Raw genomic sequence first — 115,343 nt, forward strand, 5'->3', positions numbered from 1 at the left:
GTCGACCCCCGCCAAACACCCCGACGCAACCACCACTTCAGACCCACCCGGACATGAGCCTGCCCAGTTGAAGTCCACCCGAATCCATTGACATGTGACCAAATGGTCACCTATTCTGAATGCATGGACGCCGTCTTCAAGGCACTCTCCGACCCCACCCGCAGGGATCTGCTCGACGAGCTCTTCCGCGAGGACGGGCAGACGCTCAGCGCGCTTGAAGCACGGTTCGACATGACCCGTTTCGGGATCATGAAGCACCTCAAGATCCTTGAGGAAGCCGGGCTGGTTGTGACCCGCCGTCGTGGTCGCGAAAAGCTCCACTACCTGAATCCGGTACCCATCAGGCTCGTCCACGACCGTTGGGTGAGCAAATATGCAGAACCGTGGGCCGCTGCGTTGAGCGACCTCAAGACCAGATTGGAAAGTCCCGTGGAAAAGATCTTCGAAATCTACATCAAGACCACTCCGGAGCGGCTTTGGGAAGCCATCACGGACAGCGACACCCGCAGCAAGTACCAGTTCGGCAACACCCACACCGCGGACTGGACGCCGGGCGGGCACTACGAGATGCACAATCCCAAGGCCAACGGAATGGTCCTGGGCGAAGGCGAAAACGTGGAGGTCGATCCGCCGCGCCGGCTCGTCCAGACCATGCGCGCGCTCTGGGGCGAGGACGTCAAAGCGGAGGGCACATCACGCGTCACCTGGGAGATCGAACCCGTCGGCGACTCCTGCCATTTGACCGTCACCCACAGCGACTTGCGCGAAGGCGGCAACGACCAGATCTACGGCGGTTGGCCGATGATCCTCTCCGGCCTGAAGACCTGGCTGGAGACCGGCGAGGTTCTCACGACTCCGGGTTCATTGATGTATTCATGAGGTTCGACGGCGGCGCGACCCGCCGCTCTTAGGCCCTAGCAGCCGGAACGAGGGCCGCGTTGAGGTACTCCAAATGCGCCAGCGTCGGGGCAGTCACGTTCGCCGCGTATTCCGAGTGCTTGGTGAGGAACTTCTTGATGAAAGGGCACACCGGCACGATCCCGAGTCCCTCGCTCACAGTCTCGTCCAAGGCAACTTCGGCGAGCCTGCGCGCCAGCCCTTGGCCGCCGAACTCCTCGTTGATCACCGTGTGGTAGAAAATCCGCTGCGGGGACCCGCCGTCGTCGTACGCTTTGTACGCGGCCTTACCGATCACGTGGCCATCGGCGAGCACTTCAAAGCGTTCGCGGTCAACGTTGTGGCGGAAGGTGGCATCGGTCATCGCTGGCTCCTCGGTTAGGTCCTTTTGACCTACCCTAACCTCGGAGCCCGGGCGCTTTGTTCCCAAGTTTTCTCCAAGTCCACATTGGACTTGGAGAAAACTTGGGAGTTACAACTAAGCCGTGACGATGTCGCGCGTGGTGTGGTCGTACGTGAAGGTGATCTTGCCGCCGTTGTGCTGTAGTTCGTGATTGGCACCATCACGCGCGCCGAACGCGCCGTAGTTCTCGTCCCACGAGCGGTTCAGCGCGATCTTGTAGGTGTAGAAGCCGGCTGGCAGCGTGGCGGCGAGGGTCCACACCTTGCGACGGGAATTGAACTTCATCTGCACCTCGTCGTACTGCGGAGCCCAGTCCTCCGGCGCGCCGAGAATCGTGTTGAAGTCACCGGCGATCGCGACGGCGGACGGCTGGTCGAGCTTCTCGACGGCGGCTGTCGCCTTGGGTGCCGCAGCTTTCTTGGGCGCTGCCTTGGCGGCCGGGGCCTTTTCCGCGGCTGCGTTAGCAGCCGGTGCCTTCTCTGCAGCGGGTACCTTCTTTGCCGCGGGCTTCCTGGCGGTTGCCTTCTTGACGGGGGCCGTCGGAAGCGGCGTGTCTGCCGGGACGGGAATGCCCTCAGTTAGCGCAGTGACGAACTCGTCCGGCTTGGCGAAAGCGACAGTGGCACGAAGCCCGTCGTCGGTGATGGTCCAGCCCGAACGGCCCTTAACCAACCAACCAGCTTTGACCAGCTTGGCGGTCTCCGTCGTCAGGCTCTTATGGCCCCGCGGAATCCCTCCACTGAGCAACTCACTCTCGCGCTCGTCCAGCGGGACACGCACAATCGCCTCTGCCAGGATCTCGCCGGCATTCAACGACTTCTCGGACCACGTTCCCTCAGCCAAGACGTCAAGGACGGTCTTGAGACGGGCACTGCTTTTTTCGACGGTGGACTTGGCCACTGGGTCTCCTTCAACGGCGAACATTCCTTCAGCAGTCTGCCAATGTTCTGTAAATTCTGGCGACTATTCTGGGTAAACACCGTGTGTCGTGTCCCACTATTACGCCCAAACGGTCGGCAAGTGATGGAAGGCTCTCGGGTACCGCTCAGTAGCCGGCGGTTGGGGTACCCTCGAAGGCCTCCCTTACTCCCCCGAAGCCTTCTCCCACTGCGAAACCTCGGCCAACAGTTCAGACTTCCGTGCCTCGTCCGCGAACGACGAACGCACAGAGTTCGCGGCCAGGCGGGCCCGGTCAGCAACAGACAAGCCGTGCACCGCGACCAGTTGCTCGAAGTTGTCGTCCACGTAGCCGCCAAAGTAGGCGGGATCGTCCGAATTCACACTGACATTCAGCCCGGCTGCCAGCATCGCAGGCAAAGGGTGCTCGGCGAGGGTATCCACCGCGCGCAGCCGGACGTTGGACAGGGGGCACACTGTCAGGGGAACCTGCTCAGCCACCAACCGCTCCACCAGGGCCGGATCTTCCATGCATCGGATGCCGTGGTCGATCCTCTCAGCGCCAAGCAGGTCGAGAGCCTCGTACACATACGAAGCAGGGCCTTCCTCGCCGGCGTGCGCGATCCGTCGCAGTCCGGCCTCCGCCGCGCGGCCGTAGAGTCGTTCGAACTTCGACGGCGGATTGCCCACCTCGGCCGAGTCCAAGCCGATTCCCGCAATCGGCGCCTTCATCGCGAGAAGCTGGTCTAAAACCTCCAGCGCAGATTCCTCGGACATGTCCCTCAGGAACGCGGCAATCAGGAGCGTCGAGACGCCGAACTCCTCCACCGACGTCGCGAGTGCGGATGCAACACCGTTCACGCACGTCTTCAGCGCCACTCCGCGCGAGATGTGCGCCTGCGGATCCATCATGACCTCGACGTGCCGCACGCCACCGGCCGCGGCGCGTGCCAAATAGGCCCTGGTCATGTCCGCAAAATCCTGCTCGGTGCGCAACACGGCCATGTTGGCGTAGTACAGATCCAGGAATGACTGCAGATCCGTGAACTCGTACCGTGCGCGCAGTTCGTCCAAATCCGCGTACGGAAGCTCAATCCCGTTCCGTTCCGCGAGCGCGAAAATCAGCTCGGGCTGGAGCGTCCCCTCGATGTGTAGGTGCAGTTCGGCAACCGGAGGTGCCGCCGTCGTCGTCGATTCGCCAAAAGTTTCCACCCGACAAGAGTAGGACGAATACTCAACACACCCCATCTGGGCACCCGGCAAAGCGGGGTTCAGGGAAGAAAGCGGTTGATTCCGCGCAAGAGGGACCCAAACACCGGATGGTGCTGCCAGCGGCGGGCCATTACCGCGCCGCGGGCTCGATCAACCGACCCCAGAACTGCAAGCGTCAGCCAGTTTCCGGGGCGGGTCTCCCGCCGACGCGCGGCGCTTCGGAGCGAGACAGTACAAGACAGGCATATTCCCGCCTCCGGATGTGCTCCAAGCCGGACGATCTTGGCCTCCGGATACTCGGTGCCGCAACACCAGCAAGCAAAACCGCTATGTACTTCATGACCGAATTCCGGCGCAGCTTCCATGGAACAAGTATCGCCGCCAAAGCGTTCTTCAGGGCCCCACTACCACGAGCGAGGGGAAGGCCACACCGGGCCAACTTGGATCTACGCGGTTCGGCCCCCAAACTGAAAGGATGCAGACCTTCCTCCCGTTCCCCGATTTCAAGCAAAGTGCTGCCGTCTTGGACACCGCAAGGCTAGGCAAGCAGCGTGTCGAAGCACTGCAAATCCTTCGCGCACTGGTGATCCCCGAGTTCGGCCGGCCCTCCCACCCCGCTATCCGCATGTGGATGGGCTACGTTCCCGCGCTCACCCTCTACGGCCTGGCCATGGTGGACGAATGGGTCGCCCGCGGCAATCCGGACAACACCCGCGCCAGCATCACCGAGTTCGCACCCCAGGCAGCCCACCCGGACTACGCCTCCAAGATTCCGATGCCGCCGTGGCTCGGCGACGCCGATTTCCACTTGAGCCACCGCTCCAAGCTGCTCCAGAAAGAGCCCCGCTTCTACGCCGAGCTTTTTCCGGACACTCCGAACGACCTTGAGTACCTGTGGCCCGAGCCCAGTCACGAGTTCATCCCCGAAGACCCCTACGACGACTTCATTTGGGTGCTTCGCGCTCCGGTGGGCGACGTCGAACCCGAGAAGATCGACAAGGTGGGGATGCCGGCAGCAGGCAAGGCCAAGGCCGCGAACATCGACGGCGACGGCTACCAATTCGTCTACGCTTCGGAAACGTCCCGTCGCCCGGGCAAGACCGCCCGCAAGGCCCCGAAGCAACTGGTGAAGAAGCCCACCCGCAACCGCCAGCGCCAGGACGAGGCCTTCCGGACGCTCCCCGGGAACACTCCTGTCCTTGTCCCCGTCGAGGGCGGCGCCAAGTTTGCCTTGGGCAAGATCCTCGGCCGGCCGATCACCCTGGAAGACGGCCGTTTCGGCCGCAACTTCAAGGTCACCAAGATCGTCGACCGCACGGACTTCGACTACCCGGCCTTGTTGCAGGATCCGCGGGCGTTCTTCCCGATCCCGGCACCCTAGCGGCTCGAGCTAAACGCGAACGACGGCGTCGCTCCGGTTCCTTTGAAAGGAGCCGGAGTGCCGCCGTCGTTTTAGTCGTTGCGCCTACTTGTCCTGCCGACGGACGAGCGCCCGCATAACCAAGATCTCGTAGGCCACCAAGGCGACGACCCAAATGTAGTCATACCAGCGGGCGTCGAATCGAACGAGCAACGCCAGCAGCCCAAGCGCTGCAACCAACTGGGTCGTGATGATGGCCCTCCAAGGCGTGGTTTTCACCTTATCCACAAGAAATGACCACCCCTCCTGCCGCGAAAAGGACACCCGCACCGTAAGCGGCCCAACCGATTGCTCCTATCGGTCCCATAAGGGACACGATTACTCCAGACCCTGCATACGCACATCCTATTGACACCAGTCCGCCACGGGGAATCAAATCGGGGTTATAGTGTGCAACATGGCGGCCCGAGATGTAGGTGTCAAGCCAGCCGTGACAGGCCAGGATCTCCTTGCCGTTCCATCCTATGGTGACTCCGTTATAACCCGTGCAGTAGTAGTCATACCGTCCCGTCGACATAGGGGCAATGGCGCCGCCGGGTGCCTTTTTATATGCCAGGAAGTGTCCACCGGAAAAGTCGCCCCGTCCTTCAAGCCGGATTTTTAGCGCCGCTTGCGTCTCCGAGACTTGAGGACTTTCAAGGAGCAAAGCTAGACGGTTGCTATCACCGTCGAACGCCTCAGAAATCGCGGTTTGAATCTGTTCAGGTGTTTGCAACTGCGACGTTGTTTTTGGCTGCGGGGGCGCTGGAACAGTTGCAGCCATTGCGCCGTTCATTCCACCGACCAAAAGAGCGGCACTTGTCACCACAACCGTAATGACGCTCCGTATTTTCTTCCCAATGCCCATTTCTCTCCCCTTTGAGTTGTAGCAAGTGAGTGACCATCGTAGTTGCATTTGTTAGAGGAAAGTTGCGACTAGGTGCTGATAGTGCCGAATTGAGTGTTGTTTGGCGGCAAAATGAGTATTCCTGCTTGGTACGAATGAGTAGTTTCATCGAAGATGGCCGTTAGGCCCTTTGGTCAGGCCATCCCCTAACGCAACTAACTCGCAGTAGGTGTCGTTCTCAAGCTTCAAAACGACACCTGCTGCGTGGGCCCACGCCGCCAGGGTTCCCTGGCCGAGCTTGCGAGGCGAGGGTGGCGGTGGGGACTAATTGGGCCCGGGCTTCATCGATGTCTTCGGTCTTTCCCGGTGCTGGAACGCCTCATCCCACTGTGCCCATTCCTCCGGCCGCACCGAGGGCCGGCCCAGCAGGTAGCCCTGCCCGGCGGTCATGCCGAGCTCCGCCACCGCGCTTAACTCAGCTTCGGTTTCGATCCCTTCGGCGACCAAGGCTGCCCCGATTTCCTTCGCGAAGCCGACCATGGCCGCCCCCAGGGCCCGCTGGCCCGGGTCCGTGTCAATGCCGGCGATGATCTCCCTGTCCAGCTTGATCACATCGGGCTTGAGCCACAGGACGTGGCGCATGGAAGCAAAACCTGCGCCCGCGTCATCAACGGCGATCCTCAAGCCGCGGCAGCGCAAAGGTGCAAGTGCCGCTGCGAGAGGGCCGTAATCCACGACGTGGTGGCGTTCCGTCACCTCGAGCACGATTCTGCCCGTCGATATTCCAGAGTCCGCGAGAATATCGGAGAGTCTCGCGTCAAGGCATGCCCGGGGTGAGAGATTGACGGAAACCGATAACGCGAGTGGCAGCCCCTTCGCAGCTGCGAGCGCGCTCTCGAGGGCAAGAATCTCAAGCTCAACATCCAGTTCGACGGCGGTAGCCTCAGCGAACATCACCTCCGGGGAAATACCCGGAGAGCCCGGGAACCGGGTCAAGGCTTCGGCCCCAACGATTGAGTGCGATTCCAGGGAGCGGATGGGTTGGAATGCCGTCATCAAGGAACGTCCGGCGAGCACCGCCTCGATCCGGCTCCTGATCTCGCCAGTAGCCAGCGTGTCCGCGGTCCCGGGATCGAGGGCCCTGCTGGTTCCTTCGAAACCGTTGGGTCGGCCGACGGCGTCACGAAGTGCCCTTCCTGAAACTTCGACCAGGACCTTGTTGCCGTCCTTGTGGCGGCACACGGCTCGGAGTCCGGCCCAACCGGCAGCTTCGTCCTGGCTCGAAGTCCTGAACTGCAGGGCGTCGGCCAGATCCTCAGGATCGATGATCAGACTGAAATGCCTGCCCAACAGTTCGGAAGGCTCGTACCCGGTCAAATCCACGCCCGCCGGGCTGGAGAAGGTGAAGCGCCCGTCGGGTCCTATTGCCCACAACCACTCCCGGCTGGTGGTCAGCACCGTATCCATCAAGCGGGTGGTCCGGGACGCTTCAGCCCGCTCCCGGAGCTGCTGGCGCACCAAAGAAAATGATGCGAAAACCACTGCCGGGACCACGAGCAACGAAAAAGCATCCGAAATCCAGACCGGCCATCCCCAGGCTTCCCAAGAATCATCGCCGAAGAGGTAGGGCAGCCCCACCGCCAAGGCAACACACAACTCCATGGCGAAGATGGCATACAACCACCATCTAGGCCTGAACGTCCGTGTCCTCTTCCCCTGCCCGCGCGTTCGAATCATGGCCCCCCCTGGCACAAGCTAACGCTGCTGATCTCCTACATGATGCCACTCATACGTCGGGAATCAGCAGCATCCCTTCAGAATGATCAGCTTTTGGGTGCCGGGGCCGGACGACGGGTATGCGGCTACTTCCCCAACCCGGCCCGCCGCAACGCTTCGGCCATGGCCGTATTGACCGGCGCTTGAGGAGCCGCCTTCGCAGGAACCGCCTTGCGAGCAGGCGCACCCTTAGCAAGAACCGCCTTCGCGGACTGTCCACCCTGCGGCGCCGCCGGGCGCCGCTCGCGCTCGCCGCCACGCCCGCCGCCCCGCGGACCGGACCCGCCCGCGGTGCCGGGTTCGTCGTCGAGCCTGAGGGTGAGCGAAATGCGCTTCCGCTCCGGATCCGCCTCAAGGACCTTCACGCGGACGACCTGTCCGGACTTCACGATCTCGCGGGGATCGGACACGAACTTGTTGGACAACGCGGACACGTGGACCAGACCGTCCTGGTGTACCCCGACATCAACGAAAGCCCCGAACGCCGCCACATTGGTGACGGTGCCTTCCAAGATCATGCCGGGCTTGAGGTCGGAAATCTTCTCGATGCCCTCGGAGAATGTCGCTGCGGCGAATGCCGGCCGGGGGTCGCGGCCCGGCTTTTCGAGCTCGGACATGATGTCGCGCACCGTGGGCAGGCCGAACGTCCCGTCCACGAATGCCTGCGGATCGAGCGAGGACACGGCAGTTCCATGCGCGGCGGCAACGATCTTCCGGGCTACCGAATAAGCTTCCGGGTGGACACTGGACGCGTCGAGCGGTTCCGCTCCCCCGGTGATCCGCAGGAAGCCCGCGCACTGCTCAAAAGCCTTGGCACCCAGCCGCGGCACCTTCTTGAGGTCGGCCCGCTTAGCGAAGGGGCCGTTCTCGTTGCGGTACGCCACGATGTTTTCGCTGAGAAGCGGCCCGACGCCGGCCACCCGGGCCAGCAGCGCGGGCGACGCCGTGTTCACGTCCACGCCCACCGCATTCACGCAGTCCTCGACGACGGCGTCCAGCGAACGGTCGAGCTTGGCAGCCGTGACATCGTGCTGGTACTGCCCTACGCCGATCGACTTCGGTTCGATCTTCACCAATTCGGCCAGCGGATCCTGCAAGCGTCGGGCGATGGAAACGGCTCCGCGCAAGGACACGTCCATGCCGGGCAGTTCCGCGGCCGCGAGCGCAGACGCCGAGTACACGGAAGCACCAGCCTCGGAGACCACGAGTTTCTGCAGCGTCGGCCCGCCGGATGCTGCCAGCGACTTGATGAGCTGAACGGCGAGCTTGTCGGTTTCGCGCGACGCCGTGCCGTTGCCGATCGCGACGAGCTCGACGCCGTGCTGACGCGCCAAGCGCTCCAGCGTCACCAAGGCCTCGTCCCACTTCTTGGCCGGGGCGTGGGGATAGACGGTGTCGGTGGCTACGACTTTGCCGGTGCCATCGACGACGGCCACCTTCACCCCGGTGCGCAGTCCAGGGTCCAGGCCCAGCGTGGCGCGGTTTCCAGCAGGAGCCGCAAGGAGCACGTCGCGGAGGTTGGCCGCGAAGACCCGCACGGCCTCGTCCTCGGCCTGCGCGAACATGCGGCCGCGCAGGTCATTGCTCAGGCGGTCCAGGATGCGCGAGCGCCAGGCGATCTGTGCGGTCTGCACAAGCCACGAATCGGCGGGCCGGCCACGATCGACAACCCCGAGGCACTTGGCCACAGCGTTCTCGTACCGGCCACGCGCGGCGGCCAGGGCGTCGTCGTCGGCTGGTTCTGCTTCGGCGAGATCAAGCTCAAGGACGCCGTCGTTCTCGCCGCGCAGGAGCGCGAGCACGCGGTGGCCGGGCATGCCGGAAGGCACTTGGGAGAACTCGAAGTAGTCCTTGAACTTTTGCCCCTCGAGTTCCTGGCCCTTCTTCACGCGCGACACCATCCGCCCCTGCGTCCACAGCCGCTCGCGCAGCGTTTCGGCGAGATCGGGGTCCTGGGAGACCCGCTCCACTAGGATCGATCGGGCACCGGCAAGCGCCGCGGAGGCATCGTCGATGGAGTGCTCGGCGTTGAGGTACTTGGCGGCCTCACGCTCAGGCTCAAGCTGCGGGTTCGCGAGGAGCGCATCGGCGAGCGGTTCGAGGCCGGCTTCGCGGGCGATCTGCGCTTTGGTGCGGCGCTTGGATTTGAAGGGCAGGTAGATGTCTTCCAGCCGGGATTTGGTATCCGCGCCGACGACGGCGGCCTCCAGTTCCGGAGTCAGCTTGCCTTGAGCGGCAATCGCCTCAAGCACCGTTCGACGGCGGTCCTCCAGGTCCCGCAGATACCGGAGCCGTTCCTCGAGCTCGCGCAACTGGGTGTCATCGAGCGTCCCGGTGACTTCCTTGCGGTACCGGGCGATAAACGGAACGGTGGATCCGGCGTCGAGCAAGTCAACCGCGGCCTTGACCTGCCAGGCCTTCACACCGAGCTCGTCGGCGATCAAGGTGTGGATGGCGGCGTCTGCTGACTGGTGCTGTGGAAGATGAGTCACCCTGACATTTTGCCCTACCTAAAGACGGCGCGGAGTGCTGTAGTTGAAAGAGCCGCCGTTGATCCGGTCAGGAATGCTACTCAAGGAAGAGGCGCATCATGCAAGAACTGCTCATCATCCTGCAGGACGGCTTTGACTCCGACGACGTAGAAGTCACCGTCAACCACAAAGAGGCTCACCACGAGCGCGATGTATCGACCAGGGAGATGCTGGGAATGGCGGCGGAGATATCCGTGGAGTTGCCTGCGAAGGGATCCACAGTGGGCGTCGAGGTCACCAGCCGTCAGTTGAGCGCAAGCAAGAAACTGCATGGAAAAGCAAAGAGCCTGCTGGTTTCCATTGAGGACGGGGAACTGGTGATGCGGGAAGGCACGGGGCGGGAAGCGTTTCTCTAGCTTCCGGCACTCAAGTCCTGACCCGCATAGGGAAGCGCCACGGCCGGCGGGCCGTGACGCTTGATGGGTGCGAAAGTTGCAGTTAGCCCAGTTGCGCCATGGGGGTTTTGGCGGAGATGTGCTCCACCAATTCGCCTACGCGCTCCTCGGTGTAGTTGCGGGCGATGTCGCCCTGGCTGATGATACCCACCAACTTGTGGTCGGTGATGACCGGAAGGCGCCGGACCTGGTGCTTCTCCATTAGGTCGATGGCGGCGTCGATGCTGGCATCGGCATCGATCCAGATCGGCGTGCCCTGGGCGAGATCCGCCGCGGTCAGCCGGTCAACATCCAATCCCTCAGCAACGCACTTGACCACAATGTCGCGGTCAGTGATGAATCCTTTGAGCTTTCCATCGCTGCCGCAGATCGGCAGGGACCCGACGTCCAGATCGCGCATCAGGACAGCCGCGTCACGCAGCGGCTGCTCTTCCTTGACGCACTGGGCATTGGTGGACATGAATTCGCGCACAACACTCATGAGTCCTCCTTGATCGATTGGGTATCGACGCGGACCCCCCGGCACCGACGCCGATGCTGTCAGCCTACGCTTGGGGTTTGGCTGTGGCCAGATTCTTTTTGCTCCCGCCGGACTTACTCGGCTGGATTACTCAGCGATGTCCTCCGCCCACAGTTCCGGATTCTCTTCCTGGAACGTGCGCATCATGTCCACGCACCGCTGGTCATCGAGGACCACCACCTCCACGCCTCTGGACCGCAGCAGCTCGAATTCGCCGCCGAAGGTGCGGGCCTCCCCCACCACCACGCGCGGGATTTTGAACTGGATGATAGTGCCCGTGCACATGGCACACGGTGCGAGGGTCGTGTAGAGGGTGGTGTCCCGGTAGCTCTTCTGGCGGCCGGCTGCGCGGAGGGCAGACATTTCCCCGTGCGCGATGGGATCGCCGTTCTGGACGCGTTCGTTGTGCCCGCTGGCGATCACCACGCCACCACGGGCGAGCGCTGCGCCGATGGGAATGCCGCCTTCGCGAAGGCTCTTTTGGGCTGCCTGGTATGCGGCTTCGAAGGCGGGGTCTTGGGAGGTTGGGGCGTCAGACTGGGTCATTCGGAGCCTGCTTTCCGGAGGTGGGGATCTTCCGCTACTTGTTCTATAACTTATATAATAAAGACGGAGGTGTGAGTGATGATCCTCAACGTAGACCTAGCCAGCGACGTGCCGATCTACCAGCAGTTGCGGGACCAGATCGTGGAGGCGATCGCCGACGGCGTGCTGGCCGAGGGCAGCTCGTTGCCGGCCACCAGGACGCTCGCCGCGGACTTCGGGATCAACTTCCACACCGTGAACAAAGCCTATGACCTGTTGCGCCAGCAGGGCCTGATCCAGCTCAACCGCAAGACCGGCGCGGTGGTGACCCCGACGGTCGCGGACCCGTCGTTTGGCGCGGAATGGACCACGAGGGCACGGACCCTGCTGGCCGAAGCCGTCGCGAGGGGACTATCGGCCGACGAAGTTCTCAAGTCCTGCCGGTCGATACTCGATTCATTTGGAACCACGCAGCCAGAGGAAACACCATGACCGTTGCCATTGTCTTGAGCTCCGCGTTGGCGGCACTGGTGCTCGCCATCGCACTGGTCCTGCCCGCGATCAACAGCCCGACGGTTCCCTTCGGGGTCCGCGTACCGGCCCAGCGTGCCGACGACCCAACCGTGGTCAGGCAGACCCGCATCTATCGTTGGCGGGTTCTCCTGAGCGGGATCGTCGCCATCGGGGTCTGCCTAGCCATCTACGGCATGACAGGCGAAACGTTGCTCCTACCGCTGTCGGTGCTGGTGCTCGTCGGCTTCTGGTACGGCTGCTTCTTCCTTGCCAACCACGAAATCCGGGCCGCTAAGGCCGCCGGGGGTTGGTATGAGGGCGTGCACCAGGTCGTCGCGGTAGACACCGAATTGCGGACCGATCCACCGCGTTTTCCCTGGCTCTGGCTGGCACCGGCATTGATCATCACTATCGCCACTGTGGTGATCGGCGTGATCAGCTACCCGTCGATGCCAGACGTGCTCGCGGTGCACTACGGTGCGAAAGGAATGCCTAATCGATTGGCCGCCAAATCGATCGGCACCGCCTTCTCCCTGGTATTCGTGCAAATCGGCGTGACCGCGCTGCTCGTGGGTATCGCGGCTGCGATCCTCTTCCGCAGCCGGCCCGACATCGACCCGGCGCACCCGGCAGGCTCCGCGCATTGGCACCGCCGGTACATGCTGCTGGGCGCCAAGGCACTCCTCGGATTGCTGGCGATGATCGACCTGGCGATGCTGGGATCATCGTTGCTGATGTGGACGGGCACTGTCACGCCGTGGGCGCCGCTGGTGGTCGCGCTCCCGATCCTGGCCGCCGTCGCGGTCGCCGTCGTCGTCTTCGCCAGGAACAACCGCGCGCGTGACGAGGGCGAGGAGGACACCGGGCTAACCCACCGGGAGGACGACAAATACTGGCGGAGCGGCTTGTTCTACGTCAACCGCGAAGACCACGCGCTGATGGTTCCGCGGCGCTTCGGCCTGGGATGGACCCTCAACTTCGGCAATCCCAGGGCAGCCATGATCCTGGCCGGCGTGGTCGCGCTCATCGGCCTGGTGATCACCCTCCGTTTCAGCGGCTGACCCCACTGCGCTGACCCCTGCTGCTCTGATCCCCTACTGCCAGGACTGCCTTACTGTCGGACCGCACTGATAGCTTGGCTTCATCAGCTCAACGGTCTGGGGGCACGGTGTTTTTTCTCGATTCAGTAGACGCGGGGCACGAGCGGGATCTGGTGTTTTCCGCCAGCGACCTCGTCACGGCCTCAACGTGCGAGTACCAGTTGCTGCGCAAGTTGGATGAGAAGCTGGGCCTCTCGCAGAAGCCGTCCTCCGCCGTCGACGAAATGCTGGAGCGGACCGCCGCGCTGGGCGACGTTCACGAGCACAGGGTGCTGGACCGTTTCGTGGCCGAGTTCGGCACCTGGGATCCGCTGACGCGCGCGGGCGTGTTCGACGTCGTTCCCGCCGACGCGATGGACCGCGCCACTCTGAAAGCCAAGCATGCGGAATCGATCGAGGCGTTGCGATCGGGCGCGGATGTGGTCTTCCAGGCGGCATTCTTCGACGGCCAGTTTCACGGACGGTCCGATTTCCTCGTCAAACAGCCGGACGGCAGCTACGCGGTGTACGACACCAAGCTCGCCCGCCACGCCAAGGTCACTGCACTGCTGCAACTGGCTGCCTACGGCGACCAGCTGCTCAAGGCGGGAATCACTCCGGCCCCGGATCTGACCCTTGTTCTCGGGGCTACCATCCAGCGGGACGCTGCCGGATCGGACGCCGGCGGCTTCGACTACGTGCACAGCGACCACCGGCTCGCCGATGTCCTGCCGGTGTTCCGTGAACGCCGGGACCGCTTCCTCACATTGACGGACGCGCACCGATCGCGGTTGGAGCCTATCCAATGGGGCACGCCCGGAGTCACCGCGTGCGGGCGCTGCGACTACTGCAAAGAACAAGTGCGCCTCAACCGGGACCTGCTGATGGTGGCGGGGATGAGGATCACTCGGCGCAAGAAGCTCATGGAAAACGGCATCTTCACTATCGACGCCCTTGCCGAGATGCCCGACGCCGCGGATTCCGCCACGCGGCGACTGCAGGAACAAGCCCGACTGCAAACCGGAACAGCCGCACCCGATGGCACAGTCAATTACACCGACAAGACGGGAACTGCGAAGAGCATCAGCTACTCCGTCCTGGCGTCCAACTCCCTGGCCCGGCTCCCCCGGCCCGACGCGGGAGACATCTTCTTCGACTTCGAGGGAGACCCCCTGTGGCAAGACCCGGTAACGGGCCGCTGGGGACTGGAGTACTTGTTCGGGGTCGTGGAAAATCCGACGGAGCCGGGCGGATCTCCGGTGTTCAAACCGTTCTGGGCACATTCCCGGGCTGAGGAACGGCAGGCGTTCATCGATTTCCTCGACTACGTGGAAGAACGCCGCATGAAGTATCCGGACATGCGGATCTATCACTACGCGGCCTATGAGAAAACCGCGCTGCGGAACCTATCGGTCATCCACACCGTGGGCGAAGCCGCCGTGGACAACCTCCTACGCGGAGGCGTGTTGGTGGACCTCTACGACACCGTGCGGCACAGCATCCGCATCTCTGAAGACTCCTACAGCATCAAGAAACTCGAGCCCCTGTATATGGGCAAGCATTTGCGTTCGGGCGACGTGACCGACGCCGGAGCCTCCGTGGTTGCCTACGCCAACTACTGCACGGCCCGGGACGCGAACCGCGACGATGAAGCGGCAACCATCCTGGCGGGCATCTCCGACTACAACGAATACGACTGCCTCTCCACCCTGGAACTGCGGAATTGGCTGCTGGGCTTGGCAGCGGAACGCTCCATTGAGCCCGGTTTTCCGGCCGCTTCGGGACCCGAGCTACCCGCGGAGACCGAGCCAGACAAGTACGAGGCCGCGCCCGAGGAAACAGCCCTCCTCGACTACCTTGCGGAATTGCCGGACGATTCCCTCCGCTCCAACGACAACCGGGCGGTGGCCATGGTGGCGGCCGCGGTCGGCTTTCACCGGCGTGAGGACAAGCAATTCTGGTGGGGACACTTCGACCGCCTGGACCGGCCTGTCTCCGAATGGGAAGACACGAGCGACTGCTTCATCGTGGAAGGCGGCGAAGTGCTGGAAGACTGGGCCAAGCCGACTCCCCGCAGCAACCCGGCACGGAAGGTACGGCTGTTCGGCCACGCCGCCGATGGCTCCGGTTTCGCGCCCGGTAAGAAGTACTTCCGGATGTACGAGCCGCCACTTCCCGACGCCTTCCTCGGCAAGAACGAAAGCACGCTCGGCAGATCGGGAATGTCCGGCACTGAGGTAATCGAGGTTGGCGATCCCGACGCCCTTGATGACGGCGGCGCGCTTTCAGGGCCCGACGACGGCGCCTCGGATGTCGTGACCATCTCGGAGCGACTGCCCAAGGGTGCCGCCGAATACTCGCAGCTTCCCATGGCTCTGACGCCCGACGCTCCAGTCAATACGGACGGGCAGAGGAAGGCCTTGAGCGAACTGGCCGTCAAGCTTCGTTCCAGTCTGCCGTCATGGCCCAAGGATCCGGCGTTGGACTTGTTACGCCGTATCCGGCCGAGACTGGCCGCGCTTCCGGAACTGCCCGCCGTCGGATCCGGCGACGATGCATATGTGGACGCCATCACCGCCGCAGTATCGGATCTGGACCAGTCATACCTGGCCGTACAGGGCCCGCCAGGAACGGGCAAGACGTACGTTGGCTCGCACGTTGTCGCGCGGCTGGTGCGTGCGGGCTGGAAGGTAGGGGTTGTTGCACAGTCCCATGCGGTAGTCGAAAACGTGCTCCATGCCGCGGTGAAGGCCGGGGTGGATCCTACGCTCATCGCCAAGGAAATGAAGCATGATGACCCCGTTCCGTGGGACCAGCAGTCCAAGGATGACCTTGAGCGGCTTCTGGCCTCCGAGGAAGGCTGCTTGATCGGCGGCACAGCGTGGACCATGACGGGCCGGACCGTTCCTGCTGGATCCTTGGACTTACTGGTGATCGACGAAGCCGGGCAGTTCTCGCTCGCCAACACTCTCGCGGTGAGCCGGGCAACGAAGCGACTGCTGCTCCTCGGCGACCCGCAGCAACTACCCCAAGTCACCCAGGGCAAGCACCCCGAACCGGTCGATGAGTCCGCACTCGGCTGGCTGGCCAACGGCATGCACACGCTCCCCGCGGAGCTCGGCTACTTCCTGGCGACGTCGTGGCGCATGCACCCGGATCTGTGCGCTGCGGTGTCGGAGCTGTCCTACGATGGTCGGCTGCATTCAGCACCGGCTGCTTCGACGCGGCGTCTGTCCGGAGTTCGGGCCGGCGTCGAGTGCGTTTACGTCCAGCACAGTGGCAATTCCACGCAGTCTCCGGAAGAAGCCGCGGAGGTAGTCCGCCAAGTCAGGGCACACCTTGGCCTGGCTTGGCTGGATCCGCGGGAATCAGCCGAGGAACGGCCACTGCTTGAAAAGGACATCCTCGTGGTTGCTGCTTATAACGCCCAAGTGCAGCTCATCCAGCACGAACTGAGGGCGGCTGGACTTCGCGGCGTGCGGGTCGGGACCGTGGACAAGTTCCAGGGCCAGGAAGCTCCCGTGGTGATCGTGTCCATGGCTGCATCCGCTGCCGCCGAGGTGCCCCGCGGCATGGAGTTCCTACTCTCGCGCAACCGGATCAATGTGGCGGTGTCGCGCGGTCAGTGGCGGGCCGTCGTCGTACGCTCACCGGAGCTGACCAACTACCTGCCCACCCAACCAGAAGGGCTGGAGCACCTGGGCGGTTTTGTGGGACTGTGCCAGCGCAGCAGCCCAACTGACTCGCACTAGTTGTCGTTATGAGGGCTGAAAACGACAACAACTGCGTGTCAGTTGGGCAAGCCCAGCGCTTCGTCCAAGACCGTCCCGAAGTTCGCCGCGTCGTGGGCGAAGCGGCCTAGGAAAAGTCCAGACACGCCCCGCAGTTCAGGCAGGAGCCCCGGTTTGGCGGAGCCACCGTAAATGATCGGCAGCCCGGCGAGGCCATGTTCGGCGAGCAAGCCCCGGAGGTGATCGACGACGTCGGACACGTAAGCCGCGCCGGCTGGCTCGGCAGCGCCGATGGCCCACACCGGTTCGTACGCGATAACCAGGCAGACCGCCGTCGCCCAGTCGTCCCGTACAGCGGCCGAGATCTGCCTGAACACGAACGACGCCGACACTGCCGGATCGGCGACGGCCTCCTCGCCGACGCACAGCAGCGGGGTCAACCCTGCATCCACCGCGGCCCGGACCTTCAATGCGACCACGGCGTCGTCCTCGCTGAAGTGCCGGCGTCGTTCCGCGTGTCCGATCTCCACGAGCCGCACACCGAGCTCCGCCAGCAGCGACGGTGACACTTCACCCGTCCACGGACCCTCAGCCCAGCCACAGTTCTGCGCGCCCAGGCGCAGCGAAGAGCCTTCCAGAATCCGGACGGCGTCCGGCAACATGGGGAACGACGGGATCACAAACGGGACCACCCGTCCGGCCGCAAGGGCCGGACGGGCGTCCACTTCACTTCGCACTTGCTCCAGCCAAGACATGCTGTGCCGGTAGCCCATGTACATCTTGGTGCTGACCCCGATGTACAACGGGCTACTTGCCCAGGAGATCGTCGGCCTTGTTCCTGAATGCCCGGGTGCCGTACATCATGGCGGCCGCCAGGAAGGGCAGGATTCCGAGGGCGTAAACCCCGGCGGATCCGGTGGGGTCTGCCGTGGCGCTGTTGACCGCGGTCCGAAGGATCGGAGCCACGAAACCGCCAAGGTTGCCCAGCGAGTTGATCAAGCCGATGCCGGCCGCGGCTGCCGAACCGGCAAGGAACGCCGTAGGGTAGGCCCAGACGACCGGCCCGACTGCGAGGAAGCTACATACCGCGAGGGTAATGAAGATCATCCCCAGCACCGGCTGGTGGTTGGTGCCGGCCCACGCCGAACCGAGGATGCACAGACCTGTCGATACGAACAGCACCGTGCCGAACATGCGTCGCTTTGCAACCGTGTTGGCTGCCCGGCCGATCAGGTAGCAGGAGAAGATTCCGAAGAACCACGGAACCGCGATCAGCAGGCCGACGGCGAGGCCCACCTTCTGGCCTGTCAGAGAAGAAACCTGCTGCGGGAGGAAGAAGGTGACGCCGTAAACGGCGATCTGCAGGCAGAAGTAGATGAGGGTGAAGTACCAGACGCGGCCGTTGCGCATCGCGGCGAACACGCCCCGCGGCCCGGTTTCATCCTTGACCGTGTCCTCTTGAGTCATGATCTCCTTGAGCGCGAACTTCTCGTCAACGTTGAGGAACTTGGCCTTCTCCGGGCCGTTGATCAGGAAGAAGAACGCCGCAATGCCAGCGAGCACCGCCAGGATGCCCTCGGTGAAAAACATGACCTGCCAGCCGCGGACGCCGGGAAGCTGGTCGCCGATGTTGATGAGCCAGCCCGAGAGCGGGTTGCCGATCATTTGGGAGAACGGCTGCGCGAGGTAGAAGATCGCGAACATCTGCACGCGCACCTTGTTCGGGAACCACTCGGCCAGGTACATGATGACGCCCGGGAACAGGCCCGCCTCGGTCACCCCGAGCAGGAACCGCAGGATCACGAAGGACGTCTCACCCTGCACGAACGCAAAGCAAGCAGAAACGATGCCCCACGTGATCGCGATTCGGGCAAGCCAGATCTTCGCGCCGACCTTCTTGAGCAGCAGGTTGCTGGGGATTTCAAAGATCGCGTAACCGATGAAGAAGATACCGGCACCGAGCGCGAACGCCCCGGCCGAGACGCCTTTGTCAGCGCCGAGCGCAGCTTCGGCGAAACCGACATTGGTGCGGTCAAGGAAGGAGACCACATAGAGGATGACCAGCATCGGCATGAGCCGGAAGGCAGCCTTGCGGATCGCCGATTTCAGGACCGGCGAATCCAGCATCTCCTTCGTGGACGTTGTTACAGCGGACATCGAAACTCCTCGTTGAGTAATCAGTGTTGAGAAATCAGTGTTGAGTAGTCAGGTTTCAGGCATTAGTGCATGTACAGGCCGCCGTCGACATTCAGCGTCTGGCCCGAGATGTAGCCGGAGTCTTCGCTGATGAGGAAGGCGATGGCGGCAGCGATGTCCCGGGTGGAGCCCACGCGGTTCACCACGAGGTCCTTGGTGAGTTCGTCCTTGCGTTCCTCGCTGAGGGTGCCGCCCATGATGTCGGTGTCTATGGGGCCGGGAGAAATGGCGTTGACGGTGATGTCGTACTCCCCCAGTTCACGGGCGGTGGCGCGGGTCAGCCCGATGACTCCGGCTTTGGCTACCGAGTACGGGGTTTTGGAGAACGTCCCGCCGCCGCGCTGTGCGGAAACCGAGGAGATGTTCACGATGCGTCCGATCCGGTTCTTGACCATGGATTCGGCCACGCGGCGGGTGGCGTAGTGGACGCCGTTGAGGTTGATGCTCAGGACACGGTTCCATTCGGCGGGCTCGAGTTCCAGGTACGGAATTGGTGAGCTGACGCCTGCGACGTTGGCCAGGGCTACGATTTGCGGCAACTCGGCCTCGAGCGTGTCGATCGCCGAGCGCACGGATGCTTCATCGGCCACGTTGGCGCCCACGCCATAGGCCTGCACGCCATATTCGGCGGCGATTTCCTTGGCGGTGCTCTGGCAGAGGGCGTCGTCGAGGTCGATGATGCCGATGTTCCAGCCCTGTGCTGCGAGGTAGTTGACGGTAGCCCGGCCGATGCCGCGCTCGGAAACGGCGCCGGTGACGATCGCCGTGCGTTCTGCGGGGAAGGTGCTCATGGGTATTCTCCTGTGAATGTCGTGACTAGTTGATGGGTGCCGGGCCGAGCTCGTCGAGGAGCTTCTGCATGGCCACGTAGGCCTTGTTCCGGTAGGCGATGAGTTCGGGTGTGCGTTCCGCCGGGACGTTGAGGAAGCCTGCCCCTGTCTTGGTCCCGAGCTTCCCCGCTTCCACGAGGTCGCTCAGGATCTTCGGCGTCGCAAAGCGTTCCGGGAACCCGGTCTGCAGCGACTTGTAGCAGAAGTTATAGACGTCCAGTCCGGCCATGTCCGCGATCGCGAATGGACCAAAGAACGGTAAGCGGAAGCCGAACGTCGTGCGGACCAGGGTGTCGACGTCGTCGGCTGTTGCGATCCCCTGCTCCACCAGCTGCGCGGCCTCGTGGAAAAGCGCGTACTGCAGCCGGTTGAGCACGAAACCGGTGACGTCCTTGACGACGGCGGTCTGCTTACCGGCAGCGTGGACCAATTCGCGAGCCGCAGCCACGGTCTCCGGCGTGGTGCCGGCGTGGGGAATGATCTCGACGCCCGGGATGAACGGGGACGGGTTGGAGAAGTGGACGCCCAGGAACCGCTCCGGACCCGCGACGGCCTCGGCGAGATCGGCGATGGAAATAGTGGAAGTATTGGAGCCGATCAGCGCGTCCGGACGGGCGGCTGCGCTGATGCGGGCCAGGGTCTGGTGCTTGATGTCGAGGATCTCCGGCACGGCTTCTTCGATGAAGTCGGCGTCCGCCACGGCCTCTTCGATGTCCTTTGCGGCCCACAGATTGGCCTTCAGGATTGCCGTGGAACCTTCCGGAAAGAGGCCCGCGGCCACGAATTCATCCGACTCGACGAGCAGGCGGTCGTAGTTCTTCTGCGCGATTTCGGCGGACACATCCGCCAGCGCCACGCGCGATCCGCCGAGGGCCAGGACCTGCGCGATCCCGCCGCCCATGTAACCGGAGCCGACGACGGCGATCTTCCGGGCCGCCGTCGTGCCCGCGGAGGTTTTCTGGGATTCAGTCATGTCACACTGCCTTTGTGTAATCGGGCTCGTAGGAGCAAATGGCGTCCACCTTGGCGGCGGAAGATGATGTTTCGTCGAAGTGGTGGCCCAGCCATTCGCCCACTAGTTTCTTGGCCAGTTCCAAGCCAATCACCCGCTGTCCCATGGTCAGGACCTGGGCGTTGTTGCTCAGGACCGAGCGCTCCACGGAGTAGCTGTCGTGCGCGGTGACGGCCCGGATTCCGGGGACTTTGTTGGCTGCGATTGCCACGCCCAGGCCTGTGCCGCAGATCAGCAGGGCCCGGTCCGCCTCGCCGTCGGCCACTTTGCGCGCCGCGTTCACGGCAACGTGCGGGTACGCCGTGGAGTCGTTGGCGCCGACGCCCAGGTCGGTTACGGACGCCACCCGGGGATCGGCTTCAAGCAACGCCACGAGCGCTTGCTTGTATTCGACGCCAGCTTCGTCATTGCCGACGACGATCCGCCAGCCCTCTGATGTGCTCATGCTTGAACTCCGTTTCCTGCCGGGGACGCCAGCTGTGCGTCGATGTGTTGTGAGATCCGCGCCGTGATCAGCCCGAAGGAGACCGCGCCAGGATCAGGGTGGCCCAGGCTCTTCTCTGCGAGCGGACGGGCCCGGCCCTTGAGCGGACGCAAACGCGCCGTCTCAGCTGCCGCGGACTCGGCCGCCGCGGCAGCTGCCGCGAGGGCCCGGTCAACCGGGGCTCCGGCGTCGAACTCTGTGAGGAACGCGTCCCGGAACGGCAGCAGCGCGTCCACCATGGTCTTGTCGCCTGGTTCGGCTTTGCCGAGTTCGGAGATCGCGTCCACAAAGCCAGCAACAGCGGCCGCCGCATCCTCGCCGGAGTAGCTGGCTTTGTTGCCGAGCGCCAGTCCGGCCGCAATGATCGCCGAGCCCCACAATGCGCCCGAGGTACCGCCGGCGCGTTCGCTCCAGGCCTCCCCCGCCGCCGCCAGGATCCGGCCGACCGAGGCTCCGCTTGCCGTTTCGGCGGCGGCGAAGGCCGCTTCAACGCCGCGTCGCATGCCGATGCCGTGGTCGCCGTCGCCGGCAATCGCGTCCAGCTTGCCGAGTTCTTCTTCATGCTCGACGACGACGTCCCGCACCTGCGCGAGCACGGCTACGGCCTGCCGGCCGAGTTCGGCAGCAGCCGCGGTGGGCTGCTCGACGTCGGACTCGTCCACCGCGGTGACGCTCGCTTGGTTGCGGGGCGGGCGGGGCGCGAGGTTGCCCTTGCGGAACGCCGGGGTGTCCGCGGGTGCTGCCCAATACTGTTCGAGCTCCTCGTCCAGCCACAGGAGCGTCAGCGAAAGACCGGACATGTCCAGGCTTGTCACGAGCTCGCCGCACTCGGGCTCGACCACCGTTAGGCCTGCCTCGCTGAGGAGCTTTTCGATCTTGCCGAAGAGCAGGAAGAGTTCGTCGTACTTGACGGTGCCGAGGCCGTTGACGATGGCCACCACGCGGTTTCCGGCGTCGTCCGGTTTGTCGTTGAGGAGCTTGGAGACGAGCAGTTCGGCGAGCTCGGAAGCGGTGGGCATTTTGTGCTCGGAAATCCCCGGCTCACCGTGGATGCCCAGGCCGAGGGACATTTGGCCGGCCGGAACGTGGAACAGCGGATCCGAGGCTCCCGGAAGGGTGCAACCGTCGAAGGCCACGCCCAGCGAGCGTGTGCGGTAGTTCGTCTTGATGGCCAAGCGCTCGACGGCGTCGAGGTCCAGTCCCGCTTCGGCCGCGGCGCCGGCGATCTTGAAGACCGTAAGGTCGCCCGCGATCCCCCGGCGCTTTTCGATCTGGTCCAGCGGTGCGCTGGCGATGTCGTCGGTAACAGTCACGGTGCGGGTCTCGATGCCTTCGGCGTTGAGGCGCAACTGGGCCTGGCCGAAGTGGAGCACGTCGCCGGCGTAGTTGCCATAACTGAGCAAGATGCCGCCTCCGGCGTTGGCTGCTTTGGCGACGCGGTAGACCTGGCCGGCCGCCGGGGAAGCGAACATGTTGCCGCACGCCGAGGCGGTTGCCAGGCCTGGCCCGACCAGTCCGGCGAAAGCAGGGTAGTGTCCCGAGCCGCCGCCCACCACCAAGGCGACCTGCCCGGTGGGGACTTCGGTGGACCGGACCACTCCGCCGTCCACCCGGGCCACATAACCGCGGTTGGCGGCGACGAATCCGTCCAGGGCATCGTCGGCGAAGTCTGCGGGGTTGTCGAAAATCCTTGTCATGGTTCTAGACGCCAGCCAGTTGGGAGGATGCGGACTGGGTGGAGCCGGACGGCTGCTGCCGGCCCTGGGCGACCTGGCTCTGGCCGAGGACGTAGTTCTCTGTCTTAGGGAGGACCTGTCGCCGGAGGTATTCCTGGTTGCTCGCCGTGACGCTGAGTCCGTCGCCGCCGTAGTGCTCGGTGCACAAGATGCCTTGGAAGCCTACCGAGAGCGCGAGTTTAAAGGCTTCGCGGTAGTTGATGAGGCCGCTCTCCATCGGTGCAGGCATGGTGATGTAGCTGTCGCGGGCCACGTCTTCGTCGCGGATGTAGTTCTTCATGTGCCAGTAGTTAGAGTACGGCAGGGTCTTGGCCACCATCTCGCGCCAGTCCTCGATGGGACGGTGGAGGCGGATGAGGTTGCCGAGGTCCGGGTTGAGGCCCACGTTGTCCAGCCCGATGTCCTGGACCAGCTGGACCGAGGAATCGGCGGTACCGAGGTAGGTGTCCTCGTACATTTCCAGGGACAGGAGAATGCCGGCTTCCGCGGCGTGCTCACCGAGTTCCCGCAAGCGTGCGACGGCGTTGCCCCAGGCTTCCTTGTCCCCCACCGGATCCTTGTATCCTTCGATCGTCCAGAACCACAGCTGCTTTTGCTGCTCTGCGGTGATGGCCTGATGGAGTCCGAACGAGACCACCTCGCAGCCCAATTCGGCTGCGGCGTCAATGGTTCGGTGGCTGTACGCCAGGTTCTCAGCCCAGTCGCGGGTGTGGATGATGCTGCGGCGGATGGCCGAGATGACCGGGATGCCAATACCAACGTGCTCCGCGGTCTGTTTGAACTCGGAGAGGCGTTCCTTGCTGAGGTCTCCCGGACGGACCCAGCTGTCCGTGAGGTCCGCGTTGGCAAATCCTGCGTCTTTGACTTCCTGCAGGACCTCGGCCCAAGCGGAAGCGTCGGCGTCGTTGATGTGCTGTCCCGTGGCGTCAGTGCCCGGGAACTGGAGCAGGGCCGCGGTGATGGGCCAGGTTTCGGCGGTGTAAGCCATAGTTTTCACTCCTTCGTGGAATCCTGTTTCCTATAGGATTTACTATCCGAGCAAGGCTGTCAACATATTTATTCGGACTTCCGCAGGCCGGCCCCGGCTTTCCGCACCCTTACCCCGCGTCATCGAAGATCCTATATGTCTTACATATGTTTGTGAAGAGGGTCACGAGATATCGAGTTCGCCACGCACACAAAGGGCCCGCCGTTAGACGGGCCCTGAGGGTCTGGCGGCGTCGGGTCGCCGTCTTGGATCCCCGTCGGACTCGGCCTGGGACGGCAGGAGAACAAGCCAGCGGGAGCGTCGGCGATGCCGTCCGGCGACGACTTACTCAGCAGGTGCGTCGGCAATAGCCCGGGCCCGGACCTTGTGCACATGGTCGGCCATGGCGGCCGCGGCCTGTTCCGGGTCACCGCTCGCCAGCGCGTCGAGCACTGCTTGGTGCTCCGCGATGGCCTGGTCAGCGTCGGTGATGCCCACTCCCCCGAACAGACGGAACCGCTGGACTTGGCCGCCCAGCGCGGTGTAGGCGGCAAGCATGAATTGGTTGCCGGACTGCTCGGCGATCAGCTTATGGAAGCGCTCATCGGCCTCGAGATAGTCCCGGAATTCCATGAAAGACGGGCCTCGGGGAGCCGTCTCCAGGTCCTTCACGGCCGCTCGCAAATCCGCCAATCCGTCAGGAGTGATCCGGCCGCACGCCAGACGGGCATTCACGGGCTCAATCGCGAGCCGGGCCTCCATGAGCTCGGCAAAATCTTCGCGCGTGAAAACCGGGGCTACCTTGTAACCCTTGAGGGCAACTCGGCGAACCATGCCTGTGTGCTCCAGCCTCGCCAGCGCTTCGCGCACGGGAGTCGGCGAAACGTCCAGTTCCCGCGCCGTGCCGTCGATGCTGACCGCGGCTCCCGGTTCGAGCCGGCCGTCCATGAGCCACGCGAGAAGTTCCTCGTAGACGTGGTCGGCGAGAACCTGGCGGCTGACGGGTCGACCGGGCGCGCGGTCCCGTGAGGAAGCGAGTTTCATAGACAAATCCTATAGGAATGGCGTCTTTGTGGCGGCTTCGGACGCTCTGCGCCATCTCTGCAGCCTCTCTCACGATCGGCACGTCGGATTCTGCTGGATCACTCCCGGCACACGAGAAGAATTCCCCGTGATTGCGGGGTCTCCGGAACCTGCCACCTCGAGTGATCCAGCAGAATCCGTCGCCCTGGCCCGGAAAACCGGCAGGACGGGCCCCGCGAGGGGGTTAAACCGCGACGGCGGCACCTTTCCCAGGTGCCGCCGTCGGGGTTCGAGGGGTTCTAGTTGGCGTAGAACGGGTAGTCGGTGTACCCCTTGGCGCCTTCACCGTAGAACGTGGACGGATCCGGCTCGTTGAGCGGGAGGCCTTCACGCCACCTGCGCGCAAGGTCCGGGTTGGCGATGGCCGGGCGGCCGACCACCACGGCGTCGGCGTGACCGTCGGCCACGAGCGCCAGGGCTTCATCCCGCGTGGTCACTACACCGAAGCCGGTGTTCACGAGGAACGTGCCGTTGAACCGCTCGCGCAGATCCTGCACGAGTTCACCCTTGGGCTCATGGTGGAGGATGCTGAGGTAGGCGAGGTTGAGCGAGGCGATGGTGTCCACTAGGACTTCATAGGTGGCGCGGACATCTGCGGGATCGGTCTCGGCGATCCCCTGGACCGAGTGCTCCGGGGAAATCCGGATGCCGACCCGGTTGGCGCCCAAGGCTTCAACCACCGCGTTGACGGTCTCGATCACGAAGCGTGCCCGGTTTTCCGGGGAACCGCCGTAGCTGTCAGTGCGGACGTTGGTGTTCGGTGCCAGGAATTCGTGCAGCAGGTAGCCATTCGCTGAGTGGAGCTCGACGCCGTCGAATCCTGCCTCGACGGCGTTCCGGGATGCCGTGACGATTTCCTGCATCACCGCGGGAAGTTCATCGGCGCTCAGTTCGCGGGGCACCGGGTACGGCTTCTTGCCGTTGGGCGTGCGGACTTCGCCGTCGATGGCCACCGCACTGGGTGCCACGATCTCGTGACCGCCGGTGATGTCCGGGTGGGAAACTCGTCCACCGTGCATGACCTGGGCGAAAATCCGGCCACCTTCGGCATGAACGGCGTCCGTCACCTTCTTCCAACCCGCGATCTGTTCCTCGGTGACGAGACCGGGCTGCCCCGGGTAGGACTGCCCTGCGGGCGTGGGGTAGGTACCCTCACTGACAATCAGTCCGAGGGAAGCACGCTGCCGATAGTGTTCCGCGACCAGCGGGCCGGGAACGCCTTCGATGCCCGAACGGAGGCGGGTCAGCGGCGCCATGACCAAGCGGTTGGGAAGTTCAATCTCGCCGAGAGTCAAAGGGGAAAACAACATGGGCAGTGCCTTTCAAACGGGAACAGGTCCACTGTCGGCAACTGCCGCGCGCCTGCAACTATTCCTGTTGAGACCGGGATCACACGACGACGGCGGCGCCCCGCCTTCCGCTGAAAGGTCGAGTGCCGCCGTCGAACGCTGCGCTTTTGCTAGGGGTGCACGATGATCTTTACGGCGGTGTCGTTGTGATTGATCAGGGTGTCGAAGCCCTTGTCCACCAGGTCTTCCAGCGCAATGCGTCCCGTGATGAACGGCTTGAGGTCCACCTTGCCCTCCTGGACCAGTTGGATCGCAGCGGCATGATCTCCGCGATAGGCGATGGTTCCCCGAAGGTCGATCTCCTTGAGCACGATCTTCTGCATATCCACCGTGGCCGGCCTGCCCCAGATGGACACGTTGACCACCACCCCGGCAGGCCTCACGACATCCAGCATCGTGTCCAGGACGGCGTTCACGCCCGCACATTCGAAGGCGGCGTCCGCACCGGCCCCGTCAGTCAATTCCAGTACCCGCGCTTTGACGTCCTCTTCGCTGGAGTCAACGAGGTAGTCTGCAACGCCCGAGGACAGCGCTTTGTCCTTCCGGGCGGCGGAGAGCTCCGTGACGATCGTGGTGACGCCGAGTCCTTTCAGCACCGCCGCGGTCAGCAGCCCGATAGGTCCGGCACCCCCGACGACGGCGACCGTACCCGCCGTCAGCTCCGCCCGCGAGACGGCGTGATAGGCCACCGACAAGGGTTCAATGAGTGCGGCTTCGTCCAACGGGATGTCTCCCACTCGGTGGACCCAGCGTGCGTCCACGACGATCTTCTCGCTAAGACCACCGCCTCCTCCTGCGAGGCCGATGAATCCCATCCGGGTGCACAGGTTGTACTTCCCGGCTTTGCACGGGCCGCACTCATCGCACACGAAGTAGGGCTCCACCACCACACGGTCCCCCACCGCTAGGCCTACAACCCCGTCGTCCAATTCCTCGACCGTGCCGGAGAACTCGTGCCCCATTGTCACGGGCAAGTCCTCGCCTGCCAGCGGGTGCGGGTGGCCCGCGTGCGGAATGAAGATGGGACCCTCCAGGAATTCGTGCAGGTCTGTTCCGCAAATACCGCACCAGGCAATGCCGATCTTTACCGCGCCGGGCCTGAGGGTGGGTGCGGGAATGTCTTCCACCCGGATGTCCTTTTGACCATGGAATCGTGCAGCTTTCATGGGCTACCGCCTTTCAGCGCGTGTGGTGCGATGGCTGGAGTTCGTACACGGGGGTCGGCAGGCCCTCCGCCCTGGCCTTGAGCTGCAGAGCCAGGTAGGTGGAGTAGTGCCGGCTTTGGTGCAGGTTTCCGCCGTGGATCCAGAGGTTCTGCACGTTGGTGGGCTTCCACATGTTGCGCAGTTCCCCTTCCCAGGGGCCCAGGTCCTTGGGTGTGTCGGAACCGAATCCCCAGCATTTCCCGACGGCGTCCGCCACCTCGGGCGAGACGAGGTCGGCGAGCCAGCCGTTCATGGAACCGTACCCGGTGGCGTAAATGATGACGTCGGCTTCCAGTTCCGCACCGTTGTCCATCACGACGGCGTTGCCCGTGATCTTGCTGACTTGTCCGTTCGCGAGCTTCACGCGTCCGTCGATGATCAGCTGGGACGCGCCGACGTCGATGTAGTAGCCGGAGCCGCGTCGCAAGTACTTGAGGAACAGGCCCGAGCCGTCCACTCCAAAATCGAGATCGAAACCGGCTGCCTCAAGCTGGGAGTAGAACTCGGCGTCGCGCTCCGCCATTTGCTGGTAGACCGGGATCTGGGCCTCTGGCAGGATGCGGTACGGCAAGGAAGCGAAGAGAAGATCGGCCTTCTCGGTGGTGACTCCGTTGGCGAGTGCCTTTTCCGAGTAGAGATCGCCGAGTGCCAGGTCCATCAGGGACTCACTGCGGGCGATATGCGTGGACGAGCGCTGGACCATCGTGACATCGGCGCCGTGTTCCCAGAGGTCCGCGCAGATATCGTGGGCCGAGTTGTTCGAGCCAATCACTACGGCTTTCTTGCCCGTCCAGTCTCCCCCGCCCGGGTGCTTGGAGGAATGGTACTGCTGCCCCAGGAAGCTCTCGGCGCCGTCGAACACGGGGACGTTCGGGTAGCCGGAGACGCCCAAGGCGAACACCAGCTGCTTCGGACGCAACGTGACTGGTTCGCCGTCGCGCACGACGCTGACTTCCCACTCGCCGCGGTCCTCGTCCCAGCGGGCGTTGGTGCACTCGGTCTTGGACCAATAGTTCAGTTCCATGATCCGGGTGTAGTGCTCCAGCCAATCGCCGATCTTGTCCTTGGCCGCGAAGACGGGCCAGTCGTCCGGGAACTTCATGTAGGGCAGGTGGTCGTACCAGACGGGATCGTGCAGGTGCAGCGACTTGTAGCGGTTGCGCCAAGAGTCGCCCGGGCGCTCGTTTTTCTCGACGATGATGGTGGACACTCCGAGCCTGCGCAGCCGCGCTCCGAGGCCGATCCCCCCTTGGCCACCGCCGATGATGACAGTGTTCGGCTGCTCCTCGTAGCCAAGCTTGGCTTCCCGCTCTTCCTTGAGTTCGAGCCAGGACTTGCGGCCCTTGCTGATGTGGTGGGCCACTCCTTGCTCGCGGTTGGGGCCTTTCTTTTCCTCGAATCCCTTGAGTTCCTGCATGGTCGTGAGCAGGGTCCAGCACTTGCCGTTGCGTAGCCGAAGATGTGCGTGGCCGCGGGCCTGCGCGGTTTCAAAGTCGAGCCAGGCCTCGGTGTTGGCGGCATCGCCCGTGGCATCCTCGGTGAGTTTCCAGTTTCTGGGTTGCACGTCCGGGAGTGTGGCGTCCAGCATGCGCTTGATCTCGGGCTTGCCCTCGAGGGTCTTCAAGTTCCACGTGAAGGAGACGAAGTCGCGCCAATACGATTCGTCCTCGAACAGTTCCAGTACGGCCTCGGTGTTGTTGCTGCGCAGCGCCTCATCGAACTGCACTAGCCAGGCCTCGACTAAGCCATTTGCGGTCTCAGGCATTTCTCCTCTTTCCATCGCTGACGATGAGCCAATTCCCGGTTCCATGGCAATTGTCCGGTGAGTGACTCGCATCACAAGTAGATGTCTCAGGGGGTTACAATCGGGTGACACGGGCTCCTTTCCTTGTTCCCACGCGGGTAAGGGCCGTTCGATCCAGCAATTCAATGGTGAGTTGGGAGTTTGCGCATGCGTCATGGCCCGAGCGCGCTGATCCCGGATCCGGGACTGCGCTTTTCCTCTCCGCTGGAGTACGCCAAGACGCTCCGCACTGCCCACGAAGCTACGTTGTCCGGCGCCCCGCACCCCCTCCTGCCTGCCTCACTCGTGGAGTCTTGGCAGCGGTCCATCGCACTGGGCATCAACCCCGATCGGCACAGCCCGGCCCACCGCCAGGAAGTTGCCGAAGCCCGCTCGCTCGGGGCAGGGCACCGCTTGGCCAGCGTGGTTCCGGCGCTCTCGCAGCTACTAGCCGATGAGTCCGCCGCGGGCCGGCACCTGCTCATCGTCACCGACCACTACGGCGAGGTGCTCTGGAGAATCGGCAGCGGTTCCGCACTGCGGCAGGCCGATTCCCTCGAATTCGTTGAGGGCGCCGATTGGTCCGAGGCGGGAGTCGGCACCAACGCCATCAGCGAGTCCCTCATCTCGGGCAACGCCGCCCAACTCTTCTCTGCCGAGCACCTCGTCCGGACCCACCACGATTGGGCGTGCACCGCAGCACCCATCCGCGACCCCTTCACCGGGGACATTGTCGGGATCCTTGATGTTTCGGGGCCGATCGATTCGGTGACGCCGGACAGCCTGCGGATGGTGCGTTGCGGCGTCCGCCTCGCGGAGGAACTCTTGCGTTCGGAAGGCGCGACGGCGGACCCGAGTCGGCGCCCCGCCGTCGGGCACCCCCGTCCCGGCTCCGGTTCAACGCTGTTCTTGCGGCTGCTCGGCGACAAGCCGACAGCAGAGCTCGACGGCGGCGGTGTGCTCCCGGTGACACTGCGCCGGGCGGAGATCCTCGCGTTGCTTGCCTCCAGGACACAGGGGTGGAGCGCCGACGAGCTCGCCTATCAGCTGCATGGCGAAGATGGTGCCGCCACGGCCATCCGGACGGAGATGCACCGGATCCGCGCGTTGCTCGGCAATGTGGTGGAGGCGAATCCGTACCGTTTTGCCTCTGGCGTGACAGTGCTGACCGACGCCATGCTGGTCGCCCAGCATTTGCGGGCCGGGCGGGTGCACGATGCAGTGGCCGCCTACTCCGGGCGCATCCTGAACCGTTCAGCGACCATGGCCATAGAGCTGATGCGCGACGAGTTGGACCAGGCCGTTGCCGCATCGGTTCGGGCAAGCGGCGACGCGGAGCTGATCAGCCGTTGGTGTTCCACGGACATGGGCTCGGACGATTCCGAAGCCGCGATGGCCTTGGCGAGGCTCATGACTCCGGACGATTCACGGTTCCAGCTGGTGCGGGCACGAATGGACAGGCTCGACAGGGAACTTCGGACGTAGGCACTTCGCTTTAGGGGACGCCCGGGCAGCCTTCGCCCCGCGGATTCACGATGCAGTTGTCGGCGTAGTTGCGCGTGATCGACCTCCAGACGCTGACCTTCTGTGACGGCGACGCGAACTGTCCTGTGCCGGGAATCGGCATGTTCGGGCCACCATTCACGGAGTAGGTGCCGCGGAAGGTTGTGGTCACGGATACCTGAAAGTCACCGGTCTGTTGATACACGTGGCTTGTTCTGGTCTTTTGGCCCCATTCCGCCTCCGGGAGCGGCCCGCCTGCAAAAGGTGTTGGCCCGAGGCTGTTGCCGTCCCCGTAGGCGTAGGTGTACTCCACGGGGGTAGCGACTACGTGGACTCGCTGGCCGAGGAGTGTCACATCGAATTGCTGCTCAACACCGTCCGCGAAGATGTTGGTTTCAGCGCCCTTGAGTGTGTGCGGGCTAGGCTGGGCGGTCAGATCCGCCGGTTTGATCGGAAGGTTGCGGAAGTCGCTGTCAATTCTCTCCGCAATGCGCTGCAAGAGATCCTCTGGCTTTTGGTCGTACAGGCAGGACGGACCGTTGTTACCCGATTTCCAGTCGACCCACGTGGGATTTGAAATCGCCTTAGGTGCGACCTTCCAGATAACCGGAGTTCCAGACTTTCCACCTGGCTCGCGGGGCGGGCATTGCACCTGTCCGGGAAGGCACTTCTTATCTAAGGCATCCTCGTCAACCTGGCATTGGAGCTCTGCCTTATATTGGTTGGGGTCGTCGCTGACGTGGTTAGGTGGGGCGGGGATAAATTCGCCGGTTTGGGGGTCCCGGATCCACTTCGATGATCCAATGTTTACACCGTTTTCCTCCAAGCCAATGATGACTGGTGACTCTGTGCCTTTAGCGTGCACCGTTGCTGGGAACCCAACCAAGAACGAGAGAATCAGATATCCAGCCGACAGGGAACTGACCCGCCGCATCGCTAGTAGATCAATCCGAGGTCGATCACTGTCCAACCATTCGCGCTGAACGTGGCCACGAGTTGCATTCCCCTATTGGAAGCTTTGGTGGGGTCTTGATAAAGGGTTCCATCCGCTGTGCGAATCTCGATTAGCTGCTGAATTGCCTGGATCGTCGCTTGCGGAGACTCCCCTCCAGCTCCGAATTTTCCGACAACCACGGGCGTCTCTATGCGGCCGCCGACGATCCACTTACCGTCTGCCCAGGCAACGGTTATGGCTTCCTGCAAGGCGGTGCAAAGAACGCAGTTGGGACCGGTGGTCTGTTTTAGAACACGCGTGTCCCCAGTCTCATAAGCGTATGAAAGCGCCTGGAACCAGTACCTCGCAAACGCCTCCACGCCTTCCTTGTTGTTCGCCTTTGCGGCCTCCGGCAACACGGGAACCGGCACGTTCTCGGCTTTCCCCTTGGCGTCCGCCGGTTTGTAGGCAGCAGTCGGTGTCGGAGAGGGCGAAACAGTGGCATTTGCAGAACCCGTAGCTGTGGCGGAGTGCTCGGTCTGCGGCTGGGTAGTGTTCCCGCAGGCGGTCAGCGTCAACGCCGTCGCAAGACTGACAATCATGAAAATGCGAGCAGAAAACGAAGTGCGTGGAGTCATGGTTTGCTATCCCCAAATAGTTTTCAAGACTAAACGTTTCCCAAAATGGTAGCTTACTTCCCCATCTTGGCGGGAGAGTTATCCACAGGCCGCCGTCCACTACCCCGCATCGCTTCACCAGCGCGGTTCACCACAACCAGCCTGGCGCAGCACAACCGGCAAACCAAAGGCCTCGACGACGGGACCGCGGCCGGGCCGCCCATCCGTCGTCGAGGCCCATGGGGCCTTTGAACTCCCGCCTACTTCTGGGCCGGCAGGACCAACTCCCCCGTTTTATCCGTCGACAAGGCGAGCGAAGAGATGAACTGCGGTTCGCCGTCGGGCCCGTCCTGGGCGGAACGGACCATATCCGGACGCTCGAACTCCAGTCCCGTGACGTGGCACAAAAGCTTGGCGTCGCTCGGGTTGCCGTCGGCGTCGAACATGGGCAGATCGATGCCGTCGTCCGAGCGGCGCAGATAGTACTTCCCGCGAGTCAACAAGGCCAGCGCGGGCGGCAGCACAAGCGCCAGCCCGACGGCGAAGATCGGCGAGTATGGCTGCGCAGCCGAACCGAAGGCCCCGAAGAACACGGCAATCGATACAGTGGCCGAAACCAGCATCGAGATAAATCCGACCGGGTTGACTGCATAAAGCATGCCGCGGCGGAATTCAGGAACCTTGGGCGAAATCTTGAGCAAGTATTTATTGATGGCGATATCGGACGCAACGGTAACCACCCAGGCCATGGCGCAATTCGCGTAGAAACCAAGGATGGTATTGAGGAATTCGAACATGTTTGCTTCCATCAGCACCAGCGCAATCACCAGGTTGACCACCACAAACACCATGCGCCCCGGGTAGCTCTTGGTGATGCGCGTGAAGCTGTTGGTCCACGCGAGCGAGCCGGAGTAGGCGTTGGTCACGTTGATCTTGATTTGCGAAATGACCACGAGCACCACGGCCAAAGTCATCGCCAACCACGCCGGCATCATTTCCTGATACACGCCAAGGAACTGGTGCACAGGCTCGTTCGCGTGGACGGACGCGGCCGGATCCAGGTTCGCGATCAGATAGATCGCAATGAACATGCCCACGATCTGCTTGATCGCGCCGAAAATCACCCACCCCGGACCGGCCAGGATCACGGCACGCCACCAGGCACCGCGGTTCTCGGCGGTCTTGGGCGGCATGAAGCGCAAGTAATCGATCTGTTCCGCGATCTGTGCCATGAGTGACAAACAAACACCGGCGGCCAGCATCACGGAGGCCAGATTGGTGCCTTCAGCGCCGGACTTGCCCGTGAAAGCGAAGAAGTCCCCGATGCTGTCCGGGTGCGAAATCACCAAATACCCGACGGGAACCACCATGAGCAGGAGCCACAACGGGGTGGTCCACACCTGCAATTTGGACAAGGCTTTCATCCCGTAAATCACCAAGGGAATGACAATAAGCGTGGACGCCGCATAGCCGAGCCACTGTGGAATCCCCAGCCCAAGTTCCAGGCCTTGCGCCATGATGGAGCCCTCAAGCGCGAAGAAGATGAACGTGAAGGTCGCGAAAATAACGTTCGTGACCACCGAGCCGTAATAGCCGAATCCGGAGCCCCTGGTGATGAGGTCAAGGTCGATGTTGTAGCGCGCCGCGTAATAGGCCAAGGGAAATCCGGTGGCGAAAATGATCACAGCCGCCACCACAATTCCGAAAATAGCGTTCACGGTGCCGTACGAGATACCGATGTTCGCGCCGATCGAGAAATCAGCCAAATAGGCGATTCCACCGAGCGCACTCGTCGCGACCACACCCGCACCCCATTTGCGGTAGGACCGTGGCGCGAACCTGAGGGTGTAGTCCTCCAGGCTCTCCTTCGCTGCGCTCATCGCATCGGCATTGTCCGCCGTGCGGCTCCCGGCGGCTAGTGCCTCGGAAGGTTCGACGACGGCGAGCCCCTCCGGTGAGCGGCCTGCCGCCGGGGGTTCAAGCACTTGAGTTGTCTTCGAATCGTCAGTCATCCCCGCAACTTCCTTTGTCTGGACATGTTTCCCCTCTGAACATGGGCTCGACGCTATCGGCGGGATGAAACCACGGAGTCTCCACGATGTTTCCGGGCTGTAACTTATCCAGCGAGTCGGCTGCCAAGATTGCAGCTCCGGGTTTGTGGACGTCCAACAAAATCACGACCCCACAGGCCCACTACCGTCATGAAGGAACGCACCATCCCCCGCAAGTAACGGCCGAGGAGCACCATGACCACCCAGCCAAACCCAAGGCGTACGTCCACCTATCCGATTCTGGAAACAGCCCGCGAGCAAGTCCTCGCGAAAGGCGAGGGCCTCAGCGAATCCCAACTGCTCGAGATCCTGGAGCTTCCGGACGAAGCCCTCCCCGAAGCCCTGCAGCTTGCCCACGAAGTCCGCCTCGAGCATTGCGGCGAGGACGTGGAAGTAGAGGGAATCATCTCCATCAAGACCGGAGGATGCCCCGAGGACTGCCATTTCTGCAGCCAATCGGGCTTGTTCGACAGTCCGGTCCGCGGCGTCTGGCTCGACATCCCCGAGCTCGTGAAGGCCGCCAAGGAAACCGCCGCCACCGGGGCCACGGAGTTCTGCATCGTCGCAGCCGTCCGTGGACCGGACATCAAACTCATGAACCAGATCAAGTTCGCGGTCGACCGCATCAACGCGGAAGTGGACATCAATATCGCCTGTTCCTTGGGCATGCTGACCCAGCGCCAAGTGGACCAGCTCGCCGAGTGGGGCGTGCACCGCTACAACCACAACCTCGAAACCGCGCGCAGCTACTTCCCCGAAGTCGTCACCACCCACACATACGAGGAACGCCTCGACACCTGCAACATGGTCAAGGCAGCCGGTATGGAACTTTGCTGCGGAGCCCTGATCGGCATGGGCGAAACCACCGCCCAGCGAGCCGAACTCGCCAGCCAGCTCGCGGCCCTCGAACCCCACGAAGTCCCACTGAACTTCCTCAATCCGCGCCCCGGGACTCCCCTCGAAAACCAAGGAATCATGGACGGGAAGGACGCCCTCCGCGCGATCGCGGCGTTCCGCCTCGCCATGCCGCGGACCGTGCTGCGTTACGCCGGCGGACGGGAACTGACCCTGGGCGACCTCGGCACGCGCGAAGGCCTCATGGGCGGCATCAACGCCGTGATCGTCGGCAACTACCTCACCACCCTGGGCCGTCCCGCCGACGCCGACCTCAACCTCCTCGTGGAGCTGAACATGCCCATCAAGGAACTCCAGAAGTCGCTGTGAGCACTACAGTCACACATAGCTACTGCGGTCTCTGCGGCGAGCCCGCCGCGCAAGGCGACCCGGCAACGCAAGGTGAGCGCCCGACGTCGGACGCTCACCAGGGCTGCCAACAGCGCCTCGCGATGGAACCGCCCCGCTATTGCGCTGTTTGTCGGCGCCGCATGAAAGTCCAGGTCACGCCGCTCGGCTGGACCGCCGAATGCTCGCGCCACGGAAGGCTGACAACATGAGCGTCATCCAGCGGGACCGGGCGAGCCTCTGGCATCCATACGCTCCGGCTTCGGGAACGCTGCCGTTGTGGGAAGTCGAAGACGCCGACGGCGTGACGCTGCGGCTCCGCGATGAAACCGGCCGACGCCATGGGGTGCTCGACGCCATGTCCTCCTGGTGGGCAGTCATCCATGGCTATCGAAATCCCGTCTTGGACGCCGCGGCGAAGCGTCAACTAGACACATTCAGCCATGTGATGTTCGGCGGCCTCACCCACGAACCCGCCGTCGAACTGGCCGAACGGCTCGTTGCCATGGCCCCTGCTGCGGCGGATCGGCCGCGGTTGGAGCGGGTGTTCCTGGCGGATTCGGGATCGGTGTCCGTGGAGGTGGCGCTCAAGTTGTCGGTGCAGTTCCAGACCGCGTCGGGGTTCCCCGAGAGGCAACGCTTCCTCAGCATCCGCGGCGGTTACCATGGCGATACCTTCGCGGCGATGGGCGTCTGCGATCCCGTGGACGGCATGCATTCAGCGTTCCCCGGGCTACTCGCTGCCAATGTGTTCGCCGCGAGGCCAACCGCCGCGGGCGCGCCACCGGAAGAAATCGCGGAATGGCAGGCGCACACCGAAGCCCTCGCGGCGGAACATGCCAACGAACTGGCCGCGATCATCGTGGAGCCCGTGCTTCAAGGCGCCGGCGGCATGTTCATCTACGCCGGCGAATGCCTGCGCATCCTCCGGAACATCGCCGACAGACACGGGATCCTCCTGATCCTCGACGAGATCGCAACGGGCTTCGGCCGCACGGGCGAGCTGTTCGCCGCGGAGCATGCCGGCGTGGTTCCGGACATCATGTGCGTCGGCAAAGCCCTCACCGGCGGTTACCTCACGCTCGCGGCGATGCTCTGCACGGGCGAGGTGGCGGCCCGCGTTTCGAGCGGCGGCGCGGGTGCCTTGCTGCACGGACCCACCTTCATGGGCAATCCGCTCGCGTGTTCCGTGGCCAATGCGAGCCTGGGAATTCTCGACGGTGGCGCCTGGCGCAGCGATGTGGCCCGGATCGGCTCGGGGCTCGCGGCCGGGCTCGAAGCCGCCAACGCGTTCGACGTCGTCAAGGAGGTCCGCACGATCGGCGCCGTGGGCGTCATCGAGTTGAACACGGAGGTGGACGTCGCCGCAGTGACGAGTGCCGCCGTCGGGCACGGAGTATGGCTGCGGCCATTCCGGAACCTTATTTACGCGATGCCGCCCTATATCAGCTCCGCCGAGGAGGTCCGGCGGATAGCCGAAGGCATGGTGGCGGCCGTGGCCGAGGTACACGCCTCATGAGCAGGTCCATGACCGCATGGTTGGAACAGCAGGCCGCAGTCCGCGAGCGCCGGGGCCTCGTCCGCACGCCCATGACGCGCCTAGGCTGGGACCCCGAGGTTGACCTGGCGAGCAACGACTATCTTGGCCTCGCGACGGACCCGAGGCTCGCTGAGGCCGCCCGGGAAGCGATCGGCCGCTGGGGAACCGGCGCCACGTCCTCGCGACTGGTTGCCGGAACCACGGAGCTGCACCTGGAACTCGAATCCGAGCTTGCGAGGCTGACTGGCATGGAATCCGCGTTGGTCTTCTCTTCCGGATACTTGGCTAATCTGGGCGTCACAACGGCGCTCGGGGGTCCGGGAACCCTCATCGTGGCCGACGAACATTGCCATGCTTCGCTGATTGACGGCTTCCGGCTGAGCCGTTCGAGGGTGGAAACGGTTCCGCACAACGATCTCGGCGCAACCGAGCACCAGCTGCGCACCCGCACTGAACCCCGGGCCTTGATCGCGGTCGAGTCCATCTACAGCGTCTTCGGTGACGCTGCCCCGCTCCCCCACTTGCTGGCATTGGCCGAAGAGCACGACGCGATGCTCCTCGCGGACGAAGCCCATAGCCTCGGGGTTGCGGGCCACGGAGCGTTCGAGGGCTTTGGCTCGGTGGCGGGAACGGATCTCGCGGGCCACCCCAACGTGGTGCTGACCGCGACCCTTTCCAAGTCGCTCGGCAGCCAGGGTGGTGCCGTGCTCGGCAGTTCCCTGCTCCGCGAACACCTCGTCAACAGGGCCCGCAGTTTCATCTTCGACACAGGGCTCGCACCAGCCTCGGCTGCGGCAGCGCTGGCCGCCGTCGGAATCATCCGCGCTGAACCTTGGCGTGCGGCGGCCGTCCATCGGAACGCGGCCAGCCTCACAGCGGGACTGGCACCCGCGCTACACGCGCCAACACCACAGCGGCGCGGCGCCGCCGTCGGGCCCGCTGGCGCGTCGCTTCAGACGGCCGGCGCCGTGCAATCCATCCCCATGCCCTCTGCCGCGGCGGCGCTTGCGGCAAGCCGGTCGGCACATGTGGCGGGTGTCCGGGTCGGTTGCTTCCGGCCACCATCAGTTCCCGACGGCGTCTCGCGCCTCAGGCTGACCGCCCGCGCCACCCTCACTTCCGACGACATCGACTACGCGTGCGCAACGTTGCGCCGCATCCTGGAGGAAACGCCATGAAACTGCCACACTTAGTGCTGGTCACCGGAACGGACACCGGCGTCGGCAAGACGGTCACGACGGCGGCGCTTGCGTCCGCGCTGCAGGCTGAGGGCCGCTCGGTGTCCGTGTACAAGCCTTGCCAGAGCGGCGATGTGGTGGGCGACTCCGACTGCACCGAAATCACCCGCTTGGCTGGACCGCTCACGGCTGAGGCCGGCGTCGTGCTTCAAGAACCCCTCGCCCCAGTGCCCGCAGCCGCGCTGGACGGAATCACGCTGCCCCCGATTGCGGCACATGCCGCACGCATCCGCGAACTTGCCAGCACGCATGACCACGTTCTCGTGGAAGGTTCCGGCGGTCTCCTCGTGGAGTTGGACGCCGACGGCGGCACGCTGGCAGATCTGGGCAGTCACCTTGGAAGTGACGCGACTTTTGTTGTGGTCGCCCGTCCCGCCTTGGGAACCCTGAACCATACGGCACTGACACTCGAGGCCCTGGAACGCAGGGCTCTTGCCATCCATGGCGTGATTCTGGGAACCTGGCCGGACGACCCTGGCGTGCTGGAACACGGCAACCGGGCGACGCTCGGCGCGTCGCGGCCGCTTCTTGGGGTGCTCCCCGAGCGCGCCGCGGACCTCCCACCGGTGACGTTCAGGGCGGCGAGTGTGCATTGGTTGAGCGGTTTGGGCTGCTTGAACGGGGCCTCGTCATGAGCGCCGCTTCCGCCGGCGTCCAGACGTGCCCGTATATGGTGCTGCGGGAGCCCGCTGCGGTGCGGGAGGTCCTGCACCGGCCCGAAGACTTCAGCCCGGCGAACGCCCTCATCGCTGTGACACCGTTGTCCGGACCGTCATTGCGCGTCCTGCAGCGTGCCCGCTTCGCCCTGCCGCCCGTGCTGGCCAGCAACCACAGCGATTCCCATGCAGGCATCCGCAAAGTGGTGGCCGGGTACTTTACCCCCGCAACGGTGAGTGCTTTCGAGCCACGTATTCGCGGCATCGCGCGGGATGCCGCAGCGACGGCGGCCGGGCTGCTGAGGGCGGGCGGGCGGGTGGATCTCGTGCAGGCCGTAGCCGCATACCCGCCGGCGATCGTGATGTTGGAACTTCTGGGTCTCCCCGTGCGCGACCTTCCGGAGCTCAAAGCCTGGAGCCTGGACTCCCTGGAACTTTTCTGGGGCTGGCCGGATCCCGAACGGCAACTGGAGCTGGCACACAGCGCGGCACAGTTCTACGGCTGGCTGCGGGAACTCGTCCTCGAGTCGGTAGCCTCACACGGGCGGAATCTCTTCAACTCCTTGGCGGAACACGGTCTCAGCACTCCAGAGATCTGCTCCCTCGGCTACTTCCTGCTCATCGCGGGGCAGGAAACCACCACTCAGCTCATCAGCACGGCACTATTCCGGCTTGCCGGGGGGTCCACAGGCTTTGCCTGGAAAGACGCAGCTTTCGGCACCACGGCCCGGGATCTCATCCGGCACATTTTGGCCACGGAATCTTCGGTTCCGACGTGGCGTCGGGTTGCTGCAGAGGACACCGTGCTCGACGGCGAGCACATCCCGGCCGGTGCCGAAATCCTCTTGGAGCTCACGGGGAACCACTCGTTGTCGGAGCAGGGTCCTACGGCCTACGGGCTGGCCTTCGGCTCAGGGATTCACCGTTGCCTTGGTGCGAAGCTCGCGGAACTGGAGGCCGCCGTCGTCGTGCAGGAAACCGCGGCAGCGCTGCAAGGCGTTCGTTTGGCAGATCCGAACCCCGAGTGGCTCCGCCTGTTGTCCTTCCAAGCGCCGCGGACGGTCAGCGTCGAGCTTTGAGGAAGTCGGTGGACCCCAAATTCCCCAACGCTCGCTCACATCTAACGGCAAATTCCCCAACGCTCGCTCACATCTGACGAGCGCGCGTCCGTGCCCCAAGATTTACTTATGGGTTGCCGAAGGCGTTCAAGTCCTTGCCGGAGCCAGCCGATATCCCACGCCGCGTACGGTTTGCAGCCAACGCGGGTTCTGCGGGTCGTCGCCGAGCTTGCGGCGAAGGTTTCCAATGTGGACTTCGACGGACCGTTCGTCGGCGTCGCTCGTGTAGATCCCGACGTCGTAAGGTTCGTTCCGGAGGCCGCGCACAAGGTCCGCTTTGCTCAAGACCGTGCAACCTGCCTCAAGCAAGGAGTACAGGAGATCGAACTCCGTGGGGGTCAGCCGTACGTCCTGGCCGTCGATGGAAACGGTCCGCGTCGCATAACTGAATACCAGCCCGTTGTGCCGGAAAGTCCGTTGGGAAGGCGGAGCCTCCCCTTGATGGATTGGCGTGGCTCCTGAGCGCGGGCGACGCATCATTGCGGCCACCCTGGCGCGAAGCTCCCGGGGCCGGAAAGGCTTGGTCAAATAGTCATCGGCGCCGGACTCCAAGCCCAGGAGGGTATCCAGCTCGTCGGCCTTGGCCGTCAACATGACGATATATGCATCGGAAAAGTTCCGGACCTGGCGTGCCACCTCGAAGCCATCAATATCAGGCAAGCCCAAGTCCAGGGTGATGACATGTGGCTGCAAATCACGCGCTGCCCGGATACCGGCTGCCCCGCTCGTCGCCATATGAACCCCGAAGCCAGCTTGGCTGAGGACAACGCGGACCAATTCCCGGATGTCGTGATCGTCTTCTATGACAAGCCCAACCCGTAATTCAGTCATTTGCAGCCCTCCCAGCCCGCTACGAATGGAAGTATATCGGGCTGCCGGTATCCTTTCTGGCATGCGACGCGACCTTGAACAATTGCGAATTTTGGCCTTATGAAACGTCCGTTTGAATGGGATGCCAAAAGCGGCCGGGTGATGTTCTTTCAACATGCCTTCCATGAGTACTCACTCAAGGATCGCGTCGCGCTCAGCCAATTGCCGCTGACCGTGACGGTGTGCCTCACTGCGGTCCTGGTTGGTCTTTACTTCCCCGCAACCCTCGGCAATCCGCTCTTTGTCATCTTCCTGGCTACCCAAGCGGCAGCGTGGGTGCTCTGCTACGCAGTTCCGTGGGACAGGCTCCCCTTTCCGACATTCCTGGCCATCCCGCTCCTCGACATGGTGTCCATCGGGCTAGGGCGGGAGGGAGGACAAGACAGCCCCATCGGAATCAGCCTCCTGACCGTCTTTCCCGTCATTTGGCTTTGCGCCTCGGGGTTGTATCTACGCTCTGCCCTGGTTGTTTCCTTCCTGGGGCCGCTCGCCATGATTTGGACTCCGCAATTCATCCATGGAACGTACACGCCGCAGGATCTCCTACGCGGGTTGCTGCTGCCCATCATGATGCTCGGCATCGGCGTTTCCATCGGCGTGATGACCCAAAGCATGGTCGCCCAGCAGAACCGTCTTGAGGAAAGGGACGCCGCGCTGCTCCGCGCCTTGGCGGACAGCCAGGAGAAGGAACGACTGCTCAACACGGTTCTTGAAACCGTCCACCTTGGTGTCGTGGCTATTGACGCCGACGGCCGCGAAATGATGGCGAACCGCAAGCAGCGGGAGAACCAAGTGCTCGAGGCTTCTGGGGACACCGATCGCCACGGCGAGCCAGAGCTCTTGGTTTTCGACGCCGACCGCGTGACCCCCACTGCGTCGGATCGCCTGCCGATGCGCCGTGCTGCGTTGCGGCAGGAGTTCACTGACTACCTCGTCTGGGTTGGGACGGGCAGGGAACAGCGCGCTTTCACCACCAGCGCGCGGTCCATGAAGGACTGCGACGGCAGCTATCTGGGTTCAGTGGTCGTTTTCGGCGATGTCACGGCACTTGTGGACGCTCTCGCTGCGAGGGACGACTTCGTCTCAAACGTCTCCCATGAGTTCCGCACCCCGCTGACGTCCATCACAGGGTACGTGGACCTTGTGCTGGAGGAGGCTGAAAACCTCCCGACCTGGGCGTTGCAGCAACTTGAGATTGTGCAACGAAACGCGGACCGGCTCCTCTCCCTCGTCTCCGACCTCTTGGCAGTCCGTTCGGGCCACATGATCGTCCAGCCACACGCGGTGGACGTATCCGAACTCGTCAAGTCGAGTGTCGCCTCGGCCGAGCCGAAAGCGAACGACGGCGGAGTGCGGCTTCACGTCAACGCCCCCGAACGCCTCGAGGCGCACGTGGATGCCAACCGCATTTCCCAGGTGCTGGACAACCTCATCTCCAACGCCATCAAATACTCCCCCGACGGCGGCGACGTCCGCGTCACGCTGCTGCAGGAGGAAAACGCGGTGGTATGCCACGTCAAAGACACCGGCATGGGTATGGACAAGCAGGACCAGGCGGACGCCTTCACCCGGTATTTCCGGGCCGGAAACGTCCGCAATACGGCCATTCAGGGCGTCGGTCTGGGGCTTTCGATCTGCAAGGCAATCGTCGATGCCCACGGCGGGACCATCGGCCTTGAGAGTATCCCCGGCGAAGGAACAACCTTCACATTCCGCGTTCCGGCCTGACCCCCGCTCACAAACAAACCACCCCCGGCCGACGCCCGCTCACAAACAAGCCACCCCCGGCCGACGCCCGCTCACAAACAAGCCACCCCCAACCAACCCCCGCTCACAAACAAACCACCCCCAACCAACCCCCGCTCACAAATGTGAGCGAGCGTCACGGGAAGAACCCACAAATGTGAGCGAGCGTCCGAGGAAAGACCCACATACGTGAGCGAGCGTCCGAGGAAAAGCCCACATACGTGAGCGAGCGTCGCAGGGTGCGCTGCGTAGACTGAGGATATGGGCGAGAGCCGCGACCTGCTGACGCCTGAGCAACGCAGCCTGAACATGTCCAAGATCCGGGGCAAGAACACCAAGCCCGAGCTCTTGGTCCGTCGGCTCCTGCATGCCAAGGGTTACCGGTACCGGCTCCATGGCCGGGCCGCGGGCGGGAAGTTGCCTGGCAGCCCGGATCTCGTGTTTGCCGGCCGGCGCAAGGTGATTTTCGTGAACGGATGCTTCTGGCACTTCCACGATTGCAAGGCAGGCCAACACGCACCGACCGGCAACGCGGATTTCTGGGCAGCCAAGCGCAACCGTACCCGGGAGCGCGACGCCGGACAGCGCGAACTGCTGAGAGCCTCAGGTTGGGAGGTTCTCACCGTGTGGGAATGCGAACTGCGGGACCGTTCGGCTTTGGAGAATCAGCTCACGCAGTTCCTCGACGGCGGCCGAACAGGAAGTAGCTCAGCGGCCCAAAGAAATTGATAAAGCTTGCGGCCCGCCATACGGCTTTGTTACCCCTGATCTGGGCCGCGGGGGTCTTGGAAATGCTGCGTTGTGCCGCGACCAGCAACGCCAGCTGTCCCGCACCCACCACGAGCATGCCCACCCGTTGCCCAGGGGTCATGTCCTTCCAGGACTTCTTCTTTTTCTTGCCGTGCATGATGCCTCCATCTGCGGTGACTTGCTCTCTCAGGCTAGTCCGCCCACCGCCCGGACGGAACCGGTCCCCACCGCCCGGCTGAGGAGGCCCCTCACAGTCGCGCCTGGCGGACCACTTCTCCCCAAGACTGCTGGGCCAGGTCTGTGACGGCGGCAAGGATCTCCGCCGGTGGCCGAGACAAGTCGAGCGGGTACTCCACAATGTCGATGTCCGTGTTGAGGATCCGTCGCAGCTTCATCTCTCCCTTGCCCGCGTAGACCAGCCACGCCGTGGGAACTTGCAGGGCAGTGCAGTAGGCCAGGAGTTGATAGTGGTCCGCGTTCAGCGATGCCCCGGAATCCGTGGCCGCCGCGTAATTGGAGTCGTACACCACCACGGGCCTGCCTCCCAGGAAATGCACGGCGTCGGGGCGCACAGTGAGCCGGTCCGAATCCCGGACAGCTTCGTTGAGGGTGGCGCCGTATTGGAGCCGCATTTCACCCGGATGTGCCCGCATGGCCGCCCGCAAAGCCACGCCCACGAATTCCTCAAACACAGTGGACATGTCCACGACAAACGAGGCGGTCTGTTGTTTGCCCTCACCCGCTTCGGCAGAGGCATTCCTAAGGATGAGCTCGGCCAAGCGAAGGACCGGATGGTAGCGGAGATTCATCCGGTTGGCCTGCCATTTCGGCAGGGGCGCCCCAGCCTGAAGCCGCGTGACGGCGTCGAGCTTTCCCTTGAGCTGCCGCATCCGGCTCAGGACGTTTTGCCGCACGCCGGGAACCTTGCCCATCCGTTCGAGGGCGGCACGCAGGATGCGGTTTTCGGCAATGTCCTCGGTGAATTCGTCATAGGAGACTTCCAGCGGAACAAGCATCCCGGGGCGGCGTGAGATCTGGTCCGAGATCCGGATGCGGCCCTTGACCGTCCTGAGGGACTCGTCCACAGTGAGATAGCCCTGCAGCGGGCCGCGACTGAGGGCCCGCTCCGCCAGCTGGGCAAGGGACTCCGCGAGGGCGCTCCACAGGTCCTTGTGCTCGACGGCGGCCACGGGATCCTCGCGGAATCCCTGGTCCCCGGCGTAGCTGAGCAGAAAGAGCAGCCGGTTCAACCCCAAGCGGTCCTTGGGACGTACCTCGAACTGGACGGTCGGCGTCCGCACAGACCCGACCTTGCCCACGGGCTCGATGCGGTAGAGGCCCATTCCCATGGGCGAGGCCTTCGCGAGCCCGCTCGAGTTGAGGAGGGCGGCGGCGTCTGGATCAAGCTTGTCCACGATGCCACCGGAGAGCTCGTCCATGACGATGTGCCGCACAGCCGGAGCCTTCGTGGAAGCGCGGACCGCTGGCTTTCCGATGCCCGGCGCGCGGGCCGGCCGCGGTGGCGCGGTCTTAGCGGACCGCAAGTCGACCCAACAACTGGTCCAGGCCGAAGCGCTCCTCCAGCTGGGCCCGGTTCAATTGACCGTGGTAATGCTCCTCCAGGAGTGGCATGAGTTCGTACTTCCAGATCCTGCGCAGCCCGGCAGGGTTCTGGGCCGCGTTCTTCATGAAGTAGGAGGGGCCGATCATCAGGTCCCGGTCCCAGTCGTCGATGGAGTCGTTCAGGGCGTCAAGCAGGTCCGCGTTGAGGGTGTCCAAACCGCGGGCCATGAGGAACCGCCGGAGCGAACCGCGGATCGGTTCCACCTTGGGATGCAGTTCCACGAACGCGAAGCGACGACGGATTGCCGCATCCATCATGGCGATAGAGCGGTCCGCCGTGTTCATGGTGCCGATGATGTAGAGGTTGTCCGGCAGGCTGAACGGTTCGTTGGGGCTGTACTGGAGGTAGATGCGGTCGTCGCGGTATTCCAGCAGGAAGTACAGCTCACCGAACACCTTGGCCAGGTTGGCCCGGTTCATCTCGTCGATGATGAGGAAGTACGGTTTGTTGGCGTTCCCGGGCTTCGCCGCTTCTTCCGCGAGCCGTCGCAGCGGTCCGGCCACGAGCTTGAACGAGACCTGGCCGTCGTCGGTCTTGTCCGGCCGGTACCCCTCGAAGAAGTCCTCGTACGCGTAGGAAGGGTGGAACTGGACCAGCTTGACGCGCTCATCGGTGCTGTCGCCAGCGAGCTGGGCCGCCAAGTGCTTGGCGAGGTAGGTCTTTCCCGTTCCCGGAGGGCCGTAGAGCACTAGTTGGCGGTTCTCCTCCAGGAGCTCGGCGATCTCGGTGAGTGGTTCGAGCTCCATGTGGAGGGAAGCTGCGAACTCTTCAGTGAGGGGGCGGAACCCTTCAATCACGGGCTCGACGACGGCGTCCGGGGCGGCGGTTTCCTCGCCGTCGGATTCGGCTTCGGCGGGCAGGAGGGACTGCAGGGACTGGATGACCCTGGTGACGTCCACGACGATCCCCGAAGTGGAGAGCTGGCGCTGGACGTGCCGCGGGGCTTCCGCGATCGGGTGGGTCTCATCGAACCATCGCACCTTGCGGCGGAGCCTGCGGTTGTCCTCGTTGTGTTCCGGTTCGCCCAGGACCACGCCGATCCTGATGGCTCCGGAATTCTGGAACAGTGCGAGGTCGCCTGGCTTCATCACGGTCAGGAACGCGAAAACAGCGGTTTTGGTGTCCTCCCGCTCCACGTAGCCGAGGTGCTTGTAGTCCTCGTCCACCGCATGCTGGACGAGGCCTGCCGTCACGCCGGGGGTGAGTTCGCGGAGGTGTTCGACGTCGAGTGTTGCCTTTTCCTCGTCCCGCCACGCCGCGAGGAGCTCGGCGGAGTCCTGGTGCGTGCGCAGCAGCCACGCACGACGCCCGGGATCTCCCACTTTGCGCCACTGGCTGACGAGCTGGCGATCGTACCAGTCGATGCGCTGGCCGGCCTGTTCGTCCAGGTACAGCCGGATGCGGTGCACGTCCGCGGTGATGTCGGTTTCCGTTTCGCCGTGGGCGCCACCAACGAGCGAGGCGAAAGCGTCCCGGATTTCGCGCCGTTCAACGTCGGCGACCACTGGCTCGAAGTAGCTGGGCCACGCCAAGTATTCGATGCTGCGCCGGATGGCCGGCTGGTCCTCGGGGGTTGCCGCCGCGAGTTCGTGGAATTTCAGCGGGTCCTTGAGGGCCTTGTTGATGCTCGCGTTGGACTGGCCGTCGACATGCGCCACGAACCGGCACAACCAGGTCAGGTGGTCCCAGATCGTCCAGTTGAATTCCGCGGTCCGGTCACGGATGACGCCGTGATCGGTCATCCCCTGGTACAGCTCCTGGGGGAGCTCGAGCTCGGGATCGAGCCAGGACGCGGCTTCGGCAACGCGGGCACGCTTCACCTTGAGCGATTTGACCTCGTGTGCCAGGGGCAGGGACTGCAGGAAGAGGAGTTCGACGGCGAGCAACTTGGCCTCACGCGAGGCCCCTTCCAGGTTTTGGCGCAGGTTGGTCATCATGGGCGCCTTGGCGTCTCCGACGCCGCGTTCGAGGCGCTCCAGGAGCTCGCCGGCGGCGTCCACCGTCCAAGTGCGGGTACTGGCGTCGAGCGCCGAAGCCTTGCCTTGAAGCCCCGGGCCCAGCACGAACCAGGCCGCATCTTCGATCTCCTTGGAGATACCGGGGGCGCGGGTCAGTGGGGTTTTGGTGGAGGGAGTCACCATGCCAACTTACATGGTTTATCTTGGTGCTGGCATCAGCAAAGTCGGCACCCCCGCCACATGCGTCCCGCCTCTTGCGTTCTGCCACATGCGTCCCACATCTTGCCTCCTGCCGCATGCGCACCGAGCCGGCGCACCCCCGGAAGTCAGTGCATCCCGAAGCGGTAGCTGGCGGGCACCGGCTCCCCGCGGCACACTTCCTGCCACAGCTCGGCGATCCCGTCCTCGCCTTCCCGGATGTCTGGTATCTCGACGCCGTCCCGCAACATCCGCGCGGCCTCCTGGCCTTTGCCGACGCCCGCGAGGGCGAGCGCCGTCAGGAAACGGATGCGCCCGACGTCGGCCAATCCGGCAGGTGCCTCGCTCGCCAGGGCGAGTGCTTGGGCGGCGTTTCCGTGCCGGATACTGAGGGTCATCACTTCGCTCAGCAAAGGGAGGTTGGAGGGCTCCAACCGGCTCGCTGCAGCAAGCTCCGCCAGGCCCTCGTCAGTCTTGTTGCTGGCAAGCAGCGCTAGGGCGTGGCCCCTTGTGGCGAGGACCTTGGAACGGGGCGAGAGGTCCTCGGCAATCAGCGCGGCGCCGTACCCGGCGATCGCACCGGCGAGGTCCTGGCGGGCGTGCTTCATCGTGGCCAGGTGGAACTGCGCTTCCGCTCCGCCATCCTTTGCCAGCAGTTCTTCCCAATCGGCTCCAGTCACGAAGGTCCCGGCGCCCAGGAAGCTGGCCCCATCCAGCAGGCTGTGCCACGGGCCCGTTTCCTCGATGGCCTCAGGGGTTGCATCGTCGGCGAAGGGAGTGCCGATTTCGTCCAGCCACGCGCGGCCTGAGTGTCGCCGTCGGGCACTCTCCAAAGCACCCCAAGCGCTGCCGCGCACCAGCATCTCGTCCGGAGGCAGGCCATAGTTCCGTGCGGCTTCGGCGAGGGCGACTTCGAGCTCCTCGTCCGGGACGAGCTCTTCGAGCCGGGCGCTGGCATGGATCACTGCCGCATCCCAATCCTGGCCGTGCGACGTCAGCGGATCCAGCTTCGCGTTGCCATAGGCCTCCACCCAACTCCACTCGGCGCCGGCAGGCATGGCCAGATGCTCGAACTGGGTCTGCGCGAGCCCGGCCTGGATCTCTGCGTAGGGGCCGGCTCCGGGGCTGAGCCATTCCTGCCAGCGTTTCCCGCCGTCACCCTGGCCCCAGACGAACAGCTTCTTCCCCCGAAGGAGGCTCGTGGACAGCATGGCCAGGCCATCGCCGTCGTGGTCTACCGCGGCGATCCAGTGCCGATGGCCCGGCTGGATGTCAAAGAAAAAATCCGCTGCGTGCGGGCTGTTCACGAGCCAAGTGGCATCCGTGCCTTGGTGTTCCGTGGGCCGGACGCGGGCGATGTCGGTGGTGTAATCGCTGCCGAAAGCCTCCGTCGCGGGCGCGATCACGCGCGTTTCCGCCGTCTCGGGAACGGCTGCGTTGCTCCACCAGTACACGGGGACCTCGTGGTCATGGGGGTTCCGGATCCGGACCGCCGTGAGGAGGACGTCCGAGTCCTCCGGAAGCCACATGTCCACTTGGAAAACCACCTCGCGGAGGCGTTCGAACTCCCACATGCGCAGGACGTCGTGGCCTTCGGGAGTCTTGACGATGGCAGTGTGCACCGGATCGCATGTAGTGGGCGAGTGCCCGCGGGTGCCGATGTTCCATTCGAGCCCGCCGGCGAACCAGGCCTTGCGCAGGGCGATGTTGGCGAATTGCAGGGTCCCGTGGGTGTGGAGGAGTTGCTTTCCCGACCCTTTGTCGAAGAGCTCCCACAGCCGGCCGCCCAAGGTGGGCAGGACAACGGCGCGCAGTTTGCTGTTCTCAAGCACGACGGCGGGCACTTCGTGGGCGGTCCGCTCGCGCGAGTAGCCGTCCTGCATCAGGTACGGGAACATGTTCGGCACTTGGCCGTAGCGGGCCGCGGCCTGCAGCTCCTCCGGAACCCCGTCGCCGATTCTGTAGGGCTGGTCCAGTTCAGCCATGACCACGGGCAACGGGCTCTCGGGGCCCAACTCCGCCATGTTCAGGGTGATAGTGGAGAGGCTCAGGTTTTGCATCTTTGTGACTCCTGGGGGCTATTTTCGATCGCAATGCTTCACCCATCTTTGACCCAAGTCACCGCCGTGTAAAGGGATCCAACCAAGTAGTCCCCACCACTGCCCTCGCCTCGCAAGCTCGGCCAGGGAACCCCGGCGGCGTGGGCCCACGCAGTTAATGTCGTTTACAGCGGGCAAAACGGCATCAACTGCGAGCTAGTTGGGATGTCACCAGGCGGCGGCGCGTGCTGCCCTCACCAGCTCCCGGTCGGTGACCATGTACGCCGTCGGGTCTGAAGCATCCGGCGAATCGAGGCCAGCGGCCCGGTTCTTCCACGTGGAAACCGTGGTCTTGGCTGACAAATGGACCGCGCTCAGTCCTGCGGCGTGCAGTGCGGGGATATCGTCCAGGGCGAGTCCGCCGCCTGCCATGACTTCAAGCCGGCCCGCTGCCCGCTGGACCATGCGCTCGAGGGTCCCGATCCCCGGCCCCACCGTCGCGGCGCCGCCAGAGCTGAGCACCCGCGTGAACCCAAGGTCCACGAGCTGCTCGACGGCGGCCGCCGGGTCCGGCGTGTGGTCGATGGCCCGGTGGAAGGTCAGTTGGGCGTCGGGGCTGGTCTCCAAGGCGGTGGCGACGAGCTTTCGCGTGGCTTGGACGTCGATATCACCGGCGGCCGTAAGGACTCCGATCACCACTCCGTGAGCCCCTTGGGTGAGCAAGAACCGGATCTCGCGGTCCATCGTGTCCAAATCCGCGCCGGAATACAGGAAATCTCCCGGCCGGCTACGGATCAACGGGTGGATCTCCAGCCGCCCACCGGCAGCCTCCTGCGCGGCTTCCATCAGCCCTTGGCTCGGGGTCAGTCCCCCGAGCTCCAAGGCGCTGCAAAGTTCGATCCGGTCCGCGCCTTCTTCAGCGGCAACGGCAGCGCCCTGGGCACCGACGGCGACGATCTCGAGTTTCATGGGGAAACTCTACGGCCACCGGGGGTGCACAGGGCGCTGCTGCCATGCTTCGCTAGGCCCGATAGGGCGCCAACTGCTCCTTCTGCTCGGGAGTGAGCCTGCGGACACGGCCCGTGGACTCGTCGACGAACGCCAGATGGGTACTCGCGTTGACGCAGTCCTGGCCGGTCACGGGATCCTTAATGACGTAATGGAGGTCAAAACTTGCCCCCTTCACGGCGCCGACCCAGATCTCAACCACTGCCGGAATGTTCCGGTATTCCAAGGTCCGGACGTACCGGACCTTGTGCTCCACCACGAGGGTCATGACCCCGTCTTCAACAGAGTCGAAGACGGAGACCGGCGGTTCAACTCCGGGGAGTCCGGCTCCGCGGGGCGGACCGAAGGCCGCGATGCGGGCCTCTTCGAGCATGCGCACGATCTGGACGTTGTTGATGTGCCCGTACGCATCCATGTCTCCCCAACGCATCGGCACTTGGACCGTAATCCGCTGGCTCAGCTGTGCACCGCCGTCGAGTCATCCACAACTGCTTCCCCGGCATCCTCACCGGCAAACTGCGACATGTAGAGGCGGTAGTACGCGCCCTGCAATGTGAGCAGTTGGTTGTGGTTGCCCTGCTCCACGATGCTGCCGTTTTCCACCACCAGGATGGTGTCGGCGTCGCGGATGGTGGACAAACGGTGGGCGATGACAAAGCTGGTGCGATCGGTGCGGAGGGCAGCCATGGCCTTCTGCAAGAGCAGCTCGGTACGGGTGTCAACGGAGCTTGTGGCCTCGTCCAGGATCAACAGCGAGGGATCGGAGACGAAGGCCCGCGCGATGGTGATGAGCTGCTTCTCGCCCGCGCTGACGTTGTTGCCTTCCTCGTCGATGATGGTCTGGTAGCCATCCGGCAGGGCACGCACGAAGCGGTCCACGTACGTGGCCTTGGCCGCCTCCATGATCTGTTCCTCGGTGGCGTCGAGGTTGCCGTACTTGATGTTGTCGTAGATGGTGCCGCCGAACAGCCAGGCGTCCTGGAGCACCATACCCACCTTGGAGCGAAGCTCGGAACGGCTCAGCTCCTTGATGTCCACCCCGTCCAGGGTGATACGTCCCGAATTGAGCTCGTAGAACCGCATGACGAGATTGACCAGGGTGGTCTTGCCCGCACCGGTGGGTCCGACAATCGCCACTGTGTGTCCGGGCTCCGCGCTGAGGGAAAGGTTCTCGATGAGCGGCTTGTCGGCAACGTAGCTGAAGGACACGTTCTCGAACTCGACGTGGCCGTCCGTGCGCGGGGGCAGGTGACGGGCAGCGTTCTCCGGCATTTCCTCATCGGCATCCAGGAACTCGAAAACGCGCTCAGCGGAAGCCACACCGGACTGGAGCATGTTGGCCATGCCGGCGATCTGGCCGAGGGGCTGGGTGAATTCACGCGAGTACTGGATGAACGCCGTGGCGTCGCCGAGGCTCATGGAACCGGAGGCCACCCGCAAACCACCGACGACGGCGATGCCCACGTAGCTGAGGTAGGAGACGAAGTTCATGGCCGGGAAGATGATGCCGGAAACAAACTGTGCCCCGAACGAGGCCTTGTACAGGGCTTCGTTGCGTTCGTCGAAACGCTCCAGCATGTCCGCGTCGCGCCCGAAGACCTTGACGAGCTCGTGGCCCGAGAACGATTCCTCGATCTGGCCGTTGAGCGAGCCGGTGTTCTTCCACTGGGCGGCGAAGAGCTTCTGGCTGCGCGAGCCAATGACACCGGCAAGGACACCGGAGAGGGGCAAGGCAACCAGCGCGATGAGGGCCAGCTGCCAGGAAACGATGAACATCATGATGGTGATGCCGAAGACCGTCAGCACCGAGCTGACCAGCTGCGCGAACGCCTGCTGCAGTCCTTGCTGGACGTTGTCGACGTCGTTGGTCACGCGGGAGAGGATGTCGCCGCGCTGGCGGGTGTCGAAGTAGTTCAGGGGTAAGCGGTTGAGCTTGGCCTGGACGTCGTTGCGGAGCCGGTTGATGACCTTCATGACGATCTTGTTCAGGATGTAGCCCTGGGCCCACAGGAAGATATTGGCCACGAAGTACATCAAGAGCACGATCGATATCAGGAACGTGAGCTTGGAGAAGTTGATCCCGTTGGTGAGCTCCATCTTGGATACCATGTCCGCGAAGTTGTTCTGGCCGGCCTGGCGGAGTCCTTCGGCGAAAGCCGCTTGGCTCACGCCGGGAGGCAATTGCTTTCCCATGACGCCGCCGAAGATGACGTCCATGGCGCTGCCGAGGATCTTCGGGGCGATGACGTTCAGGACGACGGAGACCACCACGAGGCCGATGACGAAGACCACCCCGGCAGCCTCCGGCTTGAGCAGCCCGAGGAGCCGCTTGGCCGACGGCCCGAAAGCTTTGGCCTTCTTGGCCGGCAGGTTGCCGAACATGCCACCGTCGGCTTCGCCCGGAGTGTATTCGGTTTCCTCGATGTCGTCATCTTCCACGGCTGTTACGGCACCGGCTGCGGCTGCATCCTTTGCTTCCGCAGCTTCGCGGGCAGCCTTCGCTGCTTCGGCCTTCGCGGCCCAGCCGCGCTTTTGCTGATTCTGTTCGCTCATGCCACTTCCTCCGCGCTCAGCTGGGATTCGACGATCTCTTGGTACGTGGGTGACGTTTCCAGGAGTTCCTCATGGGTGCCGCGGTCAACGATTCTGCCGTTGTCCAGGACCAGGATCTGGTCTGCGTCCGCAATGGTGGAGACGCGCTGGGCCACGATGATGACCGTGGCATCCTGCGTCTTTTCCTTCAACGCCCTGCGAAGGCGGGCGTCCGTGGCCACATCCAAGGCCGAGAAGGAGTCGTCAAAGAGGTAGACCTTGGGCTGCGTCACCAAGGCCCGGGCGATGCAGAGGCGCTGCCTCTGGCCACCGGAGACGTTGGTTCCGCCTTGGGCGACCCTCCGGTTGAGGCCGGAGGACTTTTCCATGACGAAGTCCTTGGCCTGGGCGGTTTCCAGCGCATCCCAGAGTTCCTGGTCCGTGGCGTCAGTCTTGCCGAAGCGCAGGTTGTGCTCGATGGTTCCGGAGAACAAGTACGGCTTCTGCGGCACGGTGGCCACCCGGCTGGTGATTTCATCGCGGTCCAGGCTGGTGACCGGGACACCGTCGAGCAAGACATCGCCGGACGCGACGTCGTACAGGCGCGGCAGCAGGGACACCAAGGTGGTCTTGCCTGCGCCGGTGGAGCCGATGATGGCGAGCGTCTGGCCCGGCTCCGCGGTGAAGGAAATGTTGCTCAACACGGGAGCTTCGGCGCCGGGGTATTTGAAGGTGACATCGCGGAATTCGACGCGCCCCTTCTTTTCCGCGGGCGCTACGGGCGCCTTCGGATCGTGGATGGAGGGTTCGACGTCGAGGACCTCGCCGATCCGGTCCGCGCACACGGAGGCGCGCGGGATCATCATGGCCATGAAGGTACCCATCATGACCGCCATGAGGATCTGCAGGAGGTACTGCAGGAAGGCCGTCAGGGAACCCACCTGCATGTTGCCCGCGTCCACCCTTTGGCCGCCGAACCACAGCACTGCGGCTGTGGAAAGGTGCAGGATCATTCCGATGGCCGGGAACATCAAGACAAACAGGTTGCCGATCTTGACCGACACCAGGGTGAGGTCCTTGTTGGCGTCGCCGAAGCGCTTGGCTTCGTAAGGTTCACGAACGAAGGCCCGGACCACGCGGATGCCGATGATCTGTTCGCGCAGGACGCCGTTGATGACGTCGATCTTCTTCTGCATGGAGCGGAAGAGCGGCATGAGCCTGACCACGAGGTAACCAACCACGGCCACGAGGACGGGCACCGAGACCCAGACGAGCCACGAGAGGCTGAGGTCTTCGCGCAGGGCCATGATGATGCCGCCGACGCACATGATGGGCGTGGACACCATGAAGTTCAGGCCCATGAGCATGAGCATCTGGACTTGCTGGACGTCATTGGTGCCGCGGGTGATCAACGTGGGTGCGCCGAAGCTGTTGACGTCCTTGGCCGAGAAGCTGCTGACCTTGCGGAAGACGTCCCTGCGCAAGTCGCGGCCCATGGCCATGGCAACGCGGGATCCGAAATAGACCCCCGCGATGGCCGCAATGACCTGGCCGAGCGCGACCGCGAGCATCAGGGCTCCGGTTTGCCAGATGTAGTTGGTATCCCCCCGGGATACCCCTTCATCGATGATTTTTGCGTTGAGGCTTGGAAGGTAAAGGGTGGCAATGGTAGACGCCAACTGGAAGATGATGACGGCCAGTATCTGCGGCAAATACGGCTTGGAGTAGCGCCGTATCAGGGTGACAAGCATGCCCACGGATCCTTAATGAGAGTGCGCGAATGAATTAATGCGAATGACTAAATGCTGCGAATGACTAAATACATAGGTAGCAGCAGGCGCTGACAGTATTAGTCCCTCAACTCTACGAAATCCGTTGCCTCAGCGAAATATCGATAGCCGAATATCATCCTTGCGGCGTAGCTGAGCCGCTGCAGCGCTTCCAAACTCGCTGCAGCGGCTCCCGCCACACATACCGCCACACATTCCGGGGCGGTTGCCCGCCGGCGCTTAGCCGGCGTGCCGCCCGGTTTCCCCTGCCCTCGAGGCGTCGCCGGCAAGGAGCAGCAAGGCAGCCCTTTCCTGGCGACGGCGTTCACGCTTGAGTTCCTTGCGCAGCGCGGCCAACTCCTCGGCGATCCGCGACTGCTCGACGGCGGTGGCTTGCTGTTCGTGGACGCGTACCTGAAGCTCGCGCTGTGCCCTGCTCAGCTGAAGCTGCTGCTCGGCCAGCAAGCGTTGGGTGCGGGCCAGCTGGTCCTGGACCTCGCGCAGTCCCGCGGCAGGGTCCGGCCGTTCCTGCGTCAGGATCCGGGCAAACTCAAGGTCCAGGTCATCGTGCTCTTTCTCGGCCGCTGCACGGGCGCGGCTGGCACCCAAGGGGGTGCCGCCGTCGTCGGTCGCTTGGGCAAACTCAGCGGATTCGATAACCGGCAGCGCGGAGGTATCCAGCGTCATGCCGGCCTCGCCGGAAGCGTTTGCCAGCAGTTCCTTCTCCGGCGATGCGTCCACGGTTTTCCGCAGCGGAACTTCCTTGATGAACAGCACGGCGATGAAGGCGACCAGGGCAATGGCCGCGGAGATCATGAAGATCTGGGCGGTCGCATCGCCGTAGGCGGCCCGCATGATGTCGCGGATCGGGGCAGGCAAGTCCGTCAGGTCCATGCTCGCGTTGCTGGAGCCGCCGCTCACCGGGATGTGGGCCGCAGCGAGGCCTTGGGTGGCAAGGTCCTTGACGTGCGTGGCCATGATGGCACCGAGCACCGAAACGCCGATCGCACCGCCGACGGAGCGGAAGAACGCCACGGACGCGCTGGCCGTGCCGATGTCCTGGGCGCGGACGGTGTTCTGGACCGCGAGGACCAGGTTCTGCATGAGCAAGCCAAGGCCCAGGCCGAAGATGGCGGTGTAGCAGCAGGTGATCCACAGTTCAGTGGTGTGGTCGATAGTCCCGGTGAAGGCAAGGCCCCCGGCCAGCAACACGGTGCCCGCCAGGAGGAAGCGCTTCCACTTGCCGAAGCGGCTGATGAGCTGGCCGGATGCCACCGAGCCCAGGAGGTTGCCCGCAATCATGGGCAGCGTCAGGAGGCCGGCCTCGGTGGGCGTGGCGCCGCGGGCTACTTGGAAGTACTGGCCCAGGAACGTTGAGGAGCTGAACATCGCGATACCGACGGCCACGGAGGCCAGGATCGCCAAGGCGGTGGTGCGCTGGGAGATGATCTTCAGCGGGATGATGGGCTGGGCCACCTTTGATTCGACCAGTACCAGCAGTGCCAGCAGAAGCACGCCGCCGCCAACCATGAGGGCGGACTGCCAGGAGATCCAGTCGTAGTAGTCCGGGTTGCCGGCGAAGGAAACCCAGATCAGGAGCAGGCTGACGCCCGAGGTCAGCAGGATGGAGCCGAGCCAGTCGATCTTGGCCGGGCGCTTGATGTGCTGGATCTTGAGGGTCACCTGGAGCAGGATGAGCGCGACGACGGCGAGCGGCACGCAGACGAAGAACGTCCAGCGCCAGCCGAGCGGGCTGTCTACGATGAAGCCGCCGAGGAGCGGGCCGCCTGCGGTACCGACCGCCATGACTGCGCCCATGTAGCCCGAGTACTTGCCACGGTCACGCGGCGGAATCATGGTGCCGATGATCGCCTGGGCCAGTGCGGTGAGGCCGCCCAAGGCGATGCCCTGGATGACGCGGGCGGTCAGCAGGAAGGGAATGCTCATGGAGAAGCCGGCCATGACCGAGCCGGCCACGAAGATCACGATGCTCAGCTGGACCAGGAGTTTCTTGTCGAAGAGGTCGGCGAGCTTGCCCCATATGGGCGTGGTGGCGGCGTTGGCCAGCAGTGCGGCCGTGATGACCCACGCGAAGTCCGTTTGCGTGCCGTGGAGATCGGACATGATGGTCGGCAGCGCGTTGGCCACGATGGTGCTGCTCAGGATAGCGGTGAAGAATGCCGCGAGGAGGCCGGTCAAGGCTTCCATGATCTGGCGGTGCGTCATGGGCGCGGTTGACGCCGGCACCGCCGTCGAACGTTCTTGTATTCGGGTTGCCATTGCTGCTGCTCCTAAGCTGTGTGGTTCGAGTGGTGGGAGCCGGCCGCCGTTGCCCGGACTGAGTGGTTGAGTGATGTGGTCAATTTCTCGAGGACCTGCCCTGCCTCCAGGGCGTCTTCCTCGCTCCACTCCGCGAGGTAGGCCCGTAAATTGAGGCTGCGCTGTTCTTCGAAGTCCCGGACCTTCTCAATCCCGGATTCGGAGAGGGCCACCAATTGTGCGCGGCCGTCGGCGGGATCGGGGCGCCGGACCACCAAACCGAGTTCCTCCAGTTCGGCGATGTGCCTGCTGAGGACCGGGGGGCTGACGCCGAGCCGGGAGGCGAGCTTCGTAGCCCGGGACTCCCCCTCGCCAATGAAGCGCATGACACCCTGCAGGGCGAACCCGACGTCGGCATCTTTCGCGATGTTCGCGGTCACGATGCAACGCAACACCCGCTGCAGATCGAAAATCTGATGGACGAGTTCGGTTGCTGTGCTCGATGCGACAGCCATGGAAGACACCTCACTTTTGTTTGCCTAAAGCAACTATACGCCAAACTGATTGCTTTGGGAAACTAATGATGTGTGAGGTGCGTTAAACACCAAGCGCGAACTGGCAGGTAATGCCCTCATCTTTCGAAAAAGGGGTCATTATCTGCCAGCTCGCGCTGGGGTTTGGAGGGTTCGGAGTGTCAGTCGCCCAAGTGCGTGGGGCCGAACATCTTCAGGAGGGTTTCAACCACGACGACGTTGGGGCCGTCCGCGGCGAAGCTTTCCTTGAGCGCGTCCCCGACGTCGCCCGGGTCCACCCTGCGTGCCGGGACACCGAAAGCCTCGGCGAGCTTGACGAAGTCCGGGCGGGCGAGTTCCGTGGCCGTGGCCTTGCCGAAGGCACCCACCATATATTCCCGCAGGATGCCGTAGCCGCCGTCGTCCACGATCAGCCACGTGACCGGGACGTTGTGCTGCTTGGCGGTGGCCAGCTCGGAGATCGAATACATGGAGGATCCATCGCCGGAGACGGCCAGCACGCGACTGGGTTTGCCCACCGTTTCCAGTCCCACGGCACCGCCGATAGCCGCCGGGAAGCCGTAGCCGAGGCCGCCGGCGCCCTGGGCCGAGTGGAACTGGCCCTCGCGGGAATCCCAGCAGCTCCATCCCCAGTACGCGGAGATCGTCATGTCCCAGAAGGTCTGCATGTCCGCCGGAACGGCTTCGCGGATATCGGCCATGAACTTCAGTTCCTTGCCGAGGTCCTGCTCTTCAAGGCGAGCCTTGACCTTCGCGAGGGACTCCTTGACGAGGTCTTCGGGCGTGGTGCCTTGCCAGTCCGGTACCGCCGCCGTCGCAGACAAGGCCTCATCCAAGGCAGAGTCGAGCGCGGCAAGCGCCTGGCCGGCGTCGGCGCGGATGCCCAGGCCGGGCCGGTTGGACTCCAGGACCCGCGGTTCGGCGTCGATCTGGATGATGCGCCCGCGCGGCTCAAAGGTGAAGTAGTTGGACGTCACCTCGCCCAGGGAGGAACCAATGACGATCAGCACGTCGGCATCCTCGAGGACGTCCGTCATGTGGCGGTCTTCGATCCAGGACTGCAGGGACAGCTCGTGGGTCCACGGGAACGCTCCGTTACCACCGGGCGTGCAAATCACCGGGGCGCGGAGTTTCTCGGCGATCGACAGGAGCGACTTCTCGGCCCGGCCACGGCGCGTGCCGCCGCCGGCGATGATCGCCGGACGCTCCGCCGTCGAGAGCCATTTGACCGCTTCCCGGATCAGCTCCACACGCGGCGGGTTGTCGGCGGCTTCGGCGAGGGCGTCCTCTACCGGAGGGACCATGATCGGGTCCAGGAGCACGTTCTGCGGAATCTCGATCCACACCGGACCCTGCGGGGAGGAAATGGCCTCGGTCCAGGCATCCTGGATGGCCGAGGGAATCCCGGAAGCGTGCTGGATGAGGCGCTGGCTCTTGGTGACGTTCGCGGCCGAGGCCTTCTGGTCATCGAGCTGGTGGAGCATGCCTTTCCGGCGCGCACCCAAACCCTCCAAGGGGATCTGGCTCGCCACGACCACCATCGGCACGCCGCTCGCGTACGCTTCCTGCAATCCGGCGAGGGACGTCAACGCGCCCGGACCGGTGGATAGGAACAGCACCCCGACCTCGCCCGTGGCACGGGAATACCCGTCCGCGGCGAAAGCGGAGTTGTTCTCCACGCGGGAGGACACGAAATGCAGATTGCCGCGGCCCATCGCGTCGAACAGGCCCAGGGCGTGCTGGCCGGGGATCCCGAAGACCGTCTTCGCGCCGAGCGCCTCGAGAGTCTCGACGACGAGGTCCCCGCCGTTGCGCTGGTCCGTCACTTCGTGACCGCCGCGGCGAAACCGGCCGGGCGCCGGGATTCCTGGCCAAGGGCCTGTGCGGCGTAGCCGTTCGGGGCGCCGTGGCGGTTGCCTTCGACTGCGTTGTCCGCCATGAGGGTGACGAGTTCGTAGGCAACGTGGCTGGCTGCGACACCTGTGATCTCAGCGTGGTCATAGGCGGGGGCGACCTCGACGATGTCTGCGCCCACGAGGTTCATCCCACGGAAACCACGGATGATTTCGAGGAGCTCGCGGCTGGTGATGCCGCCGGCTTCCGGCGTGCCGGTACCCGGGGCGTGGGCCGGATCCAGGACGTCGATGTCCACGGAAATGTACAGAGGACGGTTGCCGATGCGGTCCCGGATCTTGGCCACGGTTTCCAGGACGCCCTGGTAGTAGACGTCCGCCGAGGTGACGATGCCGAAGCCGAAGCGGTGGTCGTCGTCGAGGTCCTTCTTGCCGTAGAGCGGGCCGCGGGTACCGACGTGGCTGATGGCCTCGGTGTCCAGGATGCCTTCTTCGACGGCGCGGCGGAACGGGGTGCCGTGGGTGTACTCGGCGCCGAAGTAGGTGTCCCAGGTGTCCAGGTGGGCGTCGAAGTGCAGCATGGCAACGGGCTCGGCGGCGCGTTCGGCGGCGGCGCGGAGCAGCGGCAAGGCGATCGTGTGGTCGCCGCCGAGCGTGACGAGCTTGCTTCCGTTGGCCGTCAGATCCAGCGCATTCTGCTGGATGGTCTCGATGGCCTCGTTGATGTTGAACGGGTTCACGGCCATGTCGCCGGCATCGGCAACCTGGATGTTCTCGAACGGGCTGACGTCCCAGGCCGGGTTGTACGGGCGCAGCAAACGACTGGCTTCGCGCACATGGTTGGCACCGAAGCGGGCGCCGGGACGGTATGAAACGCCGGAGTCGAAGGGGACGCCGACCACCGTGACATAGGCCTTGGAAACCTGGTCCAAGCGGGGCAAGCGGGCATAGGTGGCAGCACCGGCATAGCGCGGGATTCGGGCCGAATCAATGGGACCAAGGTTACCGTTGGCCTCAATACGAAGCTCTTCCAAAATGCGCCACTCCTTTGTGAATAGGCGGGATGGGGTATGACTGTGACACCAATCATACACTCAAAGTTGCCTTATATGCATCACTTGTTTACACCAACAAAAACCACCAAACTCCCCGCAACAAGACCGGGCCGGGCTCCCCCAAGAGCCCGGCCCAGCTTGTCACTCCATGCTCCCTCGCGGGCTATTGGCCCCCAAAGGGCGTCACGTGGAAGTCTCCGAATGACACTTGATGGCCTTCCGAGTCCAGCACGACGAGGCTGTCCATTCCGTTTTTGACATCGTTGGGCAGCACGAAGGAAAGGGTGTTTTGCTTCGTGGGGAAGAACCAGCCCAGACGGTATCCACGCTTGTTCAGGTAGACGTAGTACCACTGGCCATACTCGACGTTGTGGACCGTCACGGTTTGTCCAGTACGGTATTTATCCGTTCCGAGCCCCAAGTCCAGCGGCGGATTCGTGCCGATGAGATCCTGGGCAGCCAAGGCAGGCTCCGAGCCGGGCATTGCCGGCTTGATCTTCAGCGCGAGCGCTTGCCTGGCCAATTGAAGGGACGCAACCTTGGTGCCGTTGCCGGCACTGACCGGGATGGTCATCGCCGGGAGTTGCTTGGCAGCAATGTCGGCGTCGGTCAGAGTGTAGGTGGAGGTGCGGCTGACCGACTCACCCACGGCCACGGTTGGCTTGGAAAGCCCAATGGCTGCAGCCGAAAGGTCCGTCAACGCCACATTGCCGCTGTTGGTGACCGTGTAGGCGAAGGTCACCATATCGCCCGGACCGGCAAACCCGTCTCCGTCCACATCGTTGAACGTGGACACCACCGCTCCGCTCAACTGGGGATTGCGGACCAGCAGGTCCACCTCGTCGCCCGTAACGGTGTAATTCTGGGTGGCAGCCCCACTCCCCGTTACCTGCCAGACGGTGCTGGGGACGAAGAATCCCTGGGCCACTTCGTCTGCCGTCACGGTGTGCTGCGGGGTGCCGCAGAGGTAATTTCCCCACACGCCAAGGGAGCTGAACCGGCAGTTGCCCGAACCCGGCGGCAGGAACGGCTGGAAGTTGCCGGACTGCGGGACAACGGATTCCGTCACATTGCCCGTGCTGTACACCCGGAACTTGTAGGGCACGGTGTTCCCTGCCACATACGGATGGGTTGCCAGGTCTCTTCCGGCGTCGTTGCGGGCGCCGAAAATGTAGGCGCCCACCACGTTGCTGGCGGAACCACCCGCAACCGTCACCGGGACGGGCGCGGTAATCGATGACGCCCCGACGTTCAACCTTGCGGTCAGGGGTACCGCACCTGCCTTGGCGTACGACGGCGCCGTGACAGTCAGCTGGACAGTCGCCGAGGCGCCCGGATCGAGGGAGGCGAGCTGCGCCGTCGTCGACGTCCAATCCTGCAGGGCGTCGAGGCTGACGGTCGAAGCGGGAAGCGGTGAACTGTCCTTGTTGGTGACGGTCACACTGAGCTGGGTGCTCCCACCGTTCGTGACGGTGGCGGCGCCGGGGACAACGACGGCGGCAACCGGGTTAAGCCAGGCCGTGTCGAATTTCCCGAAGGTGATGGTGTTGTTGTCGCCTTCGTACAGGACACCGAAAGTCCCGTCCGACAGGGCGCTCAACGTGGAGTAGGACATGCTTCCGGGCTTGAAGACGCGGGAGGAGCCCCACGTCTTCCCGTCGTCGGCGGAGTAACGGACCGTGCCGTCCACGCGTGCGCCGCCGGCGGTGGGTGTGGGCGAGTTGGAGAACAGCAGCTTCTTGGCATCGGCCGATCCCGCAGCCGCGTCCGGATACATCCGCGTGATGGAGCCGTTGTTGCGCGGATCCGGGAGCTGCATTTCGGCAACCGGCGTGCTGTAGGTGACACCGCCGTCGGAGGAATATGCCACCTTGCGGAAGTGCGGATTGGCGCCGGTGCTGTCCCGCGAGTTCAACATGACGCGGCCGTCGGAGAGTTCCACCGTCTTGTTCTCGTCCATGCCTGTACCCGTGGGCGTACCCATGTTCCACGTCTTGCCGTGGTCATCGGAGTAGACGCTGTAGGCCTGGATCTGGCGGCTTCCATCAGGCTGGACAATGGTTCCGGCGAATTGCTGGATGAGCCTTCCGGCGTGCGCTCCGTACTTGAGCTGAATGCCCTCGCCGGACGAGGCGAACATGCTGACCACGCCGCCGACATTGGGGACGCCGTTGACAGTGCTGCCGTTTGGCTTGACGGTACCGGTGACCAGCGGACCTCCGAACCCGGCGTAGGCCGAACCCGCCGGATAGCTGGACGGCACCGGCAGGGTGGGCTGATTGGCCGGATCCGTGGACCAGGTGAGTCCGCGGTCGGTGGAGACGGACACTTGTGAGCTGATCACGTTGGGGTCGGAATCGTCGTTGCCGAGCACACTGCCCGCGAATCCCTGGTTCTTGGAGTAGACGTGGAAGTTGAATACCGTCCCGGTGACCTTATCCACGACGTAGCTGGGGTCGCTGAAACCGTATTTCTGCACGCCCGCCGAGCCCATCTGTCCCCGGGCGATGAAGGCGGGACTGCCCCACGTCTTTCCGCCGTCGGTGCTGCGCCGCTGGACGATGGAGTTGGCAGAAGGAGAATCGCCCCCATCGGGACGGCCGTCATAGGAAGCCAGGAGGACTCCGTCGCCCAAATCCGCGAGCGCGACGATTCGGTAGTACTTGCCCAGGACGGGATCGATGGCGTTGTCAGCGTTGGAAGCGAGGACCTGCTCGGTGTAGTTTCCCGGAGGGCTGGAGGGAACGTTGGGACTCGGAAACGGATCCAACGCAGCATAGGCGGGCAAGACGGTTGACGTCACGAGAACTGCGGCGGCTGCCATGGAGGCGGCAAGTCTGCCCCGGCTCCATCCCGGCCGCCTCCTGACCCTGTCACTGAGTAGCGGGTTATTCATGCGTAGCCCTTTCGTATTTTGGTCACATCCAACATAGGACGTTCTATATGCTACGTGATGCCGCTCACATGCCAAATGCTTGAATGCGTCTTTCCAGGAAGTGACCCGCCTCACATGCGGCGTAAAGATTCCATAAAGACCGGCATCCGGTCCCCGCCCCACCCGTACGCTCCATCTGGAGCAGCTTCCACGCTGCGCGCGAAAGGACCATGTGACAACGCTGACCAGGCCACCTGCCGAACCCTCTGACAGGCCCAAACCCGCGGGCGACATCAAACAGGGGCAATTCAAGCGATGGTTGCTCGACGGAATGCCGGAGACGTCCGGAAAGCGCCAAGGTCCGCACGGCAAACCGGACCAGGACCACACGCCGCAGGCCTGGTGGAAAGTCATGTGCCTCACCGGCGTCGACTACTTCTCCACCCTCGGCTACCAGCCCGCCATTGCGGCGCTCGCGGCCGGTATCGTCTCGCCGCTCGCCACGATCGTCCTGGTCGCCGTCACCTTGCTCGGCGCGCTGCCGGTCTACCGCCGGGTCGCCGCCGAAAGCGCGCGCGGCGAAGGCTCCATCGCGATGCTCGAGCGGCTCCTCCCCCGCTGGGGCGGCAAACTCTTCGTCCTCGCCTTGCTGGGATTCGCCGCCACGGACTTCATGATCACCATGACCCTCTCCGCCGCCGATGCGAGCGCCCACGCCATCGAAAACCCCTTCGCCCCGGAATGGCTCCATGGCCAGGAAATCACCATCACCCTGGCGCTCATCGCCGGACTTGGCGTGGTGTTCCTTAGGGGGTTCAAGGAGGCCATCAACGTCGCCGTCGTGTTGGTGGGCGTCTATCTGGTGCTGAACGCCGTCGTCGTCGCGGTCGGCTTGGCGCACGTGGTGACCGAGGCGCATGTGGTGACCGATTGGTGGGCAGCGCTGAACCAGCAGCACGGAAACCCGTTGATCATGGTGGGCATCGCGCTCCTGGTCTTCCCGAAACTTGCCCTGGGCCTCTCAGGGTTCGAGACCGGCGTCGCGGTCATGCCACAGATCAAGGGCAGCCCGAGCGACACGGAGGAAAATCCCGCGGGCCGCATCCGCGGCACCCACAAACTGCTCACGACGGCGGCACTCATCATGAGTGCCTTCCTGGTGGCCTCGAGTTTCATCACCACGTTCCTGATTCCGGCCGCCGAATTCCAGCCGGGAGGGAAGGCAGACGGGCGAGCCCTCGCATTCCTTGCGCACCAGTTCCTGGGCGACGGCTTCGGCACGGTCTATGACATCAGCACCATTGCCATCCTGTGGTTTGCGGGCGCCTCTGCCATGGCCGGCTTGCTGAACCTCGTGCCGCGCTATTTGCCGCGCTTCGGCATGGCACCCGCGTGGACCAAAGCCGTCCGCCCGCTGGTCCTGGTCTTCACCGCAGTTGGATTCATCATCACGTTGGTCTTCGAGGCAAACGTGGAGGCCCAAGGCGGCGCCTACGCCACCGGCGTCCTGGTCCTCATGACCTCGGCCTCCATCGCAGTCACCCTGTCCGCCCGCCGGAAGAAGCAGAAGGCCAAGACCATCGCTTTCGGTGCGGTGGCGGTCGTCTTCGCCTACACCACCGTGGCCAATGTGGTGGAACGTCCGGACGGCATCAGGATAGCGGCCCTGTTCATCCTTGGCATTGTCCTGGTGAGCTTCGCGTCCCGTATACGCCGGTCCTTCGAGCTGCGGGCTACGCACATCAAGATGGACCAGATGGCACTCGAGTTCACGGCCTCCAACGAGGAAGGGCCCATCCGCATCATCGCGCACGAGCCCAAGCGACTGAGTGCCGACCGGTACGAGTTGAAGCTGCAGCATGCCCAGCAGGCCAACCACTTGCCGATAGACAGCGACGCGATCTTCATCGAGATCATCGTGGATGACAGCTCCGACTTCGAGCAGGAACTCTTTGTGGAAGGCAAGGTCCGGCACGGCTTCAAGATCCTGGAGATCCACAGCAACAACGTGCCCAACACCCTGGCCGCGGTGCTCCTCCACATCCGGGACGTCACGGGACTTATGCCGCATATCTATTTCCGCTGGACCGAGGGCAACCCCATCGCCAACCTGAGCAAGTTCCTTTTCTTCGGCGAAGGCGAGATCGCCCCGGTAACCCGCGAAGTGCTGCGCGAAGCCGAACCGGACATCACGCGCAGGCCCTGGGTGCACGTGGGCTGAACATGGCAGTGTGGGTGCCGCTCCTCACGGAGCGGCACCCACACAGTGTTTTCCAGCCGATCGCCCTAGCTGATCGCAGACGCGCCGCGCTCCCCTGTCCGGACTCGCACCGCCTGGGAGACCTCGATGGTCCAGATCTTGCCGTCCCCGAATTGGCCGGTACTGGCGCCGGAGATGATGGCGTCCACTATTCCGTCCACCAGCTCGTCCGTCGCCAGGACCTCCACCCGGATTTTGGGAAGGAGATCGGAGTTGTATTCCGCGCCCCGGTACACCTCGATGTAGCCCCGTTGTTGGCCATATCCGTTCGCTTGGCTCACGGTCATCCCGTTGACTCCAAAGCGTTCCAGGGCTTCCCGGACCTCGTCGATCCGCTCCGGCCTCACGATGGCCGTAACCAGTTTCACGTCGACGCCTTGCTGCGCATCCGATCTGTTTTCCCGTTGGAGCTAGTTTCTGGTTCACCGCTGGAACCCGACGGAGTTTTGCCGTTCTGTGGTTCTCCGGGATTGAAGGATCCGCCGACCATGGCCAACTCGTAGGCGGTTTCCGCGTGCTCCGTGATGTCGATGCCCGCCAGCTCTTCGTGCTCCTTGACGCGCATGCCCACAGTCTTGTGGATGGCCAGCCCGATGAGCGTCGTCATGATCGCCGTCCACGCGGTGACCACCAGCGCCGTCAATATTTGGGGCCAGAACTGGGTCAGGCCGCCGCCGTAGAAAAGACCGCCTTCAGTCTTTGCCGAAGGTACGGCGAAGAATCCGAGGGACAGGGTCCCCCACAGGCCGCCGACAAAGTGGACGGCAACAACGTCCAAGGAATCGTCCAGGCCGATCTTGAACTTCAGTCCGATGGCCAGCGCGCAGACGGCACCGGCGATGACGCCAATGACGATCGCGCCAATCGGATCCACGAATCCACAGGCCGGGGTGACTGCCACCAAGCCCGCGACGGCGCCGGATGCGGCGCCGAGGGACGTGGCGTGGCCGTCGCGGAGCCTTTCGACAAGCAGCCAGCCGAGGAGCGCTGCGCTTGTGGCCAGGAGGGTATTTGTCCAGGCGAGCGCGGCGATTCCATCAGCGGCCAGTTCCGAACCGGCGTTGAATCCAAACCAGCCGAACCACAGCAGGCCTGCCCCGAGCATCACGAAGGGGAGGTTGTGCGGCCGGATGTTGGGATCTTTCATGAATCCGAGCCGTTTGCCGAGCACGACTGCCAGCATCAGTCCGGCCATGCCCGCATTCATGTGGACGACGGTGCCACCGGCAAAGTCGAGGGCTGAGATCTTGCTGCCGATGATCCCGGTGGAACCGAAGAGCCCGCCACCCCAGACCCAGTGGGCGATGGGAGCGTAGACGATGGTGACCCAAAGACCGGCAAACAGCAGCCACGGGCCAAACCTGACACGTTCAGCCACAGCGCCGCTGATCAGCGCGACAGTGATGATGGCGAACGTGGCTTGGAATCCTATGAAGACCATGTCCGGCAGCCCGGGGGCTTTCCCGCCAATGACGTTGGCCAGTCCGCTGAGTCCGAAGTTCGCGAAGGGATCTCCGATGAAGCCGCCCAGGGTATCCGGGCCGAACGCGAGTCCGTAGCCCCACAGGGCCCAGACCACCGCGACCACGCCAATGGCACCGAAGCTCATCATCATGATGTTGAGGACGGACTTCATCCTGACCAGGCCGCCGTAGAAGAACGCCAAACCTGGCGTCATGAGAAGAACGAGGGCGGAAGCTGCAAGCATCCAGGCTGTTGCGCCGGGATCGAGGGTCTGGGGGTTCACATCCAGCCCTACGCTGAAGAATACTGGGTTCATTTCGGGAGCCTTCCTGCATATACGGCGCTCCATGGCGCCCGCACGGCGAGACCATTTTTAAAACGAACAGGTCCTGGTACCTCACGGGTTACCGACCTTGACAAGTTGCGTTGACTCGAACGTACAGTCGGCCTGTTTCAGCCTTCGGCACGGTTCATTTCAGGCACGTAACACCAAAGGCCCTAGGGTTAAATCCGGAAGTCAGTCATGTTTCAGGCGTGTAACACGCCGCGTGTCGGCCTCGTACGCCGGGTGGGCAAGGCGCCAGCGTCAGCGGCTGGCTGCCGGCACCAGGATCCAGAGCACCTCGACGGGCTCGTCCGTCGGATTGACCCAGGTGTGCGGCTCGCGGCCCGGGAAGGACAGCGTGTCTCCCTCTTCGAGCTCGTACTCCTCGTTGGTGAGGATCAATTTGATCCGGCCCTTGACGACGTGGAGGACATCGACGTCACAATCGACGGCGTAAAGCTCGGCTTCTCCGCGGCCGCGTGGCTCGATGGAGGCCTGCAGGATCTGCAACCGCCGTTCCGATCGGGCAGTCAGGAGCCGCTCCACGATGCCCTGGCCACCGAGCGAAATCCGCGGCCCGTCGTCGCGCCGGGTCAGGTGCGTCTCCGGTGCAGCGAAAAGGTCTCCGATGGACACTGAAAGAACTTGGCAAAGCGTCACAAGGGAAGCGACCGACGGCGATGTCAGGTCACGCTCCACACGGCTCAGGAACCCTTTGGTCAGGCCGGTGGCGTCGGCAACCTGCTCGATGGTGAGCCGCTGCGATTGGCGGGCGGCGCGGATTCTGGAACCGATGGCAACGGGGACGTTGCTCGGTTCAACGGGGAGAGCCTTCATTCACGAACCTTTCAGGCCGTTTATGCGGCCCTGTCATTGCAGCAATAGTAGCCGGATCGCCCGCGTGGCAGGGCCTTTGGCTAGCTGGAGGGCCGCCGATGAGTCCGCTGCGCAAGACAGCGTCTTGACTGTTACTCGCATCACTACGTATCCTCATAGGCAACAAGTGTTGTTTGTGAGGCATACATCACAGACTACTCTCCCCAATCACCAGCGCAGAGACCTTCCGCAACCCCGCACGAAACCCAGCGGACCGGCGTCGGAATCCCCCGGAGCTCTGCGCATCACTTTCAGGAGCCAACCGTGGACTCTTCGTTCATCAATATTGCGATCGTGGTGGTGTATTTGCTCGCCATGCTGGCCTTCGGCTGGTGGGGCAAGTCGCGCACCAAGAACAATAGCGACTTCCTGGTGGCAGGACGCCGCCTCGGTCCGATGCTCTACACCGGCACCATGGCCGCCGTCGTCCTCGGCGGCGCATCGACGGTTGGCGGCGTCGGTCTCGGCTACAAGTTCGGCGTCTCCGGCATGTGGCTGGTGGTCGCGATCGGTTCGGGCGTGCTCCTCCTGAGCCTGCTTTTCGCCGGCACCATCCAGCGACTGAAGATCTACACGGTCTCCCAGATGCTGAGCCTGCGTTACGGCCAGCGCGCCACGCAGACCTCCGGCATCGTCATGCTGGCCTACACCCTCATGCTGTGCGCCACGTCCACTGGCGCCTACGCCACCATCTTCGTTGTCCTCTTCGGCTGGGAGCGCTGGCTTGCCATCGCCGTCGGCGGCGCAATCGTCCTCGTCTACTCCACCATCGGCGGCATGTGGTCCATCACCCTCGCCGACCAGGTGCAGTTCATCATCAAGACTGTGGGCATCTTCTTCCTCATGCTCCCGTTCGTCCTCAACGCCGCCGGCGGCTTCGACGGCATCCGTGCCCGGGTTGACGCCAGCTTCTTCCAGTTGGACGGCATCGGAGCGCAGACCATCGTCACGTACTTCGTGGTCTACACCCTGGGCCTCCTGATCGGCCAGGACATCTGGCAGCGCGTCTTCACCGCCAAGACCCCCAAGGTGGCCCGTTGGGGCGGCGCCACTGCCGGCATCTACTGCGTCCTGTACGGCGTCGCCGGCGCCTTGATCGGCCTGGCCGCCCGCGTGGCCCTGCCCAACATCGACGTGAAGGCCCTTGGCAAGGATGTTGTCTACGCCGAGGTAGCCACCCACATCCTGCCGATCGGCATCGGCGGCCTCGTCATGGCCGCGGCGGTCGCGGCCATGATGTCCACCGCTTCCGGGGCCCTCATCGCCGCGGCCACCGTTGCCCGCGCCGACGTAGTCCCGTTCGTGGCCAGCTGGTTCGGCAAGACAATCAACACCGACGACACCGAAAACCCCGAGCACGACGTCAAGGCCAACCGGTACTGGGTCCTTGGCCTGGGCATCGTGGCCGTGCTGATCTCGATGGCGGCGCAAGACGTCGTGGTGGCCCTGACCATTGCCTACGACATCCTGGTGGGTGGACTCCTGGTTGCCATCCTGGGCGGCCTGGTCTGGAAGCGCGGCACCGGTATTGCCGCGGCCTGGTCCATGGCAGTCGGGTCCGTACTGACGCTTGGCCTGCTGATCGCCTACGCCACGGGAATCATCCCCAGCGAAGACGGCGTCTACGCCAACGATCCCATCTACTGGGGCCTCGGCGCCTCGCTCCTGGTCTACGTTGTGGTCTCCCTGCTGACCCCGCCAACCGAGCCCGCGGTCCGCGAAGCTTGGGACCGCCGCGTTGCCGGAGCGGCCGTGGAGGAACTCCCCTTGGAAGCCCACCCGGTTGCCAGCCACTAAGCTTCACAGAACCAAGTACGACGGCGGCGCCGCACCTTCTCCTCGAGGGTGCGGCGCCGCTGCCGTTTGGAACCGTTTCTACCGGGCCTTAATACCGGGCAGCGATTGTACCGTTCCATGTACAGTAGGAAGAGCTTCAAGAGATGTGGTGCCAAGCTCCGACTTGCCACACGCCAACCCCATGTTCACGGGTGGTTCGGATGAAGAAGCGGCCCGGCTCGGACCAGAGACAACCGAACGGGCAAGAGCAACTCCACAGGAGAAGGCCATGCCTTTCGAAAACGGCGCCGGCGCCGACCGCACCACCCAGTCTGGCACCCTATTGTTGCCCCGCCCCCGGCGGGTGGACGAGTTCGTCCGGGTGATTCCAGGCGTCGACCTGTCCCAAGGCTCCATCACGTTCGTGGTGGACGGGAACTTGGAACGCTATTGGCATCATGAGCCGCGGCTCATCACCGAAGCGCTCTCAAAGGCGGTCCAGCCCGCCCGCTGGTTCCCGGCGACACGGAAACTCACCCTTACGGTGGCGGCAACCGGGCACCGGGCAGGCGTGCAGAAGCACTTCATCCTGAGCGCGTTTTAGCTGCCAGGGTTTAGCACGTCGGGTTTAGCGAGCCGGGGCTATTCGATATCTTCAGCCTCACGGTGTTCGTCGGCATCGAGGGCAACCGGCCGCTCGTCGTCGTCAAGAACCTCGGATTGGTCCTCCCAGTCCTCGTCCACCGCCAGGTCCTCGTTGTAGTCATAGGCGGGATCGGCCTCGACCGTGGGACGGTCGGGGTGGCGGGCGTGGGTCTCGGTGCTGTCCATGGTGCAACCTCCGTTCGACGTGCCGCTGAGCCCATCGCACAGGCATAGGAGGCAACCGTCCAGCGCTACCCCGCCAATTCGTGGACCCTGTCCATCCATCCCAGCACTGCCCCCAGCCGCGGTCAAGGCTTCCCGGGAGCCTCCTGTTTTTGAGGGGGACCTAAATTCTCCAGTGAGGATTACCGGCCGAAAAACCGCGGAAATTGGCGATAGAGTGGAGCCGCAATGAGGCGATGAAGCCCGCCCCAGCAACCCAGGAGTCCCGGTGCAACCGCACACAAAACCCTCGCATCCAGACAACTCGCATTCAGACAATCCGCAGGACTCAAGCAGTCCATCGCAAGACGTAGCAGCCCCCAAGACTCCCCCGTCGTCGTCGGACATCAAGCGCTGGCGGCAGTACCTGGCGGATGAGCGAGCCGAGGCCGCCGTTTACCGCCAACTGGCGCAGCGTCGTGACGGCGAGGAACGCGAAATCCTCTTGGCCCTCGCAGAGGCTGAAGGCCGCCATGAGGCACACTGGCTCAAGCTCCTCGGCGAACATGCCGGCATGCCTAAGGCGGCCTCGGTCCGAAGCCGAATGCTCGGCTTCCTGGCCCGGAACTTCGGATCTGTGTTCGTGCTGGCCCTCGCCCAACGGGCTGAAGGCCGCTCGCCTTACGCGAAGGATCCAGCAGCGACCCGCGCCATGGCGGCCGACGAACAGATCCACGAAGAAGTAGTCCGCGGCCTGGCGACGCGCGGCCGCAACAGGTTGTCCGGCACCTTCCGCGCCGCCGTATTCGGCGCCAATGATGGCCTGGTCAGCAACCTTTCCCTCGTGATGGGCATGGCGGCCACCGGCGTTCCCGCCACCGTGGTCCTGTTCAGCGGCATCGCGGGCCTGCTGGCGGGCGCCCTGTCCATGGGTGCCGGCGAGTATGTCTCGGTCCGCTCGCAACTCGAGCTCCTCAAGGCCACCCGGCCCACCCAGGCCACGCTGACCGCAGCCCCTGCACTGGACATCGAGCACAATGAGCTGGTCCTCGTGTATCTGGCCCGGGGCATGTCCCGCGAAGCCGCCGAACACCGGGCCGCCGAACGCATGGGCCTCTACAGCTGCGATTGCGATCCCAGCCTCTCGCTCCACCCCGAAGTGGAAGAAACCGTCAATGAGCACCAGGCCGTAGGCTCCGCCTGGGGCGCCGCAATCTCGAGCTTCTGCTTCTTCGCTTCGGGCGCCATCGTGCCCATCCTGCCGTTCATCTTCGGCATGACGGGCTTCGCGGCGCTTGCTGTGGCCGGTACGCTGGTGGGCATCGCGCTTCTGTCGACCGGCGCCGTCGTCGGCTTGTTGTCCGGAACCTCGCCGCTGACCCGCGGCCTCCGGCAGCTGGCCATCGGGCTCGGTGCGGCGGCGGCAACGTATGGGCTGGGACTCGTCTTCGGCGCAGTCATCGGTTAGTAGCGCCGGCCCGACGGGGCGCCGGTGCAGGGACTTGGGGGAAGACTTGCATTCAAACTACGGTTACGACGGCGGTCCGCCGTCCAAGCGCCCCAGTACCGTTCTGGCGCTGTTCCGAAACTTGCTGGTGGTGGCGGCGGTTGCTGCCGTAGCCGTGCTTGTCAGTGGATTCCTCCGCGGCGGCCCCGGCATCACAGGTTTGCTTCCAAACCTGACCCCTTCTGCCCATGCCACCGCAAACACGCCCGGGCAGGACGGGGCTCCCGGGCAGGGACCACAAAAGGCGGCTCGTGCGCCGGATACCCCACCGCCTGGACTGGAGGAAGCCGGGCAGCCGCTCGGCTCCCCCGCGAAGCCTGCGGCAGCCAGCGGCTCCTACAAATTCCTGGCCACCAACGCCGACGGCACCCCCGTTGGCTACTCTCCGTGCCGGCCGCTGCACTACGTGGTCAACGCAGCCCTCGCCCCGGCCGGATCCGAGGGGCTCATCGCCGACGCCATCGCCAAGATCGCTGCCGCCACCGGCCTCAAATTCGTTGACGACGGCCCCAGCACGGAAAGCCCCTCCGAGAAGCGCAAGCCCTACCAGCCCGCGCTCTATGGAGATCGTTGGGCACCGCTGTTGATTTCCTGGACCACGCCCGCGGCGGCTCCGGCGTTGGCAGGAACCGTTATCGGAACCGGCGGCAGCACCATGTACAGCTTCGGCACCGGACCCAAGAGCTACGTCTCCGGAAGCCTGGACCTCGACGCCCCGCAAATCACGGAACTGCTGGGCGTCCCCGGGGGCGCGCATTACGTCTCCGCCGTGATTCAACACGAACTTGGCCACGTCGTGGGCCTTGACCACGTAGAGGACCCCATCCAGCTCATGTATCCGGAGATCGGCGCCCCGGATGGCCTGGCAGCCGGAGACCTGAACGGACTCTACAAACTCCACACGGCCCCGTGCCGGAGCGATCTCTAGCCCAGTCGAGGCCCTGCCTGAGCTATGCCCCACCCAACTAGTCCCCACCGCCACCCTTGCCTCGCAAGCTCGGCCAGGGAACCCTTGCGGCGTGGGCCCACGCATTAGATGCCGTTTTGAGCCCTGATAACGACAACAACTGCGAGTTAGTTGGGCGGGGACGGGTTGAGCTATCTGGGGATGGCTTCCAGCAAACGGGCAGGCTTGAAGCTGGCTCCTGCGCCTGGGTAGGAGGGGACCTCGATCCGGGCATGGCTGTGGATCTCGTTGACCGTGGCCATGGCGTGTTCGGCGATCCGCTCCAAAGTGGTCACCCACATCCCGTCCATGGCCTTGACGCGTTCGATCAGCCGCTCCAAGGCAACGGCCTTGGATGGACGGCCGGAGATGAACGGGTGGTTGGTCAAGACGAAGCAACTGCCTTGGGCGTGGTGGGCTTCGGCTTCGAGGGTCCACATCTCCAAGACCTTGGCCGGACTCTCGATGACGCCGCTTCCTGTTACTCCCGGGTAGAACGCGTATTGTTCCCAATCGTCCAGGGCCCAATCGACCGGAATCTCAACAATGTCCCGTGAATCACCCGAGGCGACCGCCATGCGGTAGGGGGCATCGCCGTCGAGCAGGCTTGAATCGTAGAGGAAGCCCCGGTCCGCGAGCAGCGCCGGCGAGTGCCAGTTCAGCTCCCACCACGGTGCCCTGAAGCCGACCGGCCTGACCCCGGCTACCTTCGCGAGGGCTTCGAGCCCGCGATCCAGGTAGCTGGCCTCGGTGGCGGCATCGATTCCCTGCATGGGTTCGTGCAGGTAGCCGTGGTGGGCGACTTCATGGCCGCCGTCGACGATCCGCCGCACCACGTCCGGGTAGCTTTCCGCCGTGAACCCCGGGATGAAGAAGGTTCCCTGGATCTCTTGGCGCCCGAGGATCTTCAGGAGGCGCGGAACGGCGACCCGGGGGCCGTAGGACTGGTGGCTCATGAGGGACATGCGCCTGGTGCTTGTGGGATCGTGCGCAATGGTGCACGATTCGGCGTCGACGTCGAACGTGAACGACGCCGCCGCCTTGAAGTTTTCGGGCCACGTGATCGGGTGTGCCTCGTCAGGGAAAGCGTTGGTGGTCATCGGGGTTCCTCTCAGTCGTTGACCAGATTGGCGACGGCGTCTTCCGCAAGGGGCTGCGACGTCGCGGCTGCAGAGGAAACCGCGCCTGCGGACGGCAGCGGAAGGTATCGGGCATGAACCCGTGGGCCTAGTGCGCCGTAAACCGCCGCGGCAACGAGCCCGCCTGCCAGCCAGGACAAGTCGATCCCGCCCATGGCCGTGGCGATGGGGCCCTGCATGATCGGCAGAACGCCGTACATGAACAGCCACGTGGCGAAGATTCCTACCAAAAGCGCGGTGATCCCGGCCCAGTTGACTGCCGGGAGCCGACGTGTGCCCACGGGGTCGAAGAGTCGATCGACTGCCACGGGGCTACGCTTGTCCACCCAGAAGTAGTGCACCAGCATGATGCCGCCCCACGCGGCTACCCACGCCACGAGGCCGCCGAGCCAGGTGCTCAATGTTGATGCGAAATCCTCCTGCAGGATGAAGAACACGACGCCGACCAGGGCCAGGAGCCCGACAAAAAGGTTCAAGGAACGGCGCTTTGCCTTGATGTCCAATGCCTGCGCGGCCACCGAAAAGGTATAGATATTCAGAATGTTCGTCGCGATGGGACCGTGTAGGACCAGGAACAGGACCGGGATGGCCAGGACGCCGAAGTTGTCGACGATGAGGTGGCCGGGATCGGCCGTGCCGCTCTTCGTTGCCAGGCTGGCGCCGAGGATGCCGAGCCACACTACCGGGAGGAACTGGCCGAATACCGAGGCCAGGTAAACCTTGTGCTTGGGGACGGACTTGCTGACGAAGCGTGAATAATCCGCCGCGTAGGTGAACCAGGTGATCCCCCAGCCGATGCCGATGACCGTCATCACGGTGGTCATGGCGGCGATCCGCGCGCCGCCTTCAAGGACAGCACCGGGAGGGCCCGCGTAGCCCCAGTCGATATTCATGCCGAACCAGGCCACGGCGGACATGGCGATCAGCACCACGATGGTGGGCGGGACGGTCCACTTTTCAAAAGCCGCGATGGCCTTGTAGCCGAACCACGCGATGGTGACCTGGGCGGACATGATCAGGAAGGCCACCACGATCTTGGGGCCCACGTTGGGCTGCTCCGGATCGACCATGCCGAGCTTCCCAAGGAGTGCCATCACCAGGTCCAGGATGATCCAGGTGTTGACGGCGCACCAACCGATTCCGAGGAGTGCCTGGATGGCGCTCGGAAGGTAGTTGCCGCGGCGGCCGAAGACGGCCCGGGCCAGGACCATGCCGGTAGCGCCGGTCCGTTGCCCCAAGAGGACAAACAGGCCAAAGAGTGCCATGCCGATCAGGTTTCCCACCACCAGGACAGTGACGGTATCGGCAAAGCCGAGTCCGAGCTGGACGCCGAGGGCCCCAAGGACCCAGTTGATGGGGGCAAGGTTTGCGCCTGCCCAGATCCAGAATTGGCCCGCTACGCTGCGGGTACGCGCTGATTCGGGAATGGACTGCAGGTTCTGTTCGACGTCGGTCTGCGCCGTTGCAGCCCCAGGCGTCGCAGTGGATAAGTTCTCGTGCATTGGGGGATCCTCCGTGTAGGAAAGGGACTACTTCAATGTATGTGCCCCAGATCACAGCAACAAGATACGATGTGTACGATAGTTCCCCGAAATTAGTTACGGAGTGTCATGTCCCTACTCCTTGCCGACGCTTTCGAACACGAGAGCCTGAGAGCGGCTGAACCAGTCCTGCGAACGGATGTGCCTGGGGCACTGTCCCGGCAGCTCCGCTGGGTCCATTCGAGCGAAGTGCTGGACATTGCTCCGCTGCTGCGGGGCGGCGAGCTGCTTCTGAGCGGCGGGCAGGCTCTCGCCACTGCTTCGGACGAGCGGCGGGTGGACTACGTCCGCCAACTGGCGGCCCGCGGCATCACCGCTTTGGCCATCGAGACGGGTCCCGAGCTGCCCGCGATACCGGAGTCCATGCTCGACGCCGGCCAGATGGCCGGGCTTCCCATCATCGAGTTGTGCAAAGTGGCCCCCTTCGTGGGCATCATGCAAGCCATCAACTCGCGGCTGGTCAGCGAATCGGTGGCGCAATTGCAGTTCGGCGACGAAACGAGCCATGCCATGGCGGCGGAACTCGCGCACGGAGGCGGACTGGATCAGCTCCTTGCCGTGCTGGCCGGCCGGACGGGTTCCAGCGCGAGGCTCGTCTCGCCGTCGGGCATCACTTTGGGAAGCGCGACGGCGGCCGTCCAGCCCGAATCCTGCACCGTCACCACCGTCGATGTGCCCGTCCGCGGCGTGCTGGCAGCCCGCCTGGAGTTGGAAGTACCCGACGACGGCGACGCCAACCTTGCGCGGGTGGCCGGCGAGCGGTGCGTCGATATCCTCGGCTTGGCGTTGCTGCAACGCATGCCACCCGGGCTCAAGGAACTTGCGGGAATCGAGCTCATGCGGGCCATCAGTTCGGGCACCCAGTCGTGGAGACTCCAGCAACTGGGGCCGGCCTCAGGGTTTCCCGCCAGCGGTCCGGTCGCCGCCGTCGTCGTGCGTTCCCCGGCTGCGGGACAGCTCCGGACACGGCTCGACGGCATCCTGGACGACGCGGTTCCGCAAAGTGCGAGCTACGCGGATAACGCCGAATTGATCGCCTTGGCCGCGATCCCCCACGCCACGGCAGTGGCTTCGCGCATCGCGCTCATCCGAGCGCTTGAGGCTTTGGAGGTCCCCGACGGCTCGGTCATTGCCGTGGGTCCGCTTGCGCAGGGAATCGGCGAGGCGCCATGGTCGCTGGCAGAGGCGCGCCGGACGCTTGAACTCATCCCGGGGTCCGAAACCCGGAACGGTGTGGTCGATGCCGAGGACTTCGCGGTCGAGCGCTTGGCGGAAGCAAGCCTCGACGCGGCCGCCCGCGAGGGATTCGTGCGGCGGCAGCTCGGCGCCGTCGTCGAGCATGACGAGCAGCGGCGCTCGGAGCTGATGCGGACCTTGGCGGCATGGCTGGATTCCGGGTGCAATACCGCTCAGTCGGCGCGGGAACTGCACTTGGAAAGGCAGTCGATGCACCACCGGCTCCAGCGGATTTTCGAGTTGTGCGGCGGGGATCCCCGGGGGACGGGCCGGCTGGCCGCCCTTCACTTGGCAACCCGCCTGGCCCGCCTTTAGGCGGCCTCCCCCGATCGTGCCCTGTTCGGCTTGATCCCGGGGTGCTTCACTGGAAGCTACGACGGCGGCCGTGTCGCCTTTCGCCGCAAGGGGAGGTACTCGAATGCGCAAGATCATCCTGATGATGTCGGTCTCTTTGGACGGATTCTTCGAGACGATCGATCGGGACATCAGCTGGGGCCTCGTCGACGACGAACTCCTCGGCTTCTTGAACGGGGAGTTCCGAGGGATGGGGGCCTTCATGTTCGGGCGCATTACTTACGATGTGATGGCCGATTACTGGAACACGGCCGCGCCGGATCCGGACATCTCGGCGCCCATGTTCGAGTTTGCCGGGATCTGGCGCGGGATGCCCAAGTTCGTGTTTTCGCGGACCCTCACACAGGCAGGCTCGAACACCACGGTGATTCACGACGTCGTGCCTGAACACATCGCGGAACTGAAGGCGCAACCCGGCGGCGACATCGTCCTGAGCGGCGCCAATCTGGCTTCCGCGTTAATGCGGCACGGCTTGATCGACGAATTCCGAATTCGCGTAAATCCCGTGGTCTTGGGGCGGGGCCGGCCGCTGTTCGAGGACCCTGGTGTCCGGATGGACCTCAGGCTCGAGGGGACGCACACCTTCGGCAATGGTGTGGTTTTGCTCCGCTACTCACGAAACAGCGCCTGAACGGCCCACCGTTGGGTGGGCCGTTCGAGCACTACTTGAGCACCACGGTCCTGCTGCCTTGCAGGATCACGCGCCCTTCGCAATGCCAGCGGACGGCGTTGCTGAGTGCTTTGCACTCGGTATCGCGCCCGGCCGCGACCAGGTCGTCCGGACCGAAGGTGTGGTCCACTTCCACCACTTGCTGTGCGATGATCGGCCCCTCGTCCAACTCGCCGTTGACGTAGTGCGCGGTGGCACCCACGGTCTTGACCCCCCGCGCGTAGGCCTGGTGGTACGGCTTGGCACCTTTGAAGCTGGGGAGGAACGAGTGATGGATGTTGATTGCCCGGCCGTCCAACTTTCGGGCGAGATCGTCGCTGAGGACCTGCATGTAGCGGGCCAGGACCACCAGTTCGACATCCAGGCGATCGATGAGATCGAGGAGCTGTCCTTCAGCCGCCGCCTTGGTGTCCGGCGTGACCGGCACGTGGAAGAACGGAATGCCGTGCCATTCGACGGTTCGTCTGTGGTCCGGATGGTTGGAGACGACCCCGACAATGTCGATGGGCAGTTCCCCGATGCGGGCCCGGAACAGGAGGTCGTTGAGGCAGTGCTCGAACTTCGAGACCATGATCAACACCCGCCGCTTGGCACCGTGGCGTTGGAGCTGCCAGCGCATGCCGAACTTTTCGGCAACAGGAGCGAAGGATTCCCGCAGCGAGTCGATGGTCGACTGATCCCCATCCGATGCGAAGTGGATCCGCATGAAGAAATGGTGATCCAGTTGGGAGTCGAATTGCTTATTGTCGATGATGTCGCAGCCGTGTTCCAGGAGGAAGCCGGAGACAGCGTGCACGATCCCCCGCGTTTCCGGGCAATCGAGCGTCAGGACATGCTCAACGGTGGTAGCCGGCAGCGCCGAGGCAGCGGTTTCATTCTGTGTGACAGTCATGGCTAGCACTCCACTACGTTGACGGCGAGGCCTCCGCGGGAGGTCTCCTTGTACTTGCTTTTCATGTCCGCTCCTGTCTCTCGCATGGTTTTGATGGCTTTATCAAGGGACACTTTGTGGCTGCCGTCGCCGTGCAGTGCAAGGCGGGCGGCGTTGATGGCCTTCACGCTGGCGATGGCGTTGCGTTCGATGCACGGAATCTGCACCAGCCCGCCAACGGGATCGCACGTGAGGCCGAGGTTGTGTTCAATACCCACTTCGGCGGCGTTCTCCACTTGCTCGGGAGTACCCCCAAGGACTTCGCACAGACCGGCGGCAGCCATGGAACAGGCAGAGCCCACCTCACCCTGGCAACCCACTTCGGCGCCTGAAATGGATGCGTTGATCTTGAACAGGATCCCGACGGCGGCCGCCGCGAGCAGGAAGCGGACCACGCCGTCGTCGTCGGCTCCCTGCACGAAATTCGTGAAGTAGTGCAGCACCGCCGGCACAATGCCGGCCGCACCGTTGGTGGGTGCCGTGACGATGCGGCCGCCCGCGGCGTTTTCCTCGTTCACGGCAAGCGCGAACAAGTTCACCCATTCCATGGCGAGCAACGGGTCTGCCGAGCTTGAACCCTGCAGACCGGCGTCGGTGGCCTTGAGCGTCTTGAACAACGACGGCGCCCGGCGCCGCACGTTCAAGCCTCCCGGCAGGATTCCTTCCGCAGCGCAGCCGTTGTCCACGCATTCGCGCATGACGGCCCAAATCTGCAGCAGCCGCTCGCGAAGTTCGGCTTCGCTGCGCCACACGAGCTCGTTGGCGAGCATGACATCGGAAATGGACATGTCCTCCCGTGCGCAGATCGCCAGGAGCTCGTCCGCGGAGGTGAAGGGATAGGGCAGCACGGTGCTGTCGGCGACGACTTTGTCGCTTCCGGACGCATCGCCGTCCACCACGAAGCCGCCGCCGATCGAGTAGTAGCTGCGTTCGCGTAGCACTTCCCCGGTGTGGTCCAGGGCCCGGAAAGTCATGCCGTTGGGGTGGGCGGGCAAGGATTTGCGTCGGTGCAGGACCACGTCTTCGTCCCAATTGAAGTCCACGCGGTGGTGTCCGGCGATCCGCAATTCGGCGTCCAGGGCTGCGGCCGCTACCTGGTCGTCGGCGGTGGAGGTGTCCACCGTTTCCGGCGCCTGGCCTTGGAGCCCAAGTACTACGGCTTTGTCCGAGCCGTGGCCGCGGCCGGTGGCGCCCAGCGAGCCGAAAAGCTCTGCCTGGACCCGCACCGTTGCCGCGAGTTGCCCGGAGGATTCCAGGCCGTCGGTGAACTGCTTTGCCGCCCGCATCGGGCCGACCGTGTGCGACGACGACGGCCCGATGCCAATGGAAAACAGGTCAAGCACACTCAGTGCCATCAGGGAACCTCGGGAGAAGCGAATTCCCTCATGCCGTCAAGCAGCCAGCGGCCCAGGAACTCGGCGAACGAAGCCCGTGGGAAGATCCGGAAGCTGTCCTCGCTGGTCTTCAACAGCATCGCCGGGATGTTGCCGATTTCCGTGGCCAGAGCCGTCCCGGTGCGGAAGGCGCGGGGGTGCAAGTCCAGCGAGCAGCCCTTTTCAAGGACGTCCCGGGCACGGACGCCGGACAGCTCGAAGGTGGTGCGGTTGGCGGACAAGTCCACCACCTGGCCCGGGTCGTCGCCCAGGGCCTCCACCAGTGCACGGACCAGGTCTCCGCCCAGGGAATCGTGGGCAGATTCCGGTGCGACCACCAGGAATTCGTCCGGCCCAAGCCAGAGGGTGGTGGCCCTCTCATCCCCGCTGATCTCACCGCAGGCGGCCGGCAGTCCGCTGGTCACGGACGCGAGGCGGGCTCCGGCGTCGGACGCCCGGTCAACCCGGACGCCCACCATGGTCTGGAACGGGATCTCCTTCAACGCCACGATTCCAGGCACGGAACCGGACTCAAAGGTCGGTGCAAGGTGCGACGCCGGGCTGCGGCGTGCCGCACGGAGCGTCTCGGGGTTTGCGGGTGTTGCTGTTTCAGCCATCTTTACGGGTCCCTTCAGCGTCGAAAAGTACGGTTTCTCCCACAACGACGTCCAGCAACTGGTCGCCGACGGAGGCCACCAGGGTCTCGCCGATCCGGTTGCGGCCGTTGGTGATCAGTGCCAGGCCGAAGGACCGGCCCAGAGCGGCACTGTGGTAGCTCGAGGTCACGAAGCCCTGCATCGGCACGGGGCCGTATGCCGGGTTGACCGGGATTCCCTTTTCCACGAGCTGGGTGCCTTCCGGAAGACGGAACGAACGGTCCGCCGGCAGTACGCTGACCAAGTGCTTGCGGTCCGTGCGGACCGCGTCCTCGCGGCTGTAGGAACGCTTGCCGATGAAGTCCTTGGCCTTGGAAACGATCCACTCCATCCCGGCGTCCTGCGGGGTGACCGTGCCGTCCGTGTCCTGCCCGACGATCGGGTAGCCCTTCTCGGCACGAAGCACGTGCATGGTCTCGGTGCCGTACGGGGTGATGTTGAACTCGGCCCCTGCCGCAGCAACGGCTTCCCAGGTGTTGAGCCCGTACCAGGACGGAACATTGATTTCGTAGGCAAGCTCACCGGAGAACGAAATCCGGCAAACCCGTGCCTGAACTCCGGAGGCCAGCGTGGTCTCGCGGAACGTCATGAACGGGAACGCTTCGGCGTCCAACCCGCCGTCGGCCGCCAGTTGCGGGGCGACCTTGGCGATCACGGCGCGGGACTTGGGTCCGACGACGGCAATCGTCGTCCATTGTTCAGTCACCGAAGTGCACACCACGTCCAGCTCCGGCCACTCGGTCTGGTGCCATTCCTCGAGCCAGTCGAGGACCTTCGCGGCGCCGCCGGTGGTGGTGGTCATGAAGTAGCGGCCCTCGTCGAGGCGCAAGGTCACGCCGTCGTCGAAGATCATGCCGTCCGGGGTGCACATGACCCCGTAGCGGGCGGAACCCGGGGCGAGTTTCTTGAACGCGTTGGTGTAGATGCGGTTCAGGAACTCCCCGGCATCCTTGCCTCGTATCTCGATCTTGCCGAGGGTGGTGGCGTCCATGAAGCCCACGGATTCCCGCACAGCGGCGCATTCGCGGAGCACGGCAGTGTCCATGTCTTCGCCCGCTTGCGGGTAGTACCACGGGCGCTTCCACTGCCCGACGTCCTCGAAGAGCGCTCCCTGGGAAACATGCCAGGGGTGGATGGAGGTGACGCGGGCGGGGTCGAAGAGCTCGCCGCGCTGGCGCCCGGCCAACGCCGCGAAGGCCACGGGCGTGAACGGTGCCCGGTAGGTCGTGGTTCCGATGTCACCGATGCCGCGGGATGCTTCGCCAGCCTGCTTGAGGGCCGCCGCGATCACGCCGATGGCGTTGACGCCCGAGGTCTTGCCTTGGTCGTTGGCGGTGCTGATGGAGGTGTACCGCTTGATGTGTTCCACCGAGCGCATACCGGCCCCGGTCGAACGAAGCACGTCGGCCACGGACTGGTCGCGCTGGAAGTCGACGAAGTGGTGGTGCCACTCCCCCGCGTTTCCGCTCTGGCCCGGCACCAGCCACAACTGGCGGGTGGGGGCGGAGGCAACCGGCGCCTTCGCCTCTGCTGGAACCGCCTGGGTGCTGAACCCTGCGGCGATAGCGGCCGCGGCACCGGCGGAGACGCCTTCGCCGAGGCAATCCTCCAGTTCGTAGCTTCCGCGGCCGGCGCCGACGACGTGCTGGTCCCTGACCACGGAGCTTGGCACGAAGCCGGCCAGCTCATCGTCCCAGCGCAACTTGCCTTGGCGCTGGCTGTGGAGGTGGACCACGGGACTCCAGCCACCGGAAACCGCCAGCAGATCGCAAGCGATCCGTTCGACGCCCGAGGTGACTTCGCCGTCGTCGTTGAGGCTGCGGATGGTGACGCCGTCGATCCGGCCGTTCTCTCCCGCGCCGGAGGTATCGGCGACGGCGCTGCCGACGAGGACGCGGATGCCGCTTTCGATGGCGGCTGCCGCTTTGTCGCTAAGCTTCGGGCGGGCGTCGACGACGGCGGCGACCTTGACACCAGCGGCCAGCAGATCCGCGGCCAACAGGTAGGCCGAATCGTTGGTGGTCCCGATGACGACCCGCCGCCCTGCAGCGACGGCGTAGCGGTTGAGGTAGCTGCGGACCGCAGAGGCCAGCATGATGCCGGGCCGGTCGTTGTTCTCGAAGACGAGCGGACGCTCATGGGCGCCGGGGGCGAGGACCACCTGCTTGGCACGGATGTGCCAAATACGCTGGCGGGAGACGCCGTCCGCGGCTGGGCTGCCGAGGTGGTCCGTACGGTTCTGTGCCGCGATCACATAGTTCGCGTCGTAGGAGCCGAACGCCGTGGTGCGGTTGAGGACGGTGCATTCGGCGGCGGAGACGAGCTCGGCCTCCACGTCGGCGATCCATTCCAGGGCAGGTTTGCCTTCGATCACTTCGGCGAGTTCCGGGGCGGTGGAGCCGGACAGCATTGAGCCGCCGAGTTCGGGCTGGTCATCGATCAGGATGACCCGGGCGCCGGTGCGGACCGCTTCGCGGGCTGCCGCGAGGCCGGAAGCCCCGCCGCCAACCACCAGGACGTCGGTGTGGACGTATTTCTTGTCGTACTCGGCGCGGTCCTCGTTGGGATCGAGCTTGCCAAGGCCGTTCAGGAACTCAACGTTGAGCCCGTCCACGAGGGACACGGTGGTCGCGGGAAGCATCGACTCCGCGACATGTCCGGGGAAGCGGGCAGCTACCTTGACCAGGGCGTTCGATTCTTCCACTCCGGCGGACATGATGCCGCGGGGCCGATCCTCGTAGAGCGAGTTGCCGACGTTGATGCGGCCGTTAGCCAGCAATGCGGAGGCAACAGTGTCTCCGGGGTGCCCGGCGTATTCCTGGCCGTCCACGGTGAACCGCCAGGAGATGCTGCGGTCGATGCGGCCGCCGGTGGCGAGGCGGGCGTTCTGCGGGGTCACTTCGTGGCTCCTTCCGGAGTGGTGGCTGCTGAGGTGTTCACATCGGGGCGCGGTTCGCCCATTTTGTAGATGGCCTGGATGTCGTAGCTGACAGTGTCGCGGAGCATGTTGAACCATTGGCGGCAACCGGTGCTGTGCACCCAGCGTTCGGCGAAGGCGCCTTTTGTGTTGTCGCGGTAGAACAAGTACTCGGCCCACTGGCGGTCCGTCAGCGCGTCCGGGTTTTCCGGGTAGGCAACGTGGGCCTGGCCGCCGTAGTGGAATTCGGTTTCGTCTCGTGGCCCGCAATTGGGGCAGCTGATGAGCAGCATGGTTGGTCTCCTAAAGGGCTGCGGCTAGTGGGCGACGGCGGCGGCGCCGTGTTCGTCGATCAAGGCACCGGTCTCGAAGCGTTCCAGCGCAAAAGGCTTGTTGAGCTCATGAGGAGTACCCGTGGCGATGGTGTGGGCGAACGTCAAGCCGGCAGCGGGCGTGCCCTTGAAGCCACCCGTTCCCCAGCCACAGTTGACGAACATGTTCTCCACCGGCGAGAGTCCGACGATCGGCGAGGCATCCATGGTGGTGTCCACAATTCCGCCCCACGTCCGGAGCACGTGGGCCCGGGCGAAGATCGGGAAAAGTTCGACGGCGGCGGCCATCTGGTGCTCGATCACGTGGAAGGAGCCGCGCTGGCCATAGCCGTTGTAGGAGTCGACCCCAGCGCCCATGACCAGTTCGCCCTTGTGGGCTTGGGAAACGTAGACGTGCACGTGGTTGGACATGACCACCGTGGGATGGACGGGTTCATGCAGTTCGGACACCAACGCCTGGAGGGGGTGCGACTGGATCGGGAGGCGGAATCCTGCCATTTCGGCGAGGACCGAGCTGTGGCCGGCCGCGGCGAGGCCAACTTTTTCGGTGTGGATGGTTCCTTGGTTGGTCTTGACGCCCACCACGCGGTTGCCGTCCTTGAGGAAGCCCGTCACTTCACAGTTCTGGATGATGTCCACGCCGAGCTCGTCGCACTTGCGGGCGAAGGCCCACGCGACGTGGTCGTGCTTCGCGATGCCTGCACGGGGCTGGTACGTGGCGCCCATGACCGGGTAGCGGATGTTGTCGCTGATGTTCAGGATGGGGCAGAGTTCCTTGACTTGCTGCGGGTCCAGCCATTCGGCGTCCACCCCGTTGAGCTTGTTCGCGCCGACCCGGCGGACACTTTCGCGGACGTCGCCCAGGGTGTGGGCGAGGTTCATGACGCCGCGCTGGCTGAAGAGGAAATCGTACTCAAGCTCCTCGGGCAGGATCTCCCAGAGCTTCAAGGCGTGCTCGTAGATAGCAGCGCTCTCGTCCCAGAGGTAGTTGGAACGGATGATCGTGGTGTTTCGGGCCATGTTTCCGCCGGCCAGCCAGCCTTTTTCCAAGACGGCGATGTTGGTCATTCCGTGGTTCTTGGCCAGGAAGTATGCGGTGGCGAGGCCGTGGCCGCCACCGCCCACGATCACGGCGTCGTAGGAAGCCTTGGGCTCCGGGTTACGCCACAGGAAATCCGGGTGTTCGGGGAGTTGGTCTGCGCTCACTGGGCTGCTCCAATCATTTCTGCCTCAAGTTCGGTCGCAGCGGCGTCGTTGCCGCTGCCACTCTGGGAAAGATGCGGGTAAAGCGGGAATTGTTCGGCGAGCGCGGTAACCCTCGCGCGGAGTTCGACGGCGGTGTGGTCACCTAGAGTGCCGTCGCTTGCTGCGGCGATCAACGCCGTCGCGATGATGTCCGCGACCTCCGCGAATTCCTTGGCGCCGAAGCCGCGGGCGGCTAGTGCCGGAGTGCCGATCCGGAGTCCCGAGGAAACCATCGGCGGACGCGGGTCGAACGGGACGGCGTTGCGGTTCACGGTGATGCCGATGCGGTGCAAGGTGTCCTCGGCTTGCTGTCCGTCCAGTTCCGAGTGGCGCAGGTCAACGAGGACGAGGTGGACGTCGGTGCCTCCGTTGACCACCGAGATCCCTGCTGCGGCCACGTCTTCCTTCAAGAGCCGTTCGGCAAGGAGCTTGGCGCCTTCCAGCACCCGCACCTGGCGTTCCTGGAATTCGGGCTCTGCTGCCATCTTGAACGCGACCGCCTTGGCCGCGATCACGTGCTCCAGTGGGCCGCCCTGCTGGCCGGGGAAGACCGCGCTGTTGATCTTGCGTGCGTATTGTTCCTTCGACAGGATCACTCCGCCGCGCGGACCGCCGAGAGTCTTGTGGGTCGTGGTGGTCACGACGTCGGCATACGGGACGGGGTTGGGGTGCAGTCCCGCGGCGACGAGGCCGGCGAAGTGGGCCATGTCCACCATGAGGTAGGCGCCCACGAGGTCGGCGATGCGGCGGAATTCGGCGAAATCCAAGTGGCGCGAGTACGCGGACCAGCCGGCAACGATCAGCTTCGGGCGGTGTTCCAGGGCCAAGGCTTCGACTTCCGCCATATCCACCCGGAGATCGGATTCACTGACGTGGTAGGGGATGACGTTGTACAGCTTGCCGGAGAAGTTGATGCGCATGCCGTGGGTGAGGTGGCCGCCGTGTGCGAGGTCGAGGCCCATGATGGTGTCCCCCGGCTCGAGGAGCGCGAACATGGCTGCGGCATTGGCCTGGGCGCCGGAGTGCGGCTGGACATTTGCGGCTTCGGCGCCGAAGAGAGCCTTGACGCGGTCGATGGCCAGCTGCTCGATGACGTCGACGTGCTCGCAGCCGCCGTAGTAGCGCTTGCCCGGGTAGCCTTCCGCGTACTTGTTGGTCAGGACCGAGCCCTGTGCCTGCATGACGGCTGCAGGGGCGAAGTTTTCGGAGGCGATCATTTCCAGCGTGGACTGCTGGCGGATGAGTTCCTGGGCGATCGCCTGTTCAACCTCCGGGTCCGCCTGGGCGAGCGGGCGGATCAGCGGTTCAACCATGATGGTCTCCTTTTGAGATACTTATATTTACTGACTAATCAGCAACTGATATATTAGAACTGTTGCCATAGTATGTTGGAGATCACACAACCGTCAACAGCCCGGCAGCAACTGATCCGCCAGACTTGGAATTGTGACAAACGGAAGAGGGCACATGAGCACTGCACTGGAGGCACTGGACACAGGCACACAGGGAACGTCCTTGGCGGAAAACGCCTACCTGCTCCTGCGCGACCGGCTCATCATGCTGGACATCAAACCCGGCGACCCCATCAACGACGGTCAGATTGCCGCGGAACTCGGCATCGGACGGACCCCCGTGCGCGAGGCCATCAAGCGGCTCGAAAGCGACCACCTCGTGGTGTCGTATCCCCGCCGCGGAACCTTCGCCACCGGCGTCGACATCACCCAATTGGCGGATGTGTCCGAAATCCGGGAACTGCTTGAACCCTTGGCCTCGCGGCGCGCTGCCCGCATGGCCAGCCCCAAGCTGCGGGAGGAACTGCGCGAGGTCGCGGCAGCCATAAGCGGCCTGGAAGCGCACGACGCCGGGCAGCAGGAACTCATGCGCTACGACATCCAGGTGCACCGACTTATTTACAAGGCCGCGGCCAACCCGCACCTCGAGGACGTGCTGATCCGCTACGACAACCTGGCAACACGCATCTGGTGCCACATGCTGGACAAGATGCCTTCAGTGACGGGCCACGTCGCAGAGCACGCTGAGTTGCTCACCGCAATCGCCGACGGTGATGAGGACAGGGCGGCTGCGTTCGCCCTGCACCACGTGGTGAGTTTCGAAGAAACGATCCGCAAGATGCTCTAGGTTCGAGGACCTCAGGCGTCATCTCTTCCAGTGCCTAGGCCACTTCAGGTTCAACAGCAGCAATCCAAGCAAGAGCGAGTCAACTGCGATTATTCCCGACATGAAGTAAGCCCAACCGATGTTCATGGCTCGATCACCACCAGCCGGCGGCCCGAGGTGCGAGGTTGCATCAGAACACACATACCAATCTCCTGACCCGGATCCCCCAGTCAATCGATAGTCCACCAAGTGTGGCACGACGGCGCCCAAGAAGGAACGGCTTGAGGCGATCGACGGCGGCCCGCACCGAAGGAATTGACAACGACGGCGACGTGTCTTTTTCGGGGCGTGTCGCCGTCGTGTGCGCCTGAGAGCGTTGAACAGCGGGAGCTAGAGCTACACTTTCGAGACCTCGCCGCTGTGGGGGCCAATTGTTCCTGTCTGCAGGCTCAGGAGCGTCAAGAGGATGACCATTCCGAGCAGCACAACGGCCGTGGCCATGGTTACGGTGCGGTTCCGACTCGGCGTTTCTCTGGCTGCAAGACAGAGGGCAGATCCTGACAGGACAGCAGAGATAGCTGTGAACGGATAGAGCGGCAAAATCAACAAGATGGCCGCTCCCAGCAGGAAAAATCTGGAGAGCGCACCGCCTGAGCGCTTCCTTACCAAGGGCTGCATGATAGGTCATCTCCTTTTTGACCATTGCCGTGACCTATGATCCGTACGCAGGGGCGAGGCGACGACACGTCCCAACCCCCAACACCGAGTTTGAATTCGCGCTGTCCGACAATTTTAGCCGAGCCGCCCGAGATGATTGCGTGGCTGGAGACCTGGCCATTGTCGCGCCACCCGATTGCAAACGTCTCACCCCACGTGCCGTTGAACCAGGAACGTGTTGCTGACGAACCGTTGCCACACCATCCGCCACTAACGGTCAGCTTGTAAAGCCACCCTCCAAAGGCATTCGTTCCTATCACCCAGGACGAAGTGTTCCAGCATCCGGAAGCCAGAGTGCCAAGCTGAGCAGGCGTCATTCCCTTCAATGTGGATTGCTTGGCCAGACTATCTGCCGGAGCGTAGCTTTTCGGCGAACTGATGACATTCGCGACCGCGCTATAGGCCTCAAACAAACCAAGCTCTTCCGAGCCGAGCGATTTGGCCGCAAGCTCGGGATTGTTGGACTCAAAGACCTTGCGCGCTACGGCCTCAGCCTTCGCAGCTTCCTTGGGTGCGTTTTCCACTCCCGCCGGAGCGCCTCCCGCGTTGGCATCGACGACAGCTATGGCGGGTGTCGCTGTTGAAGCGGCTAGGAGCGCAGCCATGGCCAGACAGGCCAGGATCCTTTTGATATTCATTTGGTCCCCAATCGTGAAACTGTCATGGGCGTGGTCGACGACCCGCCTCACGAAGGCCTCATCGATCTTCCTTTTCGGTAATCGAAAGAACAGATACACCGAGTTCTTTAGGCCGCGACGGGGGCCTTCATCGCAAACGCTAACAAGGGAAAACAGCACTGAGTGGTCTACCGAATCAAAATGAGTGGCGAATCGCCCATATTTGAGTGGTAGCGAGGAGAAGCACATAGAACCCTGAGCGTGAGGGCGTGATCAAGACACCCGAGGAAATCCTCGCCAAAGCCAAACCAAAAACAACTTCAGACATGGGCCATCAGGTTCGAGGTGGGCGAAGGAATGCGGGCAGGCTGGCCAGTTCGGTATCCCTGTCGCACCGGATCGCGTCTTGACCCCGATATGGAGTTTGTGATTGCCTGCCTGGTTGACATGGTTGCTGCCCCATGGTTCATTGCGAAGGCGGCCAGTGCGGGGGACGATGCTTTGCTGCGCAATCGCATCAGGCCAAAAGGGACGCGTGTTAGCTGTTTTAGATCGAGGGGTTTGCGGATGCCGAGAATGAAGTGGCGATTTCCTGTTTTGCTAGTTGGCGCCGCCCTTTCGTTGATTCTGGTCCTTCTGGTCCTGCGCTGGATAACGCATGGACCCGGGAACCTAACGGACAATGATTTTAGGCCTCCGCCTTTCGTTCCCGGCTCCCCTGCCGATTCGGCGAGCCGCTAGCCCCGAAGCGCTGAGTCAGCCGGGGGTGAGGACGCAGAATTCGTTGCCCTCCGTGTCGGCGAGGCATACCCATGGCACGTCGCCCTGGCCGACGTTGGCGTCCGTGGCGCCCAGGGCCCGCAGCCGGGCCACCTCTGCCGCTTGATCATCGCCGCGGTACGGTCTCAGGTCGAGATGTACACGGCCACACGCGGCATTCGCGGCGGGTGTCCGGACGAACTCCAGATACGGCCCAACACCCTTGGCCGAACGCAGCCGCGCAAGATCATCGCTCACCTCGTGCAGGGTCCAGTCCATCGCCCCGCTCCAGAACCGGGCCATGGCCCGCGGATCCGCACAATTGACCACCACCGCGGCGATCGGCCCGGTGTCCCGGTAGATCGGCCGAGGCTCCAGCACGCAGAACAGGTTGCCCTCCGGGTCGGCCAGGACCGTCCACGGCACATCGCCCTGGCCAATGTCGGCGGGCGTCGCGCCGAGCTTCAACAGGCGCGCCACAAGCTCCGCTTGATAGGCCTCAGAGGTGGTGGCGAGGTCGAGGTGGGCGCGGTACCTCACCGTTTCGGGGTCCGGGACCGTGACGACGTCGACGCAGACGGCAACGGGGTCCGGCCCGATGAAGCCGACGGGTTCAACATTGCTCACACCGGGTCCTTCGCTGGAAATATCCCAGCCAAGGACCTCCCCCCAAAACCTGCCGAGGGCCGAGTCATCCCGGGCCTTGAAATTCACTTGAACAAGTCGCAGTGCCATATCGCCCGATCCTATATCCAGGCAGGCGAGACAGACCGCAGTACCCCAAGACACGCTGCCCGGAGAGGCCACTCATTTGACGGCGTTTGAGACGATGAACCACATGGACGCTGATGCAAGCATTTCCAACGACCCCGATACCGATCCCGCCGCCGCGCAGCACGCCGGGGTGCAGTCCGTGGACCGGGCCATCACCGTGCTCGAAATCATCGCCCGCAACGGAGATGCCGGTGTGAGTGAGATCGCGGAGGAAATGGGCGTCCACAAGTCAACGGCGTCGCGACTGCTGAGCGCCCTGGACGCCCGTGGCATGGTGCAGCAGAATCACGAGCGCGGAAAGTACCAACTCGGTTTCAACATCCTGCGCTTGGCCAGTGCCATTCCGGCCCGTCTCAGCTTGGTGAGGGAGGCCCGGGAAGATCTCGAAGCCCTGGCTGAGAAGTTCGCGGAGACAGCCAACCTGGCCGTGCTGCGGTCAAATTTCGCGGTCAATGTGGATCAGGCCATCGGCCCCAACACGCTTGGCACGCAGGACTGGATCGGTGGGCTCACCCCGCTCCACGCGACGTCCAGCGGCAAGGTCATGCTTGCAGCGCTGCCGGCCGCGACGCGTGACCGCGTTCTCAGGGAATCCGGCCAGGTGCGATACACGCCACAGACCATCACCGACCGGGACGAGCTGGAGCAGCAAATGCCGGTCATCGCGGAGGCCGGGTACGCCGCCACGTATGAGGAACTCGAACGCGGACTCAACGCCGTCGCCGTTCCGATCCGCAACCATAGCGGCACGGTGATCGGAGCTATCAGCCTTTCCGGGCCGGCCTTCCGTTTTGAGCCGGAAAAAATACCCGGCCTGCTCGATGCGCTCAAGCAAGCCGGGTATTCAATCAGCGTCAAGATGGGTTACACCGCAGCCAGCGGCGCCTAAACGCCGTCGACCTGGCGATCCAGCTCTGCCTGGGCGAGGTTGTCCCCCTCGGCTTTGATGGTGGTGTCCCCGCCATGCCCGGTCCGGACCACGGTTTCCGCGGGAAGCGTCAGGAGGCGTTCCCGAATCGAGGCCAGGATGGTCGGGTGGTCGCTGAACGACCTGCCCGTCGCCCCCGGACCGCCGTTGAAGAGGGTGTCCCCCGTGAACACCGTGCCTTCACTTTCCAGGTAGAAGCACGTGGAACCCGGTGAGTGGCCTGGCGTGTGGATGGCTTGCAGGGCCGTGCCCGCCACCTCGAAGATGTCGCCGTCTGCAATGTAACGGTCCGGCGCGGCATCCGGGTACACCTGCTCCCACAGAACCATGTCCGCCGGGTGCAGGTAGATCGGCGCGTTCACGGCCTTCGCCACGTCGAGCGCTGCTCCGATGTGGTCGTTGTGAGCATGGCTGAGCAAGATGGCGCGCACCTTCCGGCCACGAACTTGGTCGATGATCGCCGACGCGTCGTGCGGGCAGTCGATGATCACGCATTCGTCGTCGTTGCCGACGATCCAGACGTTGTTGTCCACGTCCCAGCTGCCGCCGTCGAGCGAAAACGTGCCCGAGGTGATGAGGTTTTCGATGGTGACGCTCATGCGATTTCCACTACCGAGCGCAGCACTTTGCCCTCGTGCATCTTCGCGAACGCTTCTTCCACCTGGTCGATGGTGATCCGTTCCGACACGAACGCGTCCAGGTCAAGGTTCCCCTGCTTGTGGTGCGCCACCAGCATCGGGAAGTCGCGGGACGGCAGGCAGTCCCCGTACCAGGAGGACTTCAGCGAACCGCCGCGGCCGAAGACATCCAGCAGGGGCAGTTCCAGCAACATGCCCGGCGTCGGGACGCCCACCAGCACCACGCGGCCGGCGAGGTCGCGCGCGTAGAAGGCCTGCTTGAAGGTCTCGGGGCGTCCGACGGCGTCGATCACCACATCGGCACCGTTGCCGCCGGTCCGCGACCGGATGGCCTCGACAGGGTCCTCCTGGCTGGAGTTGATACCGTGCGTGGCTCCAAGGGACTTGGCCATCTCTATTTTGTTGGCGTCGATGTCCACGGCGATGATCGTGGTGGCGCCGGCGAGCTTTGCCCCGGCAATGGCGGCGATGCCGACGCCCCCGCAGCCGATCACGGCCACGGACTCGCCCCGCTTGACCTCACCTGTGTTGATGGCGGCGCCGATGCCTGCCATCACACCGCAGCCGAGCAGCCCGACCGCGGCGGGATCGACGTCGTCGTCTACTTTGGTGCATTGCCCGGCGGCCACGAGGGTCTTCTCGGCGAAGGCGCCGATCCCCAGGGCCGGCGTGAGTTCCGTGCCGTCCTCCAGGGTCATCTTCTGGGTGGCATTGTGCGTGTTGAAGCAGTACTGCGGCTGGCCCTTGGCACACGCCCGGCATTCCCCGCACACGGCCCGCCAGTTCAGGATGACCCGGTCCCCTGGCGCCACTTCGGTGACGTCCGGCCCGACCGCGCTGACCACGCCTGTGGCCTCGTGGCCGAGCAGGATGGGGAAATCATCGGTGATGCCGCCCTGCTTGTAGTGCAGGTCGGTGTGGCACACGCCGCACGTGAGGATGTCCACCAGTGCCTCGCCCGGACCGGGGTCCGGCACCAGGATGGTCTCCACCGAGACCGGAGCGTTCTTTTCCTTGGCGATGACCGCCCTTACTTTGTAAACCATTGGCTGCGTTTCCTTTTCCTAGGTTCCGGTAGCTCGTTACATCGACAGACATTCCTCAGGCTAGCTGTCGGCGGGGACGTCGGCGATCTTGCTGGTGACCCAGCTGTGGAACGCCTCAATGTGGTGCTCGCTCGGCACCAGGACGCCGCCCTTGGCGTAGATCTTGGAGCCCATGGCTGGCTGGCAGCGTTCGCAGGCATCGAAGTCCTGCTCGTTGACCCGGTGGAAGAGCTCCACCGAAGCGCTCACGTCCTTACCGGATTCCACCACGCTGGGGAGGTATAGCCAGTCGCATTCAACGATCGTGTGGTCCGCTGCCAACGGGAACATGCGGTGGATGATGACGTGGTCAGGAACCAGGTTGACGAAGACATTCGGCTTAATGGTCACTGCGTAGTAGCGGCGGTCCTGGTCGTCGCCGACTCCGGGAATTCGATCCAGGCCCTCGGAACCGTCAATCGTGAAGCCCTTGATGTCGTCACCGAACTCGGCGCCGTGGCCCACAAAATACTGCGCTGCCAGGCCGTCGGCGAACTCGGGCAGGACTTCGGTGAGTTCGGGGTGGATCGTGGCGCAGTGGTAGCACTCCATGAAGTTTTCGATGATGAGCTTCCAGTTGGCCTTGACGTCGTACTTGATGCGCCGGCCAAGGCTCAGGTTCGCGATGTCATAGTCGTCAACCGCCCGCAGATCCCCGAGGCGCTCCTCAATCGCACCCATGACGTCTTCCTCGAACGACGGTGGCTCATCCGCGAGGCTGACCCAGACGTAGCCCATGTATTCCCGGACGTGGACCTTGACAAGTCCGTATTCGTTGCGATCGATATCCGGCATCTTGGTGAGGTTCGGGGCCGCGATGAGCTTTCCCTCAAGATCGTAGGTCCAGGCGTGGTACGGGCACTGGAACGAGCGGTTGGCCTCGCCGGACTCCTCCATGCACAGCTTCACGCCGCGGTGCCGGCAGATGTTGTAAAACGCGCGGATCTCTCCCTTGCGGGTGCGGTTGATGAGTACGCTCTCGCGGCCGATCTGCACGGTTTTGAACGAGCCGGCCTTTTCCAGGTCCGCGGTCCGCACAGCGCAGAACCACATTTGTTCGAAGATGTGTTCCTGCTCGGCACGGAAGATGTCTTCACTGACATAAGTGTGGCCGGGGAGAGTGGGGATCAGACTGGGGGAAACAACTTCAGTGGTCATGCTGACTCCTATTCAGTGATGAACGTGGTTGAGGCTTGGAATGTCTAAGGGGTTGCCAGGACGGGCGGGGCGTTGCGGGCGTTGAGTTGCCGGCGCCAACGGGTGAACAGACGCGGCTGGTTCACACCTAGAACGCCCACTGGTTCCTCGCCCCGGTAGTACACGGCCAGGAAGCTGTGGTTCTGGAGCTGCCCTGCCTCAATTTCGACGCGCTCCGCGTCCCGCGCATGGCCGGCGAACTGGAGCGTTACTCCGTACTGGTCAGACCAGAAGTACGGCAGGTTGAGCGGTTGGGGTGCGGCTGAGTGATCCAAGAGCGCTGTCACGGCAAGGGCGGCACGTTCCTGGGCGCCGCTCCAATGCTCCACGCGATGGTGCTGCCCGCTGCGTTCGTCGAACCAGGCCGCGCAGTCTCCCACGGCGACCACGCCGGGGACGTTTGTCCGTCCCATCGAATCGCACGTGACGCCGTCGTCGATCGCCAGCCCCGAACCGGCCAGCCACCCGACGTTGGGGACCGCACCGATTCCGAGAAGTACGACGTCGGCGGAACGGTACTGGCCGTCGCTGAGCCTGACACCGGTCACATTTCCTTCGTAGCTGTAATACGAGTCGATTCCCGTGTCACAAATCAGTTCCACTCCATTGGTCCCGTGGAGCGTGGCCATGACAGCAGCCATCTCCGGACCGATCGGAGCGCTCAGCGGGATCGGGCTCTTGCAGATAATGGTCACGTCCATTCCCAGGCCCTTGGCCGTTGACGCCACCTCCGCGCCGATGAAGCCTGCGCCAACCACCAGCAGGCGGCCGCCCGGAACGAGTTCCGGAGCCAGGTCCTGCGCATCCTCAAGAGTCCGCAGCGTAAAGACATTGGATAGGCCCGCAAGTTCGGGCAGCGTCCGCGCCGAGGCTCCCGTGGCAATCACGACGCCGTCAGCCACCACCGTGCGCCCGTCGCCTAGCGTGATGGTCCTGGTGGCGGCGTCAAAGCTTCGTGCAGGCGAGCCCAGCAGCCATTCGGCCTGCAGGGGATCTGCCGTTCCCGCCTCTTCCGCTTCCAACATCAAGTGCTTGATGCCGATCTTTCCTGCCAGGAACTCCTTGGACAGGGGCGGACGGTCATAGGGCCGCTGCTGCTCATCTCCAATGATGAGCAGCCGGCCACAAAAACCCTGCGCGCGGGCAGCGCGGGCGGCGGAAAGTCCAGCCAATGATGCGCCCACGATCGCCAATGTCTCCATGGCTTCCTCCTCGTTGAGCCGTTCGAAATTTTATTGCGCATTACGCAACGAACTTCGTTATGCGAAACAGTGTGACGGCCTTCACATCGCATGTCAAGCAATCTGCGCAGTAATTTCCACCTCTTGACAAGCCCCTGTGAGGTCCATCACTCTGTTGCGTATCGTGATCTTCGTTGATCATGAAACAACCGCCCCCAGGTTTTCGACCAATCCGGTGAAAGAGGTTCGTGAGATGCACAGTGCTTGTCCGCTTAGCTCGTTGGCTCCGGGGGACGCGATTCGACTCGAGACGTCTCCGCCGATTGCCGTATTCCACACCGAAGAGGGCGAACTCTTTGCCCTCGACGACACCTGCACGCACCAAGACGCCTCCCTCGCCGACGGCTGGGTGGAGGACTGCTGGGTGGAGTGCCCCCTCCATGCTTCAAAGTTCAATCTCCGCACGGGAGCCGCCGATGCGCCTCCGGCCAAACTGCCCGTCAGGGTCCACGAAGTCCTGGTAGTGGACGGCCAGATCATGGTCAAGGAATCTGAGGACGAGCCCAACCTGCCGCCCGGGTTGACCGTCGACGGCCACGTCTAGCTTCCGGCGAGCCCCAAACTTCCGTACGCCTTACCTCAGGAGCAACACGCATGTCCACAACACCCCGCGTCGTCATAATCGGAGCCGGCATCGTCGGCGCCAATCTTGCGGATGAGCTGTCCACCCGCGGCTGGACCAACATCACCGTGGTCGAGCAGGGCCCGTTGACGTTGGCGGGCGGCTCAACATCGCACGCCCCCGGCCTCGTGTTCCAGACCAACGCCTCCAAGGCCATGACCGAATTCGCGTCCTACACCGTGGACAAGCTGCTCTCCCTCAGCGGTTCCGGCGTCTCCTGCTTCAACCAGGTGGGCGGTCTTGAGGTGGCCACCACGCCAGGGCGCCTGGAGGACCTCAAGCGCAAGCTGGGCTACGCGGCGTCGTGGGGTGTCGAAGGCCGGCTCATCGATCCGGACGAGTGCGCCAAGCACTACCCGCTGCTCGATCAGGAAAAGGTACTCGGAGGTCTCTACGTACCCTCCGACGGCCTGGCTTCCGCGGCCCGCGCCGTCGGCCTGCTCATCGCCAAGGCGAGCGCCGCAGGCGTCACGTTCCGCGGTTCCACTCCCGTTACCGGCATTGAACAGACAGGCGGCAAAGTCACGGGGGTCGAAACGCCCGACGGCGTGATCCCGGCTGACATCGTGGTCTCCTGCGCCGGGTTCTGGGGACCCAGGATCGGCGCCATGGTGGGCATGTCCGTGCCACTCCTCCCGCTGGCCCACCAATACGTCAAGACCACCTCCGTACCGGAGCTCGTGGGCCGGAACGATGCCTCGCGGCTGCTTGATCCCGCCAACGGCGCGTGGATGCCCATCCTTCGCCACCAGGACAAAGACCTCTACTACCGCGAGCACGGGGACCGGATGGGCATTGGCTCCTACGCCCACAAGCCCATGCCCGTGGACCTCCGGGAGCTGCCTGAGGTTGCCGCCGCGGACATGTCCGAGCACCGGATGCCGTCCCGCCTGGCGTTTACCGAAGAGGACTTCCTGCCGAGCTGGGAGGACTCCAAGGAACTCCTTCCGGCACTTGCCGGCGCGGGGATTGCGGATGGCTTCAACGGCATCTTCTCCTTCACCCCGGACGGCGGTCCCCTGGTGGGCGAGTCCAAGGAAGTTGAAGGGTTCTTCGTTGCCGAGGCCGTGTGGGTGACGCACTCCGCCGGCGTGGCCAGGGCAGTGGCCGAGCTCTTGATCGAGGGCCAATCCCGGATTCCGCTCCACGAATGCGAAGTCTCCCGCTTCGAGGAAATCCAGACTGCGGAGAGCTATGTCAGCGAAACCTCCCAGCAGAACTTCGTGGAGATCTACGATGTCCTGCACCCGCTGCAGCCGCGCGTCTCCCCCCGCGAACTGCGCGTGAGCCCGTTCAATGCGCGGCAGAAGGCGCTCGGGGCGTTCTTCCTCGAAGCCCAGGGTTGGGAGCGCCCGCACTGGTTCGAGGCCAACCGCGGCTTGCTGGAGGTGCTCCCGGAAGAATGGCGCGCACCTGAACGCGAACCATGGGCCGCCATGTTCCACTCCCCCATTTCCGCGGCCGAAGCGTGGAAGACGCGCACCGCCGTCGCGCTCTATGACATGACGCCGCTCAAGCGGCTGGAGGTTTCCGGCCCGGGCGCCGAAGCCCTCTTGCAGCGCCTCAGCGCCGGGAAGGTCGACAAGAAGCCGGGTGCGGTGACCTACTGCCTGCTCCTCAACGGCGACGGCGGCATCCGCAGCGATATTACGGTGGCCCGCCTCGACGAAACCACCTTCCAAGTCGGAGCCAACGGCAACATCGACTTCGCCTACCTCACCACCGAAGCCCGCAAACAGACCGCTGAGGACGTCACCCAGTGGGTCCAGGTCAGGGATACGACTGGATCCACGTGCTGCGTGGGACTCTGGGGGCCGCTCGCCCGCGAGGTCATCGCCAAGGTGAGCGATGACGATTTCAGCAACGACGGATTGAAGTACTTCCGCACCAAGAAGGTCCGAATCGGCGGGATCCCTGTCACCGCGATGCGGCTGTCCTACGTAGGCGAGTTGGGCTGGGAGCTGTACACGACGGCGGAAAACGGCCAAAGGCTCTGGGACCTGCTGTTCGAGGCCGGCCAGGAGCAGGGCATCATCGCGGCCGGCCGCGGTGCGTTCAACAGCCTGCGCCTCGAGAAGGGCTACCGGCTATGGGGCACCGACATGACCCCCGAGCACGAGCCCTTCCAATCGGGCCTTGGCTTCTCCGTCAGCAAGGACAAGGAAGGATGCGTTGGCGCCGAGGCCCTCAAAGCCCGCCGCGAACTGCCCGGCAACCGCCGCTTGCGTTGCCTGACAGTCGACGACGGCACGTCCGTGGTGTTGGGCAAGGAACCTGTCTATTTCAAGGGAGAGCCCTCCGGCTACGTCACAAGCGCCGCCTACGGCTACACCGTCCGGAAGCCCATCGCCTACGCTTGGCTGCCCGCCGAAGCGGGCGAGGGTGACGCCGTCGAGATCGAATACTTCGGCAAGCGGATCCCCGCCACCATCTCCGCCGATCCCCTCGTGGATCCGACCATGGAAAAGCTACGGGGCTGACGCCCCCTGGCTACTCAACACAGCAATGGGGATCACTTCAAAGGAGTTCAACTAATGGCCAACGAAAAGTTTGACTACGTCATCGTGGGTGGGGGCAGCGCCGGATCGGTGCTGGCGGACAGGCTCAGCGCGGACCCCTCCAAGACCGTCCTGGTCCTGGAGGCTGGCCGCAGCGACTACCCCTGGGACCTGTTCATCCAGATGCCCGCGGCGCTCACCTTCCCCAGCGGGAACAGGTTCTACGACTGGCGCTACCAATCCGACCCCGAGCCGCACATGCACGGACGCCGGATCGCCCACACCCGCGGCAAGGTCCTGGGTGGCTCCAGTTCCATCAACGGGATGATCTTCCAGCGTGGCAACCCCTTGGACTACGAACGCTGGGGAGCCGACGCCGGGATGGAGACCTGGGACTTCGCGCACTGCCTCCCCTACTTCAACCGCATGGAGACCGCGCTCGCCGCGGAACCCGACGATGAACTGCGCGGACACGACGGACCCTTGGTCCTGGAACGCGGTCCAGCGCGCAATCCCCTCTTCCAGGCGTTCTTCCGCGCCGCCCAACAAGCCGGTTTTGCGCGCACCAACGATGTGAACGGTTACCGGCAGGAGGGCTTCGGCCCCTTCGACCGCAATGTGCACAAGGGCCAGCGACTCTCTGCCTCCCGGGCATACTTGCGGCCGAACCTCAACCGGCCAAACCTCACGGTCAGGACCCGGGCGCTCGTCTCGAAAATCAACTTCGACGGGATTGGAACCTCCGAGGTCAGGGCCACCGGCGTCAGCTACCGCCGCAATGGCAAGCAGCACAGCGTCGATGCCCAGGAAGTCGTCCTGTGCGGAGGGGCCATCAACACCCCGCAGCTCCTGCAGTTGTCCGGCGTCGGGGACTCCACGCACCTCAAGTCCGTCGGCATCAAGCCAGTAGTCGACCTGCCCGGCGTCGGCGAAAACCTGCAGGACCACCTGGAGGTCTACATCCAGCACGCCTGCACCCAACCGGTCTCCATGCAGCCGAGCCTGAGCCTGTGGCGCTATCCATGGATCGGCCTGCAGTGGCTGTTCGGGCGCAAAGGACCAGCGGCCACCAACCACTTCGAAGGCGGCGGCTTTGTGCGCTCCAACGAAGACGTGGCCTACCCCAACCTCATGTTCCACTTCCTGCCCGTTGCCGTCCGGTATGACGGCCAAAAGGCCGACGCCAAGCATGGCTACCAAGTGCACATCGGGCCCATGTACTCCGACGCCCGCGGCAGCCTGAAGATCACTTCCACGGATCCAACCGCCCACCCGTCCATGAAATTCAACTACCTTTCCACGGAGCAGGACCGGCGCGAGTGGGTCGAAGCCATCCGGATTTCCCGGCAGATCCTGGAGCAGTCGGCCATGGCGCCTTTCGATGGCGGTGAGCTCTCCCCCGGTCTGTCCGTCCAGACAGACGAGGAAATCCTCGACTGGGTAGCCCGCGACGCCGAAACCGCCCTGCACCCGTCCTGCACCGCAAAGATGGGTCCGGCCACCGATCCCATGGCCGTTGTGGACCCGCTCAGCATGAGGGTGCACGGCACCTCGGGCCTACGGGTGGCCGACGCTTCGGCAATGCCCTACGTGACCAACGGCAACATCTACGCGCCGGTCATGATGCTGGCCGAGAAAGCTGCGGACTTGATCCAGGGCCGCGAACCCCTCGCTCCGATCGCCGCCGAGTTCTACCGGCACGGCAGCAGCCCGGTTCCGGACAGCCTGGAAAGCCTGGACGGCCAGCCCCAGGTCACTCCGGCAAGGAACCAAGGAGCGGCATGAACAGCCCACAACTTTCCCAGACCCACACGGTGCGCGGCAGCTACGTTGACGGCGGCTGGCGGCAGTCCGCCGGGGGAATCCGCAGCATCAGCTGTCCGGCGGACGGCACCCATGTTGCCGACGTCGCCGAGTGCACCTCGGCCGATGCCGAGGCAGCGGTGGCTAGCGCCCGGAAGGCGTTCGACGACGGCCTCTGGCCGACCACGCCGGAACTGGAACGCGGCGCGATCCTGCTCCGCGTGGCCGGGCTGCTGGAGCGGGACAAGGCCGCATACGCCGCGGCCGAAGCCCTCGACACCGGCAAGCGCCTGGTCGAAGCCGAATACGACATCGACGACGTCATAGCCTGCTTCCGCTACTACGGCAGCGTGGCAGGCACGGACGCGGGCCGCGTGATCGATACCGGCCGGCCCGGCGCCATCAGTCGGGTCGTCCATGCACCCGTGGGCGTCTGCGGCCTCATCACGCCGTGGAACTATCCGCTCCTGCAGGCTTCGTGGAAAGTTGCACCGGCGCTGTTGGCCGGGAATACCTTTGTCCTGAAGCCCAGTGAGTTGACGCCTTCGACGTCCATCCTGCTCATGGACACGCTGCGTGAAGCAGGCGTGCCCGACGGCGTCGCGAACCTCGTGACGGGAACGGGACCGGAGGTCGGGGCTGTGCTCAGTTCGGATCCGCGGGTCGATCTGGTCTCCTTCACGGGCGGGCTGGAAACCGGCAAGCGGATCATGGTGGCTGCGGCGCAGACGGTCAAGCGCGTGGCCCTCGAGCTCGGCGGCAAGAACCCGAATGTGGTCTTTGCCGACGCTGACCGGGAGGCCGCGATCGACAACGCCTTGACTGCCGTCTTCCTGAACTCGGGACAGGTCTGCTCGGCCGGGGCGCGGCTCATTGTCGAAGAGTCCATTCACGAGGAGTTCGTGGCCGAAGTAGTCCGCCGTGCACGCCAGATCCGGCTGGGCGGCCCCTTCGACCAGGAGGCCCAGACCGGCCCGCTGATCTCCACGGCCCACAGGGACAAGGTCCATGCCTACGTGCAGGCCGGAGTTGCGGAGGGCGCGCGGTTGCTCTGCGGGGGCTTCATTCCGGACAGCCCTCAGCTGGCCGGAGGCAGTTACTACCCGCCCACCGTGTTGGACGGGTGCAAGACCTCGATGCGCGTGGTCCAGGAGGAATCCTTTGGCCCCGTCATGACGGTGGAAACGTTCACCACCGAGGAAGAAGCTATCCGGCTGGCGAACGACACCGTCTACGGACTGGCCGGCGCTGTGTGGACGGCAGACGCCTCGAAGGCCCAGCGGGTCTCCGAAGCGCTGCGTCACGGGACGGTCTGGATCAACGACTACCACCCTTACGTTCCGCAAGCCGAATGGGGCGGCTTTGGACAGTCAGGCAATGGCCGCGAATTGGGGCTCGCTGGCTTGGCCGAATACCGAGAAACAAAACACATCTGGCAAAACATCAGCCCCGGGCCCAGCCACTGGTTCGAGCCGCCACAGGCAGGAGTACAGCAATGAGCAGTCCTGACATATCAGTGCGCAACCTCTGGAAGGTCTTCGGACCCGGAGGTGAAAAGATCCCCAAGAATCCCGAGCTGTCGGGTTTAAGCTCCGCCGAATTGCTTGAACGCACCGGCTGCAATGCTGCCGTGCGGGACATGAACTTCGACGTCGCCAAGGGCGAGGTGTTCGTCGTCATGGGCCTGTCCGGATCAGGAAAGTCCACCCTGATCCGGTGCCTCACCCGGCTGATCGAACCGACGTCGGGGAGCGTCCTGGTCGACGGAAAAGACGTGTTGGAGGCCGGAACCACCGAACTTCGGGAACTGCGCCGGAGGAAGATGTCCATGGTCTTCCAGCACTTCGGCCTCCTCCCGCACCGCACCGTACTGGACAACGTGTCCTACGGCTTGCAGATCCGCGGAGCGTCAAAAAATGAGCGTTACGCCAAATCCCGCGAAATCATCGAACTGGTGGGCCTCAAGGGCTACGAGCAGCATTTCCCCGATCAGCTTTCCGGCGGAATGCAGCAGCGTGTCGGACTGGGCCGCGCCTTGGCAGGCGACCCGGACACCATCCTCTTCGACGAGCCGTTCTCGGCCCTGGACCCCCTCATCCGGCGCGATATGCAGGCGGAAGTCATCCGGCTGCACAAAGAGATGGGCAAGACGATGGTGTTCGTTACCCACGACCTATCCGAAGCGCTTAAACTCGGGGACCGCATCCTGATCATGCGGAACGGCGAGACAGTCCAGTGCGGCACCGGCGATGACCTTGTCGGATCGCCGGCGGACAAGTACATTGCCGACTTCGTCTCAGAAGTACCCCGCGCGGATGTCCTGACGCTCAAATGGATCACCGATCCGCTAGCTTTGGGCACTCCCGGGGATGCTCCCGTCCTGAGTGCAGGCACGATCATCCGCGACGCCATTCCCACCGTCATGAATTCGACGTGTCCCGTGCTTGTGGAAGACTCCGGCAGGATCACCGGCCAGATCGACCGCGACAGCATCTTGTCAGTCATCCGCAGCACGGAAGTAGCGGCATGATGTCCACTCTCGTTCGTGACCGGGCCCCGGTTCAGACCAACGCCAACGCCCTCCGCCCGCCGCGCAAGCGGCTGAGTCGCCGAGTATTACTCCTCGGTGCCGCCGGAGTCCTCTGGCTCCTCGGGTTCTTGTTCCTGCACGGCACATCGACCCTCACGCTGCCGGCGTCGGAATTGACTGACCTGCACCGTTCGCTCAACCAATTCAATGCCTGGGTCGCATCGAACCGAGCGGACAATCCCGTTTTCCAGTACGTCTTTACTCCCTTCCGCTCCGCCGTCGATTCAGTCGCAAACCTGTTCACCAGCACTTTTGCCGCCAGCTCCACCGGGCTTCGCCTACCGGAAATCGGCTGGCTGGGAACTGTCGGCCTGCTCAGCTGGATCGCCTTTGCGGTCGGCAATGCCCGGGTGGGATTGCTGACGGCAGCCGCATTCACGTTCTTCGGACTCCAGGGTCTGTTTACGGAAGCGGCTTACACCTTCGCCCTCGTCCTCACAGCCGTGCTGTTCAGCCTCCTGATCGGCATCCCGCTCGGAGTCTTGGCCGGGATCTCGGGCCGGGTTTCCCAAGTGATCACTCCGGTCCTCGACTTCATGCAAATCCTCCCCACGTTCGTCTATCTGGCTCCTTTGGCCCTCATCTTCCTGATCGGCCCTGCCTCCGCGGTCATCGCCACGGTGATCTACGCGGTGCCTCCGCTCATCCGACTAACGGCACACGGAATCCGGAACATCCCGGAGAACACCCGGGAAGCCTCCGACTCCTTGGGCACCACAGGGTTTCAGCGGCTTCTCACCCTTCAACTCCCCCTGGCACGGCGCACCATCGTGATGGGGATCAACCAAAGCACCATGGCTGCTTTGTCCATGGTCACCATCGCAGCGCTGATCGCGGCGCCGGGGCTGGGACAGGTGGTTGTCCGTGCCCTGCAATCGCTCGACGTCGGGACAGCAGTCAACGCCGGCCTGTCGATCGTCCTCTTGGCCATTGTGCTGGACCGGGTCACCACGGCTGCCAGCCGCCGGGCCGAGCCCGGGGCAGCCCGTAAGCGCCGGATATCTCGGAGAAGCAGGTACATCCTGCTCGCTGTCAGCCTCGTTGTCGCCCTTGTCATGGTCCAGCTTTCCCGGACGATGCTCTGGGCCGCAGCCTTTCCGAAGAACCTCAACTTTGGCCCGGACATCGTCAGCGGAGTCGGCGCTGCCAGCGAATGGCTGCAGACAAACCTCTCCCTGTTTACGGTGTCATTCCGCGAGGCCCTGACCAACGGAATCCTCAATCCGTTCCAATCCCTTCTGACCGAGACCCCCTTCTACCTCCTCGTCGCGGTTGTCCTCGTGGCGGCTTACGCACTCGGTGGTTGGAAGCTGGCACTGGTCACCGCCTCATGCTTGGCCGCGATCATTTACCTCGGCCTGTGGAGCGATGCCATGGTCACCCTGGCCAGCACCCTTGTTGCCACGGCCGTGGTCATGGTGCTGGGCATCATCTTCGGTGTGGCGATGGGAAGGTCCAACAGGGTGGACCAGATCATGCGGCCCATGCTGGATGCGGGCCAGACCATGCCTGCCTTCGTCTACTTGGTTCCGTTCCTAGGCCTCTTCGGCGCAACGAGATTCACGGCCATCGTCGCCGGAATTATCTATGCAGCGCCTGTGGCCATCAAGATCACGGCCGACGGCATCGCAGCGATCTCCCCCACCGTCATGGAGGCTGCGGTTTCCAGCGGGTCAACCCCGTGGCAGGTCATCACCAAGGTCCAGCTCCCAATGGCAAGGAAATCCCTGGCCCTCGCCGCAAACCAAGGCTTGATCTACGTCTTGGCCATGGTGGTCGTCGGAGCACTGGTCGGCGCAGGCGGCCTGGGGTACGACGTCGTCGCTGGCTTTGTCCAGAGCTCGCTGTTCGGCAAGGGCCTTGCCGCCGGCCTGGCCATCGTCTTCCTCGGCATCCTGCTGGACCGCATCACCCAGGCTGCCGCAGCCGATCCCGTCCGTAAAATCCGCTCAGCAAAATCGAGCGCGCACTAATTCCTCCCCGTTCACCGCCCCAACAAGGAGACCCCAACCATGAGTAGAACCAGACAGCTTTTGAAACGAACAATTCCCGTCCTTGCCGGAACCGTTACTGCAGCCCTCTTGCTAGCTGGCTGCGGAGGCGCTTCCGTGAACCAAGCGGCAGCCGCAGGCTCCTCGGATACGCCCTGCGGAACCGTCAATGTCGCCCTCAACGCGTGGGTCGGCTACACGGCAAATGCGGCCGTCTACAGCTACGTAGCCCAAAACAAGCTCGGTTGCACGGTAGTCCAGAAGGATCTTTCGGAGCAGATTTCCTGGCAGGGCTTTGGTTCCGGTGAAGTCGATGTCATCCTCGAGAACTGGGGTCACGCGGACCTCACGAAGCAATACATCACGGACCAGAAAGTGGCTGTGGACGCCGGCCCCACCGGTAACGAAGGGCACATCGGCTGGTACGTACCACCATGGATGGTGCAGAAGTACCCGGACATCCTGGACAGCAAGAACCTGAACAAGTACGCCTCACTCTTTGCCACCTCCGAATCAGGCGGCAAAGGCCAGGTCCTGGACGGCGACCCCGCCTTCGTGACCAACGACGAAGCCCTGGTCAAGAACCTTGGCCTCGACTACAAAGTGGTCTTCTCGGGCTCGGAAGCAGCTCTGATCCAGTCGTTCCGTACGGCGGAAAAGAACAAGACACCGCTGCTGGGCTACTTCTACGAACCCCAATGGTTCCTCTCCGAGGTCCCCCTCAAGAAGGTCAGCCTGCCCGCCTACACCCCGGGCTGCGATGCCGACGCCGAGAAGGTGGCCTGTGACTACCCCGATTACAAACTGAACAAAGTGATGGCCAAGAAGTTTGCGGACAGCGGCTCTCCTGCCGCGAAACTGCTCAAGGCCTTCTCCTGGACCAACGCGGACCAGAACTCGGTTGCAACTGACATCCAGGGCGGCATGAAGCCCGATGCCGCGGCCAAGAAATGGGTGGATGCCCACCCCGATGTGGTGGCGGCCTGGCTCAAATAGTCCTTTTCCGCATCTCCCCTTGAAGCTCCCCGGGTCCTTGGATCCGGGGAGCTTCTTTTTGCCTCCCAGAGCAGCGCCTTACTCATTCTACGCAACCGCGTTGCAACGAGTGCGCCGCCCTTCCCCAACTAGCTCGCACTTGTTGTCGTTTAGAGCCCTCAAAACGACGATAAGTGCGAGTCAGTTGCGTGGTGAGGGAAGGCTCTTGACGGTGACGCACAACACATCTATTCTGGTGCAACAGCGTTGCGTTGAATGCAACCCAAAAGTTCTTGGTGGATTCATGAAAAACGAAACATCCTCCGTGGCAGCAATCCAGGGAAGCGCGAATGCCGGATCCAAAGGCGGGTCCGGCGACCTTCCCGATGCGACAGCCACCCCGGGCGGCCCGTCAAAGCAAACGACTAGCCACACAGTCAGCAAAGACACCCGTCGCCGCGTTATCACTGCAAGCTTCATCGGCAACTTCGTCGAATGGTTCGACTACGCCGTCTACGGCTACCTTGCCGGGATTATTTCGACCGTCTTCTTCCCCGCATCTGATCGGCAGACCGCCCTGCTCGCCACGTTCGGCGTCTTTGCCGTCTCTTTCTTCGTCCGGCCCCTGGGCGGATTCATCTGGGGCCACATCGGTGACCGGCTCGGACGCAAACAAGCACTCTCCTTGTCGATCGTGCTGATGTCCGTGGCAACGTTCTGCATCGCCCTCATCCCTGGCTACAACACCATCGGGGTCATGGCGCCTGTCCTCCTGCTGCTCGTCCGCGTTGTCCAGGGCTTCTCGGCAGCAGGGGAATACGCAGGTGCCTCAGCCTTCCTGGTGGAATACGCGCCGGCCAACCGGCGCGGACTCTATGCCGCCGTCGTGCCTGCCAGTACAGCGGCGGGCCTGCTGCTCGGTTCCCTGCTGGCGGCACTGCTCAGCTCGGTCCTGAGCGCGGAGCAGCTCGGCGAATGGGGCTGGCGATTGCCCTTCCTCCTGGCCGCCCCGATGGGCCTGATCGGCCGTTACATCCGCACCAAGCTCGAGGACACCCCGGCCTTCCGCGAAATGGCCGCGAAGGACACCGCGGTCAAGGCTCCGGCCTTCGCGATGTTCAAGACGTACCGCAAGCAGTTGATCATCGCGACGGGCGCGGTGCTGCTCAACGCCGTCGGGTTCTACGTGATCCTGAGCTACATGCCGACATACCTCTCCGAGGAGCTTCACTTCGGTGCGGCCGAATCGTTCCTTGCCACGACCATTGCCCTCCTCAGCTACATCGGATTCATCTTCCTGACGGGGATCGCATCGGATAGGTTCGGCCGCAAGCGCATGCTCATCACGGCTTCCGTACTGTTCGTGGTGCTGACCGTTCCGGCGTTCATGCTCCTCGACACCGGTAATTTCCTGGTCATTGTCCTGGTGCAGATCCTGCTGGGTGGCATGCTCACGCTCAACGACGGCACCCTGCCAAGCTTCCTTGCCGAGCTCTTCCCCACGAGGGTCCGCTACAGCGGCTTCGCGGTCAGCTTCAATCTCTCCAACGCCCTGTTCGGCGGCACTGCCCCATTCATGGCAACCCTCCTTATCGGCCTGACCCACAACCAACTGGCTCCCGGCTGGTACCTCGTGGCGGCCGCCGTAATTTCCCTCATCGCGGTCCTCTTCGCTGTGGAGACTTCCAAGAAGCCCCTACAGCAGGACTGAAAACAACCCACCCATTGAAAGGATCACCACCCATGACCATCACCGAGAATGAAGCCGTAAGCGACGTCGCCAAGCTTGAGCGCCTCAAGGTCCTCAACAACGGAGAGAAGGTCTCCCTGACTTTCTCCGACGCAGAGTTTGAGCGGCGCCTTGCCGGTCTTCGCCGGATCATGGCCGAAAAGGAACTGGACGCCGTTGTCCTGACCAGCTACCACTCCATCAAGTACTACTCCGATTTCCTGTTCACCTACTTCGGCCGTTCCTACGCCATGGTGGTCACGGCCGACGACACCGTCACAGTCACAGCCAACATCGACGCAGGAATGCCGTGGCGCCGCAGTTATGGAGACAACCTGGTCTACACGGACTGGCGCCGGGACAACTACATCTTCGGCATCCAGGAAGTACTGCGCACCCGTGGGATCAACGTCCGGCGCCTGGGTGTTGAGGACGACTCCCTTCCACTGGACAACCGCAACAAGATCCAGGCCGCCTTCTCCGGCGCGACCCTTGTGGATGTGGCCCAAGCCGCGATGCGCCAGCGCATGATCAAGTCTGCCGAAGAGATCGAGGTCATCAAGCACGGTGCCCGCATCGGCGACCTTGGCGGCGAGGCGATCCGCAACGCCATCACGGCCGGAATCACCGAGTACGAGGTGGCCCTGATCGGCACCGAAGCCATGGTCCACGAGATAGCCCGGACGTTCCCGGATTCCGAGATCCGCGATACCTGGGTGTGGTTCCAGTCCGGGATCAACACGGACGGCGCCCACAACTGGGCAACCACCCGCAAGATCCAGGAACACGACATCCTGTCGCTGAACTGCTTCCCCATGACCTCGGGCTACTACACGGCCCTGGAGCGGACCCTGTTCTACGGCGAACCCGATGCCCGCTCCCTGGAACTGTGGAACATCAACGTGGAGGTCCACAAGCGCGGACTGGAGCTCATCAAGCCTGGGGCAGTCTGCAAGGACATCGCGGCTGAGCTCAACGAGATCTATGTTTCGCATGGACTGCTCGCCAACCGAACCTTCGGCTACGGACACTCCTTCGGAGTCCTCTCGCACTACTACGGCCGCGAAGCCGGACTTGAGCTGCGCGAAGACATCGACACGGTCCTGGAGCCAGGAATGGTGGTCTCCATGGAACCAATGATCACGGTCCTCGACGGCCAGCCGGGTGCCGGCGGGTACCGGGAACACGACATCCTGGTGGTCGGTGAAGACAGCGCCGAGAACATCACCAAGTTCCCGTTCGGCCCGGAGTACAACATCATCGGCGCCTAACACCCACCTCCAATGGACATGCCCAGCCTTGCGCCCGAGCAGTGGACATATGACTCATATGCTCATTGCTTTAGGCCAAGGCTGGGCATGTCCCCATTAAAAGAGCCATATAGTGACCATCATGACCCCAGCAGAACGGCGTGCAGAACCGCGTGCAGAACGGCGTGCAGAACCGCGTGCAACCATCAGCGACACCCCGGCCAACGGCGATTCCAAAGGCGCTTCGGTACTCGAGAACGCCATTGCCGTGCTCCGCAGCTTCACCGCCGAGGAACCCTTGCTGGGAGTCACCGAGATCGCCGGCAGGATCGGCTTGCACAAGAGCACCGTGTCCCGGATCCTGGCAACCTTTGAACAAGAACATTTGGTGGAACGCGACCCCGAGTCCCGCCGCTTCCGGCTCGGCCTGGGGATGATTGCCCTGGCCGGCCCACTCCTCGCCGAACTGGAAGAGCGCCGCGTGGCCTATCCCGTGCTGCGCGAACTGAGCGAACGGACCGGCGAGACGAGCGCGCTCATGGTGTGGAACGGGAGCGAATCCATGTGCGTGGAGCAAATCGCCAGCCGACACCAGGTCAAGCACCTCGCACCGTTGGGTGCCCGCTACAACGAGGCGCTCAGCTCCTCGGTGCAGGTCTTCCTTGCCGCCGAAGACGCCGACCGTGTCCGCAAGCTCCTCCGCAGCGGCTCCATCACATTGCCCGGGCTCGACGAGGAAGCACTCGAGGCCTACCTACTTCGGCTCCGGGAGTCTGTGGAGCGGGGCTGGGCCTTCAATTTCGGCGAAACGTCCATCGAAGAAGTCGGCGTTGCCTCCCCCGTCTTTGACCACCGTGGAGACATCGTGGCTTCCGTCCTGATCCCCGCGCCAAAGTTCCGGGTCTCGCAGGACACGCTCGCCAGCCTCGGCGAGGCCTGCCAAGATGCGGCCCGCAAAATCACCACGCGCCTGGGCGGCCGCGCCCCGCGCTAACCCGACACCACGGTTACCCCCACCGGACATGCCCAGTTCTGGACTCCAGAGATGGACATGTTCACTAATCATCCGCGGGACATGCCCAGCCCCAAGCCCCAGCAGCGGACATAACGCTCTCACTCCAAGGTGGGGTGGGCCGCGCAGCTAGCCCGCGACGACGGCGAGCGCTTCCTCGACGCTGTCCACCAGGAAGATCCGGCCCTCCATCACTTTCCCCGCAGCGAGGCTCTGCAACATGGGCCACGCGGGATACTTGTGCTCCCAGTGGTCACGCCCCACGAGCACCATGGGTGTGACGGTTTCCGGGGCGCCGTAGAAGTTCTCACACGCGTCCTGGAAGATTTCCTGCACGGTGCCGGCGGAGCCCGGAAGGAAGAGGATTCCGCCGTTGCATAGCTCGAGCAGGATCGCTTCGCGCATGGAGTTGGCGAAGTACTTGGCGATGTGGGTGGCGAAGAGGTTGGGCGGCTCGTGCCCGTAAAACCAGGTGGGAATGCCCAGCGACATCGTCCCGCTCGGGTGGTGCCCGACGACGGCGGCCGCCGCCCGCGCCCAGGCCGTCACCGAGGGACGGAAACCCGGCACCGCCGCGAGCGATTGCAGCGCCACGGCGAAGTCGGCGTCGGGCAGTCCGCTCAAGTAGGCGCCCAAATTGGCAGCTTCCATGGCACCTGGCCCTCCCCCGGTGGCTACCGTGAATCCGGACAGTGCCAAGAGCCGACCCAGGCGGGCCGCGTCATCGAAGTCCGTCGTTCCGCGTTGCGCGACGTGCCCGCCCATGACTCCCACGATCTTGTTTCCCGCGAAATCCCCGTTGCCCAGGAGCTCGTCCAGGGCATCCCCGATGGCGTGGTCGTGCAGCGCGGCGGCGAGGGTAGCGTCCAGGCTGGTCCGTTGCCCCGGCATGATGCTCCAGTGATAGACCTGGGCGTCCAGCGTGGCTTCATACTCCGTGGAGTCAATGTCCTCGTACAATTCGGCGGCGCTGTAGAGGCTGCCCCGATACGGGTTGAACGGCACTCCGCGCAGCTTGGGAAAGATGAGTGCGCCGCGGCTGCGGAGGGAGTCCTCGACGCCGTCGTCGAAGGTACAGCCCAGGAAGATGGCGCCTTGGGGATCCAGCCGCTGCAGGTCAGCCCGTCGACCTCGCAGGTCCAGCGACTGGGCGTGCCATCCGTGCATCGTTGCGGCCCCGGAGCCCAGAAGCCTGTCGAAATGGGCCACACTCTCAATGTCGAGTGTGCGGGGACTAGGAGTCAGGGCGCGGGACGGATTCATGGCATCAGCGTATGCCCGCGGTTCCCGTTGCGCAGGAGCCGACCGGCCAGTGCATCATGGAGCATGCAGACTTCCGAACAGCAAAGCAGCTTAAGGCCCCGGATCGGCATACCTGTCCGCCTCAGCGGCTCCGAAACCGCGGATCCTCGCGTGGGAGAGGCGAATGAACTCTTCGACTTCATCGTCGAACTGGTGCGCGACGCCGGCGCGGAGCCTGTGCTGCTGGACGCCTCCTTCACCGACGAAGCCGGTCCGCTGGCCGCCGAACTCCGTTCCCTCAACGGGGTCCTGCTGCCCGGCGGCGGAGACCTGGATCCGCGGCTCTACGGTGAGGAAGCGACTGACGCCTGCTACGACGTCAACCCTGACCAGGATCGCCTGGACTTGGCGGTCGCCCGGGGATCGCTCGACGCCGGTTTGCCCACCCTCGGCATCTGCCGCGGCCACCAACTCCTCAACGTGGTCTATGGCGGGACGCTCATCCAAGACATGCATCCCTCACTGGTGGAGCACAACGGCCTGACCCCGGCGGAGGGCGAGCTCAGCGCCTGGGCGTGGCACGACGTCGAACTTTCACCGGATTCCAAGGTGGCCGGACTCTATGGTTCACGGAACTCGGTGCGGATCGCTTCAGGGCATCACCAGGCTGTGGCCCGGGTAGGCGATGGCTTGGTGGTGACGGCGGTCGCGGAGGACGGGACTGTGGAGGCCCTCGAGGATCCGCAGCGCTGGGTGGCATCCGTGCAATGGCATCCCGAGGCCTCGCAGCTGCCTGAGGAGGAACGGCTCGCGCCGTTCAAGGCATTCGTGGAGGTCTGCAGGACGCTGCGTCCTGTGGGGTGATCGAGCGGCCGGTCCGCCTGCCGGAATCAATTTCCCGCGCCCGTGAACCTGACCGCTCCGGAATTCGTCTCATCAATGTGGCAAACACATTCGCGCCACCGGACACGAGAAGCGGGAACCAATCATGAGAAACAGCCCCAAAGCCATGATGGTCATCGTAGGAGCGGCCGCCCTGATCGCCGTGAGCGGTTGCGGGGCGTCCGGAACCGGCTATCAGGGCGCGTCGTCGAGCCCGCCTTCCGCCTCGTCCTCGACTGCTCCGCCGTCCGGGACCTCCCAATCGCTCACCATCACCATCAAGGACTTCGGCTATCAAGGACCTGTCTCGGTCAGCCCGGGCGCCAAAATCACCGTCAAGAACGAAGACGCCCAGGCCCACACGGTCACCTCGGACGATGGAAAGGCTTTCGACGCCTCCGTCGACGGCGGGGGCGGAACGGCACAGTTCACCGCGCCCACCACGCCGGGCAGCTACCCCTACCACTGCGCCTACCACTCCAACATGCACGGAACGCTGGTCGTGAAATGAGCGCGCGGGAAAGGAGGACAGTGAAATGAGTACTCGTGAAGCGGCCCGCCGCAAGCCGATGAACCGCAGGCCACGGGACATCCTGTTGCGACTGCTTGTGGCGGCAGCCCTGGTCATCGACGCCGTGGTCCACTTCGATCTTGCCTCCGGCTACCAGTTGGGTGCCCCGGGCGGAATCGGGGAAGGCAACTTGTTCCGCCTTGAGGCCGCGGCGGCAATCCTCGTCGCCCTGTATGTCTTGGTCCGAGGCAGTCGGCCGGCCTACGCTGCTGCGGTGATCGTCGCTGGAAGCGCCTTCATAGCGGTCCTCCTCTTCCGATATGTCGACATACCTGCCATCGGTCCGCTCCCGTCCATGTACGAGCCCGTATGGTTTTTTGAGAAGTCCCTCAGCGCAGTCGCCGAGGGACTGGGCGCGGTCCTTGCCGCCGTCGGCTACGTCCGGCAACGCAGCAGCGCCCGACGCCGCCGCTGAAGGCGCGCTCGCCGCTGAGGGCGCGCCCGCCGCCGGAAGCCGCGCCCGCCGCTGAGGGCGTGAGGTCTGGTCCTGATGTCTGGACATGTCCCAAACAAGAGACCTGAAACGGCACAATAGACGCGCCTTCGTCACCCTTGACCCGCACAACGCTCCTGCTATCATCAGTAAAGCAGTATGTCCTATCAAGCGAACATGAGCGGACATGCTTGCAATTTCCGGGACAGTCCCGGAATGCGAGGGAGCATGCAATGGCGAATCAACTTGGCCTCACAATCGACCGTTCTTCCCCTGTGCCTTTGTACCACCAGGTGGTCCAGGGCATCGAGGCCGCCATCCACAGCGGAGTGCTGGAGCCCGGCAGCCGTTTGGACAACGAAATCGACCTCGCCGCCCAGCTCAACCTGTCCAGGCCCACCATGCGCAAGGCCATGGACGAACTCGTCCGCTCGGGCCTGCTGGTCCGGAAACGCGGCGTCGGCACCCAGGTAGTGTCGAGCCAGGTCCGCCGGCCCCTCGAGCTCTCCAGCCTCTATGACGACCTGACCAACAACGGCAAAAAGCCCACAACGCAGGTCCTCAGCTTCTCGCACATGGAAGCCGACGCAGCCACGCTGACGGCCCTCCAGCTTCCGGCCGGTTCCAAGGTCTACCACTTCACCCGCCTGCGCAAAGTGGGCGGTAAGCCGCTGGCGCTCATGGAGAACTGGGTCCGCGACGACATCACCACCATGGACGAGTCAATGCTCGCCTCGGAAGGCCTCTACGCCATCCTCCGCCGCGGCGGGGTCAACTTCCGCCTCGCCTCGCAGCGGATCGGCGCCATGATCGCCAACGACTACCAGGCACCGCTCTTGGAGGCGGAGGTCGGCTCGGCTTTGGTCACCATGGAGCGCACCGCCGTCGACGACACCGGACGCATGGTGGAGACCGGCCACCACGTGTACCGGGCCGATTCCTACAGCTTCGAAATGACACTCGTACAGCGCTAACGCAAGGACATAACTTCATGGCCAACTGGGTCTATCCATTGGGAACCGCCAACGACGGCGATTGGGACATCTCGCTCGGAACCTCCGATTCCGCCTTGACTGTGGACGGTTGGGCCCACACTGGGCTCAAGGTCGCCACGCTCGCCGCGGGCGCCGCCGTCGAGCTCCCCGCCGCAGCTGAAGAGCGGATCATTGTGCCGCTCAACGGCGCCTTTACGGTGACGGTCGACGACGTCGAGTATCCCCTTGCGGGGCGGGCATCGGTTTTCCATGGCCCCAGCGATGTCCTGTATTCCGGCACGAACGCTGCCGTCACCATCAGTTCGCCCGACGGCGGCCGCGTCGCCGTTGCGACTGCCCCGGCCAACGCGACGTACCCCACCAGGCTAGTGACCGCCGCGGAAACCCCGGTTGAGCTGCGCGGAGCAGGCAATTGCTCGCGCCAGGTCCACAACTTCGGCACTCCTGCCGCCCTCGAGGCGGATCGTTTCATCGTCTGCGAAGTGCTGACCCCCGCGGGCAACTGGTCCTCCTATCCCCCGCACAAGCATGACGAGGAAAAGGACGGCGAAACGCAGCTCGAGGAGATCTACTACTTCGAGACCCGCGTGGCTGACGGTTCCGGCGCCCCCGCAGATGCAGACGCGATCGGCTACCAGCGCGTCTATGCCTCCGATGAGCGCCCGATCGACGTGGCCGCGGAGGTTCGCACGGGCGACGTAGTTCTTGTCCCCTACGGCTGGCACGGCCCCGCCATGGCAGCTCCCGGCTATGACTTGTACTACCTGAACGTCATGGCTGGCCCGGGACCCGTGCGCGAATGGCTCATCAGCGACGACCCCCACCACGGTTGGGTCCGGCAGAGCTGGGACGGTCAGAACATCGACCCTCGCTTGCCGTTCGGCGCCTAGATGATTGAGTCCGAATAGGTTCTCAGGCTCGGCGAGCGGCTTCCGCTCGGGCTGAGATCCATAGCGTGTGCGGCTGCTCGCGTTCGCCGTGCA

General features: G+C 63.9%; 97 protein-coding genes, 1 pseudogene and 1 riboswitch (1 of these 99 running past the window's edge). Of the genes and pseudogenes, 39 read left to right on the forward strand and 59 right to left on the reverse strand.

Going from position 1 to position 115,343, the window contains the following annotated elements:
* The first annotated feature begins 123 nt into the window (after positions 1-123).
* Positions 124-879: an ArsR/SmtB family transcription factor gene (locus AC4CS3_RS12455; RefSeq protein ID WP_078106162.1), complete on the forward strand. Its 756-nt coding sequence runs from the start codon at positions 124-126 to the stop codon at positions 877-879.
* Between the two features lie 28 nt (positions 880-907).
* Here the strand turns inward: AC4CS3_RS12455 and AC4CS3_RS12460 are convergent, their stop codons facing one another.
* The 3 genes from AC4CS3_RS12460 to AC4CS3_RS12470 form a co-directional block, all read right to left on the reverse strand.
* Complete coding sequence (locus AC4CS3_RS12460) at positions 908-1,261, reverse strand: GNAT family N-acetyltransferase (protein WP_490783746.1); 354 nt, start codon at positions 1,259-1,261, stop codon at positions 908-910.
* A gap of 114 nt (positions 1,262-1,375) precedes the next feature.
* Positions 1,376-2,200 (reverse strand): pullulanase X25 domain-containing protein, encoded by an 825-nt coding sequence (locus AC4CS3_RS12465; protein WP_490783747.1) that lies wholly within the window; start codon positions 2,198-2,200, stop codon positions 1,376-1,378.
* Positions 2,201-2,383: 183 nt separating this feature from the next.
* Positions 2,384-3,409: an adenosine deaminase gene (locus AC4CS3_RS12470; protein ID WP_490783748.1), complete on the reverse strand. Its 1,026-nt coding sequence runs from the start codon at positions 3,407-3,409 to the stop codon at positions 2,384-2,386.
* A gap of 475 nt (positions 3,410-3,884) precedes the next feature.
* Here AC4CS3_RS12470 and AC4CS3_RS12475 point away from each other — a divergent pair, with 475 nt between their 5' ends.
* Positions 3,885-4,790, forward strand: coding sequence for an MSMEG_6728 family protein (locus tag AC4CS3_RS12475; RefSeq protein ID WP_490783749.1), 906 nt, complete (start codon positions 3,885-3,887; stop codon positions 4,788-4,790).
* An 84-nt stretch (positions 4,791-4,874) separates the two neighbouring features.
* On the opposite strand, the gene AC4CS3_RS12480 is transcribed toward AC4CS3_RS12475, so the two are convergent.
* From AC4CS3_RS12480 to AC4CS3_RS12495, 4 genes are all read right to left on the reverse strand, one after another.
* Positions 4,875-5,048 carry a hypothetical protein gene (locus tag AC4CS3_RS12480; protein ID WP_490783750.1) on the reverse strand — a complete coding sequence of 58 codons (174 nt, stop codon included), beginning with the start codon at positions 5,046-5,048 and terminating at the stop codon, positions 4,875-4,877.
* 1 nt (position 5,049) lies between these two features.
* Positions 5,050-5,676 carry a hypothetical protein gene (locus tag AC4CS3_RS12485; protein ID WP_490783751.1) on the reverse strand — a complete coding sequence of 209 codons (627 nt, stop codon included), beginning with the start codon at positions 5,674-5,676 and terminating at the stop codon, positions 5,050-5,052.
* 303 nt (positions 5,677-5,979) lie between these two features.
* A complete protein-coding gene (locus AC4CS3_RS12490) occupies positions 5,980-7,317 on the reverse strand; it encodes a sensor domain-containing phosphodiesterase (RefSeq protein ID WP_490783752.1) in 1,338 nt (445 codons plus the stop codon).
* Between the two features lie 200 nt (positions 7,318-7,517).
* Positions 7,518-9,923, reverse strand: a complete 2,406-nt coding sequence (locus tag AC4CS3_RS12495; protein WP_490783753.1) for a Tex family protein — start codon at positions 9,921-9,923, stop codon at positions 7,518-7,520.
* A gap of 98 nt (positions 9,924-10,021) precedes the next feature.
* Between AC4CS3_RS12495 and AC4CS3_RS12500 the strand changes: the two genes are divergently transcribed.
* On the forward strand, positions 10,022-10,318 hold the full coding sequence (locus AC4CS3_RS12500) for a hypothetical protein (RefSeq protein ID WP_284751491.1): 297 nt from the start codon (positions 10,022-10,024) through the stop codon (positions 10,316-10,318).
* A gap of 82 nt (positions 10,319-10,400) precedes the next feature.
* Here AC4CS3_RS12500 and AC4CS3_RS12505 read toward each other — a convergent pair whose 3' ends face one another.
* Together AC4CS3_RS12505 and AC4CS3_RS12510 are read right to left on the reverse strand one after the other, a co-directional pair.
* Positions 10,401-10,838, reverse strand: coding sequence for a CBS domain-containing protein (locus AC4CS3_RS12505; protein WP_490783754.1), 438 nt, complete (start codon positions 10,836-10,838; stop codon positions 10,401-10,403).
* Positions 10,839-10,964: 126 nt separating this feature from the next.
* Positions 10,965-11,423: a nucleoside deaminase gene (locus AC4CS3_RS12510; RefSeq protein ID WP_490783755.1), complete on the reverse strand. Its 459-nt coding sequence runs from the start codon at positions 11,421-11,423 to the stop codon at positions 10,965-10,967.
* 78 nt (positions 11,424-11,501) lie between these two features.
* On the opposite strand from AC4CS3_RS12510, the gene AC4CS3_RS12515 reads away from it, so the two are divergent.
* The 3 genes from AC4CS3_RS12515 (at position 11,502) to AC4CS3_RS12525 (ending at position 16,746) form a co-directional block, all read left to right on the forward strand.
* Positions 11,502-11,894: a GntR family transcriptional regulator gene (locus tag AC4CS3_RS12515; RefSeq protein ID WP_490783756.1), complete on the forward strand. Its 393-nt coding sequence runs from the start codon at positions 11,502-11,504 to the stop codon at positions 11,892-11,894.
* On the forward strand, positions 11,891-12,976 hold the full coding sequence (locus AC4CS3_RS12520; RefSeq protein WP_490783757.1) for a DUF1648 domain-containing protein: 1,086 nt from the start codon (positions 11,891-11,893) through the stop codon (positions 12,974-12,976). The genes AC4CS3_RS12515 and AC4CS3_RS12520 overlap by 4 nt, the downstream gene beginning before the upstream one ends.
* 107 nt (positions 12,977-13,083) lie before the next feature.
* Positions 13,084-16,746, forward strand: coding sequence for a TM0106 family RecB-like putative nuclease (locus AC4CS3_RS12525; protein ID WP_490783758.1), 3,663 nt, complete (start codon positions 13,084-13,086; stop codon positions 16,744-16,746).
* A gap of 38 nt (positions 16,747-16,784) precedes the next feature.
* Here the strand turns inward: AC4CS3_RS12525 and AC4CS3_RS12530 are convergent, their stop codons facing one another.
* From AC4CS3_RS12530 to AC4CS3_RS12580, 11 genes are all read right to left on the reverse strand, one after another.
* Entirely contained in the window at positions 16,785-17,528 is a 744-nt protein-coding gene (locus tag AC4CS3_RS12530; RefSeq protein WP_490783759.1) for a triose-phosphate isomerase family protein, read from the reverse strand.
* Positions 17,529-17,532: 4 nt separating this feature from the next.
* Positions 17,533-18,882: an MFS transporter gene (locus tag AC4CS3_RS12535; RefSeq protein ID WP_490783760.1), complete on the reverse strand. Its 1,350-nt coding sequence runs from the start codon at positions 18,880-18,882 to the stop codon at positions 17,533-17,535.
* 62 nt (positions 18,883-18,944) lie between these two features.
* A complete protein-coding gene (locus AC4CS3_RS12540; protein ID WP_490783761.1) occupies positions 18,945-19,712 on the reverse strand; it encodes an SDR family NAD(P)-dependent oxidoreductase in 768 nt (255 codons plus the stop codon).
* A 25-nt stretch (positions 19,713-19,737) separates the two neighbouring features.
* Positions 19,738-20,724: a 3-hydroxyacyl-CoA dehydrogenase family protein gene (locus tag AC4CS3_RS12545; protein WP_490783762.1), complete on the reverse strand. Its 987-nt coding sequence runs from the start codon at positions 20,722-20,724 to the stop codon at positions 19,738-19,740.
* A 1-nt stretch (position 20,725) separates the two neighbouring features.
* Positions 20,726-21,208 (reverse strand): ribose-5-phosphate isomerase, encoded by a 483-nt coding sequence (locus tag AC4CS3_RS12550; protein ID WP_490783763.1) that lies wholly within the window; start codon positions 21,206-21,208, stop codon positions 20,726-20,728.
* Positions 21,205-22,944, reverse strand: coding sequence for a dihydroxyacetone kinase subunit DhaL (gene dhaL, locus AC4CS3_RS12555; protein ID WP_490783764.1), 1,740 nt, complete (start codon positions 22,942-22,944; stop codon positions 21,205-21,207). The genes AC4CS3_RS12550 and dhaL overlap by 4 nt, the downstream gene beginning before the upstream one ends.
* 4 nt (positions 22,945-22,948) lie before the next feature.
* The gene (locus AC4CS3_RS12560) at positions 22,949-23,971 is read right to left on the reverse strand and encodes a sugar phosphate isomerase/epimerase family protein (protein ID WP_490783765.1); all 1,023 of its coding nucleotides are present in this window, start codon (positions 23,969-23,971) and stop codon (positions 22,949-22,951) included.
* A gap of 324 nt (positions 23,972-24,295) precedes the next feature.
* On the reverse strand, positions 24,296-24,994 hold the full coding sequence (locus tag AC4CS3_RS12565; RefSeq protein WP_490783766.1) for a GntR family transcriptional regulator: 699 nt from the start codon (positions 24,992-24,994) through the stop codon (positions 24,296-24,298).
* Positions 24,995-25,272: 278 nt separating this feature from the next.
* A complete protein-coding gene (locus tag AC4CS3_RS12570) occupies positions 25,273-26,343 on the reverse strand; it encodes an alkene reductase (RefSeq protein ID WP_490783767.1) in 1,071 nt (356 codons plus the stop codon).
* A 149-nt stretch (positions 26,344-26,492) separates the two neighbouring features.
* Entirely contained in the window at positions 26,493-27,548 is a 1,056-nt protein-coding gene (locus tag AC4CS3_RS12575) for a 2,3-butanediol dehydrogenase (protein WP_490783768.1), read from the reverse strand.
* Positions 27,549-27,561: 13 nt separating this feature from the next.
* A complete protein-coding gene (locus tag AC4CS3_RS12580) occupies positions 27,562-29,352 on the reverse strand; it encodes an NAD(P)-binding domain-containing protein (RefSeq protein WP_490783769.1) in 1,791 nt (596 codons plus the stop codon).
* A gap of 186 nt (positions 29,353-29,538) precedes the next feature.
* On the opposite strand from AC4CS3_RS12580, the gene AC4CS3_RS12585 reads away from it, so the two are divergent.
* Positions 29,539-30,855 (forward strand): transcriptional regulator, encoded by a 1,317-nt coding sequence (locus AC4CS3_RS12585; RefSeq protein ID WP_490783770.1) that lies wholly within the window; start codon positions 29,539-29,541, stop codon positions 30,853-30,855.
* 10 nt (positions 30,856-30,865) lie between these two features.
* On the opposite strand, the gene AC4CS3_RS12590 is transcribed toward AC4CS3_RS12585, so the two are convergent.
* The 3 genes from AC4CS3_RS12590 to AC4CS3_RS12600 form a co-directional block, all read right to left on the reverse strand.
* Entirely contained in the window at positions 30,866-31,372 is a 507-nt protein-coding gene (locus tag AC4CS3_RS12590; RefSeq protein WP_490783771.1) for a hypothetical protein, read from the reverse strand.
* A 437-nt stretch (positions 31,373-31,809) separates the two neighbouring features.
* Complete coding sequence (locus tag AC4CS3_RS12595) at positions 31,810-32,409, reverse strand: DUF6318 family protein (protein ID WP_490783772.1); 600 nt, start codon at positions 32,407-32,409, stop codon at positions 31,810-31,812.
* 275 nt (positions 32,410-32,684) lie between these two features.
* Complete coding sequence (locus tag AC4CS3_RS12600; protein ID WP_490783773.1) at positions 32,685-34,436, reverse strand: purine-cytosine permease family protein; 1,752 nt, start codon at positions 34,434-34,436, stop codon at positions 32,685-32,687.
* A gap of 234 nt (positions 34,437-34,670) precedes the next feature.
* Between AC4CS3_RS12600 and bioB the strand changes: the two genes are divergently transcribed.
* The 6 genes from bioB to AC4CS3_RS12630 all read left to right on the forward strand — a co-directional run bounded on the left by bioB (position 34,671) and on the right by AC4CS3_RS12630 (position 40,230).
* The gene (gene bioB / locus AC4CS3_RS12605; protein ID WP_490783774.1) at positions 34,671-35,699 is read left to right on the forward strand and encodes a biotin synthase BioB; all 1,029 of its coding nucleotides are present in this window, start codon (positions 34,671-34,673) and stop codon (positions 35,697-35,699) included.
* 122 nt (positions 35,700-35,821) lie between these two features.
* The gene (gene bsaP / locus AC4CS3_RS12610) at positions 35,822-35,929 is read left to right on the forward strand and encodes a biotin synthase auxiliary protein BsaP (RefSeq protein WP_441413097.1); all 108 of its coding nucleotides are present in this window, start codon (positions 35,822-35,824) and stop codon (positions 35,927-35,929) included.
* On the forward strand, positions 35,926-37,236 hold the full coding sequence (locus tag AC4CS3_RS12615; protein ID WP_490783775.1) for an adenosylmethionine--8-amino-7-oxononanoate transaminase: 1,311 nt from the start codon (positions 35,926-35,928) through the stop codon (positions 37,234-37,236). Before bsaP ends, AC4CS3_RS12615 begins: the two co-directional genes overlap by 4 nt.
* Before the next feature lie 8 nt (positions 37,237-37,244).
* Complete coding sequence (locus AC4CS3_RS12620; protein ID WP_490783899.1) at positions 37,245-38,435, forward strand: 8-amino-7-oxononanoate synthase; 1,191 nt, start codon at positions 37,245-37,247, stop codon at positions 38,433-38,435.
* The gene (gene bioD, locus AC4CS3_RS12625; protein WP_490783776.1) at positions 38,432-39,130 is read left to right on the forward strand and encodes a dethiobiotin synthase; all 699 of its coding nucleotides are present in this window, start codon (positions 38,432-38,434) and stop codon (positions 39,128-39,130) included. Before AC4CS3_RS12620 ends, bioD begins: the two co-directional genes overlap by 4 nt.
* Positions 39,127-40,230, forward strand: a complete 1,104-nt coding sequence (locus AC4CS3_RS12630; RefSeq protein ID WP_490783777.1) for a cytochrome P450 — start codon at positions 39,127-39,129, stop codon at positions 40,228-40,230. The genes bioD and AC4CS3_RS12630 overlap by 4 nt, the downstream gene beginning before the upstream one ends.
* Positions 40,231-40,356: 126 nt before the next feature.
* Here the strand turns inward: AC4CS3_RS12630 and AC4CS3_RS12635 are convergent, their stop codons facing one another.
* On the reverse strand, positions 40,357-41,100 hold the full coding sequence (locus AC4CS3_RS12635; protein ID WP_490783778.1) for a response regulator transcription factor: 744 nt from the start codon (positions 41,098-41,100) through the stop codon (positions 40,357-40,359).
* A 99-nt stretch (positions 41,101-41,199) separates the two neighbouring features.
* Here AC4CS3_RS12635 and AC4CS3_RS12640 point away from each other — a divergent pair, with 99 nt between their 5' ends.
* On the forward strand, positions 41,200-42,867 hold the full coding sequence (locus tag AC4CS3_RS12640) for a sensor histidine kinase (RefSeq protein WP_490783779.1): 1,668 nt from the start codon (positions 41,200-41,202) through the stop codon (positions 42,865-42,867).
* A 279-nt stretch (positions 42,868-43,146) separates the two neighbouring features.
* Positions 43,147-43,614 (forward strand): very short patch repair endonuclease, encoded by a 468-nt coding sequence (locus tag AC4CS3_RS12645; RefSeq protein WP_441429501.1) that lies wholly within the window; start codon positions 43,147-43,149, stop codon positions 43,612-43,614.
* Here AC4CS3_RS12645 and AC4CS3_RS12650 read toward each other — a convergent pair.
* The 13 genes from AC4CS3_RS12650 to AC4CS3_RS12710 all read right to left on the reverse strand — a co-directional run bounded on the left by AC4CS3_RS12650 (position 43,556) and on the right by AC4CS3_RS12710 (position 63,287).
* Positions 43,556-43,792 carry a PLDc N-terminal domain-containing protein gene (locus AC4CS3_RS12650; protein ID WP_236815885.1) on the reverse strand — a complete coding sequence of 79 codons (237 nt, stop codon included), beginning with the start codon at positions 43,790-43,792 and terminating at the stop codon, positions 43,556-43,558. The genes AC4CS3_RS12645 and AC4CS3_RS12650 overlap by 59 nt on opposite strands.
* Positions 43,793-43,883: 91 nt before the next feature.
* The gene (locus AC4CS3_RS12655; protein ID WP_490783900.1) at positions 43,884-45,074 is read right to left on the reverse strand and encodes a 5-methylcytosine restriction system specificity protein McrC; all 1,191 of its coding nucleotides are present in this window, start codon (positions 45,072-45,074) and stop codon (positions 43,884-43,886) included.
* A gap of 91 nt (positions 45,075-45,165) precedes the next feature.
* Complete coding sequence (locus tag AC4CS3_RS12660; protein ID WP_490783780.1) at positions 45,166-47,400, reverse strand: McrB family protein; 2,235 nt, start codon at positions 47,398-47,400, stop codon at positions 45,166-45,168.
* Positions 47,401-47,543: 143 nt separating this feature from the next.
* On the reverse strand, positions 47,544-49,475 hold the full coding sequence (locus tag AC4CS3_RS12665; RefSeq protein WP_490783781.1) for a DUF5107 domain-containing protein: 1,932 nt from the start codon (positions 49,473-49,475) through the stop codon (positions 47,544-47,546).
* 207 nt (positions 49,476-49,682) lie between these two features.
* Positions 49,683-50,423, reverse strand: a complete 741-nt coding sequence (locus AC4CS3_RS12670; protein WP_490783782.1) for a copper homeostasis protein CutC — start codon at positions 50,421-50,423, stop codon at positions 49,683-49,685.
* Between the two features lie 52 nt (positions 50,424-50,475).
* Entirely contained in the window at positions 50,476-50,892 is a 417-nt protein-coding gene (locus tag AC4CS3_RS12675) for an acyl-CoA thioesterase (RefSeq protein ID WP_490783901.1), read from the reverse strand.
* A gap of 26 nt (positions 50,893-50,918) precedes the next feature.
* Positions 50,919-53,015 carry an ABC transporter ATP-binding protein gene (locus AC4CS3_RS12680; RefSeq protein WP_490783783.1) on the reverse strand — a complete coding sequence of 699 codons (2,097 nt, stop codon included), beginning with the start codon at positions 53,013-53,015 and terminating at the stop codon, positions 50,919-50,921.
* On the reverse strand, positions 53,012-54,745 hold the full coding sequence (locus tag AC4CS3_RS12685; protein WP_404500098.1) for an ABC transporter ATP-binding protein: 1,734 nt from the start codon (positions 54,743-54,745) through the stop codon (positions 53,012-53,014). Before AC4CS3_RS12685 ends, AC4CS3_RS12680 begins: the two co-directional genes overlap by 4 nt.
* 258 nt (positions 54,746-55,003) lie before the next feature.
* Positions 55,004-57,043 (reverse strand): MDR family MFS transporter, encoded by a 2,040-nt coding sequence (locus AC4CS3_RS12690; RefSeq protein WP_490783784.1) that lies wholly within the window; start codon positions 57,041-57,043, stop codon positions 55,004-55,006.
* Positions 57,044-57,054: 11 nt separating this feature from the next.
* Positions 57,055-57,537 (reverse strand): MarR family winged helix-turn-helix transcriptional regulator, encoded by a 483-nt coding sequence (locus AC4CS3_RS12695; protein ID WP_078106157.1) that lies wholly within the window; start codon positions 57,535-57,537, stop codon positions 57,055-57,057.
* Between the two features lie 179 nt (positions 57,538-57,716).
* Positions 57,717-59,381 carry a thiamine pyrophosphate-binding protein gene (locus tag AC4CS3_RS12700; protein ID WP_490783785.1) on the reverse strand — a complete coding sequence of 555 codons (1,665 nt, stop codon included), beginning with the start codon at positions 59,379-59,381 and terminating at the stop codon, positions 57,717-57,719.
* Positions 59,378-60,442, reverse strand: coding sequence for an agmatinase (gene speB / locus AC4CS3_RS12705; protein WP_490783786.1), 1,065 nt, complete (start codon positions 60,440-60,442; stop codon positions 59,378-59,380). The genes AC4CS3_RS12700 and speB overlap by 4 nt, the downstream gene beginning before the upstream one ends.
* 184 nt (positions 60,443-60,626) lie before the next feature.
* Positions 60,627-63,287, reverse strand: coding sequence for an exo-alpha-sialidase (locus AC4CS3_RS12710; protein WP_490783787.1), 2,661 nt, complete (start codon positions 63,285-63,287; stop codon positions 60,627-60,629).
* 283 nt (positions 63,288-63,570) lie between these two features.
* Here AC4CS3_RS12710 and AC4CS3_RS12715 point away from each other — a divergent pair, with 283 nt between their 5' ends.
* On the forward strand, positions 63,571-65,559 hold the full coding sequence (locus AC4CS3_RS12715; protein WP_490783788.1) for an APC family permease: 1,989 nt from the start codon (positions 63,571-63,573) through the stop codon (positions 65,557-65,559).
* Between the two features lie 65 nt (positions 65,560-65,624).
* Here the strand turns inward: AC4CS3_RS12715 and AC4CS3_RS12720 are convergent, their stop codons facing one another.
* From AC4CS3_RS12720 to AC4CS3_RS12730, 3 genes are all read right to left on the reverse strand, one after another.
* The gene (locus AC4CS3_RS12720; protein ID WP_345447857.1) at positions 65,625-65,966 is read right to left on the reverse strand and encodes a P-II family nitrogen regulator; all 342 of its coding nucleotides are present in this window, start codon (positions 65,964-65,966) and stop codon (positions 65,625-65,627) included.
* Positions 65,963-67,378 carry an ammonium transporter gene (locus tag AC4CS3_RS12725; RefSeq protein ID WP_490783789.1) on the reverse strand — a complete coding sequence of 472 codons (1,416 nt, stop codon included), beginning with the start codon at positions 67,376-67,378 and terminating at the stop codon, positions 65,963-65,965. The genes AC4CS3_RS12720 and AC4CS3_RS12725 overlap by 4 nt, the downstream gene beginning before the upstream one ends.
* Before the next feature lie 270 nt (positions 67,379-67,648).
* Positions 67,649-68,224, reverse strand: coding sequence for a helix-turn-helix domain-containing protein (locus AC4CS3_RS12730; protein WP_059388136.1), 576 nt, complete (start codon positions 68,222-68,224; stop codon positions 67,649-67,651).
* 303 nt (positions 68,225-68,527) lie between these two features.
* Between AC4CS3_RS12730 and AC4CS3_RS12735 the strand changes: the two genes are divergently transcribed.
* Positions 68,528-70,060 (forward strand): sodium:solute symporter family protein, encoded by a 1,533-nt coding sequence (locus tag AC4CS3_RS12735; RefSeq protein WP_490783790.1) that lies wholly within the window; start codon positions 68,528-68,530, stop codon positions 70,058-70,060.
* Between the two features lie 134 nt (positions 70,061-70,194).
* Positions 70,195-70,314: riboswitch (SAM riboswitch) on the forward strand.
* Between the two features lie 14 nt (positions 70,315-70,328).
* Entirely contained in the window at positions 70,329-70,643 is a 315-nt protein-coding gene (locus AC4CS3_RS12740; RefSeq protein WP_490783791.1) for a hypothetical protein, read from the forward strand.
* 38 nt (positions 70,644-70,681) lie between these two features.
* Here the strand turns inward: AC4CS3_RS12740 and AC4CS3_RS12745 are convergent, their stop codons facing one another.
* The gene (locus AC4CS3_RS12745) at positions 70,682-70,870 is read right to left on the reverse strand and encodes a hypothetical protein (protein WP_441413047.1); all 189 of its coding nucleotides are present in this window, start codon (positions 70,868-70,870) and stop codon (positions 70,682-70,684) included.
* A gap of 265 nt (positions 70,871-71,135) precedes the next feature.
* On the opposite strand from AC4CS3_RS12745, the gene AC4CS3_RS12750 reads away from it, so the two are divergent.
* Together AC4CS3_RS12750 and AC4CS3_RS12755 are read left to right on the forward strand one after the other, a co-directional pair.
* Positions 71,136-72,314 (forward strand): VIT1/CCC1 transporter family protein, encoded by a 1,179-nt coding sequence (locus AC4CS3_RS12750; protein ID WP_490783792.1) that lies wholly within the window; start codon positions 71,136-71,138, stop codon positions 72,312-72,314.
* Positions 72,315-72,360: 46 nt separating this feature from the next.
* Entirely contained in the window at positions 72,361-73,281 is a 921-nt protein-coding gene (locus tag AC4CS3_RS12755; RefSeq protein WP_490783793.1) for a matrixin family metalloprotease, read from the forward strand.
* A 170-nt stretch (positions 73,282-73,451) separates the two neighbouring features.
* On the opposite strand, the gene AC4CS3_RS12760 is transcribed toward AC4CS3_RS12755, so the two are convergent.
* The gene (locus tag AC4CS3_RS12760; RefSeq protein ID WP_490783794.1) at positions 73,452-74,399 is read right to left on the reverse strand and encodes a polysaccharide deacetylase family protein; all 948 of its coding nucleotides are present in this window, start codon (positions 74,397-74,399) and stop codon (positions 73,452-73,454) included.
* Between the two features lie 11 nt (positions 74,400-74,410).
* Positions 74,411-75,940, reverse strand: a complete 1,530-nt coding sequence (locus AC4CS3_RS12765) for a purine-cytosine permease family protein (protein ID WP_490783795.1) — start codon at positions 75,938-75,940, stop codon at positions 74,411-74,413.
* Between the two features lie 108 nt (positions 75,941-76,048).
* Here AC4CS3_RS12765 and AC4CS3_RS12770 point away from each other — a divergent pair, with 108 nt between their 5' ends.
* Together AC4CS3_RS12770 and AC4CS3_RS12775 are read left to right on the forward strand one after the other, a co-directional pair.
* Positions 76,049-77,530, forward strand: a complete 1,482-nt coding sequence (locus AC4CS3_RS12770) for a PucR family transcriptional regulator (protein ID WP_490783796.1) — start codon at positions 76,049-76,051, stop codon at positions 77,528-77,530.
* Between the two features lie 103 nt (positions 77,531-77,633).
* Positions 77,634-78,200 carry a dihydrofolate reductase family protein gene (locus AC4CS3_RS12775; RefSeq protein ID WP_490783797.1) on the forward strand — a complete coding sequence of 189 codons (567 nt, stop codon included), beginning with the start codon at positions 77,634-77,636 and terminating at the stop codon, positions 78,198-78,200.
* A 31-nt stretch (positions 78,201-78,231) separates the two neighbouring features.
* On the opposite strand, the gene purU is transcribed toward AC4CS3_RS12775, so the two are convergent.
* The 7 genes and pseudogenes from purU to glyA form a co-directional block, all read right to left on the reverse strand.
* Positions 78,232-79,131 carry a formyltetrahydrofolate deformylase gene (gene purU / locus AC4CS3_RS12780; RefSeq protein ID WP_490783798.1) on the reverse strand — a complete coding sequence of 300 codons (900 nt, stop codon included), beginning with the start codon at positions 79,129-79,131 and terminating at the stop codon, positions 78,232-78,234.
* A gap of 2 nt (positions 79,132-79,133) precedes the next feature.
* The gene (locus AC4CS3_RS12785) at positions 79,134-80,525 is read right to left on the reverse strand and encodes an L-serine ammonia-lyase (protein ID WP_490783799.1); all 1,392 of its coding nucleotides are present in this window, start codon (positions 80,523-80,525) and stop codon (positions 79,134-79,136) included.
* Entirely contained in the window at positions 80,525-81,160 is a 636-nt protein-coding gene (locus AC4CS3_RS12790; protein WP_490783800.1) for a sarcosine oxidase subunit gamma, read from the reverse strand. Before AC4CS3_RS12790 ends, AC4CS3_RS12785 begins: the two co-directional genes overlap by 1 nt.
* Positions 81,153-84,098 (reverse strand): 2Fe-2S iron-sulfur cluster-binding protein, encoded by a 2,946-nt coding sequence (locus AC4CS3_RS12795; protein ID WP_490783801.1) that lies wholly within the window; start codon positions 84,096-84,098, stop codon positions 81,153-81,155. Before AC4CS3_RS12795 ends, AC4CS3_RS12790 begins: the two co-directional genes overlap by 8 nt.
* A 23-nt stretch (positions 84,099-84,121) precedes the next feature.
* A pseudogene (locus AC4CS3_RS12800) lies at positions 84,122-84,409 on the reverse strand (sarcosine oxidase subunit delta); the annotation flags it as partial.
* 24 nt (positions 84,410-84,433) lie between these two features.
* Positions 84,434-85,654, reverse strand: coding sequence for a sarcosine oxidase subunit beta family protein (locus tag AC4CS3_RS12805; protein ID WP_345447871.1), 1,221 nt, complete (start codon positions 85,652-85,654; stop codon positions 84,434-84,436).
* On the reverse strand, positions 85,651-87,006 hold the full coding sequence (glyA, locus tag AC4CS3_RS12810) for a serine hydroxymethyltransferase (protein ID WP_490783802.1): 1,356 nt from the start codon (positions 87,004-87,006) through the stop codon (positions 85,651-85,653). Before glyA ends, AC4CS3_RS12805 begins: the two co-directional genes overlap by 4 nt.
* A 154-nt stretch (positions 87,007-87,160) precedes the next feature.
* Here glyA and AC4CS3_RS12815 point away from each other — a divergent pair, with 154 nt between their 5' ends.
* The gene (locus AC4CS3_RS12815; RefSeq protein ID WP_490783803.1) at positions 87,161-87,832 is read left to right on the forward strand and encodes a GntR family transcriptional regulator; all 672 of its coding nucleotides are present in this window, start codon (positions 87,161-87,163) and stop codon (positions 87,830-87,832) included.
* Between the two features lie 375 nt (positions 87,833-88,207).
* On the opposite strand, the gene AC4CS3_RS12820 is transcribed toward AC4CS3_RS12815, so the two are convergent.
* From AC4CS3_RS12820 to AC4CS3_RS12830, 3 genes are all read right to left on the reverse strand, one after another.
* Positions 88,208-88,489 (reverse strand): hypothetical protein, encoded by a 282-nt coding sequence (locus tag AC4CS3_RS12820; RefSeq protein WP_490783804.1) that lies wholly within the window; start codon positions 88,487-88,489, stop codon positions 88,208-88,210.
* A complete protein-coding gene (locus tag AC4CS3_RS12825) occupies positions 88,474-89,265 on the reverse strand; it encodes a hypothetical protein (RefSeq protein ID WP_490783805.1) in 792 nt (263 codons plus the stop codon). Before AC4CS3_RS12825 ends, AC4CS3_RS12820 begins: the two co-directional genes overlap by 16 nt.
* A 636-nt stretch (positions 89,266-89,901) precedes the next feature.
* The gene (locus AC4CS3_RS12830) at positions 89,902-90,639 is read right to left on the reverse strand and encodes a VOC family protein (RefSeq protein WP_490783806.1); all 738 of its coding nucleotides are present in this window, start codon (positions 90,637-90,639) and stop codon (positions 89,902-89,904) included.
* Between the two features lie 103 nt (positions 90,640-90,742).
* Between AC4CS3_RS12830 and AC4CS3_RS12835 the strand changes: the two genes are divergently transcribed.
* Positions 90,743-91,567 (forward strand): IclR family transcriptional regulator, encoded by an 825-nt coding sequence (locus AC4CS3_RS12835; protein WP_490783807.1) that lies wholly within the window; start codon positions 90,743-90,745, stop codon positions 91,565-91,567.
* Here the strand turns inward: AC4CS3_RS12835 and AC4CS3_RS12840 are convergent.
* The 4 genes from AC4CS3_RS12840 to AC4CS3_RS12855 are packed head-to-tail and all read right to left on the reverse strand — an operon-like array spanning position 91,564 to position 95,728.
* On the reverse strand, positions 91,564-92,205 hold the full coding sequence (locus AC4CS3_RS12840; RefSeq protein ID WP_490783808.1) for an MBL fold metallo-hydrolase: 642 nt from the start codon (positions 92,203-92,205) through the stop codon (positions 91,564-91,566). The genes AC4CS3_RS12835 and AC4CS3_RS12840 overlap by 4 nt on opposite strands.
* A complete protein-coding gene (locus AC4CS3_RS12845; protein WP_490783809.1) occupies positions 92,202-93,290 on the reverse strand; it encodes an S-(hydroxymethyl)mycothiol dehydrogenase in 1,089 nt (362 codons plus the stop codon). Before AC4CS3_RS12845 ends, AC4CS3_RS12840 begins: the two co-directional genes overlap by 4 nt.
* A 60-nt stretch (positions 93,291-93,350) precedes the next feature.
* Positions 93,351-94,487, reverse strand: coding sequence for an aromatic ring-hydroxylating oxygenase subunit alpha (locus tag AC4CS3_RS12850; RefSeq protein WP_284751421.1), 1,137 nt, complete (start codon positions 94,485-94,487; stop codon positions 93,351-93,353).
* A 44-nt stretch (positions 94,488-94,531) separates the two neighbouring features.
* Complete coding sequence (locus AC4CS3_RS12855; RefSeq protein WP_441413030.1) at positions 94,532-95,728, reverse strand: NAD(P)/FAD-dependent oxidoreductase; 1,197 nt, start codon at positions 95,726-95,728, stop codon at positions 94,532-94,534.
* 232 nt (positions 95,729-95,960) lie between these two features.
* Here AC4CS3_RS12855 and AC4CS3_RS12860 point away from each other — a divergent pair, with 232 nt between their 5' ends.
* The 10 genes from AC4CS3_RS12860 (at position 95,961) to AC4CS3_RS12905 (ending at position 110,219) form a co-directional block, all read left to right on the forward strand.
* On the forward strand, positions 95,961-96,311 hold the full coding sequence (locus tag AC4CS3_RS12860) for a bifunctional 3-phenylpropionate/cinnamic acid dioxygenase ferredoxin subunit (protein ID WP_059388150.1): 351 nt from the start codon (positions 95,961-95,963) through the stop codon (positions 96,309-96,311).
* Between the two features lie 50 nt (positions 96,312-96,361).
* Positions 96,362-98,869, forward strand: a complete 2,508-nt coding sequence (locus AC4CS3_RS12865; protein ID WP_490783810.1) for a GcvT family protein — start codon at positions 96,362-96,364, stop codon at positions 98,867-98,869.
* A gap of 54 nt (positions 98,870-98,923) precedes the next feature.
* Complete coding sequence (gene betA / locus AC4CS3_RS12870; protein WP_490783811.1) at positions 98,924-100,672, forward strand: choline dehydrogenase; 1,749 nt, start codon at positions 98,924-98,926, stop codon at positions 100,670-100,672.
* Positions 100,669-102,189: an aldehyde dehydrogenase family protein gene (locus tag AC4CS3_RS12875; RefSeq protein ID WP_490783812.1), complete on the forward strand. Its 1,521-nt coding sequence runs from the start codon at positions 100,669-100,671 to the stop codon at positions 102,187-102,189. Before betA ends, AC4CS3_RS12875 begins: the two co-directional genes overlap by 4 nt.
* The gene (locus AC4CS3_RS12880; RefSeq protein WP_490783813.1) at positions 102,186-103,220 is read left to right on the forward strand and encodes a quaternary amine ABC transporter ATP-binding protein; all 1,035 of its coding nucleotides are present in this window, start codon (positions 102,186-102,188) and stop codon (positions 103,218-103,220) included. Before AC4CS3_RS12875 ends, AC4CS3_RS12880 begins: the two co-directional genes overlap by 4 nt.
* The gene (locus tag AC4CS3_RS12885) at positions 103,220-105,253 is read left to right on the forward strand and encodes an ABC transporter permease (RefSeq protein ID WP_490783814.1); all 2,034 of its coding nucleotides are present in this window, start codon (positions 103,220-103,222) and stop codon (positions 105,251-105,253) included. The genes AC4CS3_RS12880 and AC4CS3_RS12885 overlap by 1 nt, the downstream gene beginning before the upstream one ends.
* A gap of 39 nt (positions 105,254-105,292) precedes the next feature.
* The gene (locus AC4CS3_RS12890; protein ID WP_441413024.1) at positions 105,293-106,267 is read left to right on the forward strand and encodes an ABC transporter substrate-binding protein; all 975 of its coding nucleotides are present in this window, start codon (positions 105,293-105,295) and stop codon (positions 106,265-106,267) included.
* Between the two features lie 283 nt (positions 106,268-106,550).
* On the forward strand, positions 106,551-107,957 hold the full coding sequence (locus AC4CS3_RS12895; protein WP_490783815.1) for an MFS transporter: 1,407 nt from the start codon (positions 106,551-106,553) through the stop codon (positions 107,955-107,957).
* Positions 107,958-107,989: 32 nt separating this feature from the next.
* Positions 107,990-109,246: an aminopeptidase P family protein gene (locus AC4CS3_RS12900; protein WP_490783816.1), complete on the forward strand. Its 1,257-nt coding sequence runs from the start codon at positions 107,990-107,992 to the stop codon at positions 109,244-109,246.
* Positions 109,247-109,367: 121 nt separating this feature from the next.
* A complete protein-coding gene (locus AC4CS3_RS12905) occupies positions 109,368-110,219 on the forward strand; it encodes an IclR family transcriptional regulator (protein ID WP_490783817.1) in 852 nt (283 codons plus the stop codon).
* A gap of 147 nt (positions 110,220-110,366) precedes the next feature.
* Here the strand turns inward: AC4CS3_RS12905 and AC4CS3_RS12910 are convergent, their stop codons facing one another.
* Entirely contained in the window at positions 110,367-111,500 is a 1,134-nt protein-coding gene (locus tag AC4CS3_RS12910) for an LOG family protein (RefSeq protein WP_490783818.1), read from the reverse strand.
* Between the two features lie 63 nt (positions 111,501-111,563).
* Here AC4CS3_RS12910 and AC4CS3_RS12915 point away from each other — a divergent pair, with 63 nt between their 5' ends.
* The 5 genes from AC4CS3_RS12915 (at position 111,564) to iolB (ending at position 115,250) form a co-directional block, all read left to right on the forward strand.
* A complete protein-coding gene (locus AC4CS3_RS12915) occupies positions 111,564-112,343 on the forward strand; it encodes a gamma-glutamyl-gamma-aminobutyrate hydrolase family protein (RefSeq protein WP_490783819.1) in 780 nt (259 codons plus the stop codon).
* A gap of 124 nt (positions 112,344-112,467) precedes the next feature.
* Positions 112,468-112,872, forward strand: a complete 405-nt coding sequence (locus tag AC4CS3_RS12920; RefSeq protein WP_490783820.1) for a cupredoxin domain-containing protein — start codon at positions 112,468-112,470, stop codon at positions 112,870-112,872.
* A gap of 25 nt (positions 112,873-112,897) precedes the next feature.
* On the forward strand, positions 112,898-113,347 hold the full coding sequence (locus AC4CS3_RS12925) for a hypothetical protein (protein ID WP_490783821.1): 450 nt from the start codon (positions 112,898-112,900) through the stop codon (positions 113,345-113,347).
* A gap of 251 nt (positions 113,348-113,598) precedes the next feature.
* A complete protein-coding gene (locus tag AC4CS3_RS12930) occupies positions 113,599-114,339 on the forward strand; it encodes a GntR family transcriptional regulator (RefSeq protein WP_490783822.1) in 741 nt (246 codons plus the stop codon).
* Positions 114,340-114,356: 17 nt separating this feature from the next.
* Positions 114,357-115,250 (forward strand): 5-deoxy-glucuronate isomerase, encoded by an 894-nt coding sequence (iolB, locus tag AC4CS3_RS12935; protein ID WP_490783823.1) that lies wholly within the window; start codon positions 114,357-114,359, stop codon positions 115,248-115,250.
* Positions 115,251-115,272: 22 nt separating this feature from the next.
* Here iolB and AC4CS3_RS12940 read toward each other — a convergent pair whose 3' ends face one another.
* Positions 115,273-115,343 carry the 3' end of an MBL fold metallo-hydrolase gene (locus tag AC4CS3_RS12940; protein ID WP_490783824.1) on the reverse strand. The gene runs 787 nt beyond the window's last position, so the window shows 71 of its 858 coding nt (coding positions 788-858); the start codon falls outside the window, past its right edge; its stop codon occupies positions 115,273-115,275.

It is taken from the genome of Arthrobacter sp. SE2 (genome assembly GCF_058244265.1).

Excerpts from the sequence above, each read along its gene's own strand:
- AC4CS3_RS12455 (WP_078106162.1), top strand. The coding sequence starts at position 124 with ATGGACGCCGTCTTCAAGGCACTCTCCGACCCCACCCGCAGGGATCTG.
- AC4CS3_RS12460 (WP_490783746.1), bottom strand. The coding sequence starts at position 1,261 with ATGACCGATGCCACCTTCCGCCACAACGTTGACCGCGAACGCTTTGAA.
- AC4CS3_RS12475 (WP_490783749.1), top strand. The coding sequence starts at position 3,885 with ATGCAGACCTTCCTCCCGTTCCCCGATTTCAAGCAAAGTGCTGCCGTC.
- AC4CS3_RS12485 (WP_490783751.1), bottom strand. The coding sequence starts at position 5,676 with ATGGGCATTGGGAAGAAAATACGGAGCGTCATTACGGTTGTGGTGACA.
- AC4CS3_RS12490 (WP_490783752.1), bottom strand. The coding sequence starts at position 7,317 with ATGGAGTTGTGTGTTGCCTTGGCGGTGGGGCTGCCCTACCTCTTCGGC.
- AC4CS3_RS12500 (WP_284751491.1), top strand. The coding sequence starts at position 10,022 with ATGCAAGAACTGCTCATCATCCTGCAGGACGGCTTTGACTCCGACGAC.
- AC4CS3_RS12505 (WP_490783754.1), bottom strand. The coding sequence starts at position 10,838 with ATGAGTGTTGTGCGCGAATTCATGTCCACCAATGCCCAGTGCGTCAAG.
- AC4CS3_RS12510 (WP_490783755.1), bottom strand. The coding sequence starts at position 11,423 with ATGACCCAGTCTGACGCCCCAACCTCCCAAGACCCCGCCTTCGAAGCC.
- AC4CS3_RS12515 (WP_490783756.1), top strand. The coding sequence starts at position 11,502 with ATGATCCTCAACGTAGACCTAGCCAGCGACGTGCCGATCTACCAGCAG.
- AC4CS3_RS12520 (WP_490783757.1), top strand. The coding sequence starts at position 11,891 with ATGACCGTTGCCATTGTCTTGAGCTCCGCGTTGGCGGCACTGGTGCTC.
- AC4CS3_RS12535 (WP_490783760.1), bottom strand. The coding sequence starts at position 18,882 with ATGTCCGCTGTAACAACGTCCACGAAGGAGATGCTGGATTCGCCGGTC.
- AC4CS3_RS12540 (WP_490783761.1), bottom strand. The coding sequence starts at position 19,712 with ATGAGCACCTTCCCCGCAGAACGCACGGCGATCGTCACCGGCGCCGTT.
- AC4CS3_RS12545 (WP_490783762.1), bottom strand. The coding sequence starts at position 20,724 with ATGACTGAATCCCAGAAAACCTCCGCGGGCACGACGGCGGCCCGGAAG.
- AC4CS3_RS12550 (WP_490783763.1), bottom strand. The coding sequence starts at position 21,208 with ATGAGCACATCAGAGGGCTGGCGGATCGTCGTCGGCAATGACGAAGCT.
- dhaL (WP_490783764.1), bottom strand. The coding sequence starts at position 22,944 with ATGACAAGGATTTTCGACAACCCCGCAGACTTCGCCGACGATGCCCTG.
- AC4CS3_RS12560 (WP_490783765.1), bottom strand. The coding sequence starts at position 23,971 with ATGGCTTACACCGCCGAAACCTGGCCCATCACCGCGGCCCTGCTCCAG.
- AC4CS3_RS12565 (WP_490783766.1), bottom strand. The coding sequence starts at position 24,994 with ATGAAACTCGCTTCCTCACGGGACCGCGCGCCCGGTCGACCCGTCAGC.
- AC4CS3_RS12570 (WP_490783767.1), bottom strand. The coding sequence starts at position 26,343 with ATGTTGTTTTCCCCTTTGACTCTCGGCGAGATTGAACTTCCCAACCGC.
- AC4CS3_RS12575 (WP_490783768.1), bottom strand. The coding sequence starts at position 27,548 with ATGAAAGCTGCACGATTCCATGGTCAAAAGGACATCCGGGTGGAAGAC.
- AC4CS3_RS12580 (WP_490783769.1), bottom strand. The coding sequence starts at position 29,352 with ATGCCTGAGACCGCAAATGGCTTAGTCGAGGCCTGGCTAGTGCAGTTC.
- AC4CS3_RS12585 (WP_490783770.1), top strand. The coding sequence starts at position 29,539 with ATGCGTCATGGCCCGAGCGCGCTGATCCCGGATCCGGGACTGCGCTTT.
- AC4CS3_RS12595 (WP_490783772.1), bottom strand. The coding sequence starts at position 32,409 with ATGATTGTCAGTCTTGCGACGGCGTTGACGCTGACCGCCTGCGGGAAC.
- AC4CS3_RS12600 (WP_490783773.1), bottom strand. The coding sequence starts at position 34,436 with ATGACTGACGATTCGAAGACAACTCAAGTGCTTGAACCCCCGGCGGCA.
- bioB (WP_490783774.1), top strand. The coding sequence starts at position 34,671 with ATGACCACCCAGCCAAACCCAAGGCGTACGTCCACCTATCCGATTCTG.
- bsaP (WP_441413097.1), top strand. The coding sequence starts at position 35,822 with ATGGAACCGCCCCGCTATTGCGCTGTTTGTCGGCGCCGCATGAAAGTC.
- AC4CS3_RS12615 (WP_490783775.1), top strand. The coding sequence starts at position 35,926 with ATGAGCGTCATCCAGCGGGACCGGGCGAGCCTCTGGCATCCATACGCT.
- AC4CS3_RS12620 (WP_490783899.1), top strand. The coding sequence starts at position 37,245 with ATGACCGCATGGTTGGAACAGCAGGCCGCAGTCCGCGAGCGCCGGGGC.
- bioD (WP_490783776.1), top strand. The coding sequence starts at position 38,432 with ATGAAACTGCCACACTTAGTGCTGGTCACCGGAACGGACACCGGCGTC.
- AC4CS3_RS12630 (WP_490783777.1), top strand. The coding sequence starts at position 39,127 with ATGAGCGCCGCTTCCGCCGGCGTCCAGACGTGCCCGTATATGGTGCTG.
- AC4CS3_RS12635 (WP_490783778.1), bottom strand. The coding sequence starts at position 41,100 with ATGACTGAATTACGGGTTGGGCTTGTCATAGAAGACGATCACGACATC.
- AC4CS3_RS12640 (WP_490783779.1), top strand. The coding sequence starts at position 41,200 with ATGAAACGTCCGTTTGAATGGGATGCCAAAAGCGGCCGGGTGATGTTC.
- AC4CS3_RS12645 (WP_441429501.1), top strand. The coding sequence starts at position 43,147 with ATGGGCGAGAGCCGCGACCTGCTGACGCCTGAGCAACGCAGCCTGAAC.
- AC4CS3_RS12650 (WP_236815885.1), bottom strand. The coding sequence starts at position 43,792 with ATGCACGGCAAGAAAAAGAAGAAGTCCTGGAAGGACATGACCCCTGGG.
- AC4CS3_RS12655 (WP_490783900.1), bottom strand. The coding sequence starts at position 45,074 with ATGGACGAGCTCTCCGGTGGCATCGTGGACAAGCTTGATCCAGACGCC.
- AC4CS3_RS12660 (WP_490783780.1), bottom strand. The coding sequence starts at position 47,400 with ATGGTGACTCCCTCCACCAAAACCCCACTGACCCGCGCCCCCGGTATC.
- AC4CS3_RS12665 (WP_490783781.1), bottom strand. The coding sequence starts at position 49,475 with ATGCAAAACCTGAGCCTCTCCACTATCACCCTGAACATGGCGGAGTTG.
- AC4CS3_RS12670 (WP_490783782.1), bottom strand. The coding sequence starts at position 50,423 with ATGAAACTCGAGATCGTCGCCGTCGGTGCCCAGGGCGCTGCCGTTGCC.
- AC4CS3_RS12675 (WP_490783901.1), bottom strand. The coding sequence starts at position 50,892 with ATGCGTTGGGGAGACATGGATGCGTACGGGCACATCAACAACGTCCAG.
- AC4CS3_RS12680 (WP_490783783.1), bottom strand. The coding sequence starts at position 53,015 with ATGAGCGAACAGAATCAGCAAAAGCGCGGCTGGGCCGCGAAGGCCGAA.
- AC4CS3_RS12685 (WP_404500098.1), bottom strand. The coding sequence starts at position 54,745 with ATGCTTGTCACCCTGATACGGCGCTACTCCAAGCCGTATTTGCCGCAG.
- AC4CS3_RS12690 (WP_490783784.1), bottom strand. The coding sequence starts at position 57,043 with ATGGCAACCCGAATACAAGAACGTTCGACGGCGGTGCCGGCGTCAACC.
- AC4CS3_RS12695 (WP_078106157.1), bottom strand. The coding sequence starts at position 57,537 with ATGGCTGTCGCATCGAGCACAGCAACCGAACTCGTCCATCAGATTTTC.
- AC4CS3_RS12710 (WP_490783787.1), bottom strand. The coding sequence starts at position 63,287 with ATGGCAGCCGCCGCAGTTCTCGTGACGTCAACCGTCTTGCCCGCCTAT.
- AC4CS3_RS12725 (WP_490783789.1), bottom strand. The coding sequence starts at position 67,378 with ATGAACCCAGTATTCTTCAGCGTAGGGCTGGATGTGAACCCCCAGACC.
- AC4CS3_RS12730 (WP_059388136.1), bottom strand. The coding sequence starts at position 68,224 with ATGAAGGCTCTCCCCGTTGAACCGAGCAACGTCCCCGTTGCCATCGGT.
- AC4CS3_RS12740 (WP_490783791.1), top strand. The coding sequence starts at position 70,329 with ATGCCTTTCGAAAACGGCGCCGGCGCCGACCGCACCACCCAGTCTGGC.
- AC4CS3_RS12745 (WP_441413047.1), bottom strand. The coding sequence starts at position 70,870 with ATGGACAGCACCGAGACCCACGCCCGCCACCCCGACCGTCCCACGGTC.
- AC4CS3_RS12760 (WP_490783794.1), bottom strand. The coding sequence starts at position 74,399 with ATGACCACCAACGCTTTCCCTGACGAGGCACACCCGATCACGTGGCCC.
- AC4CS3_RS12765 (WP_490783795.1), bottom strand. The coding sequence starts at position 75,940 with ATGCACGAGAACTTATCCACTGCGACGCCTGGGGCTGCAACGGCGCAG.
- AC4CS3_RS12770 (WP_490783796.1), top strand. The coding sequence starts at position 76,049 with ATGTCCCTACTCCTTGCCGACGCTTTCGAACACGAGAGCCTGAGAGCG.
- AC4CS3_RS12775 (WP_490783797.1), top strand. The coding sequence starts at position 77,634 with ATGCGCAAGATCATCCTGATGATGTCGGTCTCTTTGGACGGATTCTTC.
- purU (WP_490783798.1), bottom strand. The coding sequence starts at position 79,131 with ATGACTGTCACACAGAATGAAACCGCTGCCTCGGCGCTGCCGGCTACC.
- AC4CS3_RS12785 (WP_490783799.1), bottom strand. The coding sequence starts at position 80,525 with ATGGCACTGAGTGTGCTTGACCTGTTTTCCATTGGCATCGGGCCGTCG.
- AC4CS3_RS12790 (WP_490783800.1), bottom strand. The coding sequence starts at position 81,160 with ATGGCTGAAACAGCAACACCCGCAAACCCCGAGACGCTCCGTGCGGCA.
- glyA (WP_490783802.1), bottom strand. The coding sequence starts at position 87,006 with ATGGTTGAACCGCTGATCCGCCCGCTCGCCCAGGCGGACCCGGAGGTT.
- AC4CS3_RS12815 (WP_490783803.1), top strand. The coding sequence starts at position 87,161 with ATGAGCACTGCACTGGAGGCACTGGACACAGGCACACAGGGAACGTCC.
- AC4CS3_RS12820 (WP_490783804.1), bottom strand. The coding sequence starts at position 88,489 with ATGCAGCCCTTGGTAAGGAAGCGCTCAGGCGGTGCGCTCTCCAGATTT.
- AC4CS3_RS12830 (WP_490783806.1), bottom strand. The coding sequence starts at position 90,639 with ATGGCACTGCGACTTGTTCAAGTGAATTTCAAGGCCCGGGATGACTCG.
- AC4CS3_RS12835 (WP_490783807.1), top strand. The coding sequence starts at position 90,743 with ATGGACGCTGATGCAAGCATTTCCAACGACCCCGATACCGATCCCGCC.
- AC4CS3_RS12840 (WP_490783808.1), bottom strand. The coding sequence starts at position 92,205 with ATGAGCGTCACCATCGAAAACCTCATCACCTCGGGCACGTTTTCGCTC.
- AC4CS3_RS12845 (WP_490783809.1), bottom strand. The coding sequence starts at position 93,290 with ATGGTTTACAAAGTAAGGGCGGTCATCGCCAAGGAAAAGAACGCTCCG.
- AC4CS3_RS12850 (WP_284751421.1), bottom strand. The coding sequence starts at position 94,487 with ATGACCACTGAAGTTGTTTCCCCCAGTCTGATCCCCACTCTCCCCGGC.
- AC4CS3_RS12855 (WP_441413030.1), bottom strand. The coding sequence starts at position 95,728 with ATGGAGACATTGGCGATCGTGGGCGCATCATTGGCTGGACTTTCCGCC.
- AC4CS3_RS12860 (WP_059388150.1), top strand. The coding sequence starts at position 95,961 with ATGCACAGTGCTTGTCCGCTTAGCTCGTTGGCTCCGGGGGACGCGATT.
- AC4CS3_RS12865 (WP_490783810.1), top strand. The coding sequence starts at position 96,362 with ATGTCCACAACACCCCGCGTCGTCATAATCGGAGCCGGCATCGTCGGC.
- betA (WP_490783811.1), top strand. The coding sequence starts at position 98,924 with ATGGCCAACGAAAAGTTTGACTACGTCATCGTGGGTGGGGGCAGCGCC.
- AC4CS3_RS12875 (WP_490783812.1), top strand. The coding sequence starts at position 100,669 with ATGAACAGCCCACAACTTTCCCAGACCCACACGGTGCGCGGCAGCTAC.
- AC4CS3_RS12880 (WP_490783813.1), top strand. The coding sequence starts at position 102,186 with ATGAGCAGTCCTGACATATCAGTGCGCAACCTCTGGAAGGTCTTCGGA.
- AC4CS3_RS12885 (WP_490783814.1), top strand. The coding sequence starts at position 103,220 with ATGTCCACTCTCGTTCGTGACCGGGCCCCGGTTCAGACCAACGCCAAC.
- AC4CS3_RS12890 (WP_441413024.1), top strand. The coding sequence starts at position 105,293 with ATGAGTAGAACCAGACAGCTTTTGAAACGAACAATTCCCGTCCTTGCC.
- AC4CS3_RS12895 (WP_490783815.1), top strand. The coding sequence starts at position 106,551 with ATGAAAAACGAAACATCCTCCGTGGCAGCAATCCAGGGAAGCGCGAAT.
- AC4CS3_RS12900 (WP_490783816.1), top strand. The coding sequence starts at position 107,990 with ATGACCATCACCGAGAATGAAGCCGTAAGCGACGTCGCCAAGCTTGAG.
- AC4CS3_RS12905 (WP_490783817.1), top strand. The coding sequence starts at position 109,368 with ATGACCCCAGCAGAACGGCGTGCAGAACCGCGTGCAGAACGGCGTGCA.
- AC4CS3_RS12910 (WP_490783818.1), bottom strand. The coding sequence starts at position 111,500 with ATGAATCCGTCCCGCGCCCTGACTCCTAGTCCCCGCACACTCGACATT.
- AC4CS3_RS12915 (WP_490783819.1), top strand. The coding sequence starts at position 111,564 with ATGCAGACTTCCGAACAGCAAAGCAGCTTAAGGCCCCGGATCGGCATA.
- AC4CS3_RS12920 (WP_490783820.1), top strand. The coding sequence starts at position 112,468 with ATGAGAAACAGCCCCAAAGCCATGATGGTCATCGTAGGAGCGGCCGCC.
- AC4CS3_RS12925 (WP_490783821.1), top strand. The coding sequence starts at position 112,898 with ATGAGTACTCGTGAAGCGGCCCGCCGCAAGCCGATGAACCGCAGGCCA.
- AC4CS3_RS12930 (WP_490783822.1), top strand. The coding sequence starts at position 113,599 with ATGGCGAATCAACTTGGCCTCACAATCGACCGTTCTTCCCCTGTGCCT.
- iolB (WP_490783823.1), top strand. The coding sequence starts at position 114,357 with ATGGCCAACTGGGTCTATCCATTGGGAACCGCCAACGACGGCGATTGG.